A 115,343-nucleotide genomic window follows, 5' to 3' on the forward strand; every position below is an offset into this window, starting at 1 on the left:
TCGCGTGTTTGGCATCTTGAATCGAGAAACATCCACATCGTCGTCCTGGCGAAAGCCAGGACCCATTACCCCAAGCGATCATTGTTGAGCGACGCCGGGGGCCCATTCCCGCTCATCAGCAATTGCGGTGGTTATGGGTCCTGGCTTTCGCCTGGACGACGGATAACGAGGCCCGCGTGCAAAACAGCGCAACAAAAAGCCCCGGACGATGCCGGGGCTCTTCACTTCATCGATCGCAGTCAGCGCAGCTCAGTAGCGGTAGTGATCCGACTTGTACGGACCTTCCTGCTTGACGCCGATGTAGTCGGCCTGGTCCTTGCGCAGCTCGGTCAGCTTGACGCCGATCTTGGCGAGGTGCAGGCGAGCGACCTTCTCGTCGAGCGTCTTCGGCAGCACGTAGACCTTTTTGGCGTACTTGCCGTCCTTGTTGTTGGCCCAGAGTTCGATCTGCGCCAGCGTCTGGTTGGTGAACGAGGCCGACATCACGAACGACGGGTGGCCCATCGCATTGCCGAGGTTCACGAGGCGGCCCTCCGACAGCATGATGATGCGGTGCTTGTCGGGGAATTCGATCTCGTCGACCTGCGGCTTGATGTTGGTCCACTTCAGATTGCGCAAGGACGCGATCTGAATCTCGTTGTCGAAGTGGCCGATGTTGCAGACGATGGCGCGATCCTTCATCGCGCGCATGTGGTCGATGGTGATGATGTCCTTGTTGCCGGTGGCGGTGACGAAGATGTCGGCGCGCGGCGCGGCGTCTTCCATCGTCACGACCTCATAGCCTTCCATCGCCGCCTGCAGCGCGCAGATCGGATCGACTTCGGAAACCATGACGCGGCAGCCGGCCTGGCGCAGCGAGGCGGCCGAGCCCTTGCCGACGTCGCCGAAGCCGGCGACCATCGCGACCTTGCCCGACAGCATCACGTCGGTGCCGCGGCGGATGCCGTCGACCAGCGACTCGCGGCAGCCATAGAGGTTGTCGAACTTCGACTTGGTGACGCTGTCGTTGACGTTGATCGCCGGGAACAAGAGCGTGCCCTTGTTGGCCATCTCGTAGAGGCGATGCACGCCCGTGGTGGTCTCTTCCGAGACGCCCTTGATGTTCTTGGCGATCTCGGCGAAGTAGCCCTTCGGCTTCTCCTTCAGCAGACGCTTGACCAGCGCGTAGAAGATCTCCTCTTCCTCGGAGGTCGGCTTGTCGAGGAAGGCGGTATCGCCCTGCTCGGCGCGGTAGCCGGCATGCACCAGCATGGTGGCGTCGCCGCCGTCATCGAGGATCATGTTCGGCGTGCCGCCGCCATGCCAGTCGAACAGCTTGGCGGTGTAGTCCCAGTACTCGGTCAGCGTCTCGCCCTTCACGGCGAACACCGGAATGCCGGCGGCGGCGATCGCGGCCGCGGCGTGATCCTGGGTCGAGTAGATGTTGCAGGAGACCCAGCGGATGTCGGCGCCGAGCGCGGCCAGCGTCTCGATCAGCACGGCGGTCTGGATCGTCATGTGCAGCGAGCCCGCGATACGCGCGCCCTTCAGCGGCTGCTTGGGGCCGAACTCCTCGCGCGTGGCCATCAGGCCGGGCATTTCGGTCTCGGCCAGCGAGATCTCCTTGCGGCCGAAATCGGCGAGCGCAATGTCCTTGACGATGTAGTCGGTGAAGCCGGGCTTCGTAGGGGCGTTCATTTGAGCGTCCTGTTGTTGAACTGGTCATTCCGGGGCGCCTCGATGAGGCGAACCCGGAGTCTGAAACTGATGGAAGGGGATTCCGGGTTCGCTCGCTCTCGCGAGCGCCCCGGAATGACGCAAGCGTTAGAGCGCGCGCTTCAGCGGCTCGACGAGATCGGTCTTCTCCCAGGAGAAGCCGCCCTCATTGTCCGGCGTGCGGCCGAAGTGACCGTAGGCCGAGGTTCGCGCGTAGATCGGGCGGTTGAGGTCGAGATGGGTGCGGATGCCGCGCGGGGTCAGATCCATCGCCTTGGCGGCCGCCTTCTCGAGCTCGTCCTCCGACACCTTACCGGTGCCGTGGGTGTCGATGTAGATCGACAGCGGACGCGCCACGCCGATCGCGTAGGCGAGCTGCAGCGTGCAGCGGTCGGCAAGACCGGCCGCGACGATGTTCTTGGCGACGTAGCGCGCAGCGTACGCAGCCGAGCGGTCGACCTTGGTCGGATCCTTGCCGGAGAACGCGCCGCCGCCATGCGGAGCCGCGCCGCCATAGGTGTCGACGATGATCTTGCGGCCGGTCAGGCCGGAGTCGCCGTCCGGACCGCCGATGAAGAACTTGCCGGTCGGATTGATGTGCCAGATCGTCTTGCCGTTGATCCACTCCTTCGGCAGCGCCTCGCGCACATAGGGCTCGACGATGTCGCGGATCTGGTTGGACGAGAGATCCTCGACCAGATGCTGGTGCGAGACCACGATCTCGCGGACGCCGACCGGCTTGCCGTTCTCGTACTGCACGGTGACCTGGCTCTTGGAGTCCGGACCCAGCACCTTCTCCTTGCCGGAGTGGCGCGCTTCGGAGATCAGGCGCAGGATCTTGTGGGCGTAGAAGATCGGCGCCGGCATCAGGTCGGGCGTCTCGTTGGTGGCGTAGCCGAACATGATGCCCTGGTCGCCGGCACCCTCTTCCTTGACTTCGCCCGGCTGCAGCGCGTCGACGCCCTGCGCGATATCGGCCGACTGCGGATGCAGCAGGATCTCGATGTCGCAGGTGTTCCAGTGGAAGCCGTCCTGCTCGTAGCCGATGTCCTTGATGGCGCCGCGCACGACGCTCTCGATCTGCTCGTTGGTGACCGAGCTCGGGCCGCGCGTTTCGCCGGCGATCACCACCTTGTTGGTGGTCGCGAGCGTTTCGCACGCCGCGCGGATCTGCCACGGGTCGATGCCCGCTTTCGGTCCCTCGCGATAGAACAGATCGACGATCTCATCCGAGATACGATCGCAGACCTTGTCCGGATGGCCTTCCGAGACCGACTCGCTGGTGAAGAGATAAGACGCGCGCATCAAGCAAACCCCTTGTTTCGTCGAAGTCCGACGTTGGTTGGTGAATATGTCCCCGGCATGTCAGTCTCGTCGCCGTGAGATGACGTAGGATTCGTCGTAGAACCACAGCCCGTTGTGTTTGCGGAGAACTTCGCGTGTGGCCTCGAGAGCTCGTCCGTTTTCGGTCGTTTCGACCAACCGCTCATCTTCGATCTGCGCGACATACACCGCGGCATTCCACGCTGCAAAGGCCGTCGAGGTTCCGATCGAGCCGGTCACCTCATTAGGCAGCGCTTCCATATCATATCGGAAGATCGAGCGATTATCGGCGTAGGCATTGAAGTTCAGCTCGCGACCCGCCGAGCCCAACTCGTATTTCACCGCGCGCAGTATCTCATGACGGCTGACGGCGAAAGGATTTTCTCCGGGCCAGACGGCTTGAATCATTTCAAGCCCGGGATCGCTTCCGTGGGAGTGGATTCCTATCAGCCGCCCGCCGCCGCGCAGCGCGCGGGCCAGCGGCGCGATGATCCGCTTGGCGCGGAAGTTCACCGAGGACTTCGCGCGGTAGGGTTGCGAGGCGATCACGAGATCAAAATTGGCCTCGGTGCGGCCGGCCCGCGGAATGATGGAATCGAGCAGGAAGCGGTGATCGTCGCGGTACAGCACCAGCGCCACCGGCCGCTCATAGATCGGCATCGCATTGCCGGGGCTGATATTGGCCCGCCAATTCTGCTCAAGGAACGGACCGAGTTCCGCGATCTGGGCCTCGAACTCGCCCGAGGAAGCTCCGCGCAACGCCACCTCGTGCCAGATCATGCTGGCGGCCGCCGCGGAGTTCTTGGGCGTCAGCCAGGGCGCCTCGGCGTAATACATGTTGGTGAACACGAAGACGCTGGCCGGGTGCTCGAACAGACGGTCGGGGACCTTGTCGAGGGTGAGGCGGACGTCCTCCAGGCTCAGTTCCTTGCCGGCGACATAGAACGGCATATGTGGGAAGCGGCCATGCATGGCACGCAGGACCCGCGCCAGCACGGTGCCGTCGCCCATCCCGGCGTCGAACACCCGCAGCGCCGGCGGCCGGGGGTGGATCGCGGCCAGTTCCAGCGCGACCCGGTCGGCGATCACCCGCTTCTCGCTGCAGGTGTGCACGAACAGCAGATAGCGCTGGCGGTTCTCGAAGAAGCGGAAATTACCCCTCGGATCGCGCTTTTCCGGCGGCACCACGAGGCCGCGCGGCGGCGCCACGCCCCCCGGGGTCGAAGTCGCGATGAAGCCATTGATGCGGTCGAGCGTATCGATGGTGATCCGCTTACCCTCGCGCAGCCGGTGCACCAGCTTGCCGTCATTGACGGCACGGCGGCCGAACGTCGTCTCCGCCATATCGGAGCGCCGGCAGAAATCCGTGATCTGGCTGAGGATTTCGTCGTTCTTCATGGTGCCAAAGGCGGCCAGGGTGGGCAGCGGCGAGTGGGACAAAAGTGGGCAGAGATCGTGTGTGGTGACGTCTTATCACCGTTTTCCCACCAGTTGAACCCCCTCTACCGCCCGATCACCAAACATTCATGATCGCCTCCAGAACCACCTCGCCGTCGCCAATCACCGTGACGGCCGCCACGCCCGAATGACCGATGCGCCGCCTGCTGCTGATCCCCTGCCTGCTTCTTGCCGTCCTGTGGTCGACGCCCGGTTTCGCCCAGGCGCGCGCCCAGCTCGGCGCGCTCTGCACGACCGACGCCACGCCGGCCGACCAGATGATCGACGCCTGCACCAAGATCATCACGCTGAAGGTGTTTTCCGGCGAGAAGCTCGCGACCATCTATTTCTGGCGCGCGGTCGGCTGGAACAAGAAGGGCAACTACCCGCAGGTGATCACGGACGCGACCGAGGCGCTGCGTCTCAAGCCCAACACCGCCGTCTACAATCTGCGCGGCTCGGCCTATTACGACAAGGGCGAGTACGACATCGCGATCGCCGACTTCAACGACGCGCTGCGGATGGGGCCGCCGAGCGGCATTATCTATCACAATCGCGGCAACGCCTATCGCGGCAAAGGTGACTACGCCAAGGCGATTGCCGACTATGACGCGGCGATCAAGGCCGATCCGAGGTCGGCGTTCTCCTATCAGAACCGCGGCGCCTCGAAGCAGGCGCTCGGCGATCTCGATGGCGCCCTCGCCGACATCAACGAGGCGGTCAGGATCGATCCGTCACTGCCGCAGCCGCTGATCCGCCGCGCCGTGATCTGGCGCGCCAAGGGCGACATCGCGCGCGCGATCGCGGACACGACGGAAGCGATCCGGCTCGCGAATGCGAAAGCGCCGGTCAACATCATGACGCCGCCCGGCAGCGTGCTGATCTCGGCCTACACCCAGCGCGGCCTCGCCTATGAAGCCAAGGGCGACGCGGCGCGCGCCAAGGAAGACTACGCCACGGTGCTCAAGGGCATCGCCTCCGACGCCGGCAGCAAAGCCAACCAGGCCACCGCGAAAGTGCGGCTCGCGCTGCTGAAGGAGGCCGACGCGGCACCGCGCAAGACCGCAGCAGCGCCTGCCGCCGAAAGCAGCCCTGCTCCCGCACCGCCGGCGGCCGCCACGGCAGCACCGGCCGCGCCTGCGGCACGCGTGCAGGCCGCGGCAACCGGCCGGCGCGTCGCGCTGGTGATCGGCAACGGCGCCTATGCGCATGTCAAGGCGCTGCCCAATCCGCCCAACGACGCCCGCGCCATCGCCAAGAGCCTGCGCGACATCGGCTTCACTGTCTCGGAGGGTCTCGATCTCGATCGCGACGCGATGCAGAGGACGATCCACGACTTCCTGCGCGAGGCGACGCGGTCGCAGATCGCCGTGGTCTACTACGCAGGCCATGGCGTGCAGGTCGACGGCCGCAACTACCTCGTGCCGGTCGACATCGAATTCAAGGCCGGTGCGCGCATGACCGACGCGATGGTCGATATGGACACGATCATGGCCGGCCTCGACGATCAGATCCGCACCAACATCCTGATCCTCGATGCCTGCCGAAACAATCCGATGGCGCCGCAGGTGGCGTCCACAGGGCCCAGCCGCGGCATCGAGGCCGGCTCCGGCCTTGCCGCGCCCGCGACGCTCGGATCAGGCTCGACGCTCGGCGCCGGCACGCTGATCGCGTTCGCGACCGCGCCGGGCCAGGTCGCGCTCGACGGCGAAGGCGCCAACAGCCCGTTCTCGGCCGCGCTGTCGCGCCATGTCGGGACGCCCGGCCTCGAAGTGCAGCAGATGCTGACGCGGGTCCGCGCCGAGGTCGTCGCCGCGACCAAGGGCAAGCAGGTGCCGTGGTCGAACTCCTCGCTGCTCGGCGAAGTCTATCTGGCGGAGCAGTGAAGCGCGGTTCTCTCCCCGTCATTGCGAGCCACCCGGTCGGCGCGCAGCGCCGCCGGATGACAGGCTCCGCGAAGCAATCCATGTTTCCGCAAGCGGAGAAATGGATTGCTTCGTCGCTTTCGCTCCTCGCAATGACGGCGGAGACGGTCTTACTTGCCCCACACCTCGTTCGCGACCTCGACGGCCAGCCTGAGCTTGGCCCACTGCTCTTCCTCGGAGATGATGTTGCCTTCCTCGGTCGAGGCGAAGCCGCATTGCGGGGACACCGCGAGCTGCTCGATCGGGGCGAATTTCGCAGCCTCCTCCAATCGCCGCTTGATGTCGTCCTTCTTCTCGAGCTCGCCGAACTTCGAGGTGATGACGCCGACCACCACGACCTTGTTGCCCTTGGGCAGGAAGCGCAGCGGCTCGAAGCCGCCGGCACGATCAGAATCATATTCGAGGAAGTAGCCGTCGTAATTGGTGCCGGCCAGCATGGTCTCGGCGACCGGCTCGTAGCCGCCGGAGGAAATCCAGGTCGAGCGGAAATTGCCGCGGCAGACATGGGTCGTGATCACCATGTCGGCCGGACGATCTGCGATCGCGTAGTTGATGACGCGTGCGTAGATCTCCTGCAGGCCATCGGGATTGTCGCCGCGGTCGCGCGACTTCTGCAGTTCCTCCTGCGAGCACAGATAGGCCCACACCGTGTCGTCGAACTGCAGGTAGCGGCACCCGGCGTCGTAGAACGCCTTCACCGCCTTGCGGTAGGTCTTGCCGAGGTCCTGGTAGAACTCCTCGAGATCCGGGTAGACCTCCTCCGAGATCAGCTTGCGGCCGCCGCGGAAGTGCAGCACCGCCGGCGAGGGGATCGTCATCTTCGGCGTGACATGCGCCTGGTCGGCGTACTTCTTCAGGAAGCGGAAGTGATCGAGCATCGGGTGCTGATCGGAGAAGTCCAGCTTGCCGGTCACCCTGATGGCATCGTGCCGGGTCTGCACGCCCGCGAACTGGATGCCCATGTCGGGATGGAACAGCTCGCAGCCGGTCAGATGGCTGAGGAAATCGAAGTGCCACCAGGAGCGGCGGAACTCACCGTCGGTCGCGAGCTTCAGGCCGACCGAAGCCTGCTTGTGCACGACCTTCTCAATCTCCATGTCCTCGACCTTGCGCAGTTCGTCGGCCGAGATCTCGCCCTTCTCCAGTTTGGCACGGGCCTCCTTGATCTTCGGCGGGCGCAACAGGCTGCCGACCTCGTCGGCGCGGAACGGAGGCTTGGTTCGCTGCATGGTCAACTCCCTGAGGTCGTCAGTGTTTTTTGGTCCCGGCGACGCCGAGATGGCGCTCGAGGACGGAGGGATCGGCCTTCAGCGCGCTGCTCGCCGCATCGTGCACGATCGTGCCGCGTTCCAATATCACAACGCGGTCGGCGAGCCCCAGAATCTTTTGCGCGTTCTGCTCGACGATGATCGAGCAGATGCCGCCCGAGCGCGTGATGGTTCCGATCGCCCTTAACAATTCCTCAACGATGATCGGCGCGAGGCCCTCGGTCGGCTCGTCGAGCAGCAGCACCATGGGGTTCAAGGTCAGCGCTCGGCCGATCGCCAGCATCTGCTGTTCGCCGCCCGACAGCTGGTTGCCGAAATTGCCGCGCCGCTCCTTCAGCCGCGGAAACATCTCGTACACCCGCTCGACCGTCCACGGCCCGGGCTGCGCCACCGCGGTCATGTTCTCTTCCACCGTCAGCGAGCGGAAGATGTTGCGCTCCTGCGGCACCCAGCCGATCCCGGCGCGGGCGCGCTGATCCGGCCGCATTGCCGTGACGTCACGGCCCGCGAGCGCGACGCTGCCGCCGAAACGCCTGGTGATGCCGACGATCGAATTGATCAGCGTGGTCTTGCCGGTGCCGTTGCGGCCGAGCAGCGCGAGCACCTGGCCGTCGGCAAGCGCCAGCGACATATCGGGCAGCACCACCGCCTCGCCGTAGCCGGCGCGCAGGCCCTGGATGGAGAGCAGATCAGACATCGGCCGCCTCGCCGAGATAGACCGCCCTCACCTGCGGATCGCGCGCGACCTCGTCGGGCGCGCCCTCGGTGAGCAGGCCGCCATTGACCAGCACCGAGATGCGATCGGCGAACGAGAACACGAGGTCCATGTCGTGCTCGATCAGCAGCACCGTGACGTCGCGCGGCAGCGCCGCGACCGCCGCCAGGATATCGTGGCGCTCGCTCTCGGGCACACCGGCCGCGGGCTCGTCGAGCAGCAGCACCCGCGGCTTGGCCGCGATCGCGACCGCGATCTCGAGCAGGCGCTGCTTGCCGTAGGGCAATGTCGAGGTGACCTCGGTCATCACGTCGAGCAGATGGAAGCGCGACAGGATCTCGGCGATCTCTGAGTTGACGTCGCTCCGCGTTCCCATCCGCCGCCACCAGTCGCCGCCGCGGCCCATCCGCTCGGAGACCGCAAGCCCGATGGTTTCGAGCGGGGTCAGGTCGGCATAGAGCTGATTGATCTGGAATGTGCGCGACAACCCGCGCAGCACCCGCTTGTGCACCGAGAGGCCGGTGATGTCGCTGCCTTCGAGCAGGATCTGCCCACCGTTCGGCGTCAGCACGCCGGTGAGCTGGTTGATGACGGTGGTCTTGCCGGCGCCGTTCGGCCCGATCAGCGCGTGGCGGGCGCCCTGCATCACCTTCAGCGAGAGGTCGCGGGTGACGCGAAGGCCGCCGAAGGATTTTTCAAGGCCACGTGTTTCCAGTGCGATCGTCATGACACGTCGCTCTCTGGCACGGCGACGGCCGCCTTGCGGCCGGCGAATTGGCGGATGACCAGATTCGGCACGAACAGCACCCAGCGATGGATGCGCGCGCGGCCGACCATCACGATCACGACAAGCACAAGGCCGATCCAGAACAGCCAGTATTGCGGGGTGATGCTCTGGAACAACTCCTGCAGCATCTTGAACACGACGGCGCCGATCAGGCCGCCATAGAGATAGCCGGTGCCGCCGATCACGAGCACCAGCATCAGGTCGGCGGAGCGCTCGAAAGAAAAGACGTCAAGGGACGCAAGCGCCGTGGTCTGGGTGAACAGCGCGCCGGCTATCCCGGCATAGAAGGCGGCCAGCGTATAGACCGCGATCAGGCGGCTGTTGACCGGCACGCCGATCGCGGCCGCGCGCAGCGGATTATTCTTGATCGCGCGCAGCGACAGGCCGAACGGCGAATGCACCACGCGCCGCGCCAGCAGGAACAGGACGAACAGCACAATCAGCGAGTAGAAGAACCCGGTCTTGCCGAACATGTCGAAGGCAAACAGCCCGAGGATCGGCTGCATCTCGATCCCCTGCAGGCCATCGGTGCCGCCGGTGATGTCGGAGAAGCGTTCGGCGAGCGCTTCCAACAGCAGCGCGATGCCGAGCGTGACCATCAGCCGCGTGAGGTCGACGCCGCGGATGACCAGGAAGCTGGTCAGGAAGCCGAGCACCGCCGCGACGAGACCGGCGGCGACCAGCGCGATGACCGGCTCGTTGATGATGCCGTGCAGCGCCAGCAGGCCCGCCGAATAGGCGCCGACGCCGAAGAACGCAGCATGGCCGAGCGAGACGATGCCGGCATAGCCAAGGATCAGGTCGAGCGACAGCGCGAACAGGCCGAGCCGCACGATGTCGGTCATGATCAGGTAGCGCGACGGGAACAGAAACGCGCAGGCGAGCACCAGCACCCAGAACGCAACCTCGCTGATCCGCCAGCGCGCGCCGGCCATCGCATGAGTGGAGACGTCGGACAGCGCGCTCATATCAGCCTCACCGCGCCGCGGTGCGGCCGAACAGGCCGTTCGGGCGGCAGAGCAGGATCACGATCATGACCGTATAGATCACGAAGGGGCCGACCTTGGGCACGTAGTACTTGCCGGCGACGTCGGCGATGCCGAGCAGCAGCGAGGCGAGGAACGGCCCGGTGATCGAGGAAGAACCACCGACCGTCACCACGATCAGGAAGTAGATCATGAATTTCAGCGGGAAGTACGGATCGAGCCCGAGGATCTCCGCGCTCAGCGCGCCGCCGAGCCCCGCGAGGCCGCAGCCGAAGGCGAAAGTGAAGGCGAACACCTGCGGCACGTTGATGCCGAGCCCGATCGCGGCACGCGGATCGTCGACTGCGGCGCGCAGGCGGCTGCCGAACCGCGTTTTGGCGAGGATCAGTTGCAGCGCCAGCGTGAGCAGGCCGCAGATCACGACGATCATCAGCCGGTAACGGCCGATGCCGACGCCGAACAGGTCGATCTGCCCCTCCAGCGCCGCCGGCAATTTGATGAAGACCCGCGACGATCCCATGATGTAGTCGACCGCGGCGACCGACATGAACACGAGACCGATCGAGAACAGCACCTGATCGAGATGGCTGCGGCTATAGAGGTGGCGGTACAGCGTGCGTTCCAGCGCGATGCCGATCGCGGCGCTCCCGAGAAAGGCGAGCGGCAGCGCTGCGAAGAACGGCCAGCCGGACTGATTGACCAGCACGGCGCAGATATAGCCGCCGGCCATCGCGAAGGCGCCGTGCGCGAGGTTGACGAAGTTCATCAGCCCGAGCGTCACCGCAAGCCCGCAGGCGAGCACGAACAGCAGCATGCCGTAGGCGACGCCGTCGAACAGGTTGGTGAGAATAGAGGCCATCAAGTCAGCTCAGCCGAGAGGACGCAAAGGACACCACGTCAAGTGGAACGTCATGGCCGGCTTGTCCGGCCATGACGTGGAGGAAGGCGGAGCTTGGCGCGTCACTTCTTGGTCTTGCCGGAATCCTTGACGGCCTCGAAGGTCGCGAACTCGACATTGTAGAGCTCACCGTCAACCTTCTCGACCTTGCGGATGTAGATGTTCTGCACGATGTCGCGGGTTTCCGGATCGATCGAGATCGGACCGCGCGGGCTCTCCCACTTCATGCCCTTCATCGCCTCGATCAACTTGTCGCCGTCGGTCGCACCATTAGTCTTCTTCAGCGCCTCGTAGATCAGGTGAATGCCGTCATAGCCGCTAACCGCCATGAAGCCCGGACGGTTGCCGAACGCCTTCTTGTAGGCGGCGACGAAATCCTTGTTCACCTGGGACGGATGCGCGGCCGAATAGAGATGCGCGGTCACCGCGCCGAGCGCCGCATCGCCCATGTTGTTGAGCAGGTCGTCGTCCATCACGTCGCCGGGGCCGATCACCTTGATGCCGCTCTTATCGAGCCCGCGCTCGGCATATTGCTTCATGAAATTGCCGCCCTGCCCGGCCGGGACGAACACGAACATTGCGTCGGGCTTGGAATCCTTCATGCGCTGCAGAAACGGCGCGAAGTCGGGATTGGCGAGCGGGACCTTGACCTCTTCCACGATCTCGCCACCGCCGGCGGTGAAGTGCTGCTTGAAGAAGGTCAGCGCGTCGTTGCCCGGCGCGTAGTCGGAGGTCAGCGTCGCAACCTTCTTGATGCCGTTCTTGACCGCCCAGTCGCCGATGATGGTGGAGGACTGCGCCAGCGTGAAGCTGGTGCGCACGATATAGGGCGAGCGTTCGGTGATGATCGAGGTGCCGGCGGCCATCACGACTTCCGGGATCTTGGCCTGGGTCGCCAGCGGCGCCGCGGCGAGCGCCGCGGGCGTTACGCCGAAGCCGGCGATGAAATTGACCTTGTCGTTGACGATCAGCTCCTGCGCGAGCCGCTTGGTGTTGTCGGGCATCGCGGCGTCATCCTTCAGGATGATCTCGATCTTCTTGCCGGCGACGGTGTCGCCGTTCTGCTGCATGTAGAGCTTGATCGCATTATCGATCTGCTTGCCGGTCGAGGCCTGGCCGCCGGTCATCGGCAGGATCAGGCCAATCTTGACGGCGTCGTCCGCCCGCGCCGGCACGCCGGCGCACAACCCGCCAAGCACGGCCGAAGCGGCGCCCCACAGCAACATCTTGCGACGATTGAACATCGACATCCCTCCCCCTTCCATTCTTCTGCCTCGAGCCGAGTGCCCGGCCCTTGCCTTAACCCAAGCATGTTGCGGCCAAGCCGCAACGCGACAAGGCGTCTCGAAGCGCCCCATTGTCAATCGGACGATGGACGTGTGTCGCGCGTGGCGCGATCGGGCCCAGCCGCAGTCACAAGTATCACGATACCAGAATCGCTCCCCGAAACTCAACGCCCCCAAGAGAACCGATCTCGCACGCTCAAGCAGCCGCGATCACGATTCATTTGTACGATCGTACAAATCAAACGCCAATGTCAACAAACAAGCACAATTGCAGCCGAACGGTCGCGCCCAACATCATGATCCATAAAGACCAGGGCTGTATGCTGCCGCCAATGTCGATCTTCACACGTCACATCCCCGTCCTGACTGCCCTCGCGCTCGCGGCCTGCGCGCTCGGGGGGTGCGGCACCGTGAATCAAAAGGTCTCGGCCGGCATGGCCGACTACATTCCAGCCTGGGCCGGCGGCCTGCCCGCCGATGCGCCGCCGCGGGCGGGCACCCCGGAGTACGACAAGTTCATGCAGGAACGGGAGCGCAAGCGCCTGATGCCCGCGGCCGAGCGCGGCGACGACGCCAAGCCGGCGGCGACCACGCAGGGCGCTGCCCACTGAGCGCGGCCTAGTCGAGGGCATCCTCGCTGATGATTTCGCCGCGGTAGCCGAACTCCACCATGTGCACGGTGACGTAGTCGTCGCCGATGAACGCCACGCCGTAGGACTCCGGCAAATCGGCGACCGTCAGCACCTCCGCGAATACGGGATAACTGGCGTGATTCGTTCCGCGCAGCGAGGTGGTGGGGATGCCGGCAACCGAACCGCTCAGCACCATGTGGCAGTGACCGAAGAAGATGTGCCGGATCTTGCTCCGGTGCCTCGCGACGATCGAGCGGAACGCGGCATCGTCGAGCAGGCCGATGCGGTCCACCGGGCCGATATGGGTCGGGAACGGATTGTGATGCATGAACAGGAAGAACGGGCCGTCATGTTCGGATAGCTGCCGATCCAGCCAGGCCTGCCGCGTCTCGCAGAAGCTGCCGGCGGCCGTCTGCGGCTCGTAGGTATCGAGCATCAGGCAGCGGCCGAACGAGGCATCGTGAACGCCCTGCACGAAGCCGTCCGCGTCGGCGCATTCGGGAAACACGCTGAGAAACGTCTCGCGATGGTCGTGGTTGCCGATACAAAGCCGCGTCGGAATCGGAAACCGGCTCAGGCGGTCACGCAGCAAGTGATAGTCCGCGAGGTCGCCGAGATCGGAAAGATCGCCCGAGATCACCATCAGCTCGACATCACGATGATCGGCAAGCACGTGATCAAGCGCGCGCTCGAAATTGGCCAGCGGATCACGGCCGAAGATCGTCCTCCCCGGCGCCGTCAGATGGATGTCGCTCATGTGGATGAGTTTCATGCAGCACCTCGATGCACGGCGACATCATAGCCGCCAAGCGCGACTACCAAATGAACCGCGGATCAGTCCACGAACACCACGGTCTTGCGCCCGTTGAGGATGACGCGGTCGGCGAGATGGTAGCGAATCGCCCGCGCCAGCACGCGACGCTCGATGTCGCGGCCCTTGCGCACGAGATCGTCGGGCGTGTCGCGATGGCTGATGCGCTCGACGTCCTGATCGATGATCGGCCCCTCGTCGAGATCGCTGGTGACGTAATGCGCGGTGGCGCCGATCAGCTTGACGCCGCGCTCATGGGCCTGGTGGTAGGGCTTGGCGCCCTTGAAGCCCGGCAGGAAGGAGTGATGGATGTTGATGCAGCGGCCCGACAGCCGCGCCGACATCTCGTCGGACAGTATCTGCATGTAGCGGGCCAGCACCACGAGGTCGGTGTTGGTGTCTTGCGCCAGCTGCCAAACCGCGTCTTCCTGCTTCCGCTTGGTGTCCTTGGTGACCGGCAGATGATGGAACGGGATATCGCCGAAATCGAGCGAGCCATAGGTCTCGCGCGGATGGTTGGAGACGATGGCGGTCGGGATCATCTCGAGCTCGCCGGTGCGCCAGCGATACAGGATGTCGACCAGGCAGTGATCGGACTTGGAGACCAGCAGCATCACCCGGCGGCGGGTGGCGCGGTCGCGCATCTGCCATTCCATGCCGAAACGTTCGGCGATCGCGGCAAAGCCGGTCTGTAGCGCCGGCAGTCCGACCGCGAGGTCGGCCGCGGTGAACACCACGCGCATGAAGAACTTGCCGGTCTCAACATCGTTGAATTGCTGGGCGTCCAGGATGTTCTGGCCGTTATGCGCGAGGAAGGTCGAGACCGCGGAGACGATCCCCGGGCGATCCGGACAGGACAGGGTCAGAACGAATTGATGGTCGGGCATGCCAATTGACCAAAGCTTGAGCAGTTGCGTGGAACGGTCATTTTCGGCCCCCGTCTATCACCGCAGGTGGCCTTGCGCCAATCCCGGTGCAGGGGTCAAATCGAACAAATGACGACAATGTTTGTTAGGGACCATCATGACTGACCGGCTGAACGGCTACCGCATCCTGATCCTCGAGACGCGCGAGGAGGCCCAGTTTTCCCGCCTGCTCGCCGAGCAGGGCGCCGACGTGCTGCAATGCCCGATGTTCACTATCCACGACGCGCCGGATCCGACATCGATCGAGGCCTGGATTCGCCGCGCCGTCGAACGGCCGCTCGACGACCTCGTGCTGATGACCGGCGAAGGCCTGCGCCGGTTGATGAAGGTCGTGCGCCGGATCGGGATCGAGGCGGAGTTTGTCACGAGCCTCGGCAAGGCGCGGAAGTTCGCCCGCGGTCCCAAGCCCGGCCGGGCGCTGCGCGAGATCGGGCTCGAGCCGCAAATGACGACCGAGAAACCGACCTCGGAAGGCGTCGCCGAGATGCTGTCGAAGCTCGACCTGAAGGGACATCGGCTCGGGCTGCAGCTCTATCCGGACAAGGATCACGCCACGCTGATCGGTGCGATCAAGGCGCAGGGCGCCGAGGTCGATACGGTGCTGCCCTATGTCTATGATGCGCAGGCCGCCGACGCCAACATCGTCACCGCGATCGAGGAGATGTCGCGGGGCCGCATCGATGCGATCGCGCTGACGAGCTCCGGCCAGGTTCGCCGCCTGCTCGAGGTGGCGCAGGCACACAAATGCGAGGCGCAACTGCGCGAGGGCCTGGAGCAGACGCCGATCGCCTCCGTCGGGCCCGTGGTGTCGGATGAACTGAAGACCTACGGCCTGCACACCGACATCTATCCGGCCAACGATGCGTTCTTCATGAAGCCGCTGATCTCGGCGATGGCGACTGCACTGGCGAAGGCGCCGCCGCGGATGGCGGCGAAGTAAGCCCTCCTGCCGTCATTGCGAGGAGCGAAGCGACGAAGCAATCCATTTCGTCACAAGCGGCAGATGGATTGCTTCGCGGAGCCTGTCATCGGGCGCGCGTTCGCGCGACCCGTTGGCTCGCAATGACGATGGAGAGAGCTACGCCCTACTCCGCCGCCTGCTTGGTCTCGTTCAGATAGGCCTGGTACGCGAGCTTGATGCCATCCTCGAGCGAGGTGGTGGCGCGCCAGCCGAGCTTGGCGAGCCTGTTGACGTCGAGCAGCTTGCGCGGCGTGCCGTCGGGACGCGAAGTGTCGAAGCTGATCTCACCGCGATAGCCGACCGTGACCGCAACGACGCGGGCGAATTCGGCGATCGTGATGTCCTCGCCGGTGCCGATATTGACCAGTTCCGGCGCGGAATAGGTCTTCATCAGATGGATGCAGGCGTCGGCGAGATCGTCGACATAGAGGAATTCACGGCGCGGCGTTCCCGTGCCCCACACCACCACGTCGGCAGCGCCCGACACTTTGGCCTCGTGGAAGCGGCGGATCAGCGCGGCGACGACGTGGCTGTACTCGGGATGATAATTGTCGCCGGGACCGTAGAGATTGGTCGGCATCACGCTGATGAAATCGGCGCCGTACTGGCTGCGATAGGCCTCGGCCATCTTGATGCCGGCGATCTTGGCGATGGCGTAGGGCTCGTTGGTCGGCTCCAGCGGACCGGTCAGCATCGAGTCCTCGCGCAGTGGCTGCGGCGCCAGGCGTGGATAGATGCAGGACGAGCCGAAGAACATCAGCTTCTCGCAGCCATTGGCGTGGGCCGCCTGGATCACGTTGGTCGAGATCGCCAGATTGTCGTAAAGGAATTCGGCGCGCAGCGTGTTGTTGGCAACGATGCCGCCGACCTTGGCGGCGGCGAGGAACACGGCCTGCGGCCGTTTCGCGGCGAACCAGGAATTCACCGCCGCCTGGTCGCGTAAATCGACCTCGCTGCGCGACACCGTCAGCAGATCGGCCTCTTCGCGCGCCAGCCGGCGCATCAGCGCCGAGCCGACCATGCCGCGATGGCCGGCGACGAAAACCGTCTTGCCCTTCAGTTCAAACGCCGTGCTTGCCATTGGCCGCATCCTGCCTGGCCTCGACGAGATCGCTGGCGACCATTTCCTTCACCAGTTGCGCGAACGGCGTCTTGGGCGCCCAGCCGAGCTTGGCGCGCGCCTTGCTGGCGTCGCCGATCAGAAGATCGACCTCGGTCGGGCGGAAATAGGCCGGGTCGATCTGCACCAGCGTATTGCCGGACGCCTTGTCGACACCGATCTCCTCGACACCCTTGCCGCGCCATTCGATGCTGCGGCCGACCTCGGCAAACGCAAGTTCAACGAACTCGCGCACCGACCGCGTCTCGCCGGTCGCGAGCACGAAGTCGCCGGGCTCGTCCGCCAGCAGGATCTTGTGCATGCCCTCGACATAGTCGCGGGCGTGGCCCCAGTCGCGCTTGGCATCGAGATTGCCGAGATAGAGCTTGTTCTCCAAGCCGACTTCGATGCGGGCGACGGCGCGGGTGATCTTGCGCGTCACGAAGGTCTCGCCGCGGATCGGGCTCTCATGGTTGAACAGGATGCCGTTGCTGGCGAACATGCCGTAGGCCTCACGGTAGTTCACCGTGATCCAGTAGCCGTAGAGCTTGGCGACACCGTAGGGCGAACGCGGATAGAACGGCGTGGTCTCCTTCTGCGGCACCTCCTGCACCAGCCCGTACAGCTCCGAGGTCGAGGCCTGGTAGAACCGGGTCTCCTTTTCCATGCCGAGGATGCGGATCGCCTCCAGCAGGCGCAGCACGCCGATGGCGTCGGCATTGGCGGTGTATTCCGGGCTCTCGAAGCTGACCTGGACGTGGCTCTGGGCGGCGAGGTTGTAGATCTCGGTCGGCCGGATCTGCTGCATCAGCCGGATCAGATTGGTCGAATCGGTCATGTCGCCGTAGTGCATCAGGAACGGCACGTTGCCGGCGTGCGGATCCTGGTAGAGATGGTCGACGCGCGCGGTGTTGAACGAGGACGAGCGGCGCTTGATCCCGTGCACGGTATAGCCGAGGCCGAGCAGATATTCGGCGAGATACGCGCCGTCCTGCCCGGTGACGCCGGTGATCAGCGCAACGCGCCGCTTTGAGTCCTGAGCCGTCATATCATCTCCAGAGAGCGCGAGACCGCGCGATCCCGACGAGGCCGGTCTGTAGCACCCGGCCACCTCCAAGTCTAATGGCTTAATCGTTTGGAATCAGGGCCTTAAAGCCCTGAAAACGCGGTTCAATGCGGTCTGGGACCCGCTCACTCGCCGTAGTGGCGCAGCCGGTCGAGCTCGATGATCGTGACCCCGCCATATTCGAGCCGCAGCAGCCCCTCGCGTTCGAGCCGCTTCAGGCACTGGTTGGCGTTCTGCCGGGAAATTCCCGACAGCGCCCCGATCTCCTCCTGGGTGATTTCAAGGTGCAGGGTGAGCTCGGGGTAAAGAATCGGATTGAACAGCGAGGCGATCGAGCGCGCCAGCCGCGCGGTTGCGTCCAGCGTGCGGCCATATTCGAGCAGCGCGATGAACTGGCCGAGCCGCTCGTTGAGCTGTCCAACCAGGAAGCGGTTGAAGCCGACGCTGTTCTCGAACAGCCAGACGAAGGTCCGGCGATCCATCATCGCGAGGCGCGTATCGCGCAGCGCGACCACGTCGTAGCGCCGCAGCTCGTTCTTGAGCACGGTGCCCTCACCGAACCACGCGCCCGCCGTGAGGCCCGCGAAGCTCGCGGCCTTGCCGCCGCGCGAGACGATGCCCATCCGGGCCAGCCCGGTGACGATGCCGGTCCAGTACTGGAAATTGTCGCCGCGCATGAAGATGAATTCGTTGGCGCGGTAGGACTTCTCGGAAATGCCGGCGCGCGCGATCTCGATTTCTTGCTCGGTCAGCTCGCGCGACCAGGCCGCGATGCGCTTCAGGTAATCAGCAGCAATCATTCTAGCGACGGCATCCCACCCAAGATATTGCACCGCAGCAACGCCGTGCGCGAAGCCAGGTGACCCGAGGCCTGGAATGTCAGCGAAAATTCCTGACCAAATGTCGGGCACATGACAATTCAACCTATCGCTTTCTCGTATTCAGAGCCACCTCGCGTAACGCCGCGCGCAGCGCTTCGATGGATCGCTGAATGCGGACGACGCGGGACACGGGCTTGCAGGCGGGGTGCGGCGTTACCGCGCATGACGCAGGCGATCGGGACGAGCGATTGCTCCCGGACGCCAGCATCATTAGTCGGATGGTTTCCTTCGGCGCCCCATGTAAGATCGAACCGAGATCGAAGCGAAAGATAAAGAGCGCGCCAAAGCGCCCGTATCTGGAGGGAACAGGGTGGCTAACAGTCTCGAGGTGCGCGGAGTCTCATTGCGCTTTGGCGGCGTCCGCGCGCTGACCGAAGTGAGCTTCGGCGTCAACGAGGGCGAGCTGTTCTCGATCATCGGCCCGAACGGCGCCGGCAAGACCTCGATCGTCAACTGCATCTCCGGCCGCTACCGGCCGACCGAAGGCCAGCTGTTCTATCGCGGCCAGGACATCACCGGCCTCACCCCGAATGCGCGGCCCCGCCTCGGCATCGGCCGGACCTTCCAGAATCTGGCGCTGTTCCACCACATGAGTGTGCTCGACAACATCATGGTCGGCCGCCATCACCTCCTGAAGAACAACTTCATCACGGGCTCGCTGTACTGGCTGACCGGTGCGCGCCGCGAGGAGCTGGAGCACCGCCGCAAGGTCGAGGAGATAATCGACTTCCTTGATCTCCAGTCGGTGCGCAAGGCGACCGCCGGCACCCTGCCCTATGGCCTGCGCAAGCGGGTCGAGCTCGCTCGCGCGATGGCGCTCGAGCCGCAGCTGATCCTGCTCGACGAGCCAATGGCCGGCATGAACTTCGAGGAGAAGGAAGACATGGCTCGCTACATCGTCGACCTCAATGAAGAGTTCGGCATGACGGTGATGATGATCGAGCACGACATGGGCGTCGTGATGGACATCTCCCACCGCGTCATGGTGCTCGATTTCGGCCGCAAGATCGCCGAGGGCGATCCGGCCACAGTGCTCGCCGACCCCCACGTCAAGCGCGCCTATCTCGGCGAAGAGGACGAGGTGCTGGTCGACCCCGACGACAAGCCGGCAGTGCGGGAGAGCGCGGCATGATGGACTATGCCGGTCGCGCCGCGCAGGCCGACACCTTCCCCAAGATGCTTCGCCTCAACGCTAGGGAGCACGGCAACGAGATCGCGCTGCGCGAGAAGGATTTCGGGCTGTGGCGCGAATTCACCTGGAACGACTACCAGACTCGTGCCCATGATTTCGCGCTCGGCATGGTCGAGCTTGGCCTTGGCCGCGGCGACGTGATCGGCATCATCGGCGACAACCGGCCGGACTGGGTCGCCGCCGAGATCGCGGCCCACGCGATCGGCGCGATGAGCCTCGGCCTCTACCGCGACGTGCTGGACGAGGAAGCCGCTTATCTCCTGACCTATGGCGAGGCGAAGCTCGTATTCGCCGAGGACGAGGAACAGGTCGACAAGCTGCTCGGCCTTGCCGATCGGGTTCCCAATCTCAAGCACATCGTCTATTCCGATCCGCGCGGCATGCGCAAATATGACGATCCGCGATTGATGGAGGCGAGCAAGCTCGTCGCTTTGGGCCGCGATCGCGCCGCGCGCGAGCCCACCCTATACGAGCGGCTGGTCGACCAAACCAAGGGCGACGACGTCGCCATCCTCTGCACGACCTCGGGCACGACAGCCAATCCGAAGCTCGCGATGCTCTCGGCCGGGCGCGTGCTGCGGCACTGCGCGACCTATCTTTCCTTCGATCCGAAGGGGCCCGACGATGAATACGTCTCTGTGCTGCCGCTGCCCTGGATCATGGAACAGATCTACGCGCTGGGCAAAGCGCTGCTCTCCCGGATGAAGGTCAACTTCGTCGAAGAGCCCGACACCATGATGCACGACTTCCGCGAGATCGCGCCGACCTTCGTGCTGTTCGCGCCGCGGGTTTGGGAATCAATCGCGGCCGACGTCCGCGCCGGCGTGATGGACGCCTCGCCGTTCAAGCAGCGGCTCTACGATCTCGGCATGAGGACCGGTCTGGCGGCGCTCGCCGAAGGCAAGCGCTCTGTCTTCGCCGACCAGATCCTGTTCCGCGCGCTGCGCGACCGGCTCGGCTTCACCCGGCTGCGCTCGGCGGCGACCGGCGGCGCGGCGCTCGGGCCTGACACCTTCAAGTTCTTCCAGGCGATGGGCGTGCCGCTGCGCACGCTGTACGGCCAGACCGAGCTGCTCGGCGCCTACACGCTGCATCCCGAAGGCAAGGTCGATCCCGACACGACAGGCGTGCCGATGGCCGACAACATCGAGATCCGCATCGACAATGCCGACGTCAACGGCGTCGGCGAGATCGTGGTGCGGCATCCGAACATGTTCCACGGCTACTACAAGAACCCCGAGGCGTCGGTCGCCGACATCAAGGACGGCTGGATGCATTCCGGCGATGCCGGCTACTACAATGACAACCGCCAGCTCGTCGTGATCGACCGCATCAAGGATCTCGCCGAGACCTCGCGCGGCGAACGCTTCTCGCCGCAATATATCGAGAACAAGCTGAAGTTCTCGCCCTATGTCGCGGAGGCCGTCGTGCTCGGCGCCGGCCGCGACGCGCTCTCCGCAATGATCTGCATCCGCTACTCGATCATCTCGAAATGGGCGGAGAAGCACCGGATCTCGTTCACGACCTATACGGACCTATCCTCGCGGCCGGAGGTCTACGCGCTGTTGAAGAAGGAGGTCGAGACCGTCAACGCCACCCTCCCGCCGGCGCAGCGCATCTCGCGCTTCCTGCTGCTGTACAAGGAGCTCGATGCCGACGACGGCGAGCTGACGCGGACCCGTAAGGTCCGCCGCGGCGTGATCAACGAGAAATACGCCGACATCATCGAGGCGATCTACCGCGGCAAGGCCAGCATCCCGGTCGACACCGTGATCCGCTTCCAGGACGGCACCACGCAGCGCGTCCGCACCACGCTCGAGGTCGTCGACCTCAGCCCCGCCGCAATCGCGGAGGCGGCGGAATGACGGTGTCCTCGACACACACTGACCTTCACCTCGCCCCGCTTGCGGGGAGAGGTCGGATCGCGTCAGCGATCCGGGTGAGGGGGAGCCTCCGCAAGCGCGGTGAGAATGGTTTCGAGAACACCAGCCAAATTGCCGGAGATCTCGTTGTTCCAGAAGCGCAAGACACGGTACTTATGATCGACGAGCCATTTGTCTCGAAGGGCGTCGTTCTGACTGTCGGCGTGTTGTCCACCATCCACCTCGATCACAAGGCGATGCTCGCGGCAGATGAAGTCGACGGTGTAAGGCCCAATCGGCTCCTGCCTGACAAACTTGTAGCCGTTCAGCCGGCGGGCTCGGAGGCGATACCAGAGCGTTCCTTCAGCATCCGTCGAGGCGCTCCGCAAATCTCTCGCTCGTTTGATATTGGACTCATTAGCACCGCGCATGCGGAGGCTCCCCCTCACCCGTCGCGCTTCGCGCGCCGGCCTCTCCCCGCAAGCGGGGCGAGGCGAACAGCTCAGCACACCCCATGAACACCCAGTTCCTGATCCAGCTGATCGTCAACGGCCTCGTGGTCGGCACGCTCTATGGCGTGGTCGCGATGTCGTTCGTGCTGATCTACAAGGCGACCCAGGTCGTCAACTTCGCACAGGGCGAGCTGCTGCTGGTCGGCGCCTGGGTGTGCTGGGCCCTGCTGACCAAGTATCAATTGCCGTTCTGGATCGGCATGCCGATCACGCTGGTGTTCATGTTCATCTTCGGCATCGCGATCCAGGTCGTGATCCTGCGCCCGATGATCGGCGAGCCGATCATCTCGGTGATCATGGTGACGATCGGCCTGTCGACCGTGTTCCAGGCGGCGCTGAAGTGGATCTTCGGCGTCAACCCGCAGCCGTTCCCGCAGATATTCCAGAGCCAGTCGGTCAGCCTGTTCGGGCTGCAGATTCAGACCGTCTATGTGATGAGCCTCGTGGTCTCGCTCGCCATGATGGTCGGCATGGCCTGGTTCTTCCGCGCCTCCAAATACGGCCTTGCGATGCGCGCCACCGCCTTCAACCAGCAGGTCGCGCAGTCGCTCGGCATCTCCGTGAAGAGCGTGTTCGCGATGGCCTGGGCGATCTCGGCCACCGTCTCTGCGGTCGCCGGCGTCGTGGTCGCCGTGGTCAACGGCGTGTCGTCCGGCCTCTCCGCCTACGGCATCAAGGTGTTTCCGGCCGCGATCCTCGGCGGGCTCGATTCGGTCGGCGGCGCCGTGCTGGGCGGCATCATCATCGGGCTATTGGAAAACGTCGCCCAATATGTCGACAGCCAGTATCTGCACTGGGGCAATCTGTACGAAATCGCGCCGTTCTACGTCCTGATCATCATCCTGATGATCAAGCCGTACGGCCTGTTCGGCACCAAGGACATTGAGCGGGTCTGATCAATGGCAACGAGCACCCTGATTCCGTCGGGCGATTTCCGCACCAGCTACGCGGCCGACACCACGATCTTCCCGACCGCGACCAGCCGCAATTTCGCGATTGCCGGCATCATCATCGCCTGTTTCGCGCCGATGCTGCTGTCCAACTATCTGCTCTCGATCGCGATCCAGATCGGCATCTTCGCGATCGCAGCGCTCGGCCTCAACGTCCTGGTCGGCTTCACCGGCCAGATTTCGATCGGCCACGCCGCGTTCTTCCTGTTCGGCGCCTTCACCTCGGCCTACATCTCCAACAACGCGCCGATCCCGGTGTTCTTCGCGATCCCCCTCGCCGGCGTGATCACAGCGCTGGTCGGCCTGATCTTCGGCGTACCGGCGGCGCGGCTGAAGGGGCTCTACCTCGTCATCGCGACGCTCGCCGCGCAGTACATCTTGCTCGACTTCTTCTCGCGCGCGGAATGGTTCTCGGGCGGCTCGGTGCCGGCCAGCGCCAACCCGTTCTCGATCTTCGGCTACACGCTGCGCGGCGACCGGCAGTATTTCTACGTCGTGCTCGCTTACATGGTGGTGAGCTATCTGCTCGTCACGAACCTGATGCGCACCCGCGACGGCCGCGCGCTGGTCGCGATCCGGGACCACTATCTCTCCGCCGAGATCATGGGCATCAACCTCACCAAGTACCGGACGCTGTCGTTCGGGCTGGCCGCCTTTTTTGCCGGCATCGCGGGCGCGCTCTACGCGCACTACCAGCTCGTCGTCTCCCAGGAAGGTTTTGGCATCGAGCGCTCGGTGCTGTTCCTCGCGATGGTCATCATCGGCGGCACCGGCTCGGTGATGGGCACGCTGATGGGCACCGCCTTCGTGGTGCTGCTGCCCGAATCGATGGAATGGCTGAGCGCGTGGCTAAAGGGCGGCGCCATCGACAAGGCGCTGCAACTCAACAACAACATCACCTTCCTGCGCGAGATCGCGATCGGCCTGATCATCATCGGCTTCCTGATGTTCGAGCCGGACGGGCTCGCGCATCGCTGGCGGCAGATCAAGGCCTACTGGAAGCTTTACCCGTTCTCGCACTGAGGCATGGAACAACTCAAAATTCGGTTCAACGAATAAGCAGGAGGAAACAACAATGACGATTAGATCCCTTTTGAGCTCGGTCTCCCTCGCGCTGCTGATCAGCGGCGCCGCCGCCACCGCGCAGGCCCAGATCGCCATCGGCCATCTGCAAGACCTCTCCGGCGGCACCTCCGATGTCGGCACGCCGTATGGCCAGGGCGTCGCCGATACCTTCGCCTGGGTCAACAAGAACGGCGGCGTCGGCGGCAAGCAGCTCAGCGTCGACAGCAACGACTATGGCTACCAGGTGCCGCGCGCGATCGCGCTGTACAAGAAGTGGTCAGCGCCCGACGGCAAGGTCGCGGCGATCATAGGCTGGGGCACGGCGGACACCGAGGCGCTGACCGGCTTTCTCGCGCAGGACAAGATCCCCGACATGTCGGGCTCATACGCGGCCGCGCTGACCGATCCCGAAGGCACCAGCGGCAAAGCCAAGCCCGCGCCGTTCAATTTCTTCTACGGCCCGAGCTACTCGGACGCGCTGCGCGCCGAGCTGACCTGGGCGGCCGAGGACTGGAAGGCCAAGGGCAAACCCGGCAAGCCCAAATTCGTCCACATGGGCGCCAACCATCCTTATCCGAACGCACCGAAGGCCGCCGGCGAAGCGCTCGCGACCGAGCTTGGCTTCGAGGTGCTGCCGCCGCTGGTGTTCGCGCTGTCGCCCGGCGACTACTCGGCGCAGTGCCTGAGCCTGAAGAGCTCCGGCGCCAACTACGCCTATCTCGGCAACACCGCGGCCTCGAACATCTCGGTCATGAAGGCCTGCAAGACCGCCGGCGTCGACGTCCAGTTCCTCAGCAACGTCTGGGGCATGGATGAGAACGCTGCCAAGACCGCGGGGGATGCCGCCGACGGCGTGATCTTCCCGCTGCGCACGGCGGTCGGCTGGGGCGGCAATGCGCCCGGCATGAAGACGGTGATGGAGATCTCGAAGATGTCCGATCCGTCCGGCAAGGTCTATCGCCCGGTGCACTACATCGCCGCGGTCTGCAGCGCGCTCTACATGAAGGAAGCGCTCGACTGGGCCGCCAAGAACGGCGGCGCCACCGGCGAGAACGTCGCCAAGGGCTTCTATCAGAAGAAGGACTGGGTGCCGGCCGGCATGGACGGCGTCTGCAATCCCTCGACCTGGACCGAGAAGGATCATCGCCCGACGACCAAGGTCGATCTCTACCGCGCCAAGGTGTCCGGCGCGACCGATGGCGACATCAACGACCTAATGGGCAAGGGCACGATCAAGCTCGAGAAGGTGAAGACCGTCGAACTGCCGCGCAAGCCGGAATGGTTCGGCTGGTGAGGTCGTGAGGCGGCCTCCTGCGCCGCCTCGACAACAATCGTCATCCCCCGCGAAGGCGGGGGATCCAGTACGCCGCGCTCTCACGATTTGATCGCCGGCGTTTCTGGAATACTGGGTCACCCGCTCGAGCGCGCAATTGCGCACGAAACGCGGGTGACGACAGCGGAGAATAGTCGAGATGAACGAAACCCTCGAAGCCACCCGCCCGGTGCCGACGGCCGTCCCGCCGCCACCACTGCTCAGCGTCAACAACATCGAAGTCGTCTATGACGACGTCATCCTGGTGCTGCGCGGCCTCAGCCTCGAGGTGCCGAAGGGCGCGATCGTGGCGCTGCTCGGCGCCAACGGCGCCGGCAAGTCGACCACGCTGAAGGCGATCTCCGGCCTGCTCAAGACCGAGGATGGCGAAGTCACGCGCGGCGAGATCCTGTTCGAGGGCCAGCGCATCAACGGCATCGATCCGGACAAGATCGTCCGCCGCGGCATCTTCCAGGTGATGGAGGGCCGCCGCATCGTCGCCGACATGACGTCGCTGGAGAATTTGCGGCTCGGCGCCTTCACCCGTCGCGACGGCGAGGTCTCTGATGACATCGACATGGTGTACAAGTACTTCCCGCGCCTGAAGGAGCGCACCGGCCTTGCCGGCTATCTCTCCGGCGGCGAACAGCAGATGCTCGCGATCGGCCGCGCGCTGATGGCGCGCCCCAAGATGATCCTGATGGATGAGCCGTCGATGGGGCTGTCGCCGCTGCTCGTCAAGGAAGTGTTCGCGATCATCAAGGAGATCAACCGCGATCTCGGCGTCACGATCCTGCTGGTCGAGCAGAATGCTCGCGCGGCACTCTCGGTCGCGAGCCATGGCTACATCATGGAACAGGGCAAGGTGGTGCTCGACGGCTCCGCCGACGAGCTGCGCGACAACGAGGACGTCAAGGAATTCTACCTCGGCGGCGCCGGCGACCAGCGCAAGAGCTTCAAGAACTTGAAGAGCTTCAAGCGGCGCAAGCGCTGGCTCTGAGGATATCGGGCGTTTTCGAGCGGAGCCACGTGTGCAGAAAGCGCGTCAGACCAGGAAGGCGGTCCTAGCTGAGCACCTGCTCCGCTTCGGTGACCGCGCAGAGCACATGATAGAACGACGACGCCGGGATCGTGGCGATCAGCGAATTGCCGTCGCGGTCGAACTGGTCATACCAGCCGCCGGCCACGGGATGGCTGAGATAGTGCCGCTCCAGCAGCACCAGCGCCGCGCGCGCCTCGTCCGCAGCTCCGGCTTCGCCCGACTCGGCCTGCGCGATCCAAGCCTTCGCCAGTTCGCTCTGCGGCCACAGTCGCCTGGTGTGGCGGCGGATATTGCCCTCGGCATCGCCCTCGTCGATCAGGCAGCCGGTGGCGTCGCGATAGCGCAACGCCGAGGCCAAGAGCTCGCCGCGCGGACGCCCCGTTGGGCAGCCGGTGATCCGCTCAAAACCCTTCAGCAGCCAGACCCATTCCGCGAGGTGCCCGGGCTCGATGCTGACCGGCGGGATCCTCGACCAGTCCTCCTCGAAATATTCGCTGAGGGTGTGCGTCTGCTTGTCATAGAGGTTGGCAAGGAACAGCGCGAAGAAATCGCCGGCGCGGTTCTGGAACGACAAGTCGTGCGTCGCGTCGAAACACGCGATCATTGCCTCGAACAGATGCATCTGCGGATTCTGCCGGCGCGGCATCGACGGCGGCAGGCCCTCCTGGAAGCCGCCATGCGGCGAGCGCAGCTGGGTGTCGAGGAACGCCAGCAGCGCGTCGATCTCGGCGCGAATCTGGGCGTCCTGGTCGAGGCCGTAGACGGTTGCCAGCGCGAGCAGCACGAAGGCATGGCCGTAGGTGTCGCGCAGCGGGTCGTGCACGCCGCCCGCCGGCGTCAGGCTGAAGACGAAGCCCGGCCGGCCATCCGGCGCCTTGGCCTTGGCCAGCAGGTAATCCAGCCCCTTCAGCGCGATCGCGCGGCCTTCGGGATACCAGCCCATCTGGGCCGCCTTGGCGTAGCAATAGATCTGACGCGCCTGCACCAGCACGCGGCGCGGAGCGGCGTGGTCCGGGCTGCCGTCCACATGCAGCCGGTCGACGAAGCCGCCGGCCGCGCTGTCCCACCCCACCGTCGACCACAGCGGCAAGGCCTGGTCGATGATGCGGCGTTTCAACCTTGCGACGACATCGGCGGTCCCGTCCGCCGCAACGCTCTCTGCCTCAGCCATCGTGCTTCCTGGAACCGTCCCAATGTCAGCGCTCACTGTCTGATAGCACGGGCAGACCGGCACGCCACCTGCGCAAATCCTCCCTCAAGGACCCGCCATGACCGACCATTACGACGCCCTTGAAACGCGCGATCCGGCCGCCCGCGAGGCCGCGCTGTTCGCCCGGCTGCCGGAGGTCCTGCGCAAGGCAACGGCGGCGCCCGCCTATGCCAATTTGCTGAGGGGCACCGATCCCGCATCCATCACCAGCCGGGAGGCATTGGCGGGACTGCCGGTGCTGCGCAAATCGGAACTGCCGGCCCTGCACAAGGCCGCCCCGCCATTCGGCGGCTTCGTGGCTGATGCGCCCGGGTCGTTCGCCCGGCTGTTCACCTCACCCGGCCCCATCTTCGAGCCCGAAGGCCGCCAAGCGGACCCCTGGCGCGGGGCGCGGGCGCTGTTTGCGGCCGGCTTCCGCGAGGGGGACGTGGTGCTGAACACCTTCAGCTATCACCTCACCCCCGGCGGCTTCATCTTCGACGCCTCCGCGCGGGCGCTCGGCTGCGCCGTGATCCCCGCCGGCCCCGGCAATACCGAGCAGCAATTCGAGCTGATCGAGGCCTATCGCCCGGTCGGCTATAGCGGCACGCCGGACTTCCTAAAGATACTGCTCGACGCCGCCGCCAGCGCCGGCCGCGACGTGTCCTCGATCAAGCGCGCTTTGGTCTCGGGCGCGGCCTTTCCGAAATCGTTGCAGGAGGAGATGAAATCGCGCGGCGTCGAGGCCTATCAGGCCTTCGGCACCGCCGATCTCGGCCTGATCGCGTTCGAAACCCCGGCACGCGAGGGAATGACGGTCAATGAGGAGCTGATCCTGGAGATCGTCAAGCCCGGCACCGGCGATCCGGTTGCGCCGGGTGACGTCGGCGAGATCGTGGTGACCTCGCTCGATCCGCATCATCCCTGGATCCGCCTCGCGCTCGGCGACCTGACCGCCGCCCTGCCCGGTGCGAGCCCGTGCGGACGCACCAATATGCGCATCAAGGGCTGGATGGGCCGCGCCGACCAGACCACCAAGGTCAAGGGCATGTTCGTGCGCCCCGAGCAGGTCGCGGAAATCGGCAAGCGCCATCCCGAGCTCGGACGGCTGCGCCTTGTCGTCACGCGCGCCGGCGAGGCCGATGCGATGACACTCCGGGCGGAATGCGCCTCGGCGCCGGATGCCCTGCAGGGCGAAGTCGCGGCGACGCTGCGTGCGGTGACAAAACTCGGCGGCGCCGTCGAGCTCGTCGGCGCAGGCTCGCTGCCGAACGACGGCAAGGTGATCGCGGACGAGCGATGAGCCGCCCCCGCGGTGCCGTCCAGTTCGCGTTGTCGCGCGCGGCATTGTGAACTATTGAGCTAGCTCATGCCTCGTGGCGACGGGATCATCACCTCATGAGCAGCGCTTCCGGAGATCAGCCGCAAAGGCCGGCGGTTTTCTTCGATCGGGACGGCGTCCTGAACCGGGACATCGGTTACCTGTTCGAGAGCCACAGGCTGATCTGGATCGACGGCGCGCGCGAGGCCGTGAAGGCCGTCAACGACATGGGCTATTTTGCGTTTGTCGTGACCAATCAATCAGGCGTCGCACGGGGCCTCTATGAGGAGGCGCACGTCCAGCAACTTCACGACTGGATCGCCGCCGAGCTCGGCAAGATCGGCGCGCATATCGACGCCTTTGAGTATTGCCCGTTCCACCCGGAAGGAACCGTTGAGCGATATCGGCAGGTCAGCCATCGCCGCAAACCCTCGCCAGGCATGATCACCGATCTGCTGGAACGCTTTCCCGTCGACGTCGAACGAAGCTTTCTGGTCGGTGATCAGCCGACCGACCTCGAGGCTGCGCGCGCAGCTGGCCTGAAGGGCTACCTGTTCTCAGGCCCTAATCTGGAAGCGTTCCTGAGGCCCCTGCTGCAGCGAAGCTGAGCCCCGCGCGGCGCGAGGCCAGGATCGCGATCAGAATTTGCGGACCAGGTCGATCACCTCGTCCTGCTGCTGGCGAGTGATCTCGGCGAAGATCGGCAACGAGAGGATCTGGCCCTGATCGCGATGGGCGTTGGAGAACTGCTCCGGCCGGTGGCCAAACCGGGCATAGGCCGGCAGGAACGGCAGCGCCGTGGGATAGTTGATCGCGGTCTGCACGCCGTTGGCGTTGAGATGGGCGGCGAGCGCGTCGCGGCGCGGATGCCTGATCGTGTAGAGGTGATAGACATGGCTTCGCGCCGGTGCGACCTCGGGCACCACGACATCCTCGATCTGGTTGAGGCCGGCATCATAGACCCCGGCCGCGGCCTGGCGGGCCTCGGTCCACGCTTCGAGATGCGGCAGCTTGGCCGAGAGGATGGCGGCCTGCATGCCGTCGAGCCGGCTGTTGACGCCCTCGATATGGTGCTGGTGCTTCACCAGCCCGCCATGGCGCGCCAGCATCGCCATCTGCTCGGCGAGCGCCTTGTCGTTGGTGACGACCGCGCCTGCATCGCCCATCGCGCCGAGATTCTTGCCGGGATAGAACGAATAGGTCGCGGCTTCGCCGAAGGTGCCAACCATGCGACCCTTGTAGCGCGCGAGATGGGCCTGGGCGCAATCCTCGATCACCCAGAGCTTGTGCTTCTGCGCGATCGCCATGATTGCGTCCATATCCGCGGGCTGGCCATACAGATGCACCGGGATGATGCCGACCGTGCGTGGCGTGATCGCGGCCTCGATCGCCGCCGGATCGATCGTGAACGTCGCGTCGTCGGTATCGCAGAACACGACGGTGGCGCCGGAATGGGTGATCATCGCAGCGGTCGAGATCCAGGAATGCGCCGTCGTGATCACCTCGTCACCCGGCTGCACCTTCAGCGCGCGCATGGCGAGGTAGAGCGCGTCGGTGCCGTTGGCGCAGGATACGCAGTGCGCGACCTCCGCGGCTGCGGCGAACTCGCGCTCGAAGGCGTCGACATAGTTGCCGCGGATAAAGGCGTTGTCGCGGATCACGCCGGCGATCGCAGCATCGATCTCGCTCTTGATGGACTGGTACTGCAGCTGCAGGTCGGCAAACGGCACGGCCATCGATATTCCCCTGTTGCCCTATTGGCTCGCCAGCAACCGGCGCGCCGGATTGCCGGCATAGGTGCCAGGCGTCGTGATGTCCTTGGTCACAACAGATCCCGCGCCGATGACGACGTCGTCGGCAATCCTCACCGGCATGATCGTGGCGTTGGAGCCGATCGACACCCGGTTGCCGATCACGGTCTCGCGCCACAGTTCCTTGCGTCCGCGCGCCGGGCCCCCGGTCGCGAACGTGTCGTTGACGAACATCACGCCGTGCCCGACGAAGCAGTCCTCGCCGATGGTGACGAGCTCGCAGATGAAGGCATGCGATTGCACGCGGGTGCGCGCCCCGACGACCGCGCCCTTCTGGATTTCGGTGAAAGGCCCGACGAAGCAGTCGTCACCCAGCTTGCAGCCGTAGATATTGCAGGGCTCGACGATCTTGACGCGCTCGCCGAACGCGACATCGCGCACGCTGGCCTGATGCACTTCCGGCTGGTTCACGAAACGACACCCAGCCGGCTCAACCGCGGCGTGAAGCGCAGCGCAACCTCCTCGCCGGTCTCGATCGACTCATAGAGGGCCGAGATCAGCTCAAGGCTCTTGCGGCCCTCGAGCCCGTCGACCAGCGCGGCGCGCTGGTTCTCCAGGCAGTCGACCACGTGATGATAATAGGCCTGATGGCCGAAGCCGTAGACGTTGGGCGGGTTGACCGAGAACTTCTCCACGACGTCCTTGTCCGACGGCAGTTCGTCGACAAAGCGCCAGTGCCGGATCTGGTTGACGGCGAAACCGGAGATTTCGACGGTGCCCTTTTCACCGAGGATCGACAGCGAGCCTTCGAGATCGGTCGGGCGCGCCGCGGTGGTCGCCTCGATGATCCCGAGCGCTCCGTTGCGGAACTTCAGCGTCGCGACGGCGGTGTCCTCGGTCTCGATGTTGGCCAGCGCCGTCGTCGCGCGCGCGTGCACGCTCACCACGTCGCCGAAGAACCACTCGAGCATATCGACATGGTGGCTGGCCTGATTGGTCAGCACGCCGCCATCATAGGCCCAGGTGCCGCGCCAATCGTCCTGATCATAATAGGCCTGGTCGCGGCACCAGCGCACCCGCACCGTTCCCAGGATGAGCTTGCCGAAGCGGCCGGCGTCGAGCGCCTCGCGCGCCTTGACCACCGGCACGTTGAAGCGGTTCTGCTTGACGATGAACATCTTGACGCCGGCCTGATCGCAGGCCCGGATCATGTCGTCGGCGTCCTGCAGCCGCAGCGCCATCGGCTTCTCGACCACGATGTGCTTGCCGGCTTTGGCGCAGGCGATCACATGCGCGGGATGCAGCCCGCTCGGGGTCAGCACAGCAACCGCGTCGATATCCCTGCGCGCCAGGAATTCGTCCATGTCGTAATGCGCCGGAACGCCGAACTTCCCGGCAACCGCATCCGCCCGCGCGCGGATCGGATCGCAGACCGCGACCAGGCTTGCTCCCTCGATGTGACTGCCACCCAGGAGGTCGGAATGACGCTTGGCGATACGCCCGCATCCGAGCAGGCCAAATCTGATCATGCAACAGGCCCTGTCTTGTCTCGCGGCCGACCGTTGCAGCCAGCCGAAAAGCCGAGGGAACAGCGGCCTTGCGAGCCGCACGATAGCGTTCCATTTCCCAGAAAACTCGGGTTAACGCAAGGCCATGCGATCAGGTGAGGACGATCCGATCTGGGCCCCCCGTACCCGAAACGCGTGCCGCGATCTGTCATGGCGACCGAAATTTGTGTTATTGGGCGGGAACAATAGAATGCCATATGGGCATCATTCTTGTCGTCCTGTCAGCGCCGTGCCATGTCCCTGGATCGAACAGACGATATCGGTTGGCAATCGCGTGGGCCTGGTCTGCCGAATACGATAACCACCAACGAGACGGTCCAAACGCACAGCCCGACACGGCGGTAAAACAGAATGAACGATCGCGTTATTCAGCTGGAGCCCGGTCTCGGTTGGCGCCAGGCCAGGCTTGCCCTGCTCGCCTATGCCCACATCGTGGTTTGCGCTGTTTCTCTGTACTGCATCACGATCACCAACTCCTTCCCGGGTGTCATCGGCTTCGACAAGTCGCATTTGGCGGCTGCAATCCTGAACGTCGTCGCGTTCAGCCCGGTCGTGATCCTGTTCGCAATCGGACGTTTCAGCTTTGGCTATCTTGTCGGCTTCTACTTCTACGTGATGGTGCTGGGATATCTCTGGCTCATCGAATTTTCGGTGCTCGATTACGATCACCGCCTGGCGCTTGCCTCGATCGTGCTGTCGGCCTTTGCATTCCTCGCCCCCGCGGTGTTCATCACCACCCCGCTGCGGCAGGCCGTCGTGATGCCGGCCCGCGCGTTCTACATGATGCCGTCCGTCATCCTGATCGGCTCAGCCGCCATCATCGGTATCGGCTCTCTCTACCACCTCAAGCTGGTCAACCTCTCCGAGATGTACAAATATCGCGCGGAGGTGGCGTTGCCCGGCGTCCTGCAATACGCCGTCTGGATCGTCTCGAACGCCCTGTTGCCGCTCGCCTTTGCCTGCTTCGTCACCAGCAAGCGGATCTGGCAGGCAGGAATCGCCCTGCTCCTGATGCTGCTGTTCTACCCGATCATGCTGACCAAGATGGCGCTGTTTGCTCCGGTCTGGCTGCTGTTTCTCGCCGTTGTCTGCAAGCTGGTGGTCGAGGCCAGGGTGGCGACGATCCTGTCGTTTTTCCTGCCTGTCCTGATCGGCGTGATCTTGTTCGTCCTGGTCAAGACCGAGCTGTTTCCGCTCACCCCCGGACTGGTTTATTTCGGCACCGTCAACACCAGGATGGTTGCGATCCCGTCGCTCGCCCTTGAAATCTACAACAACTACTTCTCAGCGCACCCGCTGACCCATTTCTGCCAGATCAACGTGCTGAAGCTCGTGGTTCCCTGCGCCTACCACGAGCCGATATGGGCCGTCATGGCGAGGTCCTACGATCTCGGCTCCTTCAATGCTTCGCTGTTCGCCACCGAAGGGATCGCGTCGGTCGGCCTCGTGTTAGCACCGGTGTCCGCGCTGGGCTGCGGGCTGATCATTGCTCTCGGCAACCGCCTGTCGGCCGGCTTGCCGTCGCAATTTGTGCTGCTATCCGCCGGGCTGCTCCCCCAGGTGCTCCTCAACGTACCGCTTTCGACGGCCTTGCTGACCAACGGCACCGGGCTGCTGTTCCTGCTCTGGTACATTGCGCCACGATCAGCCTTCGACCAGGCGCCGAAGGCCGCTTTGAACGAAAATCTACCGGCGGCAAGCACCAGCTAGTCGGCGCTCGGAAGTCCCGCCGGTCACCCGTTCACAGGGATCGTCCGGCGGAAAGCCTCGCGAGATCGCCTACGCGCGAATGATGTTGTCTGCCGGCTGAGCAAACTTTCCTCGGCAGTCGACGAGCAGCGGAGCATGCTTGCCGAGCAGTTGATAGTCGAACTTGTCATGGTCCGTCGCAAGGAGGACGCAGTCGAAGCCCCGCAAATTGTCCTCAGTGAGCGCGACGCTCGACAGGTCGAACGAGTGCGCGCGCATCTTCGGGAACGCGGGAACGTGCGGATCGCTGTAGGCGACCTTGGCGCCGAGGTCGCGCAGCTTCTCCATCAAGAGCACCGAAGGCGACTCGCGAACGTCGTCGACATTCTTCTTGTAGGCAATGCCGAGCACCAGGACCGAGCTGCCGCTGATCGACTTGTGCCGCTGATTGAGAGCGAGCGAGATCTTCGACACGACGTAGTCCGGCATCGAGGAATTGATCTCTCCGGCGAGCTCGATGAAGCGCGTATGCATGCCGTATTCCCGCGCCTTCCAGGTCAGATAGAACGGGTCGATCGGAATGCAGTGCCCGCCGATGCCGGGACCGGGGTAGTACGGGACAAATCCAAACGGTTTGGTCGCCGCGGCGCGGATCACCTCGTGAATGTCGATACCCATCTTGTCGGCGACCATCTTCATCTCGTTGACGAGACCGATATTCACCGAACGATGGATGTTCTCGAGAAGCTTCGTCAGCTCGGCGGCCTGCGTCGAGCTCACCGGAACGACCTTGTCGATCACCTGGCGATAGAGGGCGATGCCGGCCTCGAGACATGCGGGCGTGCAGCCGCCGCAGACCTTCGGGATCGATCGGGTCGTGAAATTCTGGTTACCCGGATCTTCGCGCTCCGGCGAGAAAACGAGAAATATGTCGCTGCCGACGGTGAGGCCGCACTTTTCGATGCGCGGCTTCAGTTCTTCCTCGGTCGTACCGGGATAGGTCGTGCTTTCGAGCGACAACACCATTCCCTGGTGGAGATACGGCAGCAGCGATTCCGTCGTATTCAGCACGAAGCTGAGATCGGGTTCGCGATACTTGTTGAGCGGGGTCGGAACGCAGAGGATCAGCGCATCGACTTCTTGCGCGCGTGAGAAATCGGTCGTCGGCTCAAACCCAAGCTCCGTCGCATTCTTGATGCTGGCCCCCGAGATATGCTCGATGTAGGAGCGGCCGGCGCGAAGCGCGTCGACCTTGGGCTGGTCTATATCAAAGCCGATCACCTTGTAGCCGACCTCGCAATAGCGAAGCATCAAAGGTAGGCCGACATAGCCCAAACCGACGATTCCGATTTTCGCCGTCTTGCGGTCAAGCTTATCGATCAGCTCAGCTTTCATCTCAAGCGCCATCTGGTTCTGGTGAAGTCATGCCCACGCGGGACATTGTTCTGGTTAGCCTACCGTCGAAGAGGTGCCTTCGGCGCGTACTTCCGCTTCCGGTTGCATAGACTCGTTGAGCCGAATGGACAAGCCCAAAGCCCAAGCTGCGCAGCCGCCGGCACAATTCGTCAATGCGCACGCGAATTCACTGCGCACTGACGGGCTGATCCGAAGCGCAGGCCAGCATTCGCCGCACGCCTTCATCGAAGCGAGTGAACCGGCTCAAATCGTACCGCGCCGCCAGCCGGTTCAAATCCGGGGTCATGTCGACCGCAGCGCCGCCGCTCGTGATCTCAAACTTCGGCTCGGTGCCGAGCTCTCGGCCAATGGAGCAGGCGACCTGCCGAATTGACAGCGTCTCGGGTGCCGCAACGTTCACGGTCCCCGACCATGACGACGCGATGCTCGCGAGAATGACCTCGACGACATCGTCCACGAAGGTCGGGGTCAGCCGAAGCCCTTCGGCATCTCCGCTAAGCTGAACCGGGCTGCCCTGCCGAACGCGACGGATCAAGTCCGGGACCAGCCGGCCATGCTGACCAGGGCCGTAGGGAAAGAATAGTCGGAGGATGCTGAGACCGAACAGCTTCGAAAATGGCTTGGCGATCACCTCGGAAGCGAGCTTGGTCGACCCGAGGAAGCCGGTTGGTGCCAACGCGCTGTCTTCATGCAGCGCTCCGCCGAATGGCTCGTACACCGCGCCGGAAGATATCAGGCAGAACTGCTTGACCGCCGACTGCGCCGCCCAATCCAGCAGCAGCATCGTCATGCCGACATTGACCGCGAACATCTCCCGGGAGTCTCCGGTAAACTGCCGATAGTTGCGCGATTGGGCCGCGTGCACCACCGCATCGACGCCTTCCGGAAACGTGCCGGCCTCGATCTGCCTGGTGCCATCCCAATCGACCTTAGTGCCGAAGGCAACGGACGCCTCCGGCCGACAGACGCAAAACAGCTCATGGCCGCTAGCAACCAGCCGGCGGGCCAACACAGAACCGACGAAGCCGGTACCGCCTGTCAATAAGATCCGCATGCTCGAATTAGCCCGCTGGTTTTGTCAGCAGAACAGAGATGCCGTTCGGGTTGGCGTCGTTGAAGGTAAAGGTCTTAACTCCCAATCCCTTCAGCCAACTCTCAACCTCCTCGCCGGTGTGCTGCCACGCGTTGTGAGGATGATACCAGTCAAAATTGACCATGTTGTTCGTCTCGTAGTCGAAGGCTTCGTTCCAGAAACACTTGACGAAGTTGTAGTAGATGAGCCGCTGAACATCGTGCGTACCAGCTGGAATGCCGAGAACAGGGATCGGCTTCTCAAGCGTGATCGTCGCAGCGAGCTTCGAGAGAGCACGTCCCAGGTCGGTAAGCCCTTCACAAGCGGCGTAGCAGTCTTCGGGACTAAGCTTGGTGAAATGCTCGCGGATATGCGCGTCACAGAACTGGCGAGCGGCGCCCATCTTCCTGTAGACATAGAAGAAGAACTGCCCACCCGGGGCCAGCTTGCGATAGAGCGCTTCGACCGCGGCCCGTGTGTCGGGCGTGTGATGCAGAACGCCATCGGCAATAATGAAGTCGAAGCTTTCGTCGGCGAAGGGAGCGGCCATGAGGTCGGCCTGGACGACGGAGCAGTTCGGCAAGCCCTTGGTATTGCCGAAGGTAGTAAAGGCAGCGTCGGAGATATCGAGCGCGAAGACCTCTCCCTCCGTATTCTCAGCCATGAATCGAGTATTGAAGCCGGAGCCAGGCCCGCATTCCAGGATACGTCGGCGAGATTTGTAGAAGGCCTTCAGTTCTTCGACCGTCTGGAAGCCGAATTTCTTGCGATACCAGTCGAACAGGAACTCCTTATGTGCGTCATCAAAGCCGTAGTTCTTGAAGCGGCGCCATTTATCCGAGAACGTTTCATTCGTCTTCGCCTGCTCAGCGGCGGCAAGTCCTGCGGTGGTTGCCTTGAGTGGCAGATCATGCCGTCTGGCAAACTCCGACAGATCCCGTTGCAGGATTCCTGTCAAGAATGAAGGAACACCTTCCAGGATTGGAAACCAGCGACCATCTCCCGCAACCAACGCGCCCTCGAGCACATGATCGTCTGCGGATGCGAACGATCGCAATTCGAGTTCACCTGCTTTCATTCCATCAGGCTGGAAGAGAGCTAAAGCCTCGGGTCTCACGTCAATTACCTCCGAAAGTGCTTCTGTTCAGCTCGATTGGACTGACACATAGTAACTACGAACTGGCGACGCTGCGTGACAACGGGTGCAGCCGATTCTCGTCGCCCAATGGCATGCCGAGGTCGCCGCCGTAGAGGTCGAACGCTTCGCACCAAGCCTCGAATGACAGCAGCGACCAGAGCAGTGTGAGCCTATTCGCTTTTCCCGACATATGGGCTTCCAAGGCCGTGGCGACGAAATCGGGATTGAAGACGCCGCGGGCAGCGACCCGCTGCGGCGCCAATACCTGCTCGACGAAGGGACGCAGCCCGCCACGATACCAAGACGCATCCGGGGGACCGAACCCCATTTTCGGTTTGTCTGCGATGCGCTGCGGAACCCACGGGCGGACTGCATCGCGGAACACCTTCTTGCCCACACTGCCGTCGGTCAACAGGCTCCAATCGAAACTCGTCGCCAGGTCAATTATCCGATTGTCCAGCAACGGAACACGCGCCTCCAGCCCGTGGGCCATCGAAACCTTGTCTTCCACCATCAGCAGCCCAGCCAGATAGGTCTTTGCATCGGCGTAAAGCAGCTTATCCCAGACATGATCCGACGGTGCGCGCGCCAATAAGGCGCGTAACTCCTCGGCCACGCTGTAATCCCCGGCGCCAGCCTTGAACGAGGCAGTGAAGGCAGCGTCGTACTCCGACGGCATAAGCGGGTATGTATAGAGCGGCAATATCCGCTCGACCGCCGACGCTTCCTGCGGGCGTAGAAACCTCCACCACCAGGAACGTGCGGCCCCACTTGCAGCGCCGCCAACGTAGCCATAGCGCCCCACATAGCCGCCCAGCATCTCGTCGCCGCCGCAGCCGGACAGGACCACCTTGCTATCCTCGGCGACGCGCCCCGCAATGAGATAATTGACATAAGCCATGCCCATGCGCGGCTCTTCGAGCGCCTGGAGGGTTGGCAGCAAGGCTCGGCGCAATACCGTCTGGGGCAATTCCAGCTCGACGTGCTCGATGGCGAGTTCATTCGCCACCAGCCGCGAGAACCCTCGTTCATCAACCTGCCGATCCTCGCCCACCCCTTCGAGATCGAAGATGCACGAATAGGCGCGCACCTTCGGATCGCGCCGATGGGCCGCGGCGACAAGTGAGGTGGAATCGATACCGCCCGACAGGTAGGCCATGACCGGTACGTCAGCGGCGATTTGGCGATCGACCGTTTCGTCAAGGACGTCCCGCAGCATCGTAGCCGCCACCGCTGGCGCCTTGCTCCGACGGTTGAAGGAGAAGTCCCAATATTCGGCCTCGCGGCGCCCCCGGCCGTCATCCACCAGATAGTAGCCCGCTCGGAGCTGGCGAATGCCCCGGAACATGGATCTGCCGTTCCAGATGTTCTGATTCTGGAAATATGCGAAGACTGCGGCGTCGTCCGGCTGAAGCGAAACCAATCCCGAGGCCTGCAGCGCCCGGATTTCGGAGGCGAACAACAGGCTCCCCTCGCTCGTCTCCGCAATGTAGAGCGGCTTGATGCCAAGACGGTCGCGACCGAGTGTGAGACTTCGCGCACGTTGGTCCCAGATTGCGAACGCAAACATGCCGTTCAGCTTGTCGAGAAGCTTCTCGCGCCATTGTTCATAGCCGTGGACGAGAACCTCAGTGTCGGAATGATCGGTCTTGAAGCGGTGGCCCTCCGTTTCAAGTTCTCGACGAAGCTCGCGGTGATTGTAGATTTCACCGTTGAAGACCACCCAGACGGTGCCGTCTTCGTTAGTCATAGGTTGCCGACCGGAATGAAGATCGACGATCGACAGCCGGCGGAAGCCAAGCGAAATATCTGCATCCTCGAAGAAGCCGTCGTCATCGGGCCCGCGGTGACGAATCGCAGCGGCCATTGACCCTATGCGCCGGCCCGCATCGCGAACACGATCTCGATGGAGAATACCTGCCAAGCCACACATGCTCGAACCGCCCAGTTTAAGCCAATTGTCCCGCCGCCGGTACGTCTTCGGCCGGCAGCAAGCAGCTCGTGCGTCGGCTGATCGCGGCTTCGACGCGACGTGGAAACTTCGCCGTATCAACATAGAGCTCGCCTAGTCGAGCGGCGACTGCACTGACCGAATAATTTCTCTCGACATACCCCCGGCTTCTGCGCCCAAGGTCTGCTAGCTCCACGCGCGGACGCTCCACCAGTTCACGCAGCACCCGCTCGATCGTATCGGGATTGGCAGATATGATCGGACAGGCCTCGGCATCGACAAGCTCGGCGCGGTCACGGATGTAACAGATGACAGGCTTGCCTCGCGCCATCGATTCCAACGCAGTGTAGCCATGCCAGCCTATCAGCAGCTGATCGACAACGACATCGCAGTCCGCCATTCGCGACAACACGACATCGTTCGGGACCCCTGACACCATATCCAGCTCAATAGCCACACCCTCGGCTCGCAGCTTGTCCACTGCGGCTATCAGATATTGCGATCCTTTGGCCCAGCCGTGATTGGGAGCGTGAAATATCCGCAGGGGCCGCCCGTCGACCTCGACCGAGGTTCCGACGTAACTCAGCTTGTCGAGGTCAATCGGCCAATACCAGAGCCGGCGTGCACCCGGTGTATAGGCCATCATGTCGCCCATGGAAACGAGCTGAGTGGCGTATTTGGAGAATTTCTCCATGTTCTTGGCGCCTGCATCGGAGTCGCAAAGGCAGTTGATGCCAGGCCGATCGCAATGCGTGCAGCAGTTGAACTTGCCTAAAGCTTCGGTCTCCTTTCTGGTGCGGATATCGGCGCCATAGGCATAGAGATAGATGCGCTTGCCAAACCGACGCAGCCATTTCAGTTCGGAGTTGGAGACGCCAAAACGACCATCCCTCTCAAGAATTCCTTCATCGTAGAAGAAGTGAAATACGTCGAAGCGGATCAGAGCCCAGGCGAAAACAAGCCGCCGGAACACCGGGATCAAAAATGGAAATCGCTTGGCAAGCCACTCGATCTGCGGCTTGAGGACGTAGTCGAACTTACTTGTGATGTAATAGGTTGTATAGGCTAAAGTCTTTGAATGAAAACCCATCTGTCTGTCGGCTTCGGCCAGCAGAGGTAGCGTAAGGATAGGAGTCGTGCCCCAAAGGCTAGCCGGTCGTGCAGCCACATGCAGCCGCCACAAGGCAGCTAACCAAATGAAAGGTGCGGCCAGAACGGCGAACGCGGCAGTGATAGCTGGCCCGGCCCGCCACACCCAGGAATAGAGACGGCCTCTCCAAATCGAGGCACACGTGCGCAGACCGAAACGCGCGTAGAACCCGAAGAACCTGGCCAACCTCCCGAGCCGTGCTCCGACTCTCACCGGCCCGCCGCGAGCGGCGATCGCTTTAAGATACGCAGTAGTAGTAAACTCGGCCACTTTGTCAGGAGCATGCCACTTTTCAACGAAGGCTCGCGAACGCTTGCCGTGCAGACGCAGTCCAGCACGATCGCGAATCAATCCGCGGAGAGTTTCCTTCAGCGTCTCCGGGGTCGCCGAAATGACAGGCAAATCATCCCGCATTTCGACCGGGATAAGCTCGAGGTCCCTTTCTCTCAAAAAGGCAATGACGGGCTTGCCTAGGGCCATTAGTTCAACTGCAAGACCGCCGTACCAACCCACCAGAACTTGATCGACCAGCAAGTCCGCCGTCTCATACACCCCTCTGACTTCAGCATGCGGGACATTCTCGACGAGGACGAGTTCGACATTCTCGCCTTCGGCTTCCAGCTCCTTGATTGCAGCGATGACAAAGTCGCTACCCTTTATCTCCCGCCAGGTTGGGGCATGAAGCACACGCAGACGTGCCCCCGAGTCCGGCTCATCATCTAGCGGCGGAACCCAGGTGCGCGTATCGCAGTTGGAATAGGGGAGAAATTGTGCGCCCGGGATGTTATGCAAAAGGTCTGGATTGACGGCATAGACACCGTCCATCCAGGCCAGCGCAGCATTAATCATCTCACGCTTATAGTCGTTGTAGCTGGACTCGCACAAAAGCCGACTGCGGCAGTTCGCACACGCGTTGACCTGAAAGTTTTCGATTGCGAAGTCGCTGATGCGGCTGTCGCATCCCTGGAACGTAACGAAGGTTGATATGCCGACCGCGTTCAGCAGTGGCAAATCGGCCATGATCCACTTGCGATTCAAATCGCTGAGGAGGCTGGTACCGAAATTGAAATGTACGACATCAGCCCGGAACAGAATCTCAGCTAGCCCAAACCACCAGCGAATAGACAAAAACGGGTTGCCGCCTGCCCCCACCTTAAGATCGCGGTCGATGGGATACCCGAACCACTGGCGAAAATAAACGAACGTTTTCGAAATGAACCCGTGTCCCCGCTCGGCTCGGGACAGATAGTATGCATTGCCGCCAACGTCGAATGGAGCATGATAGACACGTGGCTTGCGGTCACGGGCCATAGTACGGCTCCTGATTATCGAGCTTATTTGGCGCACGGGTGTGCAAATGGCCGAGATCCTCCCGATAGAGGCGACTAACATGGCCGGCGATGTGGCTATGATTGTGAAACTCTCGCACGAAAGCAGCACAGCGACGGCCGAGCGCCAACCTGGCGTCATCGTCGCGCAGCAGATCGCGGAGGCGATCCGCGATCGTCGTAGGATCTGCGTGGACGACTGGACATCCGGGGACAAGATGGGCGTGATCTGGATGATGGCTGGAAATCACCGGCACTCCTTGCGCCATAGCCTCGATCGCAGTGTTGCCGTAAGATCCAAGGGTCAACTGCTCCACAAAGATGTCAGCCTGTCCGAACTTGCGGATGGCTTCCCGTCGCTCCAAGTTCTGGACCATGACCAGTTCGATGTCGAAACCCTCTCGCTGGAGCTGTTCTATGGCTGCAACAACGTGCTTTGTGCCCTTTACGTTTTCCATCGCCGCTGATGAAGGTGCATGCATCACTACGACCGGTCCGCCGCCCTTTGTAGGGTTCTCGACCTCGGGTCGCAAAGCAGCAGTTTCCGCGTCTAAGGACAACGGCAAATATTCGAAATCAGGGCTACAATGACAGAGGTTGGGCGTCGATACAAAAACTCGATTTGCTTCGCGCACTCCGCGTTGGAATCGACGGAAATATTCGCGTCGCCAGCCGCGCGCCTTGCAGGCGGCACAAGCATCCGCGACACTCTTCCCCTGGGCTGCGAACTCGGGTGCCAGTTTAGTAAGAATAAAACAGCCCCGCCAGTGAAAGTAGACAGAGCTGCCACTTTTCCTGAGATATTCAACGTCCAAGTTATCTGGGAGAAAGCTCAGGAACCAGTTAAAGTGGTAGACGTCATACCGCCCCCACTTACTCATGAAGTAACGTTCCAGGTTGTCCAAATTGAACGTATCTGTGACCGGCGGCCGCCGTGGTTCTATGCCGACGCGATCGAATGATACGTGCTCGAAATAGAAATCCGGATGGAAGACATCATTGCGCACGACGTCTGGAGCCACGAACGCAGGGTTGTAGTCGAACGCCTCGTAGACAGAGTGCCACCCAAGCGCTTTCAGATCGCTGCTGAGCACCGTTGGCTGGACCGTCGCGTACAGTCCGTGAAAAGCCGCGTTTTGAGACGATGCGTTTCTTTTCTCGCGGACCAACGGATTGAGCCGCTGGCGAAGCTCAAGCGCATATGCACCGGACACGATCTTCTCAGCAGTCCCGAGGTAAATTCGAAGCGTCGTTGGCATGAACAGCGAGAGCACTCTGCCGGCTTCCCTACGAAGGCGTCTTAGAATCCAAGCTCGACGTGCGGCAGGTGCTGCTCTGGCGTAGCGCTCAGCCAGATCACCGAGGCGCTTCGCTACCCGCCTTCCCATCGAAGCCCATCGCCTCCCCGCCTCCGCAATACGCGAGGCTCCTAAAGCAATCGCTGCACTTCCCAAACGTCGTGGCAACATAGCCTTGTAAAGTTGTCGCAGGTCTGTCGCCAGCGCCTCAATGGAGGCATGTTTCTTTACATACTCCGGGCCGCGGGCCGCAGCTTCTATCAGCGGGGCCCTGTCCTTGCTCAGTTGATCCAGCACTTGGCCGATGGTCTCCGGGTCCGCTTTAATGATGGGGCATTCTTGCGGCGACGGAATGCGAAGCCCCGGCCGGATATTGGCGATCACAGGAACGCCTAGCGCCATAGCTTCGATGGCGGTGAGGCCGAAGGCGCCACTGATCAACTGGTCAACGACAACGTCGACCTTCGTCATCTGATCAAGGATTTCTCGGCGAGGCAGCCCTGAAAGCTTGACCAATTCAATAGCTCGGTCCTGCCGCTTCAGCTCGTCGATGGCGGAAACCAGGTAACGCGTACCCTTGAAGTGGTCATGATTCGGAAAGTGTCCAACTCGTAAGACCGGGTCTGAGTGGTCACTAGGTTTAGCTCTGGGCAATAGGTCCGCGACATCGACGATCAAGTATCTCATGAAGTACGGGTTCGGCAAATAATCTATTGACAAACCATAGCCAACCATGCGCGTCGCATACCGCCCTATTGTTTCCAGGGTCTGCAGCCCCCCCTCATCGTCACACAGGCAGAAGCGTCCCGGTGCTGGACAATCCATGCACATGTTGAACTTCGCGGACGCCAGAGTTCTCTGCCGCAAACGGTGGTCAGCTCCGTATGCGTAAGTGAAAAGAAGCTTGTTCGCGTCGCGATAGGCCTGCATTTCCGACAAAGCAATCCCAAAGCGCTCGCTTCCGTAGCCCCCCGCCGGCTCAAGCAATCCGCGGTCGTTGTAAAGGTGGAAGATATCAAATGCGAGCAACGACCAAGCGTGAACGTATCTGCGGAAAGCGTAGAACAGGGGATTATCGTTTTTTAGAATGAACTCCTGGATGCGACTGAGATTGATGTCAAAATCTGAGGTCGTATAGTATTGCGTGAACACAAGAGATACGGCCTCCACGCCGGCCATCTTATCGGCTCGCGTGACGTGTCGCAGCGAAGCGATTGGCGTTGTCCCCCATACGCTCCTCAACCTGCCCATAGCCAACCGAACATGACTGGCCCGACTAGCTGCAACCATGAGCCGATCCCAGAACTGCTTCGCCTCGGCCGACTCATCCGGGAAAGCGAGCGGCCGGAACGCCTTGACTGCTTGAAGCATCTCTGCTGGAGAGCCTCTTCGCACGCACCAGTCTGCGCTGCAGAAAAAGTCCGCAATGTCCTCAGCCATGTAAAAAGCCAGGATGCCCGGGGTTCCCTTCGGAAACGTGCCCGACCGCCCCCTTCGCATTCGCTTGATTAACCTGGAAATCATATCACATGGCCGAGGATGGATTTTCTGATCACTTTCTGTGAAGCCCTTACTCGCTGACAGATCTGGATGAGCTCAGCCGACGGTATTGCGGATTGGAGTGCAGCGAAGATAATCGGCCTTCAGCTACTTCCCTCGACAGGCATTGTCTAGGAGATCGACCACCCGATCCTGATCTTCATTGGACATCTTTGGAAAGAGAGGCAGTGCGATCGTCGTATCTTCGGCAAGTATGGCGTTTGGAAATTGCTCTGCTCGCCATCCATACTTGTCAACATAGTACCCGAGGCGGTGAACCGCATGCGTGCCTGGCCGCGTTTGGATATTTTCTGCGGCCAAGGCGGCCATGAGTTCGTTCCTACGCTTTCGGCCGCCGTCTAGCACTCGGATGACATAAGATTGAAATGCATGCCCACCGACGTCCCCACCGAGCGGTCGCACGACTGAATCGATTCCGCCGAGCAACTCGGAATAGCGGTGCCCGAGACGCCTGCGTTCCGCCAGCACCCTGTCGAGCTTGCCCATTTGCGCCACACCGACAGCTGCCTGGATATCGGACAAGCGCAAATTGAAGCCCAAATTGTCAAACGTCGCCATCGTCCACGGACCATGGGGCTCGATCGAAGGATCCGGAGCTCCCGTCGCACCATGATTGCGCTGCGAGCGCACGCGCGCTGCAAGATCATCGCGATTCGTCGTCACCGCCCCGCCCTCGCCGGTCGTAACCGCCTTGCGCGGGTGAAAGGAAAAACAGCCGACATCGCCGATCGCGCCGACAGGTTTGCCTTTGTATGTTGTGCCAATCGCACAGGCAGCGTCTTCGATAACGGCGATACCGCGCGACCCCGCAATGGCCCTGATCTCATCCATCGGGGCAGCGAGACCGAACAAGTGGACCGCAACGATCGCCTTCGTGCGCGGCGTGATGGCCGCCTTCAACTTCTCAGGATCGAGATTATAGGTCGACAGATCGATATCGACGAAGACCGGCTTCGCACCGACATACTCGGCACAGTGCGCGCTCGTTACCCAAGTGAACGCCGGAACAATCACTTCGTCCCCAGCTCCGAGATTCAGCGCCAGGGTCGCCAAGTGGAGCGCTGCGGTGCACGACGTGCAGGCTAACGCATACCTCACCTCCTGCTTCTCGGCGAGCAGCTTCTCAAAGCGCTCGGTCAATGGGCCCTGGGTCACCCATTTCGAGCTTAGACACTCACGCAGCAGCGTGATTTCGGCTTCATCAAAACTTGGTTCTGTGATGTTCATCATCTTGGTTCCCGCGCGTCAGCTACCCTGCAACTTCGATCGCCATTTATCCACCGCAACCCTAAGTTCCCGCGAGACTTCGTCATCGAGCCGGACTCGATCGGTCGACTCGAAGCGCTCGGGGATCCTATCAAGTTGAACGTTCGCGCTCCCGCCCTTGCTTTTGATCGCTTCGGCAAGCTCCTCAATGACGGATCGTGGTTCACGCGACAATCGTTCGTAATCCACGCCAATGACGCGCTCCGGCTCGATCTTTGCCAAGCTAGCGTCGGTCGCAATCTCGATGGATACCGCCTGTCGCGCAACCTGCTCGATCGGCGGCAGCTTCGCGATATCTGCGTAGTCCGGCGGCTTGACCGACCACCAACGCGCAGCATCGCCGAACAAGTCCAGCCGCTGAAGCCAGATCGATTGCGCGACAAAGAATGCATCTCGCCTGCATGATGCAAAGAAGGCGAGTGGAAATACATTCGCGAGCCAGTCCGCTTGAAACGAAAACCAGGTGTTGTTCTTGAAGACAAGTGGCTTTTCTTGAACGGCTTGCATCGCTGATATCGAGCGCACAAGCCCACTCCTGTCGACAAGCTGTCTAGTACGCTCGTCAAGGAAGTGAGTCTCTTGCCCATGATCAAACCATCGCGACCAGAAAAAGCCGAACTCGTTAGGCTCAGACCAGGACGACGTTCTTCCACGAAGAGATTGAAATGACATCGAAGAGCTCTGGTCGTGCAGACCAAGATAATTCTCGATCATCATTCCAATATGAGGCGCCAACCAAAAGCGGGCAGCAAAGTTCGTGACTCCAGCGAATCCCTGGCTCTCGAGCACCAATTGACTCGTAAGGGTCGTGCCAGAGCGTGGGGGCCCCAGAATGAAAAGCATGGGCTCACGAGGTTCGGAACCGGCCACCCCAAGCGGAACATCGAGCTTGGACAAAAGGACGTTTAGCTCCAGCAATCGTTCGTCACGAGCCGCGTCCTTTTCAAAGCTTTCTACAAGCCGACTCATGTCCGATGCCTTCTTCAATCAAGCTTCGCGTACGGATAAGCATAAAAATTCGGAAACAGCGTCCCGAGCTGGGACTTCAACTGCTTCAACTTCAAGACGCCCTCGTGTGGCGCCCTAATCAGATAACTGTACGGAAGATCAACCGCACCGAATCCAGCCTTGAAATGATGCAGGTTTTCTTGACCGTGCCAGGTGCCTCCCCAGTTCCACCGACGACATCCAGACCTAATCGCGTCGAGCATGCCCATCCAGATCAGGAACGTCAGCGGCTGTCTGGGTCGAAAGTCCTTGACGATAACGGGTGTGATATATTCACACGTATCCCCGCACTGCAGCAGCAACAAGGCCGCCGCAGGTGCGCCATCACTCATGCAGACCGAAAGTCGCCGCATCCGCGGAGGCAGCGTCTCGCGCATAGCGTGAAAGTGACTTTCAGGCTTCGGCTTCCCGCCTATGGCTGCCATGTTTTCGGCGTGGGTCTCGGCCAAAAACTTCCAGGCCCAATCGTCATCGGTCACTTGTTCGGAAAATCCCTGCTTGAGCGATTTCCGGACCAGGTTCCGCGTCTTCTGCTTGAATGTCAGTTCAAGTCCATCGGCCGCCCGATCTACGGGAGGCAATTCTGTTATCTGGCCGATGCGAGCGTCCTTCTCAATCGGTTGGAGGACGGTATCGTACGAAACGACGTGAGCTTCCTCGTCCGGCAACAAGATCATCGTCGCCGACAGCAGGTCCCCTCCGTCGGCCGCGGCAACGAAATCCGACAAGAGCGCGCGTCTTATCGCATCTGCATCTTCTGACGAACGAGCCGCGCGACCAACGATGACTGAACCGTGCGAGCCATACCACGGCAAGCTGTTCACGATCCGACCGACGCCGTCGCGATGAAGCTCCGCGTAAGGAAGGCCCCCGACAATGGCCCCGTCAGACCAAGCAACGAGCACATGTGTGCGGCAGGATGTCGTAGCTTCCAGAAATCGGAGAAAGCTCGGCATGCCATAAAGCGGAAGGCGTGAATTCTCTTTCAGAAACTCCTCATAGGCGGGAGTCTCCCCCTCCTCAAGCGGCCGGACCTGGAACGAGCGCATCAACGTGAGCACACCCTTCTGATGTATTCCGTCAGATCATGGACACAGCGCTCGATGTCGGCCTGCTCCGTATCGATGACAAGCTCCGGCGCCTGCGGCGCCTCATAAGGAGCCGAAACTCCGGTAAATTCCTTGATTTCTCCTGCGCGCGCACGTCGATAGAGCCCTTTCGCATCCCGGCTCTCACAAGCGTCCAGCGAGGCCTTTACGTATATCTCGTGAAACGACTCCCGCGACGCCGAGCGAGCTTTGTTTCGATCTCTGTGATACGGCGAGATGAGCGCAGTCAGCACGACCAGCCCGGCCGAAGCAAAGAGCGAAGCGACCTCTCCGATGCGCCGGATGTTCTCCGAGCGGTCATCCGCAGAGAACCCGAGGTCAGAATTCAATCCGTGCCTGAGATTGTCACCGTCGAGCACGTAGGTTTGCCAGCCGGCCTCGAATAGGGTGCGTTCGGCGCGCAAGGCGAGCGTCGATTTCCCCGCGCCGGACAAGCCGGTTAACCAGATGACCGCGCCCTTATGGCCATGCCTGATCTCTCGCTCAGAGCGGCTGACAAGCAGATCGACTTTTTTGATGTTGGTAGCCTTGATAGCCGGATTGCTCCGCTGGTCCGGGATCCCTTCGAGATCGATGAGGCCTCCGCCGACGGTATCAAAGCCGTCAAGCAGAACGAACCTGCCCAACATCTTGTCGTCATGCCCATCTGCCACCGGGAGGACCGACGAGGTGCTCAATCTCACCGTAGCCAGATCGTTGCGCGTTACGATGTCGCCGCGACGATGTTCCAAGCTCTCGAGATCCAGCAGGGATTCGATCGCGCGAACCGTCACCTGCGCTTCCAGCGTACCGGCCCGAAGTCTCAGCGTCGCACCTGCCCGCAGCGGCTTTTCCCCAAGCCAGAACACCTTTCCGCGAAACACGTTCGACAGCACCGGCGGATGCGCGAAATGGCTCGCCACATTTCCCCGCTCAACGAAAATCTGCTCGTCGAGAACGATCCCAACGGATTCTCCGGCTGAAATTCGGTCAGATGAGTTGAGATGATCGAGCGGTTCGATACGCGCGATCTTTGCAATCCGGTCGTGCGGCGAGAACATCAGCGTATCGCCGACCTGGGCGCTTCCGGACGTGACCTTCCCCGCGACGATGCGACGTTCGTCGAACTTGTAGACGTCTTGAACGACGATTCGGAGTGGGCGTTCGGAAGCGGGAGCTTCGACGTTCAGGGAGGAAAACGTCTCGAGAAGTGTCGGGCCGGAGTACCAAGGGGTTCGCGGCGACAGCGCCGTAAGATTATCACCTTCCCGAGCCGAGATTGGCACAACCGCGGTGGGCTCTATCCCGAATCCCTTCAAATAAGCGCGAACGTCGGCTTCGAGCTCTCTGAACTTCGCTTCAAGATTGTCGACCAGATCGATCTTGTTGATCGCGACAACGACCTGATTGATTCCGAGCAACTTCAAGAGATAGGCGTGCCGGCGCGTCTGTTCCTTCACACCCTCAAGGGCGTCGACCACCAGCAATCCCGCGTCGGCATTCGCGGCGCCGGAAATCATGTTCTTGAGAAACTCGCGATGCCCTGGCGCGTCGATGATGACTGTATCCCGATGCCCCGTACGCAGCCAAATCCAGGTCGTGTCGATCGTGATCGCCTGGTCACGCTCCGCCTGGAAGGCATCCAGCACGAAAGACCATTCAAGCGGCATTCCCCGCTTTTCGCTTATTCTACGCAGCTCCTCAACCTTGCCTTCGGGCAGGCTTCCGGTTTCGTGGAGGAGACGTCCGATGAGAGTCGATTTGCCATGATCGACGTGACCTGCGACCACAAGCTTGAGCTGGTCGCGATATGAGGACTGTTTCATTTTATTGGATATGAGTTCTTACATATAGCCCGAGGCTCTCAGGCGCTCAAAGCTGTCTTCCGAGTCGTGATCCATGGTTCGACCCGCGCGCTCGGGCGTTCGGGTTTGCTCGAGTTCGGCGATGATCTCCTCGATCGAGGATGCTTCGCTTCGAATGGGGGTCGTAATGTTCTTCTCTCCCAGCGAGCGATAGCGCCAGCCGTCGCGGGCAAGATAGAGCGGTACAATCGGAATGCGCTCGCGCAGCGTATAGCGCCAGATATCGAGTTCGGTCCAATGAAGAAGCGGATGGATCCGCAGATGGCAACCTTCCGGAAGATCCATCTTGTAGATGTCCCAGAACTCCGGCGGCTGATTTCGAAAGTCCCAGACGCCATCTCTCGCCCGCGGGCTGAACACGCGCTCTTTCGCACGCATGCTCTGCTCGTCTCGTCGGATCCCGAGAACAATTCCGCGGTAGTTGTCCCGCTCAATCAGCGCCTTCAGGCCTGCCGTCTTTCGAGCCGCCGCTCTGGACGCCGGAGGAAGCGTCGGATCCATCTCCGACTCAGGCGGACATAACTCCGCTCGGAAATCGAGATCCCATTCTTTCGCGATATGATCCCTGAACTCATAGACTTCGGGGAGTTCCATTTCCGTATCGAGCTGGATCATCGGGAACGGCACGTGACCGAAGAAGCATTTGCGTATCATCCAGAGCAGCGCCGTGGAATCCTTTCCGATCGACCACAACATCGCCATAGGCTTTACCCGCGCGAACGCTTCGCGCAGAATAAAAACCGTCTCGTGTTCCAGGCGCGAAAGATAATCCAAAGTGACCTCCAGCGAGCATGCACTCGATCGTACAGGCTCACGCAGTTAAGATATTCGAAGCGCGACTAGCGAATGCAACTCCGCGGCGACACCATAAATTCGAAAGATCAGTTTATTCCGAGTAGACTGCGTACTTTTTCAGCCACCGAGGGCCGCTTGGCGCCCGAAGTGTCGGTCGGCCCGCTTCGATGTACGCCCGTCTCAAACCAATCGAAGCACTCAGTCATCGTCCAGGGGATAAACCCATACTCAACGAGTTTGATGAGCGCTTGATGCATCCCGCGAGTCTTTCCGATGTTCTCGGGATGTAGATTGATGACGATCACGCCAGGAACGCCGCTCTGTCGAATGCGATCGGCGAGGCCCAGCACACAATCCGCCGATTGCCGATCGTCCCAATCATTTATGAATACGATCCCGTCGCCAATTGCGGTGAGGACACTCCAATGTTCCGTCAGCTTGCCGTCCAACACTATTCTAGCAGGAAGTAGCGAACCGTTGATGATGGAACCGTCAAGGCCCGGCAGATTCGAGCTGCCTCTTATGCCGCAGGCATTCCAGACCGATGCATGCCCCCAATAGCCATCGTTTAGAAAGCCGTGATTTCGGACGGAGCGCGCGCGCGCTCCGGTAAGACGTTCAAACCATCGCGCTTGCTCCGAGAACAGTTCGGCGTACCTGTCGGGACGGTCGAGCGCGTCGGGATGAATTCCCAACTCGACTTTCCTCCCAGCCTTTAGTTGCCTCAGCGTTTCCTGTGTGTGTTTGGTGAGGGGATGCAGGAAGTAGGTGACCGGCAGCGAGCCCAACGCCTCTTGTTGTTGCGTGTAGCAGCTCAATGCGGCTTGATCATCATCGCCGGTAATAACGACGGCGCCAACCGCCCCGTTCGGCAATATCGGCAGCCGGCTTATTCCGCTCAGCCGAACCAACGCATCCGCCAGAGCCTCGCACCACCAGTCGGCAGGCCGCTCACGTAGGCTTTCACCAGCAAGCTGGCCTTCAAAGAGATAGTTTGGCCGTTCACCCGCAATGCCCCACATCGGCTCGGTCGGGCGGTTTGAGGCTGCTGCCGGATCCCCTTGGCGATACTGCATCAAGTCGGATGCGAGGTCAGTTCCGATGAAGATGACTGAACCTCTGTCTCCCGTTTTCCGATGCAGCCAAATCGGCTCGAGGCGGGCATTCTCAACAATCGTTGTTGAATCGCCGTCAGCCACAAAACACATGTGGGAATGCAGCGTGCGCAGTCGCGACCACGGCTTCGAACCGGCAAATGCCGCCCGCAGCACGCTCGGTGAGAATATCGATCTTGCCTGCGTATCTACACCGAATTCCCTGGCGAACTGCGCGCTCGGGAGCACAGCGATGACGCAGCCGTCTCCGGCAAGAACATCCCTTGCAGTCGCCAGATCCGCCTGGGATGGGCGGTAAAGCACCACCGGCTCCCCGGCTTGCATCGACGATGCCGACCGGAAACCGAACGTGTGCAAGTGGTGTACAATGAAGGCGCCGCCGGCTTGTCCGGCGCTCCTCGCATTTGCCGGCCGGCTGGCGATTTCATTGAGACGGTTGGAAGCGGCGAGAATATTGGAGGTGTAGAGTTCCGGGCGTCGAAACAGGCTGCCCTGGATGACCGGAACACTCCTCGACCCGAAGATCGTCTTGAAGTGAGAGACCATCGCGATCGGCCAATCCCTGGGAACTTCCGGAAATGACGGTCCAAACCGGTAAACTTCCAATCCCGCCTGTTTTGCCCAGCGAATGGCATTCCAGTGCAGGAAATTGTTGGGCCTCAGCTTCATGGCGTCGGGCAGAGAAACGCCCGCAAGAAAACTGGCCGCTTTCTTGTCAGTCAACAGGATGAGGCCCGCAATTGCGTTGCCATCTTGCCTAACCAACGCGACGCGTGCTCCTCCCTCTGCTGCAAATGCCCTGAAAATACTTCTGTAGTACTCGATGTCGGGCAGAACTTCGCCCGTTCTTGTAGCCGATGCGCGCGCGATATCCATATAGGTGTCGAGATAGGAGACATCGCTCGATATCTCGAACTGCAGATTTGACTTCTGCGCTTTTCGAACCGCAGTGCGGCACGTGTTATCCAACCCTGCGAACAGCTCTTCAACGGTTGGGGCGAGATCGACCAGTTGATCGGCATTGAGCGTCGAGGAGCCGGGGCAAGGCAACATTCCCGAGGGTCCGAACGCAATACCAAGCTGGAAACCGAACTCGCTGACCCAGAACGGAACAGCCTCCCTCCGGGGATGACGATGTGCTGGCGCGAGGTTGTGGCAATTCAACTGAATGCGATCGACGTCATATAAATCGGCGATCGCGAATATCTCCTGCATCGCAGCCTGCCGTGCGGCCCTCGCGACGCCCGCGTCGATATCCGGGGCGAGAGCAAGACCGGTATGGCGATGAATCCCCGAATGCAGCAACCGCTCGCCGAGCGGCATTCCGGCGCCCTCGTTGATAAACAAGGGCTGGATGCCGACGAGTTGCGAGCCCTCTTCCAGGGCGAATGACAGGTTCGTAGACACGAAAAACCGCTGCTCGATCTCTATCCAGGACGATCGATGTGTGAGCCAGGCCTGCGGCGATTGCAGCGCCAGACGATCCCAGGCACTACGATCAATTTCGCGAAACCGAACGACTTTCATCGCGATTCAAACACCGCATTGAAGCGTGTGCCGAAATAAGGATTTAGCGGGTGGATATCCACAATTCTGGTGTCGACGCCGAGGCGGTGCCCCAATGCCAGAAAATCCTTGCGGTCGAAATAGTACGAAATGATCTCGGGCTTGATCTCGATCGAAATCGGCGACGACTTGCTCCATCCTAGCAAACCAGCGATCTTCGCCACACGGCTCGACTTCTGCGCGTTCTTCTGAATCGTTCCCAACTGGGGCCGTTCTGCTTCGGGTTCAAATTCTTGCTCGAATTTTGCCGTGAGCCTCTTCGCGATGGCCTGCAGCTCTTCAGCCTTCTCGCGGTCTGGAATTGATCCGATCAGGACCCGACCATGCGGCTTCACTACCCGAAGCATTTCCGCGATGATCGGCTCTCCAGCCGCAAGCGACGGGAAGTTCGAGAAGACATCATAGCAATAGGCGGCATCGAACCGCCGATCAGGGAACTGGAGGCTTTCCCCGCTGGCTCTCTCGAAGCTCCCATTGTTCAGTCCGAGGCGCCTTGCGACCACAAGCGGCGCCTCAGCCAGATCAACTCCGACATATTTGCCGACACTGGGCGCCAGCACCTTCGCCAAGAACCCAGCCGCACAGCCCACTTCAAGAACCGATGAGCCCGGGCCCGCTTTCATGAGGCCGAGCATATTGATCCTGAGGTCGTCGAGAAGGTTCTCGTTTGCCCACAACCGTGGATTACGGCCAGCGATATAACAGAGGTCATCCAGTGTCGGCTTCTCTGATACCTGCCGTGCGCGAAGCTCGAAGAACGCTTCGAGCTTCTCCTGCCAATCACCATCCGTCATCGTCGCCATCAGCTTCGCTCGATACTGCACGTGAATTTCGGATCATAGAGATAGTTGAAGTGCCACAGAGAATTGCGGGACACCGAGAACTGCGCCACCTTTTCGACATAATGCAGGATGGCTTCTGTCCCCTTCGGCAGCATGTGCCGGCACAGCGCGGCGGAAATGTAGTATTGCCCTTCGCCAAGCGCGAGCTCCGGGACCTCGTAGATGACGCTTCCGCGTTCCGGCAGTCCATCGTCGCCATCGAGGAACAGGCCGCCATCGTACCCCTCGATTCCGGTCACCGCCTGAAGCCGTGCGGTATCGATCCGCAAACTTGCGTAGATCTGCCTGTGCTCGGTGAAGCCCGACCACGACACCCGGATTCGGAGCGGTTGCCCATTCTTCACAACGCCGATCGGCTTGCCTTCGACGTCGATCACCTCGACGGCCGTGATCTGGAGGGCGTCGCCGCCAAGCTCGTATTTTCCGGTTTCGGCCGTGCTCTCTATCGCTTGGCTCAGCTTCTTGGTTTCCCGGAGATTCCGCGCTTCCTCGATATCCCAAACACTCTGCTCATAAGCTTTGCTGACGCGCTGGGCATTTCCGTGCATCAGCACCCGCCCCTTGTCGATCCAGATCGCCTCGTCGCACAGCTCGCTGATCAGCCCGCTCGAGTGCGAGACGAACAGCACGGTGGCGCCGCTTTCGCAGATCTGACGAACCCGCTTCATGCACTTGTTGACAAAGGCGGTATCACCCGCCGCGAGCGCCTCATCGACGATGAATATCTCGGGATCGACGCTGATCGCTGTCGCAAACGTGAGCCGCGCCTGCATGCCGCTCGAGTAGGTCCGGAACGGCTGATCGATCACCTCGGCAAGCTCGCTGAAATCGATGATCCAGGGAACCTTCGCCTCGATTTCCGCCCGCGTCATACCCAGGCACATCCCGCCGAGGACGATGTTGTCTCGACCCGACACATCCGGATGAAAGCCGGTCCCCAATTCCAGGATCGCGGACAATCGTCCCGCCACTTCGACCCGTCCGGTCGACGCATCCAGCAGTCCAGCGATGATCTTCAGAAGGGTGCTCTTCCCCGCGCCGTTCGGCCCGATGATGCCAACCACCCGCCCGCGCAACACCTCAAACGAAACATTCTGAAGCGCCCAGTGCTCATGGTGCCGAGGCTTCCCGGTGATGATCTCCTTCAGGAAATCCAAAGGCTGCGTATAGAGCCGATAGGCCTTTCCCAGATCGGCGACCCGAATGGCGAACTGCGGCTCCGATGACCCGGCAAGCGGGATCAGTGCGCCGGCTTCCAGATTGTCAGAGAGCATTGCCATAGTACGGTTTTAGCTTTTCGAAGATGCGGTATCCGAGCCCGAGACTTAGCAACGCGAACACGATCGTAACCGCCCAGGCATAGGGATGTCTAAACGAACCGAAAAAGAGAACGTCCTGATAGACCCAGATGACGTAACTGAAGGGATTCGAATAGATCAATGGCCGGAGCGCACGGGGCATCCAATCGGGGAGGTACACCGTCGGCATCAGATACATGGCAATCGAGGTGAAGACTGTGACGATCTCACGCAGATCGCGGAAGAACGGAGTGATAGCGGACAGAGCGAAGCTCAATCCAATCGCCAGAATTGCATGGATGGCGGATACGACCGGCAGCAGCAACAGCATCCAGCTGAGGCCGCCCACATACGCTTTATAGAGAATGACGAGCCCGAGCGCCGGCAGATGAGGGATCGTCGCGGCAATGGTTGCCGCGATCGGAAGCAGCTCGATCGGAAACACGACCTGCTTGACGAGATTTGCACTTACGAGCAGCACTCCGGGCCCGCGCACCAGCGCCGCCTGCAATATCAGCCAGGGAACCAGGCTGGCGAGGATGTAGGCCGGGAAATCGCCGGGAAAATCCGCGGTTATCGATAGCTTGCTGCCCAGCACAAAGCCAAAGATGAGCAGGTATGTTCCAACGATCACCAGCGGGTGGATGAAGACCCACAACGCGCCAAATCCGTGCCGGGCATGCGCGGCGCTCAGGTCGCGATCAACCATCTCCCGCAACAGATCGGGATATCGCCGGATCTGATTGATCGTGGTCCAAAGGGCCTGAGAGTTGCGGTATGGCGACAGGCCAACCCGAACCCATCTCGCCGCCGGAAAGGACCCATTCATCTTCAACGCGCTCCCATTTGCGTGCCTAAAAGCTGCTTTCCATGATCTGCTCGAGATTGAGCAAAGACCAGATTAGCAGGCGGCGGTTTTCCCGCCCCTCCAGATGTTCACCGACCAATGAACGAACGGTCTCTCGGTCGACAAGGTCGTAGATGCGGGCAGTGTTGCTGAAGAGCCGACGTTTGACATACTCGATGCTCTCACCCTTGAACCAGCTGGCATCCGGCGCAGAGAAGCCTTGCTTCTCGCGCTCCGCCACGTCGTCGGGAATATGCCGGCTCATCATCTTCCGCAAAATCAGCTTGCCGTCCTTTGTGCGCTCGTAATAGCGCTGCGCCTTACCCCCGGGCTCGTTTTCGTTGAGGCTGACGACCTCGGTCAGGTTGCCGAGCTTCATCTTGGCGGGCAGCTTCATGGCAAAATCGACAAGATCATTGTCGAGAAACGGCACCCTGCTCTCGAGCCCATGCGCCATGGCCAGCTTGTCCTCGACGACAAGCAGGCCGTTCAGGAACGTCTTGGCCTCGAAGTAGAGCGAGTGATTGACGTAGTCCTCGGGCCGCCGCAGCTCCGAGGCGTGCTCCTTGAACACGCCCCTGAAAATATCGATCGGCGAGGTCTGCCTGGCCTCATCCCATACCGGACCCAGCAGGCTCGGCATCGTTCCGCTCGGAACCATGCGCTGCCAGAATCCGAAGTACTTTTCGATATAATGATCGAAGTCGTCGTTCACGACGGCGCGGTAGTAACGCCAGGGATATCCGGCGAAGAGCTCGTCTCCTCCGGTCCCGGTCAGGACCACCTTGCCAAATTTCGACGCGAGTTTCGCCGCGTAGAAATTGGGATAGGACTGACCGACCCGCGGCTCTTCCAGATGCCACGCAAGCCGCGGCAGCGCACGCTCCATGTCGCCGGCCTTCAAGACCATCTCGTAGTGCTCGGTCTTGAACAGGTATGACATATGCTCGGCCTTGGTCCGCTCGTCGTATCCAAGTTCGACGCCCGAGGCCGAATTGAGATCGAAGCCGACCGTGAAGGTCCGCATGAACGGCAGCTGGCTCGATGCAAGCGCGGTAATGGAGCCGGAATCCATGCCGCCGGAAAGATAGCAGCCGACCTCGACGTCGCTCACGAGTTGCCGGTTGACCGCCTGCCGGAACAAGCGATCGAGTTCGTCCGTCGCCTCAACCTCGTCGACTGCGTACTCCGGTTCCTCGAAATGGAAATCCCAGTACTGCACCGGCTCAACCACCCTGCTGTCTTGCGAGATTTGCAGATAGCAGCCGGCCGGCAGCAACTTCACGCCGGCAAACAATGTTCGCTCGGCAAAGAAGTTTTGAAAGCTGAGATATTCCGACAGCCCCCTGATGTCGACGCGCGGCTTGTACTCCGAAAATGCCCGAAACGCCTTGTGCTCGGAAGCGAAGACGAAGGTCTGCCCAAGTTCGGCGTAGTAGAGCGGCTTCACGCCAAAGCGATCCCGGGCCAACGTGAGCTTGCGCTCTTGATTGTCCCAGATCGCGAAGGCGAACATGCCGTTGAACTTGAGGAGCGCACCGATGCCCCACTCCGCGAAGGCGTGCAGCAGCACCTCGCTGTCGCCGGAGGAATTGAAGACGTGCCCCCTGGCGGAAAGCTCGATCTTCAATTCCTTGAAGTTGTAGATTTCGCCATTGTAGGTCAGGACAAACCGCCCGTCGCGCGTCTCCATCGGCTGCCGCGCGGCGTCGGTCAGGTCGATGATCGACAGCCGACGATGACCCAGCCCAACGGGACCGGCGCAGTAATGGCCTTCGCCGTCGGGCCCGCGATGAGCAATGATATCGGTCATTGCCGTCAACGTGGCGATTGAAGCGGGCCGCCCGTCGCGGTGCAGAATTCCGGCTATGCCGCACATGTGATTCTGGCCGATCTATTCAATGATCCCGGATGCGATCTCAGATCTGCGCCTTGGCACGACGCTGATCGACCTGATCGATATGGCTCTTGCGCCATTCGATCAGCCGCCGCAGTCCGTCATCCAGGTCGATCGCGGCGGTAAAGCCGATTTCTTCCTGCGCCCGCTTCGGCGATCCGATGCGATTGCGCACAAGCGTGGCCTGGCTGCGCGGCGCATAGTTGATCGGCTGGTTTGAGCCGGTGAGATTCAGGAGCTTCTCGGCGATCTGCTTCAGCGAAGTCCGCTGTCCGGTGCCGACATTGTAGAAGCGGTCCGTCGCACTCGCGCCCATGGCGCAGAGATTGGCTCGCGCGCAATCCTCCACCGCTACGAAATCGAAGGCTTCCGATCCGTCGCCGAGAATCGTCGGACCTTCTCCCTTGTCGATCGCATCGAGCATCTTCATGATGACCGCGATGTAGGCGCCGCGATAATCCTGACGAGGCCCGTACACGTTCATGTAGCGAAGCCCGACATAGTCGAGGCCGTAGCGGAAGTGGTAGGCGCGCGCCATCGCTTCGCCGCAGATCTTGGTCGCCCCGTAGAAGTTCTTGTTGTTGAACGGATGATCCTCCGTCATCGGCTCCTCGACGGCATCGCCATACACCGACGCCGAGGACGACCAGACCAGCCGCTTGACGCCGTTGCGCACGCAGCCGTCCAGGACGTTGAACATGCCGTTGACGTTGACGTCAAAAGCCGTGCGCGGGTATTCGTGACATTGCAGCAGCCAGAGCGCAGCGAACTGGAACACGCCGTCGGCCCCCTTCAGGGCCGCATCGAGGATATCGACCTGCGTGATATCGCCGCCGGCTTCGAAGATCTTGACACGAGGGTCGCGTAGCGCGCCGGCAAGGTTTTCATGCGTGCCGCGCACGAAGTTGTCGTAAATCACGATCTCGCCGACATCGGTCTGCGTCAATTGATCGACCGCATGCGACCCGATCAGCCCGGCGCCGCCGATAACGACAACTTTCTTTCCGCGAATGTCCATTTTCTTCAATCCTCGATTTCCACCAGCGCTTCATTGCGAAGCTCATAACGACGATGAGTACGCGGGCATACCAGGTCGCTGCCCAGCCGCTCGCCCGCCCTGCTCATCCAACCAATTCGCCGCGCCGGATTGCCCGCCATCAACGAAAATGCAGCAACATCCTTGGTCACGACCGTACCGGCTCCGATGAAGCAGTACTCACCCAGCGAATGCCCGCACACGATGGTCGCATTGGCGCCGATGCTGGCGCCGCGCCCGATCGGCGTCTTGCGAAACTCGTCCTTCCGCGACACGCCGGCGCGAGGATTGTTGACGTTCGTGAAAACGCAGCTCGGACCGCAGAACACGTCATCGGCGAGTTCGACGCCGTCATAGATCGAGACGTTGTTCTGGATCTTGCAGCCGTTTCCGATCCTGACGTTCGGACCGATCATCACGTTCTGGCCGATCGAGCAATTCTCACCGATCACCGTGCGCGGCAGAATATGGCAGAAGTGCCAGATCTTGGTGCCGCGTCCAACCACTGCCCCGTCGTCGACGTAGCTCGATTGATGGATCAGGACACCAGGGAAGCGCGGATCCTCGCGCATCTCGCTCATCTGTGCATCGCCTTCTGGGCAAAGGCATGAACGCCGTTGCTTCGGACGATCGGAGCATTGCGGAAGGTGGAGACGATGTCGATCGAGGGGCGGACCTCGTCCAGCCTGAAGCCACGACCGGCGACGATCTCTTCATAGCTCCGCGTATGGAGGTCAGTGAACCCTTCGGAAAACTCGACCTCCTCGCCGTCGACGGTGATCGAGCGGTAGGTCGTCTTCTTGCCCTTCACACTGTCGGGCAGATCGTTGCGGTCCAGCGACAGGAACCAGCTCACATCCGCCCGCTCGCATTCCAGCGAGCCCGCCGCCCGCTCCGCCTCGCGCAGGTGCGCCTCGTTGCGGCTGGCGGGGCCGAACACGAAGCTCAGCATGTCGAAGAAGTGCACCCCGATATTGGTGGCCACGCCGCCGGACTTCGCGTCCGCGCCCTTCCAGGAGGTGTGATACCAGCGCCCGCGCGATGTGATGTAGGTCAGCTCGACCTTGTGGCGCTTCTTGGAATTCGCGAAGCGGTCGCGCAGCGCGATGATCGCCGGATGCAGGCGCAATTGCAGAATGGTCGAGATGCGGCGGCCGGTATCCTGCTCGATGGCCGCCAGTTCGTCGATATCGCCGGGATTGAGGACCAGCGGCTTTTCGCAGATGGCATCGACGCCCGACCGCAGCGCGAACCGGCAATGCGCGTCGTGCAGATAGTTTGGCGAGCAGATCGACATATAGTCGATCTTCGTGCCGCCTCTGCGCAACTGGTCGACGTAACGATCGAACAGCTCGAACTGCGTGAAGAATTCAGCATCGGGAAAGTGGCTGTCCATGATGCCCACAGAATCGTTCGGATCGTACGAGACCGCCAATTTGCCGCCGGTCTCGGCCATCGCCCGCATGTGCCGCGGAGCGATGTAGCCGGCAGCGCCGATCAATGCGTAAGTCGTCATGGGCCCCTCTTTCGAACCTTTCGCTTGCTTCAGGCAAGCTACCGCACTCGGGGTGAATCGAGCATCACACCCAAGCCCAACATCTCGGTCACGCCTGCCGACGGCAGACGCATTTACGCCGCAGCGATCAGATCCGTCCCGACCAGAACGCGAACCTTACGGCCAAGCAAATTCAACAGAACAGCAACGCGACGGTGATCGCTGACGTCTTCGACGAGCGCAAGGCTGTCAACGAACGCACCCTCGATAATTCGCACCTTGTCACCCGGCGAGAAAGCCGGCCTGCGCGCAAGCGTGATGAAGCCGGCCTTGTCCTCACGCGCCTTCAAGGCATCGATGACGCCGGCTTCCACTGCGGCCGGTCGATCTCCGACGCACACAAGGTGCGACACGCCGAGCGTCGATTGAATGGCGCGCCAGCGCTGCGACGCGAGATCGATCGCGACAAAGACGTAGCGCGGAAACAACGCACGCGGCACAGTCTCGACCTTCCTGGCATGACTGCGGCGCTTCAGGTAACGGGGAAAATACGCGGCAAACCCTTGCCGCTCGAGGTTGGCGACCGCCTTTGCTTCGGCGTTGACCTGCGTCTGGACGACGTACCAGCGGGAAACGGGCTCCATGGCCATCACGCTCCCTGCGGCTGCTTTGGACGCAAGCCCAGCAGGTCCGGCGCGAGCACCTTCTCTGCGCCGAAATTGCTGACCGCCTGGTCGAATACACTTCGCGCCGCCGTCAAATGGGTCACGACGACAGCATCAAACGGCTCCTCGACCAACGCGTAGGAAGAAACGACTTTGACGCCGATGAACCGGGTGGCGGTCGCATCGGGATCAACGATCGCAAGGATCGAAATCGGTCCGTCGACCGCGCACAGGATCGCGATCTCGCACAGGTCCGATTGCCCCGCGAGCACGACCCGCCTGAAGCCGCGCGCCTGCGCACGTTCAAACAGCCTGCCATACTCCTCCTTCGCCTTGCGAAAGAGCGAAAAGGAGTCGGACAGGAATTGAACGGTCAGCCGAGACTTTTCGGAGAAGCCCTGCGGGGTGAGGTAGTAGGCGTATCGCCGTGCGGGCGCCTGCCCTACCTTGACGAAACCCTTCTTGATCGCGCGCTTCAGATACGCGTTGACGAGGCCGAGCGCGACGCCCAGTTCGGCAGCGATCCGCCGCTGCGATTGCGCACCATCCGCCTCGAGGGAGGTGAGCAGCCCGAGCACCAGCCGGTCGCTGTCATTCTCATCCGTCGGTAGAATGCCTGCCATTACGCCTATCCCCACTGGGGCAGGCTGATAGCGCGTTCACCCGATGAACGTCAAGCGAATTCGTTCACGCCGTGAACACTGCAACCATCTGATTGTAAAGGTATTTTTATCAGAGCGATGTGTCGCGACGGCCACACTTCAAGCCCGATCCGGGGGCTCGGCCAGATATTGCGCCGCCAGCGTTGAATAGCTGTACCGACGCGCGACGGCGAGGCGATCGCCGAGCGGCCGCGACGGACCGTCCAGCGCGGCGCGCAGGGATGCGGCCAACGCATCTGCATCATCAGGCGCACATCGCGCGGTCACTAGATCTTCGAGCCCAGCAAGCGCCCGTTCCTCGCAGGCAATGACGCTGCGCGGTGCAAACAGGCAGTAGTCGAACAGCTTGTTGGGGCTGATGCCATGGTGATAGAGCGCGTTCTTGTGGAAGGCGACGACGGCGCAATCGGAAGCGTGCAACATGCCGTGCACGACCGACCGATCGACTTCGTCCTGAAACTCCACATTTGCGAGCGCAGCCGCCCGCTGCTTCAGCGCGTCCCGCGAGGTGCCGGAGCCGATCATCACGAAATGGATCCCGGCATTCGTCTTGCCGAGGATCGAAGCCGCATCGAGAATGGCCTCCACCGCATTCGGCGGACCCATGCCTCCAGCATACAGGACAACGCGCCTGCCCTGCTGCTTCAGCAGATTAATGCGGTCGACCAGGGGATGCGCGAGACTCTCGATCGTCAGTGCGCTCTGTATTTCGCCGTCGGACACCCCGTTCGGGATCCACAGGAACTTGCCGGCCGCCAGGCCCCGCGCGTGCATATGGGCTTCAGCTCCGGCCAGCAGGCAGATCACGCGATCCGCCTCGCGATAGGCGGCGCGCTCCTTCCAGCCGAGCACCTTCATCAGCGGATGCCATGGCGGCGTCATCCCGAGCGCGATGATGCTCTCCGGCCAGAGGTCGCGGATCTCCAGCCAGAACCTTGCATCGAATTGCCGCGCGACCTGCTGCGCCGCCGAGATGAAGAACAAATGCGGGCTCGACGCAATCACCAGATCCGGCCTGCCGAACTGCGCGGCAATTGCAGGGGCTGCCGAGCGGACAGCCGGCCCAAAGCTCAGATTGTTGCGGAGCCGCCCCAGACTGCCATTGCGATAACGCGGCGCATCGAGGAACCAGAAGTCGACGTCATTGATCCGCTGCGGCCCCGGCGTGCGCGGCTGCCGGTGCAGATGATGGAAGGCGGCGCTGACGACCACCACCCGATGCCCCATCTTTGCCCAGGCATCAGCCAGCCAGAACGGACGATAGTGACGGCCGAGACCCGGCCCCCCGGCAAACGGATGCAATAGCCAGATGTTCATGAGCCGGCCCGGCAAGGATCCGCTGACGAATCGGCAACTGCCGACGGCGAGGATGACATCCAGGAACCATCAAACCTCATGGCGATTCGACCCGAAAGCGCTCACCCCAGAGCGCGACGCAATAGAGCCGCCAGCGCATCCCGAGATCGAGCCGGTGAAATTTCCGCTTGAGCTTCGGCATGTCGACATAGCGGGCCAACAGCTCGCTCGCGATCACCTTGTCGTACATCGTGGCCGAGTGCCGCGTGAGCCATATCCGGTCCGGGGCAGCAAAGCCGATCTTGTCCCTGCGCCAGCTGATGCTGGACGGCAAGAGGTCATTCATGGCTGCACGGAGCGGCCATTTTGCCCATCCCTTGTTCAGCTTGATGCGCGTCGGAAGGCCCAGAGCAAACTCGACAAAGCGATAGTCAAGGAATGGAAGTCGCGTCTCGATGCCGAACCTCATCGAGTTCTTGTCTTCGAAGCGCAACAGCATCGGCAGATTGGTTTCGTTGATCTCCAGCACTTGCATGCCCTGCGCATCCCTCGCCTTCGACGCAAAGCGGCAAAGCGGTTCGGGCAGGTCGGGCTTTCTCAGAAAGGTGTAGCGCAAGCGGTAATAGGCGGCACGCAGCCCTGCCGAACTGGCGCCGAACAGATAAAACAGCAACCGTCCGCGCGAAATGCCTGCCCGCGTTGCAGCACTGAAGGCCGACAGAAATCCACCAACGCCACCGCGGCGAAGATGGTCGAGCAGCCAGGCAGCATAGTAGCGATGATATCCCAACAACGTTTCGTCACCGCCCTGCCCATCGAGCAACACGATGACACCATTCGATCGCGCCGCTCTCATCACTTCGTACTGCATCATGATCGAGGGGCCTGCGAACGGCTCCTCCTGGACCTCGAGCAGAGTCTCCGTCGTCGACGCGAAATCCTGATAGGTTGGCTTGGTGCGCAGCCAGTTCAATTCCGCCTTCTCGGCAACCTCCGCCGCATAGACCTCCTCGTTGTTGGATGCCTGCTCACTGACGGCAGTAATGGCAAAGAAACGCTCACCGGATCCTGGCGCATAACGCCGCGCGGCCAGCGTTGCAACGCTCGAACTATCCAGTCCTCCCGAGAGGCAGGTTCCGACACGGACATCCGAACGCAGCCGCAGACGCGTCGCGTCGTCAAGCAGTTCGCGCAGCGATCTTGCTGCGTTGGCCTCATCGGTCACCGCCGAACCCGGAGCAAGCGAATAATAGCGCTCCATGTCGACCCGGCCTGTCGATACGTCGACACGCATCCAATGGCCGGGAGGTAGCTTCTCGACGCCCTTGAAGAAAGTCCGATTGGTATGGTCGGTCATACCGCAAACGAGGAAATCGTTGATCAGGTCATCATCCGCGACCGGGCGCTCGATCAATGGAAGCAGCTGGCGAATCTCGGAGCCGAACGCGAACTGCGATGCCGTATTCACATAGTAGAACGGCTTCACGCCGAACCGGTCGCGAGCGCAGAACAACGTATTGTCGCGCTCATCGTGAATCGCGAACGACCACATGCCGTTGAAGCGCGCGAGGCACTCCGTCCCCCAGCAAATATAGGCGGTCAGCAGCACCTCGGTATCCGAGGCCGAATGGAAGGCGTATCCGAGGGCCTCGAGCTCGGCGCGGAGCTCGACGTAGTTGTAGATCTCGCCGTTGTAGGTAATCCAAACAGGAAGTCGCCTGTCGCACATCGGCTGCGCGCCGTCATCGGTCAGATCGATAACGGCCAGTCGCCGGTGGCCCAGCCCAACGTTCCCGTTCACCCTCACGCCGCGCCCATCCGGTCCACGGTGGGCGACGAGATCGGTCATCCGGTCCACTTGGCGGGCATCGACGAGCCCGGTCTTACTTACAAGGCCAAATATGCCGCACACGAAATGCCTATCCAGATTGATTCGATGGCGGAGCTCGGTATAACCGCCGCGTCAGAATATGCGCGCATTTGGAACAAACCGCCGCTGTCTTAGCCTGTTCACGCATTGAACGTCAACGTTCCCGGACCAATCGAAGCTGTTTTCGTACGCTGCTGAAACCTGAGATAGCGCTGGCCGGGCTGCCAATTCTGTGCAGCCGCTCCGAGGATGCACAGCCGGTCGAGCGGCACTTCGAACTGAACATGTGCTAGAAGCCCTGTTGACGTTGAGTTGGCATCCATCGGACTCCCGAGTGAACAAGATTGAACCCATCGGACAGAGGTCGCTGAAGGAAGCTACCCTTCCCGCCGGAGATGTTGAATCTCCCCGGCCAATCCAATCTGCCATCGCAGATTTCGCCACTCGCCTGCTTGTGAGCGCGGCGCGGCGCGCCACCGAGAAGCGTCTTGCGAAGGGCAAGGTACGCACCTTGTGGGCCTCGACTCCGATCCTCACCTTGCCGCTGCTCGCCCGCTGCGATCGCATGCTCGGCTTCCGCTCGTCGTCGCTGGTGTTCAACACCTATTATGTGACGAGGTCATTCGACATCAATCTCATCCTGTTCGAAGGATTCCTTCGATTGATCCGGACTCGAAAAGGCCTCGGCCTGTTTCGTCGCCTCGTTTTCGCCTGGGCCCTGCTGCGCTTCGATTTCTTCAACTACTTCTATGACCGCGGCCTGATGCTGAGCGACGGGCGCTATGGCATCAACCCTCAGGAGCTCGACCTCCTCTTCCGCTCGGGAAAGCGGCTGTATACCTATGCCTATGGTGCTGACGTCCGAGCAAGGGAATCAACGCTCGAACTCGGTCATCCAAACCTGTGCGAAGAATGCCCGGCCCCGGGCAAGTTCTGCGTTTGCACGACGGAGATGCATGCTTCGTCGATCAACCGCCTGAAGGGCCGCGCGACCGCGCAGATCGCGATGGGCGACATGGTGACGTATGTACCCGGCTGCCGGGACATCCACTACTGGCCGATCGACGCAAGCAAACTGATCGCGAAGCCGCCGGCGTACAGAGTCGGCGACACGCTGAAAGTCGCGCATGCACCGAACCACGGGCACTTCAAGGGAACCCGGCTTCTGCTCGAAGCGATCGATCGGTTGGTGAAAGAGGGCGAGAAGATCGAGCTGATCTCCGTGCAGGGCGTTCCCAACAAGAAGGTCATCGAGCTTTTTGGCGCATCGCACGTTGTTGCGGATCAGTTCGTCGCGGGCTTTCACGGCTATACGGCCCTCGAAGCAATGGCCATGGCCAAACCGGTCCTGTGCTTTCTGCGCAATGACCGAATGATGATCGATCCGGCGACCTGCCCGATCATCAACACGCGACCTGACGACATCTATGATGTCCTGAAGCGATGCCTGAGAGGCGAGCTCGACCTGAATGGCATCGGCAACGCCGGACGTCGCTACGTGGAAACACATTACAGCTTGCAGGCGGTCGCAGCGCGGCTTGGAAAGCTCTATTGTGAAACCGCCGATCTCCCTGGGGATCTGCTGGCAAGCCTGACGCGGCAAGTCGACGCGTTCGCGAAACCTGATCATGCCATGCAGTCCGCGCCGCCTTCACCCGGGTCGGTGCACCTGAACACGCGCACATGAGAATCCTGCACGGACCAGTCAATGTCGGGAATCAGCCCTGGGTGCTATCCCGCGCCGAACGGCAGCTCGGAGCATCCAGCGAAGTGGTCGTTCGAAACGACACATGGCTCGGATACTCGGCAGACCGGATACTATCGGCAGAGAACGCCGGGTTTGTTGAGACGGCCGCCCGTAGTGCGGCGTTCGGTCTGAAGAACCAGTGGCGCTACGATGTTCTTCACTACTATTTCGGACAGACCTTCCTGTCGCCGGGCTTCCCCCTCTCCGCGCCGGGATCGGTGCTCTCCCGGGCATCGCTGATAACGGACATCGCCAACAGACTGGGGACCTCAGACCTGCACGCCGCCCGCCTGTTCAACAAGAAGCTGTTCATGACCCTGCAAGGTTGCGACGTCCGGCTGGCGGCTGAAGGAAACAGCCGAAACGAATGGACGATGTGCGCCCCGCAACACTGCGAGCTCTATCAGCGATGCACGGACGCTCTCGACCATCGGCGGCACTTCCTGATCGAAAAGGTTCTGCCGCTGTTCGATCGGGTCTTCTACCTCAATCCGGAACTCGGACACATCGTACCGAACGGCCAATTCCTCCCGTACTCAAATGTCGAGATCGAGCAGTTCGACGTTGCGTCGCCCTCCACACAGGGCCGACTGAAGATCGTTCATGCCCCGACTGCCGGACGGATCAAGGGCACTCCCATCATCCTGAACGCCTTGGAGCAATTGCGGTCGCGGTACGACTTCGACCTCATCCTTGTCGAGAAGACGAGCCACGAGCAGGCGCTGGAGATCTATCGATCGGCAGACCTCGCCATCGACCAGGTGCTGGCGGGCTGGTACGGAGGCTTTGCCGTTGAAATGATGGCGATGGGAAAGCCGGCCGCATGCTATATCCGAGAAGAAGATATGATGTTCGTTCCGGATGCCATCAGGCGCGAGTTGCCCGTTTACAGACTGAACCCGGGCGACCTTGTCGAAAGCATCGCCGCAATCCTTGATCGACGGCCTGAATGGTCAACACGAGGCCAGGCATCGCGACGTTATGTTGAACGGTGGCACAATCCGAAGCTCATCGCCAAGGCGATGCTGGATGCCTATGAAAGCCCCGATAGCAACTTTGAGCTAGCTCCGGTCGCTGACTGAGGCACGGCTCAACCTCCGGATGCCTCTCAGCGCCTGTCAATTGCCCGAAGCCAGGTCCCGCGGCGCCTGCATCAGCTTCCAACCCGCCCAATATTTGAGGATCGGAACAGCAGGCTCGGTCAAACCTCCAGGAGCGGCTGCCTGTTGCTCCGGTTCCAGCAAAAAGGAACCAGATTGCGGGTCGAGCACCGCGCTCGCTTCGCCAACTGTCCTCGGCCAATCGCGACCCCGGCCCTGCTTCTATTTTGCCGCCAGCTCATCCATTCTGATGAACGGCCTGCCGCATCGTCGCGGAAAAGCTTGCCGCAAACGCGCGAACATTGTCGTCCTGATGCGCGACGACGTTGCGGATCACCAGCCCGCTGTTGTGCCCCGCGAGCTGTGTCATATGATCCGCCAGCGCGGCCGGATCATCGACGCCGAAATAGCGCGCGGCGCCGGCAGTCTGCTCCCGATGCACATCGATGTCCGACAGGATCATCGGAACGCCGAACGACTTTGCTTCCTCGACCGTCGTGCTCCAGCCCTCGAAGCGCGACGGGTTGAGCAGCGCGGTGCAAACCCGCAGCAGCGCATAGACGTGCGGCAACGGGATGACGCCGAGGTGCCGGAAATGCGTATCGAGGCCACGCTTCTGGATTTCGGCGTTGACCAGATCATAGTAGCCCGGCTCGCGCCGATCTTCCGTGCTGCCGGAGGCGCAGACCACCACATCGACCCCACGACGTTTCAGGATCGTCAGGGCGTCGACCACCAACTGATGGTTCTTGTGGCGATAGAACTGGTTAGGCAGGTAGAAGTAGTTCGCCGGCAGACCGTACGCCGCGATCACCTCTGCTGGGTCCGTGTTCAGGAACGCGGCGGGCGGCTGGGTCGCGAAGCGAACGACGCTGACCCGGTTTCGGGCATGCGGGTAGCAGGCCCTGAAATCGCGCAAGGCGCTCTGGCTGCTCAGCATGATGGTTCGCCCCGAGGCGATCTGAACGCGAAAGCCGATCTCGCGGCGCCAGCGTGCCGCCCTTGGAAACAGCTGAGGCAGCGAACGGTGCTGCAGATCCGGAATCCACGCCACTGCAGGGACAGGCAGCCGCCAGCCGAAGAAGCGCGCTGCTTCTACCACAACATCCACGCGCGCGGAGCGAAACGCCGCCGCGGCCGCCCGGTCGAGACCCAGCGCGAGTGCCGCGGCCAGGCCTGGCTGTCCGTCGAACGCTTCCGATCGAACGATCTCGACGCCTGGTACCGCGGCAAGCTCCACGAGTTCGCTCTCTTCGGCCCTGGTCCCGGTAAAGACGACGGGAACGAACTCGCCGGGCAAGAACCGGTCGAGCGCAGCGAACAGATTGCGCTGATAATTGTAGCCGCCAGCCCATAGCCGCCGAGAAATGTGACTGAACGCGAACCGCAGGGGACGCGGCGTCACGAAGCCTGCCCCTTGAACCAGGCCACGTAGTCGGCGAGCCCCTGATCGAGCGGAATGCGCCAATCGAAACCGATCTGGCCCAGCATCGTATCGTCGGCCAACAGGCTCATGGGATCACCGGGGCGGCTGACCCCCGAGTGCCGCACAACCGTCTTGCCACCCCATTGTCCGATGAGGCCCGCGGCGATGTCGGCAACCCTCGTCCCTCGGCCCGAACCACCATTGATGACCCGGAAGGTCTCCTGTGATGACGAAGCTTCCGCGACGCTCGCAAGCAGCCTCGCGACGTCGCGAACGTCGGTCCAGTCACGGATCTCGTTGCCGGTCCCACCGAGCGTGAGCACCTGCTCCTTGGCGTTTAGGCGCGAACAGATGTCCCAGAGCAATTGTTTGCGCAAATTGGGCCCATAGACGGAGAACAGCCGCACCACCGCGCAATGCAAGCCGAACGACCGCGCATAGCTCCGGCACAATTGCTCCATCATCAACTTGTGCTGCCCATAGGGCGACATCGGAGTGACGACGGCACTTTCAGCAATCGGGCCGACATGATCGGCGCCATAAACGGCCGCGCTCGACGCCGCGATCACCGCGCAGTCTGGTGCCGATCCGCGCAGCCATTCGAGCAGCCGCGCAGTGCTCGCAACCGTCCGCGAAAAATCCTCGAACGGCCGCTCGATCGAGACGCCGACGGACGATCCGCCGGCCAGATGGAAGATACGCGTCGGCAGCCCGTGCGCCGCCGCAAGCGCATTCAGGTTGGCCGCATCGATTTCGCCGTTGATCCAGCTGTGCAGACCAAGCCGCCGGGCTTCGGTAGCATCAAGCGCTCCGTGTCCGACGCCGTGCACCGCATGGCCCGCTCCCGCCAACTCGTGGACGAGATGGCGGCCGATGAACCCGTTCGCGCCGGTAACCCAGACGATCATCGCTCAGGCCTTGTGACAGACAAAGGAGTAGAGCCGGCCCGGCCGATTGTCGAAACGTTCGGCCATCGACAGCAGCGAGCCAAACACACGCCGTGAGGCGAAAGCAGTTCGCCACAACGGAGCAACCGGAATCCTTTGCGACAGTTTCGTCACGATCGCGGCTCTCAGCGTCTCGTGCGTGTAGGGAAACAGATTGATTGGGCTTTGCAACGGTGCCAGCGTGTCAATCGCGGAGAATCCTGCGGTGGTCAGCGCGCCGGTGTAGCGATCGAGCAGGAAGGCATGCTCGCCGCCGTAAAGATGGTGCAACGGGTGCTGCGCAAGGAATTGCGGAAGGTCCGCCTCCCTGCTGATAACATGCTCACGCGCCGCGATCAGCATGCCACCCGGCCGCAGCACGCGAAACATCTCCCGACAGGCGCCGTCGAGATCGCGCGTATGATGCAGCACGGCGCGTGCGAACACGACATCGAACGTCGCGTCGGCGAAGGGCAACCGCTCAGAAAACTCCTCGACCACCTGGATCGGCAATTGTGTCTGTTGCGCCAGAGCCCGGATCGCCGCCGCTCCGACGATCGCGCTCGGATCGGGCTCCAGCGCCGTCACGGCAAAGCCGGTTCGGGCGAGCGCGTAGCTCGCAATGCCGCGACCGGCTCCGACGTCGAGCGCGGCACCGGAACGGCCAGCCAGCAGCGCGGCGACTGCCTGCCACTCGGAGCTCTCGAAATAGCGCTCAGCGGCGCCAGCCAGGGGATCGTCGTAAAATGCGTCGAGCACGAGCTGGCGCTGGTCCGGCTGATTGCGCAGCCAGACCACCGCTTCCTCCCAGGTGGTAAACTTGCGCTCACCGTTCATCGGGGCCAAGCTCCCTCACCAGCACCGCGGGATTGCCCGCCACGATCGTAAATGGCGCGACATCCCTGGTCACGACCGCGCCGGCCGCGACGATGGCGCCCTGCCCGACAGTCACACCGCGCAGGACCATCGCGCCCGCACCGATCCAGGCATCATCGCAGATTTTGACGGGGCTCTCATCCAGCGAGATGTCGCTCGGATGGCCGCGGGTGAAAATCTGCTGGACCTGCCGATGCCGCTCCGCTGCCCGTAGCGGATGGGTGAGATTGTCGAAAACATTGGCCGAATGCGAGATCAGAACACGGTTGCCGATCTCGATCGAAGCAGCCGACCAGATCCGGGTTCCCTCGCCGACGTAGCACCACTCGCCGATCTTGATCTCGCCACCATGCGCGAAGGTCAGGAGCTCGCCGAGGATGCGGCTATTGCGGCCGACGACGATCTTGTCGGAATCGCCGCGGATGTTCCTGATCCTGGCATGACGGCCGAGCGCTGCGTCGGCCTGCAAGCGGCAGGTCGCGCGCCCAAGCAGACGCTGGATCAGGTAATCGACGTTCAAGCCGTCAACTGCAGGCACGCCACGGCGCGCGACGACGCCGCAAGGTCGTTGCCCTGCCCCTTACCGGTATGGATGTCGAAGACGGTGGCGTTAGCGAGTGCCTCGGCGCTCTGGCGTGACCAGCCCTGCCGCGAATAGCCGAAATAGTCGACATGGTGCGAGGCCGCGCCGAATGCGTCGATGATCCGCTCGATCATCGCAAGATCGAACACCTGGTACCAGCCGAGATTGTCGCGCTTGCCGAACGGCACGGAGATCAGGCAGGTCCCGCCGGGCTTGAGAATGCGCTTGAACTCCTTCACCGCCGGAACGAAGCCGTCCCGGTCGGTCTCGGCGTCGCGCGGGTCGCCCGTGTACAGCATCTGATTGTCGAGGCCGATGTGCTCAATCGTCGAAATGCTGGCGACGGTGTCGAACACCTGATCGCCGAACATCGTCTTGCGGAGATCGCCGAAGACGTAGGAGTAGCCGTCATGCCAATAGCACCGCCGCTCCGGCGCCAGGGTCATGATGGTGAGGTCGGCGCCGCGCAACGGCGGACGCTGCAGCAGGTAGTCGTGGTTGAAGGTCGACCCCGCGTCCAGCATCTTGCCGACGTTGTTCAGCCGGCCATAGACCCAGGGATATTCCACCACGCGTTCGTCCATGGCGACGCCGTAGCCGGGCGGAAGCTCCTTTCCTGCCTGAAGCAGGCCCGCATCGATGGCCGCGGTGATGGTGTCGCGCTTGACCGTCTGATAGCCAGGGCCGAACGGCCGCGGCCGCAGCTTGAAGAGTGGCACGGCAAGCCCGTCGGCCGCCCATTTCAGTTGATGGATCAAGTCACTTGCAGACATCATTCCGGCCCGATCGCCCGCCCTCTGGCCGGCTCTGTGCCCCGTGTAGAGCCTTTTCCGTTCCGATGGAATCGGAACGGGGCTCTAGAATCTCGTTTTTACGCGTTTTCTTAATGCGAACCGGCACCACTTCGCTCGAAAACGCTCTATTACGGCTCAATCCGCGCGACGAGATCGATAAAATGGGCCCATTGCGAGGCCTTGCTGTAGGTCTGCTGCACGCGCTGCCGGCCGGATGCGGCAATCCCAGCCCATCGCTGCCAATCCTGCAGGCTGCTTGAAATCGCCGAGGCTGCCATTTCAGGCGCGTCGTACGTGCGCATCGTGACGCCGTCCTGCATCGCCGCCGGGTAGTTGCCGGCATCCGACACCAGCAGCGACCCACAGCCCATCGCCTCGAAGCAGCGCATATTGCCGCGATCATTGCCCGCCATGTCGATTGCGCCGTTGAGCACGATCTTCGCTGAACCGAACAGCTCGTAGAGGTCCCTGCCGAACAACGGTAGCCGCGCTATTCGCGCGATGACGTCGGGCCTCCGGTGCTTCCCTAGCGGGAGCAACCGACCGACCGCGCTTTCGGCAAGGCGCGTCAGCCGCGATGCATCGAGGCAGAACACGATCTTGCGATCAGCCGCCAGCGCCGCGACCTGCTCGAGCGTCCTGCCGCGCGCGCTGTGATGCCGCGAGTATCCACCGACGAACGCCACATCGATCGGCCGTTCGCCGTGGCCGTACTGCTCCATCACAGGATCGATCGCGGGGAAGAACAGCTCGGCGCGGCAGCCCTTGCTGCGCCACGCCTCGAGGATCGAGGGAAAGTTTCCAAGTACCGCGCCATAGGCGGTCAGGTCGGCATTGCCGGAGGGCGCCGCGCGCCAGCACAAGGTCCTCTTCACACAGCCGGGAAGCTTGGCGACGAACGCGCTCGGAAATCGCACTGGATCGAGATTGTAGAACACCTCGGTTCTGTGATGCTCGATCTGCGCGAGCAGAATGGCTTCCAGCGTCGGCGTCCCCTGCATGCCCTGCTCGTGCGCCCATTGGCGCTGCAGCACCTCGTCGTCGGCATTGGTGAAGAAGGCTTCAGGTGCGCCGTTGAGCACCGGCTCGAGGAAATGCGCGGCGCCGAAGCGATCGTGCAGAAACAAATCGCGACGCGCGGCAAAGGTCGACGCTTTTGCCGCAAGCTGGTTCAGCCTCGGCAGATAAGACGGATAAAGACCGCTATTCTGGAACAGACGCATCGGTTACGCGGTCCTCGCCAACATCCATTTCATGTTCAGGTATGGCCAGATCCGGCCGACGGATTCCCAATCCCAGCTCTGCGTTGCCGTCAAGTGGCTTACCGCCTTTCGGAGCGGAGCCTCGTCGACGAACTCGGCAAATGCCGGAACATTGCGATCGAGCAGCTCCGTCGTCCAGCCCGCCAACGGCCCGTTCAGCCATTCCGGCATCGGCGAGTTGAATCCGACCTTGCGGCGCGCGGTGCGGATGCTCTCAGGCATCAAATTCGCCATCGCCTGACGCGCGACCACCTTGGTCATGCCGTCGGCCGATTTGCTCGCCTCCGGCAGCGCCATCGTGTAGGTCACCAGACGCCAGTCCATGAACGGCATGCGCACCTCGATCCCGTGCGCCATCGAGAGCCGGTCGAAATTGCGCAGAATGGTCGGCAGCGTGGTCGAGTGGAACATGCGGTAGAGACGCCGGTTCAGCGCGCCCCACGTATCAGGCAATTCGTCATCCTCGGCGACCAGCGGCAGCGGTGCAGGCATCGCCGTCAGGCTGCCTCGCAGGAAATAGCGGCCCTGGCGTTTGATCATCTGCGCTCGCAGGAAGTCGATGCCGCGTTGTGCCAGTTGCGATCGTGACGTGAGCGCGGCGGCGGCGTTCCGGATCCGGAATGCGGTCGACTGCCCCTCTTGCAGGTAGGCACCCATCAATTCGTCAGCCCCATGGCCGTCAAGCGACACGGTGACGTTCTGGCGGCGGAGCTCGCGATAGATCAGCCACGGTGCGCTCGGCAACCCGATATAGACGTCGTCATTATCGTCGAGGATCCGGTCAAGGTCGGTGAGCGCGTCGGCGCGCCCGATCTCGAGAAAGCTCGGCGCCACATCGGCCCAAGCGGCCGCTTCCTCCGCCATCGGCCGCTCGTCATTGCTGGCGCCGGGAAAGGTCGCGACAAAGGCGTGCCGCCAGGCGGTCGAGTCGCGCGGTCCCATGCCGGCCTTCTCATGGCTCGCCATGGCGCAGATCACCGCCGACGAGTCGAAGCCGCCGGACAGGCAGGTCCCGATCGGAACGTCGCTGCGCATGCGCAGTGCCACGGAATCCTGAAACAGCTCGCGAAAGCGTGCGACGCATTCGGCTTCGGTATCAGGGATTGCGGGCAGATGATCCACGGTCCGCCACCAGCGGCGCACCTGCACCCGCCCCTGACGCAGCCACATGCAGTGCCCGCCCTGCAGGCGACGCAGTTGCGCGAACAAAGTCCGCTCGCTGCCTTCGATCCCGAACGGATCAAGCAACAGCCGCCGCGCCACGTCGACGTCGAGCGAGGTCTCGATGAGGCCGCTCCGCGCCAGCGCCCGCTGCTCGGATGCGAACACGAACCGCTCGGACGACAGCGCATACAGCAGCGGCTTGATGCCGAAGCGATCGCGGGCAAGGAACAGCTCGTCCGTCGTCGTATCGTAGATCGCCAGCGCCCACATGCCGTTGAAGCGCAGCAGCATGTCTTCGCCCCAGGCCTGCCAGGCGGCAAGGATCACCTCGGTATCGGACTGGCTGCGGAACACCGCGCCCTTCGCCTCAAGCTCGCGGCGCAATTCGAGGAAGTTGTAGATCTCGCCGTTGTAGACGATCACATGGCGACCATCGCCTGACGCCATCGGCTGATAGCCGCCTTCGCCGGGATCGATGATGGCAAGCCGGCGGTGACCGAAGGCGACGTTTCGCTTCGCGCTGAACCAGGTGCCTTCGCCAAATGGACCGCGATGCGCGATCAGGCTGGTGAGCCGCGAGATGTCGGCCGGCTCCACGGGCGCGCCGTGCAGATTGACGATGCCTGCGATACCACACATGTCTAGGCGGCCTTGAAGGGCAAGAAGCGGGTGATGATGATGCGGAGATCGCGCCAACAGACGGCGCGATAAGGACCAAGCTGCGACACGGCGACGGCGGCGACAAAGATCACCGCCGCCGACACGCCGTAGAGCGACACCACATACCACCATGACGGCGCGTGGTCGAATGACACATGGCCAAGCTGCGAACGCAGTGCCAGCGCAGCGGCAATGCCGGTGCCGAGCGGGATCAGGACGAAATGCAGCATCCGCGACCACATCGCTGAGAGCCTGAAGGTTCGCCGCAGCAGCAGCACCGTGACCACCATCTGGGCGGCCATCCCGACACAGGAGCTCCAGCCGGCCGCCTGCCAGCCGAAATACGGCAGCGCGACGGCGCTGGTCGCCAGCGTGAAGATACCGGTGACGAGCGAGATCAAGGCGTTGAAATTGGAGCGTCCCTGCGACAACAGATAGAACGCGATCACATTGGCGCTCGAGCCCAATATTCCGCTGATCGCGAGCACCACCAGCACCAGCTGGGCCTCGGCGGCGACTTCCGCGCCGGTCCAGCGATACAGCAGTGCGCCGGCAACCGGGATCAGCCCGCCAAGCGCGCTCGCGGCCAGCACGTTGAGAATCCAGGACGAGCGCAGCAGCAGGTCGACCTTGCGATCGTCATCCTCCTTCTGCAGCGTGCTGAAGAACGGGAACAGTATCTCGCCAATCTTCAACACACCGATATAGACTGCCTCCTCCAGCCGCTGCGCGACGCTGTAGAAGCCGACGAATTGCGGCTGCAGCAACGCGCCGAGCAGATAGCGGTCCGCCTGCCCCGCGAACAGCGCACCGCTTTGTGCCGCGACCTGCCAGCCGCCAAGCTTCACCAATGCACGCAGCGCGCTGCGATCGAGCGCCGGACGGGCCAGCCAGTCACCGATTGCGTGCCGCGACGAAGCGAAGGCCATCAGGAGATTCGTCGCAAAGCCCAGGGCTTGGCAGCCGAGGAAGGTCGAAGCACGCGGCGCATAGGGAATCAGCAGCAGCATCGACATTGTCGTCACCACCGTGCCCGTGATGCTGATCGCCGCAATCCGCCGATAGTCCTGGCGCGCCGTGAACAGCGAGAGGAAGACCGCGAACAGGCACTGGCAGAGCCAGCCGGCGCCGGCCAATGCGAAGGCAAGCCCGAGGTCCTCGGCGGCCGGGCCACCGAGGTGAAATCCCAACCGCGCGAGCGGCGCGCCCGCAAGGATCAGCAAAGCCGCGATCAGGCCGCCCACGGCAATGGCGAGCGCAAGGGCGGTCGCGAAGAACCGCCGCGCCTCGTCGCGATCGGACGGTTCCAACCGTTGCGCGAGTTCGCGTGCCGTCGAGAGGCCAAGCGCATTGCTGAACATCAGCGCCGGCGCGACACAGGCGGTCACCAAACCCGCAACGCCGAACGCGGCGAGGCCGAGCCGGAAAATCACGAACGGGAGAATGGCGAGATTGAGCAGCACCGCGACCGCAAACGCAGTCGCATTCCATGCCGAGTTGCCGAGCAGATGGGACGGACCTCTCTTCATTGCCATGCCCGCCTTCGGTCGATCACGTCGAAACGCCTCAAGTCCCTCTTTCATAAGGGCAAAACCCATCGGTCGGGCGACGGGCTAGCAGCCGGCCGCGTGATTGTCGAGGGTTGGCGGACGGCGGACCGGCGCGCAGGTGTGGGCAGGCTCGAATCGCAGCCGACGTAGAGCCGGTTTTCGCGGAACCGAGACTGTTGGTTTCCGGCGGTTTGGTGTCGGGGTAACAGTTGGAAAGACCTGCCAAATTGTCTATGGCAGATAAGCAATTGCCCCCACAGCGGCCCGCCAAACAAGAGGTGTCTCAATGCCCTTTCCCCGCGCATCCCAAGCCCTTTCCCGTTTCACCGTGCTGGATCTGACCCGGGTGCGGTCGGGGCCGACCTGCGTGCGCCAGCTCGCCGACTGGGGCGCCAACGTCATCAAGATCGATGCGCTGCTGGAGGACGGCGGCGGCGAGCAGCCGGGCGGTCCCCGCGGAGGGTCCGATTTCCAGAACCTGCACCGCAACAAGCGGGCCATGACGCTGAACCTGAAGGACCCCAAGGGGCTCGAGGTGTTCAAGCGGCTGGCCGAGCAGGCCGACGTCGTCGTCGAGAACTTCCGGCCGGACGTCAAGGCCAAGCTCGGCATCGACTATGAGAGCATCCGCAAGATCAATCCGAAGATCGTCTATGGCAGCATCTCCGGGTTCGGCCAGGACGGCCCCTACCACAAGCGCCCGGGCTTCGATCAGATCGCGCAGGGCATGGGCGGCCTGATGTCGGTGACCGGCGCGCCCGGCGAGGGACCGATGCGGGTCGGCATCCCCGTCGCCGACCTGACCGCGGGGCTGTTCTGCGCGATCGGCATCCTCACCGCGCTGCTTGAGCGCGACGTCTCCGGCCAAGGTCAGTGGGTGCAGACCTCGCTGTTGCAGGCACAGATCTTCATGCTGGATTTCCAGGCGGCGCGCTGGCTGATGGAAAAGGAGGTCGCCAAGCAGGCCGGCAACAACCATCCGACCTCGATCCCGACCGGCGTGTTCAAGACCTCCGACGGCTACATCAACATCGCCACGACCGGCGGGCGGATCTGGGAGCGCTGTGCCCAGGCGATCGGCGCGCCCGACCTGATCACCGATCCCGATTATGCGACCGCACCGGCGCGCTCGAAGAACCGCGACGCGCTCAATGCCCTGATCAACGCGCTGACCGAGAAGAAATCGACCGAGACCTGGGTGCAGGAGCTGAACGCCGCCGGCGTGCCGTGCGGGCCGATCTACTCGATCGACCAGATGTTCGAGGATGCCCAGGTCAAGCATCTCGGCATGGCCCAGCGCGTGCCGAACGACGAGAACCGGGACATCCAGCTGGTCAGCCAGCCCGTGACGCTGTCGCGGACGCCGAGCAGGATGGCGGCGCGGCCGCCGGAATTCGGCGAGCAGACCGAGGAAGTGCTGGCCGAATTCGGCTTCGGCAAGGACGAGATCGCCGAGCTGCGCCAGCGCAAGGTCGTCTAGGCGCTCGCCGGCCGTAGCAGACGCGCGACGCCGGCGAAGGCCCGATCGATTACCGGCCAGAACAGCAGCACGATCGCCAATGTCGTGATCGTGCCGACGAGGCCGTTCGACCAGAACACCTTCATGTCGCCGCCGGAGCCGATCATCGAGAGGCGGAACGCGTCCTCGGCACGGCTGCCGAGCACCAATGCGAGCGTGAATGGCGCAAGCGGGATGGCGATCTTCTTGAAGACATAGCCGACGACGCCGAAGCCCAGCATCAGCCAGATGTCGAACATCGCGTTCTGGATCGCGTAGGCGCCGATCGCGCAAGACACCACGATCATCGGGGCGACCGCCGCGAACGGCACGCGCAGGATCGATGCGAAGATCGGCACGGTAGTCAGCACCAGCACGAGGCCGACCACATTGCCGAGATACATCGAGGCAATCAGGCCCCAGACGAAATCCTTGTGCTCGACGAACAGCAGCGGCCCCGGATTGAGCCCCCACACCATCAGACCGCCGAGCAGGATCGCCGCAGTCCCTGATCCGGGAATGCCGAGTGCGAGCATCGGCAACAGCGCCGAGGTGCCTGAGGCGTGGGCGGCGGTCTCCGGCGCGAACACGCCCTCGATGCGCCCCTTGCCAAAGCTCTCCTGATCCTTGGAAAAGCGCTTGGCAAGGTTGTAGCCCATGAAGGAAGCCGCGATCGCGCCGCCCGGCGTGATGCCGAGCCAGCAGCCGATCACGGACGAGCGCAGCAGCGTCACCCAGTATTTCGGCAGGTCCTTCCATACCGAGAGCACGACCCGCAGGCTGATGCCGGCGGCGTGCCCACGCAGCGCCAGCCGCTCCTCCATCGTGAGCAGGATCTCGCTGATGCCGAACAGGCCGATCACGGCGACGAGGAAGTTGATGCCGCGCAACAGCTCCGCGGAGCCGAACGTCATGCGCAGCTGCCCGGACACCGTGTCCATGCCGACGCCGGCGAGCAGCAGCCCGAGCGACATCGAGATCACGGTCTTGTGCTTGGCCTCGCGGCCGAGGCCGACGAAGGAACAGAAGGTCAGGAGATAGACCGCGAAGAATTCCGGCGGCCCGAACTTCAGCGCGAACGACGAGATCATCGGCGCCAGGAAGGTGATCAGCAGCACCGCGACCAGCGAGCCGATGAAGGACGAGGTGAACGCCGCGGTGAGCGCTTCAGCCGCCCTGCCCTGCTGCGCCATCGGATAGCCGTCGAAGGTGGTCGCGACCGACCAGGCTTCGCCGGGGATGTTGAACAGGATCGAGGTGATGGCGCCGCCGAACAGCGCGCCCCAGTAGATGCAGGACAGCATCACGATGGCGGATGTCGGGTCCATCGTGAAGGTCAGCGGCAGCAGGATCGCGACGCCGTTGGGGCCGCCAAGCCCGGGCAGCACGCCGACGAAGATGCCGAGCACGAGCCCGACCATCATCAGCAGCAACGTCTTCCACGTCAGCAGGACGGCAAAGCCGTGCAGCAAGAGACCGAAGGCTTCCATGTTTCGAAATCCTGTCGATCGCTCAGTAACCGAAGGCCGCTTCAAGCGGCCCCTTCGGCATGATGACGTCGAATGCGATGTCGAAGGTCACGAACATCGCGGCGGTGAAGATGAAGGCGGTGAGCAATGACTTCCACAGTGCGATCTTGCCGACGAGGCGCATGAAGCCCGCGATCAGGAGGAAGCTCGCGACATAGAGGCCGAGATATTGGGTGGCGAGGCAGAACAGGAAGGTCGGCACGAACACCGCCATCACCCGGCGAAACTGGGCGCGGGTGACAAAGGTCTCGGCGGCTTCACGGCGCGAGACGAACGCGGTGCCGAGGCCATAGAGGCTGGCGGCGCCGAGGATCACCGAGAGATAGAACGGGAAATAGCCCGGTTGCGGCCCGGTCGAGTCCCACGATGCGCCGGTGCGCCAATTGTCCCAGCCGAGCACCAATGCGAGCGCGAGCAAGAGCAGCGAGACGACGACATCGACGACGCCGGTCGAGACGACGGCGGGCGAATTCTCTTCAGGCGCGGTCGGATCGTCGACGACGATCTCAAGTTCGGTGTTGGACATGGGCGAGACGGTCTGGGTTGCGATGGCAACGATTGGGATAGCGCGCTGATGCAATCACCGTCAATGCAGCCTTCAGCTATCTTGAGCGCTCGGGAAATGCGCTCGCAAGTGCAGCACGATTCGCGTCGAGAACGCCGCGCTCGGTGATCAATCCCGTCACCAGCCGCGCCGGCGTGACGTCGAAGCCGAAATTAGCGACGGAGGAGCCGTCCGGAACCACGCGCACGGTTTCGATCCGTCCATCCGCCGTCCGCCCGGTCAGGTGCGTCACCTCGCTGGCCGCGCGCTGCTCGATCGGTATCTGCCGGACGCCATCGTCGATACTAAAGTCGATGGTCGGCGACGGCAGTGCGACATAGAACGGCACGCCGTTGTCGTGCGCGGCCAGCGCTTTCAAGTAGGTCCCGATCTTGTTGCAGACGTCGCCATTGGCAGCGACGCGGTCAGTCCCGACGATCGCGAGGTCAACCATGCGATGCTGCATCAGATGGCCGCCGGTGTTGTCGGGGATCACGGTGTGCGGCACGCCGTGATGACCAAGCTCCCAGGCGGTGAGCGAGGCGCCCTGATTACGCGGGCGCGTCTCGTCGACCCAGACATGGACCGGAATACCGCGGTCATGCGCCTGGTAAATCGGTGATGTCGCCGTCCCCCAATCGACGGTTGCAAGCCAGCCCGCATTGCAATGCGTCAGCACGTTCACCGGCTCGCCCGGCTTCTTGGTCGCGGCGATGGTCTCGATCAGGCCGAGCCCGTGGCGGCCGATATCGCGGTTGATCTCGACATCCTCATCGGCGATCTCGCGGGCGCGGGCATAGGCCGCATCCGCGCGGGCTGACGCTGCCAGCGGCGCGAGCGCGCGCTGCATCTCGTCAATCGCCCACTTCAGGTTGATCGCGGTCGGCCGGGTCGCGGCCAACATCTTGCCGGCGCGCTCAAGCGCCGCGTCGGAACCATCGGCGCGCATCGCAAGCGCCATGCCATAGGCCGCAGTCGCGCCGATCAGCGGCGCGCCACGGACCAGCATCGAGCTGAGGGCCTCGCCGGCCTCGTCAGCGGTCGTGAGTTTGGCGACGATGAATTCGTGCGGCAGCCGGCGCTGATCGATCGCGCCGACCGACCAGCCGTCGGGCTCAAGCCAGATACTGCGAAAATGCCGACCATCGACCTTCATGCTCTACGCCCTTCGCGTCGCGCGCTTCCAGGAGGACTTCTTCACGACCGTAACACCCGTCCAGCGACAGCATCGAGCTTGGCAAGCAGCTGCGGATCACGCGCTGTCGGCGCTGTGATCAGCGCGGTGTCCAGCGCGCGGTCTGAGCCGATCGGACACGGCTCATGCTCGCGCGGGAAATCCCGCGCCAGACGCGCGACCAGCGCCTTTGCCTTCTCGGCGTTCGAATTCAGCACGCGGATGATATCCTGCACCGTCACGGCATCATGCGCCGGATGCCAGCAGTCGAAATCGGTGACCATCGCCACGCTGGCGTAGCAGATCTCGGCCTCGCGGGCGAGCTTGGCTTCGGGCATGTTGGTCATGCCGATCACCGAATGGCCCTGCGCCTTGTAGGTGAGGCTTTCCGCGAGCGAGGAGAATTGCGGCCCCTCCATGCAGAGGTAAGTGCCGCCGCGCGCGAACGCGATGCGCTCGGCTTCGGCCGCGGCGGCGAGGTGCTTCGCCAGCAACGGCGACACCGGATGCGCCATCGAGACATGCGCAACGCAGCCCTTGCCGAAGAACGAGCTCTCGCGCTTGTGGGTGCGATCGACAAACTGGTCGACCAATACGAACGTGCCCGGCGGCAGTTCCTCCTTGAACGAGCCGCACGCCGAAAGCGCGACGAGGTCGGTGACACCTGCCCGCTTCAGGACGTCAATATTGGCGCGGTAGTTGATGTCGGACGGCGACAGCGCGTGTCCCTGGCCGTGGCGCGGCAGGAACACGATCGGCAGCCCCGCCATCTCGCCACGGCGCAGCGGCGCCGACGGCTCGCCCCAGGGACTCGCGATCGCTTCCTCGCGGACATTTTCCAGGCCCGCCAGATCGTAGATGCCGGATCCGCCGATGATCCCAAGAACGGCTTTGGTCATGTTCGCTCCACGGCTAGCCGGACCTTCGGCCACACTGCGGCGCAATAATCACCGCGCCGCTGCCGCTTGCAAGGCAATTCCGGCCTGAGAGTAAAACCATCGGGACGGTCATTCCGGGGCGATGCGTAGCATCGAACCCGGAATCTCGAGATTCCGGGTTCACGCTTCGCGTGCCCCGGAATGACGACGTACAAAGCAGCGACCGCTACTTGGCGACAAAACCCGCCGCGTTCATGAGCGAGGCATTCTGCTTGTCGTCATCCTCGAGGAACTCGACCATGTCCTTGCCGGTGAGGAAGATCGGCTTCAGCGCCTGCTTCTCCATGTACTCCTTGTACTCGGGCGTCTGCGTCACCTTCTGGAACAGGTCGACATAGAAGGCCTGCTGCTCCTGCGTGACCTTGCCCGGCAGGAACATCGCGCGCAGCATCAGGTACTGCACGTCCAGCCCCTCTTCCTTGCAGGTCGGGATATCGTTCCAGGATTGCGTGTCGGTGACCTTGGTCTTGTAGGAGATGCGCTCCTTGTCGAACACACAGAGCGCACGCACCTGACCGGCACGCCAGACCTCGAGGTTCTCGCTGGGATTGTTGACGTTGGACTCGGTGTGACCGCCGACCAGCTGGGTCGCGGCCTCGCCGCCGGACTTGTACGGCAGGTAGGACAATTTCGCGCCGGTCCTCTGCTCCATAAAGGCGGTAAGTACGTGGTCCTCGCGCTTGGAGCCGGTGCCGCCCATCTTGAACGGTGCGCTCGCCGCCTTGGCGGCATCGATGAATTCCTTGACGGTCTTCGGACCGGAGACGTTGTCCCACAGCACGAATTGGTCGAGCGCGATCACCGACACCGGCGTCAGGTCGCGCCAGTTGAAGGGGATCTTGGCCGACAGCGGCAGCATGTAGATCAGCGAATAGGCGATCAGCACCTTGTTGGGATCGCCCTCGCTGGACTTCATGTACATCAGCGCTTCCGCACCCGACGCGCCACCCTTCAGCGACACCACCATCGGCTGCTTCATCAGATTGTTCTTCTGGATCGCCGCCTGCATCATCCGCGCCATCTGGTCGGAGGCGCCGCCGGCGCCGGCCGCAACCACGATCTCGACCGGCTTGCTCGGCTCCCAGCCGGCAAACGCCGGCGCGCTCAAGAGCAAGGCCGCGATGGCAGCCGTGGTTTTCACAATCTGTCCCACGTGTTTCTTCCCTATCTATTTGTTCGGCCTGGCAAAACCTGCGAAGCGGCGGGTGCGGTCATTGTGCCGAGAAAAGGAGTGAGTTCAAGCCGCCGAACCGTCGCATGGCGTATGACTTTGGAATGAGGTGGGAGCGTCGCACTGCTCGTCACGTAACCAGTGTCATCGCCCGGCTTGACCGGGCGATCCAGTATTCCAGAGACAGTCGTTGTTGAGCCGATGGGCCGCGGCGTACTGGATCGCCCGGTCAAGCCGGGCGATGACAGCTGTGGCTGGGATGAAGAGCAGAGACGCTGGCCGCTACTTGCCCTTGAAATTCGGCGCACGCTTGTTGAGGAAGGCGTCCATGCCCTCGCGGAAATCCTCGCTCATATAGGCGCGCAGGATCAGGTCCTCGCCCTCGTCGCGCGACAGCGTGCGGCGGATGCGGCGGACCGCTTCCTTGGTCACCTCGAGCGTGATCGGCGCATGGCCGGCGACCAGCTTCGCGGTCTCGTCGGCGCGGCGCTGCAAGGTCTCGACATCGGGGACGACTTCGTTGAGCAGCCCGAGCGCCAACGCTTCCGGCGCCTCGACGAGGCGCGCCTTGAAGATCAGGTCCTTGGTCCGCGCCGGACCGATCAGCGAGACCAGCCGCGAGATGTTGGACATCGAGAGGCAGTTGCCGAGCGTACGCGCGATCGGAAAACCGATCCGCGTCGCCGCGGTGCCGATGCGGATATCGCAGCAGGCAGCGATGCCGGCACCGCCACCGGTGCAGGCACCGGCGATCGCGGCGATCACAGGCACGCGGCACTGTTCGAGTGTTCCCAGCACGCGGTCGATCCGCGCCTCGTAGTCCAGCGCATCCTGCGCGGTCTTGAACGCCCGGAACTGGGAGATGTCGGTGCCGGAGGCGAACGCCTTGTCGCCCGCGCCGGTCAGGATCAGCGCCTTGATGGAGTGATCCTGATTGATGTTCTCGCAGATCGAGGCCATCTGCTCATACATCGCAAAGGTCAGCGCGTTGCGCGCCTGCGGCCGGTTGAACGTGATGCGGGCGATTCCGTCGGCGACGGAGTAGATCAGGTCTTCGGTCGGTGCGACGGGCGCGTTCATGTCTCGCTCTTTCTGTTCTTTGCGATGAGGTTTCAGGCGACGGCCTTTTTCAAGCGACAGCCTTGGAGGCCTGCGCGGCGTCGCGTCCCTTCAGGACGTCCATCGCCGCCAGCACGCCGCCGGCCCGATGCGGCACCTTGGCCAGATCAAGACCCATCTCGACGCCGGACAGCGTGCCCATCAGCATCAGGTCGTTGAAGTGACCGATATGGCCGATCCGGAACACCTTGCCCTTGACCTTGTTGAGGCCGGTGCCGAGCGACATGTCGAAATTATCCAGCACGACCTTGCGGAAATGGTCGGCGTCGTGGCCATCGGGCACGCGTACCGCGGTCAGCGCCGGCGAATGCGCGCCCTGCTCCTGGCACTGCGTCTCCAGGCCCCAGACCTTGATCGCTGCACGGGTCGCTTCGCTGTGGCGCTTGTGGCGGGCGAACACGTTCTCCAGCCCCTCCTCCTCCAGCATCTTCACGGCCTCCCTGAGGCCGAACAGCAGGTTGGTGGCGGGCGTATAGGGCCAGGTGCCGGCCTTGTTGATGTTGATGACCTCCTGCCAATCCCAATAGGAGCGCATGCCCGGGTTGGCCTTGGCCACGGCGAGCGCCTTCTCCGACACGGCGTTGAAGCCGAGGCCGGGCGGCAGCATCAGCCCCTTCTGCGAGCCCGCGATCGAGACGTCGATGCCCCAGGCGTCGTGCTCATATTCGAGCGAGCCGAGGCCCGAGATGGTGTCGACCATCAGCAGCGCGGAGTGCTTCAGGGTGTCGAGTATCTTGCGGACGTTGAGCGGATAGGTGACGCAGGCGGTCGAGGTCTCGTTATGGACCACGCAGACCGCCTTGATCTTGTGCGCCTTGTCGGCGGCGAGCCGCGCCTCGATCTGCTCGAGGTCGGCGCCGTGGCGCCAGTCGCCCGGAATGAAGTCGACGTCGAGCTTGAACTTGTCGGCGATGCCGTGCCACAGCACCGCGAACTGGCCGGTCTCGCACATCAGCACCTTGTCGCCGGGCTGCAGGGTGTTGACGATCGCGGCTTCCCAGGCGCCCGTCCCCGACGAGGGGTAGATGATCACGGGCTGCTTGGTGCGGAACACGCGCTGCATCGCCGACATCACGGCGAAGCCGATCTCCGCGAATTCGGCACCGCGGTGGTCCATGGTCGGCATATCCATGGCCCGCAAGACCCGGTCCGGCACGTTGGTCGGTCCCGGAATCTGCAGAAAATGCCTTCCAGTATGCACGGTCATGAGCGTCTTTCCCGGTCTTGCCTTGGTCTTGGTAAGCCGCTCGCATATCACTATTCGCCGGGTTTGTCCTATGGCCGGCGAGGGTCCGTCATGCATATCTGACGGCGCTCCGTCGGAGCCGGCAGCCGCTCATTCGGCGGCCACCACCTCGCCCCGCGCGACCGGTGCGCCGGCCTCCTCGAATGGCCGTTCGGGGTGCATCAGAAATGCCGAGAAACCACCGAGCAGCAGCAGCCCCATCGACATTAGGAACGGCAGGTACCAGTTCCCGGTGGCGTCGATGACGAAGCCGGCGACCAGCGGCGAGACGATGGCCGCGAAGGCCGAGCCGGTGTTCATGATCCCCGCGGCGGTGCCGGAATATTTCGGTGCGATGTCCATCGGGATCGACCACATCGGGCCGATCACCAGCTCGGCGCAGAAGAAGCCGGCCGACAGGCACAGCGCGACCACGGTGATGTCGTGCACGAACAGGATCGGCATCAGCGACAGCAGCGCACCGGCAAAGCCCACGATGGTCACGCTGAGCCGCGCCAGGCGCACATTGCCTGTACGCTCGAGGATGCGATCGGAGATGACGCCGCCGATGCTGTCGCCGACGACACCGGCAAAGAACACGCCGGACGCGAACAGCGCGGAGTTCTTCAGATCGAGGCTGTAGTTGTTCTTGAAGAACAGCGGCAGCCAGTTGAGGTAGAGCCACAGGCACCAGCCGTAGCAGAAATAGGTCAGCGTCACCGGCCACATCCGCTGCAACAGCGGTCCCCACGGCACCTTCGGCCGCTCGCCCTGTGGGCGCGGCGGCAGCGTCGCGAGTTCGGCCGCGGTGATCGAAGCATGATCCTTCGGCTCGTTGCGGAAGTACCAGACCCACACAATACCCCACAGCAGACTGACGATACCGAGCACGACGAATGCGCCGCGCCAGGTCAGCCAGAGGATCAAGAGCGCGACGGCCGGCGGGGTCACCGCATTGCCGAGCCGCGCAAACGAGTGTGTCAGGCCTTGCGCGAAGCCGCGGCGGTTCGCCGGCGTCCAGTACTGCATGGCGCGCGTCGCGGTCGGGAACGTCGCTCCTTCACCGAACCCGAGCGCGAAGCGCGCGACGAACAGCGCCGCGAGACCATGGACAAAACCGGTCATGATGGTCGCCGCCGCCCAGATCATGCCGCACCAGAACAGGGTCTGGCGCGGCCCGAAGCGATCGCCGACCCAGCCGCCGATCACCTGGAACAGCAGATACGGATAGGCGAACGCCGAGAACACCAGGCCGAGTTCGGTATTGGACAGGCCGAGCTCCTTCTGGATCTCGCTGGCCGCGGTGCCGATGTTCACCCGGTCGACATAGGTGATGAAATACATCACGCAGAGCATGGCCAACACGACGTGGGTGGCCTTGAACCGAAGCCTCATACATCCCCTCCCTGATCCGCGATTTTTCTTAAGGCGTTGGCGATCGCGATGCGCTAGAGCATGATCCGGAAAAGTGCGAAGCGGTTTTCCGAAAAGATCATGCGCAAACAAAAGGCTAAAGCGCGATGACGATTCAACCCAATCTCATCGCGCTTTAGGTGCCGACCACTTTCAGATGCGACGACGAATTGCGCTGGTCGCGCTGTTCGAGCAGCTTCATCGCAACCGCGACGCCGCCTGTGCGATGCGGCACACCGGCGACCGACAGCCCCATCTCGACGCCGGTGAGCGCGCCAAGCAATGTCAGCTCGTTGCACTCGCCGAGATGACCGATGCGAAACACTTTGCCGGCGACCTTCGACAGGCCGGAGCCGAGCGACATGTTGAAATTGTCGAGCACGACCTTGCGGAATTGATCGGCGTCATGGCCGGGCGGCATCAACACCGCAGTCAGCACCGGTGAGAACTCGGCGGGCTCCTGGCACAGTACCTCTAGCCCCCAATGATTGACGGCGGCACGCGTCGCCGCGGCCAGCCGCTGATGGCGGGCGAACACATTGTCCAGCCCCTCCTCCAGCAGCATCGCGATGGCCTCGCGCAGCCCGTAGAGCAGGTTCGTCGCCGGCGTATAGGGGAAGAAGCCGTTGGCATTCGGCTTCAGCATCTCCTCCCAATCGAAATAGGAGCGCGGCATCCTGTTGCTGCGCGACGCGGCGCGGGCCTTTTCCGAGATCGCGTTGAAGCCGAGGCCGGGCGGCAGCATGAAACCCTTCTGCGAACAGCTGACGCTGACATCGACCTTCCATTCGTCGTGCCGGTAATCGACCGAGCCGAGCGAGGAAATGGTGTCGACCATCAGCAGCGCCGGATGCGCTGTGCGGTCGATGGCGGCACGGATGTCCGCGATCCGGCTGGTCGCGCCGGTCGAGGTCTCGTTGTGGACGACCATCACCGCCTTGATGCTGTGCGCGGTGTCGGCGGCAAGCCTCGCCTCGATCTGGGCGGGGTCGGCGCCGTGCCGCCAATCACCGGCAATGAAATCGACCTCGATGCCGAAACGACCGGCGAGCTGGCGCCACAGGGTGGCGAAGTGGCCGGTCTCAACCATCAGGACCTTGTCGCCGGGCGACAGCGTGTTGACGATCGCGGCTTCCCAGGCGCCGGTGCCCGACGACGGAAAGATCACCACCGGGCCTGCGGCCTGAAAGATCTTCGCGCTGCCCTCAAGCACGGCGCGGCCAAGCGCGGCGAATTCGGCGCTCCGGTGATCGATCACCGGCATATCCATCGCGCGGAGAATGCGATCCGGAACCGGGCTCGGCCCTGGAATCTGCAGAAAATGGCGCCCTTGATGCATCAGAACCTCCCAATCGCCGGATTTCGCCCGTTCTGGAAGTCATTTTGCATTCATTTTTTGTAATTTCAATCCATATTTGGTATTCGGTTGTAGACATCGACGCGACCGTGCTGGCAAACTATTGTTCAGAATATGAAATCCGCGATTCCAGAAACCGGGGTTCCGATCACCCCCCCGGCCACCGGCAACGGCGGCGACCGCCAGGAGGCCTCGCTGCACGGCGAGATCCTGCTGCGGCTGCGCGACTATGTGGTGGAAGGCAACATTCCCGAGGGCGCCCGCGTTCCGGAACGCCAGCTCTGCGAGATGCTGGGTATCTCCAGGACGCCGCTGCGCGAGGCGCTCAAGGTGCTGGCCGCCGAAGGCCTGATCGAGCTCTTGCCCAATCGTGGCGCCCGGGTGCGCCAGCTCAGCCAGCGCGACCTCGAGGAATTGTTCGACGTCATGGCCGGGCTGGAGAGCCTGGCCGGACGACTGGCCTGCGAGGCCATCACGGACGAGGAAATCGCCGCGATCGAGCGGCTACACTACGAGATGTACGGCCACTATCTGCACCGCGACATGCACGGCTATTTCCAGACCAACCAGCAGATCCACGAGAGCATTGTCGCGGCCGCGCGTAACGAGACGCTGAAGACGACCTACGCCAACTTCGCGGGCCGGATCCGCCGTGTGCGCTATTCCGCCAATTTCGCCCGCAAGCGGCAGCGCTGGGCCGAGGCGATGCGCGAGCACGAGGCGATCCTCGATGCGCTGCGCCGCCGCGCCGGCAGCGAACTCAGCGACATCCTGTTTCAGCACCTGCGCAACAAGCGAGGCGCGGCCATCGAGCACCTTGCAGAAGGGCCGGACGACACCCCGGCGACGACGCCTCAGGGGGACTGAAGGACGGCCGGATTGCCACTCGCCTTGCTCATTTTGAATTCATAATGTAATTCTCAAATCGAGAGAGTGCATAATCCGTGAGCAGGCCTCGGTTGCGTCATGGATCACATCGGATCTGGGATGAAGAACGCCTCATCGCTCGAACAGCGCCTGCGGTCCGACCTGACCGGCGACGTGTTTTTTGATGCCTTCAACCGTGGCCGCTACGCGACCGACGCCTCGTTCTACCAGATCATGCCGGCCGGTGTGGTGGTGCCGCGGACCATCGACGAGGCGCTGCGCACGCTTGCTATCGTCCGCGACGCCGGGCGGATCGTGACCCCGCGCGGCGGCGGCACCTCGCAATGCGGCCAGACCGTCAATGACGGCATCGTGGTCGACCTGTCCAAACATCTGAACAAGATCATTTCACTCGACGTCGAGAACCGCACCTGCGTGGTCGAGCCCGGCATCGTGCTCGATGATCTCAATCGCCAACTCAGGAAGCACGGGCTGTGGTTTCCGGTCGACGTTTCGACCGCGTCGCGCGCCACGATCGGCGGCATGGCCGGCAACAATTCCTGCGGCGGCCGCTCGCTGCGCTACGGCACCATGCGCGACAACACGCTGTCGATGGATGCTGCGCTTGCCGACGGCACGCTGCTGCATTTCGGCGAGGTGCCGCGCGACCTGACGCGGGTCAATGCGTCCGACAGCGGATTGAAGCTGTTCCGCGACATGCTCGATCTCGGCGAGCGCGAGGCGCTCGAGATCGCGGACAAATTCCCCAAGGTGCAGCGCCGCGTCGGCGGCTATAACCTCGACGCACTGGTGCCCCGCAACGCACCGAACAACATGGCGCATCTTTTGGTCGGCTCGGAGGGCACCCTCGCCTTCACGACGCAGGTCGAGCTCAAGCTGTGGCCAGTGATCCGCAACAAGGCGCTCGGCGTCTGCCATTTCGGCAGCTTCTATGAGGCGATGGACGCGGCCCAGCATCTGGTGAAGCTGCGGCCCATTGCGGTGGAACTGGTCGATCGCACCATGATCGCGCTCGGCCGCGAGATCGCGATGTTCCAGCCGATCATTTCGGCCGCGGTGCGCGGCGATCCGGACGCGATCCTGGTGGTCGAGTTCGCCGAGGAAGATCAGGCCGACAATCTCGCCCGCCTAAGGCAGCTCGGCGCGCTGATGGGCGATCTCGGCTTCGGCTGGGACAAGCCGCAGCGCAAATGGGGCGGCGTGGTCGAGATCGTCGAGCCCGCGCTGCAGACCGGCATCGCCGATTTCCGGGCCGCCGGCCTCAACGTCATGATGTCGATGAAGCAGGAGGGCAAGCCGGTCTCGTTCGTCGAGGATTGCGCGGTGCCGCTGCCGCACCTTGCCGACTACACCGAACGGCTCAACGCCGTGTTCGCCAGGCACGGCACCCGCGGCACGATGTATGCGCACGCCTCCGAAGGCTGCCTGCATGTGCGGCCGGTGCTCAACCTCAAGCTCGAGAAGGACGTCAAGGCAATGCGCGCCATTGCCGAGGAAGCCTTCGCGATGGTGCGCGAATACAAGGGCTCGCATTCCGGCGAGCATGGCGACGGCCTGGTGCGCTCGGAATTCCACGAAACGATGTTCGGGCAGCGCATCGTCGCCGATTTTCGCGAGGTCAAGCAGCGCTTCGATCCCAGCAATACCCTCAACCCGGGCAAGATCGTCGATCCACCCAAGATGGACGATCGTTCGCTGTTTCGGTTCTCGCCCGACTATCGCGTCGGCGAACTGAAGACCGTGCTCGACTGGTCGGCCTATCCCGGCGCCGGCGGCGGTTTCCAGGGCGCGGTCGAGATGTGCAACAACAACGGCGCCTGCCGCAAGCTCGAAGGCGGCGTGATGTGCCCGTCTTATCGTGCTACCCGTAATGAAAAGGACGTCACCCGCGGCCGCGCCAACACGTTGCGGCTCGCGATATCAGGCCAGCTCGGCCCCGACGCGCTGGCCTCCGACGAGATGATGGAGACGCTGAAACTCTGCGTCTCCTGCAAGGCCTGCCGCCACGAATGCCCGACCGGCGTCGACATGGCCAAGATGAAGATCGAGGTGCTCGCTGCCCGCGCCGCGACGCACGGCCTGTCGCTGCGTGACCGGCTGGTCGGCTATCTGCCGCGCTACCTCGATCTCGCCTCGCGCTTCGCCCCGATCGCGAACTGGCGCAACCGAAGCCCGTGGCTGCGCGCGCTGTTCGAGAAGCTCGCCGGCATCAGCGCCAAACGCGCGCTGCCGGCGTTTCGCAGCGATACGTTCCGCCCCGAGGCCGAGGTGCTCGGCGCGCCTGATGGCCGCGAAGTGGTGTTGTTCGCCGATACGTTCAACCGCGGCTATGAGCGGGAGAATCTCGACGCCGCAATCGAAGTGCTGGTCGCCGGCGGCTATCGTGTGCATCTGCCCAAGCCATCCGACGGCAGCCGGCCGCCCTGCTGCGGACGGACGTTCCTGTCGGCCGGGTTGGTCGATCAGGCCCGCACCGAGCTCGACCGGCTGGTTGCGACCTACGCGCCGTTCGCGGCGCGCGGCGTGCCGATCATCGGCCTCGAGCCGAGCTGCCTGCTGACCCTGCGCGACGAGCTGCTGTCGCTGCGTTCCGATGACACCGCCAAGAGCGTCAGCGCACACGCTTTGCTGTTCGAGGAATTCCTGGTGCGCGAGGCCGAGGCTGGACGCCTCGCGCTGCCGCTCGGCGCCGTTGCTGCAAAGGCGGTCGTGCACGGGCATTGCCATCAAAAGTCCTTTGGCGCGTTCAAGCCGGTGGAGAAAGTGCTGCGCCTCGTGCCTGGCCTCGAGGTCACAACCATCGAGTCGAGCTGCTGCGGCATGGCCGGCGCGTTCGGCTATGGTGCGGACACCTATCAGGCCTCGATCGAGATGGCCGAGCTGTCGCTGCTGCCTGCGGTGCGCAGCGCCGATCAGGACACGCTGATCGTGGCCGACGGCACCTCGTGCCGGCACCAGATCAAGGACGGCAGCGGCCGCACGCCGCTGCATGTCGCCAGCGTATTGGCGATGAGCCTGAAACGTGCGACATCGAAATCCGACCAATCATTGCCGACAAAGGACAAGGCCCATGGCTGAGCTCACTCTCGACACCGCCCGCAAGATTCTGGATGCCGCGCTCGCCAAGGGCGTCGAGAAGAAGCTGAAGCCGCTGGTGGTCACCATCCTCGACGCCCGCGGCGCGGTGAAGCTGACGGCGGCGCAGGACGGCACCAGCCTGATGCGGGCCGAGATCGCCCATGGCAAGGCCTTTGGCGCGCTCGCGCTCGGCATGGGATCGCGGGCGCTGTTCCAGCGCGCGCAGGAGCAGGCCTATTTCATCGATTCCGTGAACACGCTGGCGCAGGGCCGGCTGGTGCCAGTCCCCGGCGGCGTGCTGATCATGGACGGCACCACCCTGTTCGGCGCCGTCGGCGTCAGCGGCGACACGTCAGACAATGACGAGATCTGCGCCGTGGCCGGCATCGAAGCCGCCGGCCTGAAGGCCAACGCGGGCTGATCTACCGGGCTAGGCGCGGTCAGCCGCGCACTCATAGATATTGGTCGATGTCCGGTTCGCGCCGACATCGACCTCCTCCGTGCAACCGCAGCAACTGCCGCGATGGGCCGCAAGGCGACATCGCTGACGCGCCACGATCGTCGCGACAACGTCTTCGTTCGAACGGCCTAGCCGTGAAGTTTCGCGTTGAGGCCGTCCCAGTTCGGTGTCCGTCTGGTTGCCTCAAGAGCGCCGCTCTGGGAGTTACGACGAAAGAGCAGGCCCTTCTGGCCCGAGAGCTCCTTGGCTTTCAGCACTCGGCCATCTTCCAGAAGGATGCGCGCGCCAGCGGTGACATAACAGCCCGCCTCGACGATACAATCGTCACCCAATGAAATGCCGATACCGGCGTTGGCTCCGATCAGGCAGCGCTCGCCAACTGTAATCCTTTCTTTCCCTCCGCCAGACAGAGTGCCCATGATCGACGCTCCGCCACCAATGTCGCTGCCGCTTCCGACAACCACACCGGCGCTGATCCGGCCTTCGACCATGCAGGGACCGAGCGTGCCCGCATTGAAATTGCAAAAGCCTTCATGCATGACGGTTGTGCCTGGAGCCAAGTGAGCCCCGAGCCTAACGCGATCCGCATCCGCAATTCTAACGTCCGCGTGGGTCACGTAATCAGTCATGCGCGGAAACTTATCCACGCCCGTCACCTCGAATGCGAGGGCACGCTTACGCGCTCCGAGTCGCGCGTCCGGTACACGGGAGGGTTCGCAGGGACCGAGCGTCGTCCAGGCAACGTTTGGTAACAGACCGAATATTCCGTCGAGGTTCAGACAATTCGGTTGGACGAGCCGGTGGCTCAGCAGATGGAGGCGAAGATATGCGTCGTGCACATCAGCCGGCGCCGACGCAAGGGAGTCAATTTTTGTACGAATAGGAACGAAGTCGACATTGCGGATGTCGTCGTGTCGCGCACATCCGTCTGCCGCCTCACCCAACGACCTGGTGATCTCGTCGCTCGTCAGCCGTACCGTTGCCGCCTTGTCGGCATCCGCAACCAGGCTCAGCCGGAGAAACCAGGAATCCAACACACGGCCGTCAGCGGCAATCGTCGCAAATCCCTCGCCGCTCGCGCCCCTCAGCTCCATCGCCATTTGAATCTCTCACATTACGGTCCTACACGGAGTGCATACGCGAGTTCTCGTAGAATTAGCAACTTCTGAACTCTCAAACACGTCCGCTTTGGGGGCATTTTCGGCGAATCCAGCGGGGATTGTCTGCAGGTGTAACCCCTACCTATCGCCCGGTCCATGTCGGCTTGCGCTTTTCGCCGAAGGCCTTGAGGCCTTCCTTGGCGTCCTCGGTCATCGCGAGCAGCGCGATCTGGCTTTCGGTGTAGGCGATGCTTTCGTCGAACGACATCGACGCGATCGCGCGCATGGCGTATTTGCCGCGGCGGATCGCCGTCGGGGACTTGTCGACGATCCGGCCGATCAGCCAATCGACCTTGGCGTCGAGCTCGGCCGCCGGCACGATGTAGTTGAGAAGGCCCGCGGCTTGCGCCGTCTTCGCATCGAACGGCTCGCCGGTCAGCGCCCATTCGTTGACGAGACGCGGCGGCGCGATCGATTGCAGCAGGCTCAGCACCTGCATTGGAAACACGCCGACCTTCACCTCGGGCAGACCGAAGATCACGCCATCGGCAGCCACCGCCATGTCAGTCATGCACAACAGCCCCATGCCGCCGGCCATGCAGACGCCGCCGACCCGCGCGATCGCGGGCTTGGTCGCGTTCTGCGACAACCGCAGCAGATCGGCGTAGTCGACATTCGGCCGCGAAAAATCCATCGAGAACGCGGCGCCGCTGTTCTGCAGATCGGCACCGGCGCAGAACGCCTTGTCGCCCGCGCCGGTCAGCACGATGACGCGCACATCCTTGTCGTCATGCGCCTCGCGATAGCCCCTGGCGATGCCCGCGATCACGCCGGCATTGAGCGCGTTTCGCTTGTCCGGGCGGTTGATGGTGATCCAGTAGGCCTGCCCGCGCTTTTCCAAGAGAACGCTGTTGTCGATCATGTTTTCCGCCTTCTTTCCTGCCCGTGTGCTGTTGTCAGCCGACATTTGCGGCAGGATCGGCACCGACTGCAAGCGGGATTATGCGGCGGCCGGCGCCTTCCTGATCCAGACCTTGTTGTCGTGGAACGCGGCGCCGCCGACCGGAGCGACGGCTTCGGCCCCGGTCAACATGTTGATGCCGCGGCCGCCGATATGCGACTTGTTCGGATGGATCGACTCAGCAATCAGCACGCCGCGACGAACGCCATCGAACAGTTTTGCGGTCAGCGTGGTCTCGCCGCGCGTGTTGCCCAGCGTCACGGCGTCGCCATCCGCGATCGACAGGCCGGCCGCATCGTCGGGATGGATCATCACGGTGGGCGCGCCCTCGCGGGCCTGCGACGACGGCGTTTCGTTGAAGCTGGTGTTGAGGAAGCTGCGCGACGGCGACGTCGCGAGCCGGAACGGATGCTGCGCGTCCGCCTCCTCGATGATCGTCCAGTGGTCGGGTAGCGAGGGCATCTTGTCCCAGGCGCCCATCAGCCCGCCCGAACCGACCGGCACCTTGCCCCAATCGACCTTGAAGTGGAACTTCTTGTCGGCATGAGCAAAGCCGTCGAGATAATGCGAGGTGCGGAAATCGGGCTGCAGATCGCGCCAGATGTCGGCCTCCAGCGCCTCGATCTCACCGTGCCCGCTCTTCTTCAGCGTCGCATCGATCAGCTGGCGCGGCGTCATGTCGAAGCCGGGATGCACGGCGTTCAGTCTGCGGCCGAGCCCCTGCAGCACCTCGTGGTTCGAGCGGCACTCGCCGGGCGGATCGATCAGCTTCGGGCCGACCGAGATGTGCTGATGGCCACCGCCGTAATAGAGGTCGTCGTGCTCCATGAACATCGTCGCCGGCAGCACGATATCGGCCATCTGCGCCGTCTCGGTCATGAACTGCTCATGCACCGCGACGAACAGATCCTCGCGCGCAAATCCCTCCCGCACCAGCGCCTGCTCGGGCGCCACCGTCATCGGATTGGTGTTCTGGATCAGCATCGCCTTGACCGGTCCACCGCCGCGCAGCGCCTCGGCATCGCCGGTCAGGATGCGGCCGATCTTTGACTGATCGAGCACCCGCGTCGTGGGATCGATCGCATCGTGGCCCTCGATGATCGACTCGTCGAAGCGCCAGATTCCGGCATTGTTGAAGAACGCGCCGCCGCCCTCATACTGCCAGGCACCGGTGATAGCGGGAATGCACGAGGCGGCGTGCATCTGGGCGGCGCCGTTGCGGCTGCGGGTGAAACCGTAGCCCAGACGGAAGAATGAGCGCTTGGTCCGTCCGACCAGCCGCGCGAACGCCTCGATCTCCGCGACCGGCACGCCCGAGATCGCCGAGGCCCATTCCGGCGTGCGGGTCTTCAGATGCGCCTCGAGCTCGCCGGGGCAATCGGTATAGCGCGCGAGGTAATCGCGATCGGCAAATCCCTCGCGGAACAGCACGTGCATCACGGCGCAGGCGAAGGCGCCATCGGTTCCCGGCCGCAGCAGGATCTTGATGTCGGCCTGCTTCATGGTCTCGTTGTTGTAGACGTCGACTGCGGCGATCTTGGCGCCGCGCTCCTTCCGCGCGCGGGACGCATGCGTCATCACGTTGACCTGAGTGTTCACCGGATTGGTGCCCCAGATCACGACAAGGTCGGACACGCCCATCTCGCGGGGATCGACGCCAGCGATCTTGCCGGTCCCGGCGGCAAAGCCGATGCGCGCGATGGTCGAGCAGATCGTGCCGTAGAAGCGCGAATACTTCTTAACATGCGACAGGCGATTGAGGCCGTCGCGCATCACGAGCCCCATGGTGCCGGCGTAGTAGTAAGGCCAGACCGACTCGGCGCCGAACTCGCGCTCGGCGGCATCGAAACGCGCGGCGATCTCATCGAGCGCCTCGTCCCAGGAAATCCGCGCGAACTGGCCGGAGCCCTTCGGCCCGGTCCGGCGCAGCGGAACCGTCAGCCGCTCGGCGTGATGAATCCGCTCGGCATAGCGCGCGACCTTGGCGCAGACCACACCGGCCGTATAGGTCTGCTGCTTGGAGCCGCGTACCCTGCCGATCGAACGTCCTTCGATCACCTCGACGTCGAGCGCACATGCCGAGGGGCAGTCGTGCGGACAGGTGGAATGGCGGATGTCGACCTTGGCATGCTGGTTCATGCCAAATTGGTAACATCAAATATCCCCTCCGCCGAGGGGCATTATTGACCCAACCCGGGCAAAAACCGGGCATGAGCCATGCGACAACGGCCGAGACAACCCGCTCTCGGCCTGAACCGTCGGTCAAACGCGGAAGATGCGGGTGTATCGTGTCTTGATCGATTCGCCTTCCCGCTCCACCGCCGCCGGATCGTCCTTCATCGTCTTGATGTCCTTTAGCGGCTTGCGCCCGGCTTTTTCCTGGGCCTGCGCGTGGACGGACCTGAGACCGCCGATCTCGACATTGAGTTGCTGCCCTTCGCGCCCGAGCGCGAAGGATTGAAACAGCCTTGCCGCATTGGGATGTGGACAGTCCTTGAATATCCCATTGGGCCCGACGATGAGCGGCGATCCCTCGGTGGCATAAACCGGCTCGACCGGCCGGCCCGCTTCCTTCAGCTGAAAGATATTGTACTCGTTGCCGTCGGCCATCACAGCGCGCTCGCCGAGATCGAGCTTCTTCGGTGGATCGGTCGAGGATTGCACCTGCATGATGTTCTGTTTGGCGAGCTGCTCGAAGAAGCTCCAGCCGAGATCGCGCTGCATCTGATAGGTCGCGGTCATGATGGTGCCGCTGTAGCCGGGATGCCCCTTCACGATCTTGCCCTTCCACTTCGGATCCAGCAGATCGGCAAAACTCCGCGGCGCCTCCTCGGCCTTCACGAGATTGGTGTTGTAGGCAATGATCGACAGCCAGACCCGGAAGCTGGCGAACTGTCCGTCCGCATCGCGATGTTCGTCCGGATAGTATTTCGCGACCTCCTCCGGGACGTAGGGCGCCAGGATGCCGTCGCGCTTCCACACGATGAAATGTGCAGCATCGGAGGAATTGACGACGTCGACCGCATGAATGTTGCTGGAATATTCTTGGCCGACCCGCTGGAACACGCGCTCCGCGCCGGTGCGTTCGACACGCACGGTAATCCCGGCATATTTCGCTTCGAATGCCTTCGCCAGCTTCTCGGCGACCGGCAGATCGGTCGAGGTGTAATAGACGACCTGCCCCTCTTTCTTCGCTGCTTCGATCAGCGCCGGCGTCACCGGTTCCGCAGGTGGCGCGGCAGCCATCACACGCGTTGAAAAGGCGGCGCCCGCCAGCACGGCGCTGGAGCCCTTCAGCAGATCGCGCCGCGATAGCCCAGGATGTTTCCTCATTTGATTCCCCGCACGTGATGGCGAAGTTTGAGTACACCGTCCTCCCGCTCTTATTCCGATGCGCGAAGACGGAGTCTGTCGTCGACAGAGCCTTCAGGTTGCAGCTAGACTTCTGATCAAGAAAGAAGACTAAAGTTGGGGGAGACGATCAATGGCGGGCTTTCGGTACGCCTTGATGTGTGTCGCGGCATTGCTGATCGTCCCGATGTCGGGCTCGTATGCCGACGCCGAGGATTACCCCGCGCGGCCGGTCAGGATCATCGTTCCCTTCGGCCCCGGCGGTCCGGCCGACGTCGTTGCGCGGCAGATCGGCAGCATCCTGCAGGAAAGCCTCGGCCAGCCCTTCGTGGTGGAGAACCGCACCGGCGCCGGCGGCGTGATCGGCACACTCGAGGTCGCGAAGGCGCCCGCCGATGGCTACACACTTCTGATGATGTCGAACACCCAGACCGCGAATGAATCGCTGGTGCCCCAACGCAAATACGAGCTGATGCGCGACCTCGTGCCGGTCGCATCGCTGAACACGTCGGATCTCGTGATCGTGGTCCACCCCGCCGTGCCGGCAAGGACGCCGCAGGAATTCATCGCGCTCGCAAAGGCAGAGCCCGGAAAGCTGAACTACGCCTCGTCGGGTCAGGGGACGCCGTATCACATGGCGGGCGAATTGTTCAAAGCCATGGCCGGGATCAACCTCGTGCATGTGCCCTACCGCAACAGCGGCGAAGCCCGCAGCGGCGTCATCGGTGGCCAGGTCCAGATGATGATCGATGCCGTGCCGGCGATGGCATCGAATGTTGCCGAAAACCAGGTACGCGCGCTTGCCACAACCGGCAAGACCCGTTCCGCGGTGTTGCCAGGCGTTCCGACGGTCATCGAGGCGGGTGTTTCCGGTTACGAGGCGACGATCTGGCTCGGCCTGATGGCGCCAGCGGGTACGCCGAAACCGATCATCGACAAACTCAACGTGGCCGTAAACGCCGCGATCAAGCGGCCGGAGGTCGAGAAGCTCTGGGCCGAACAGGGCGCGGTGCCGATGACGATGACGCCGGAGGCCTTCGACAGGTTCCTGCGCGCCGATATCGTGAAGTGGGCGGACGTCGTCAAACGACTGGACAAGACCGAATAGGCACGTGGCGGCAGGACCGTGGTGATGGAACAGTGCACATGAAGACGTTGAACATTCTGAGCGGCGGCGCGGCACAGGGGCTGGTGAGCAGCCTTGCGCCTGCGTTTGAAGCTGAGACCGGCCTCGGCATTGCCGGCGATTTTGGCGCGGTCGGCGCCATGGCCGACAGGTTGCGGGCCGGCGTTCCGACCGACATCGTCATCCTGACCGCTGCGCTGATCGCGACGCTTGCCGACGAAGGGCTGGTTCTGCGCAACTCGATCGCCGACATCGGCCGCGTTGAAACGGCGCTTGCGGTCCGTGCGGGCGATCCACCGGCGCGCGCTGAGGACGCAGCAAGCCTGCGCACAATGCTGCTCGCGGCGGACGCGATCTTCGTGCCGGATACCAAGGCGTCGACCGCCGGCATTCATGTCGCCAAGGTGCTGGCGCAACTCGATATCATTGACGTCGTCGCAGATCGGCTGAAAATCCTTCCGAACGGCGCGACGGCGATGCGACATCTGGCCGAGTCCCGAGACCGGCGACCGATCGGTTGCACGCAATCGACCGAGATCATCAGCACTCCGGGTGTCGTGCTGTCGGGCACCTTGCCGCCGGGATGCGAGCTCGCGACCATGTATACGGCTGCCGTTGCAACGCAGGCATCGGCTGCATGGCAGGCAGAGCGCCTGATCGCGTTGCTGACGTCGGCGGGTGCGTCTGAACTACGCAGTCAGGCTGGTTTCGTCTCCGGCCCGACGTCGTAACTAGCGCTCCAATTGGGTGAGACCTGTCGGCGGTCCATCAACCGCCGTCCAGCCACCGTCGACAAACAGCGTGGTGCCGCTGACATAGCTCGCTGCGTCGGATGCAAGATAGGCGACGGCGGTGGCGACTTCGTCGGCGCTGCTCCAGCGATTGAACACGGTGTGCCCGGCATAGAGATTGTAGATGTCCGGTCGCTGCTTGAACGGGCCGGTCAACGCGGTCTCCGCGATGCTCGGCGCGATCGCATTGACGCGGACGCCGGAGCGGCCGACCTCGGATGCGAAGCCCTTGACCAGGAGACCGATCGCGGCCTTGGTCGAGCCATAGACTGCGAGCCCCGGCTCAATCGTCACCGCGCGCACCGAGGAGCAGGCAATCAGGCTGCCGCCTTGCTGCTGGACCATGATGCGGCCGAACGCCTGGAAGAACCAGATGGTGCCCTTGATGTTGAGGTTGATGACGCGGTCGAGATCCTCCTCGGTGTAGTCGAGGATGGTCTTGCGGATGTTCAACCCCGGTGTGGTGACCGCGATGTCGACGCGTTGCAATTTCGCGAGCGCCTTCGCCGACAATGCCTGGACGTCCGCACGGTCGGCCGCATCGCAACCGGCCGCGATTGCCGATCCGCCCTGCTCCCGTATCGCTGCGGCAGTCGCCTCCGCGCCCTCCAGCGTGCGATCGGCGCACAGCACGCGCGCGCCCAGCGAGGCCAGCGCTTCAGCTGAGGATTTGCCGATACCCGAGGCGGCGCCCAGCACCACGGCGGTCTTGCCGGTGAGATCGAACAGCTTGCGGTAGTCAGTCATGTGACCTCCCGGGATGCGAGCGAAGCTCCTTTGCCTTCAGCGGTCGCTTCATATACTAATATATCAGTTTTGGGAGCAAGCATGCCCGCCCGCTCGCCGAAAAAGTCGGAGCTCCGCAACCCCGCCGGCCGCAGGCGGACCGGTCGTCCACGGACCGCAACGGCGGCGGCGCGGATCTACGCCGAGTTGCGTGCCGAACTCGTCTCCTCGCAGCGCAGGCCTGGCGACCCGATCATCGAGGCCGAGATCGCGCGCTCCTATGGCGTCAGCCGGACGCCGGTGCGGGAAGCCATCCTGCGCCTGTCGGACGAAGGCTTGGTCGAGATTTTCCCGCAGTCAGGCATCTTCGTGTCGCGCATCCCGCTCGCCGCTCTCCCGGAGGCCATCATCGTCCGCAGGTCGCTGGAGGAAACCACGACCCGCATGGCGACCGAGCGCGCCAGCGCCAGCCAGATCCTTGGCCTGCACGCGATCCTCGAACGCCAGCGCGAAGCCGAGAAGGCCGATGATCGCGAGGCATTCCACCAGGCCGACGAGGCCTTTCACGCCACCATCGCCGAAATTGCCGGACACCCCGGCATCTGGAAGCTGATCCTGCAGGTCAAGGTTCACGTCGACCGCTTCCGATGGCTCACCCTGCCGCAGCGTGGGCGGATGGCCGAAGTCATCGCCGAGCATGAGGCCGTCATGGCCGCGATCGAGGCACGCGACCCGGCAGCCGCCGGAGCCGCGATGACGAGACACCTCGAACGCCTGCTGGCCGACATCGCGGCCACCCAGCACAACAATCCGGAGTTCTTCGACGAGCAACGCCAGCCGGCATGAACGCGGCCGGACGCCGGCCAGGCATTTTGGGAGGAATGACAATGAACCATACAGATCGATCGCGGACCCGCGGTGCCGGGCTCATCCGTCGCGACATCATCAAGATCGGCGTCGGCCTTGGCGCGGCCGTTGCGACCTCAACGCAGAGTGCCCTCGCCCAGTCGAAAGCGGTGTTCAAGGCGTCGGACGTGCAACCGCCGGGCTATCCGACCGTGGTCGCGACGGAAAATCTCGGCAAGAAGCTTGCGGCGGCGACCAACGGCCGCCTCTCGCTGCAGATGTTCCCCTCGATGCAGCTCGGCGGCGAGAAGGAAACCATCGAGCAGACCCAAATCGGCGCGATCCAAATGCTGCGCGTCAGCGCGGGCTCGATCGGTCCGATCGTCGATGACATCAACGTCGTCAACATGCCCTTCCTGTTCAAGAACATGGCGCATGCCGAGCGGATGATGGACGGCCCGATTGGCCAGGAGCTGCTGGACAAGATCACGGCGAGCCCGAATGCCGGGCTTGTCGCACTGTGCTGGATGAATTCCGGTGCGCGCAGCCTCTACAACACCAAGCATTCGATCAAGACGATCGCCGACATCAAGGGCCTCAAGTTCCGCGTCATCGGCAATCCGATCTTCATCGACATGATGAACGCGCTCGGCGGCAACGGCGTCGCGATGGGCTACGACCAGGTGTTCAGCGCGCTGCAGACCGGCGTCATCGACGGCGCCGAGAACAATCCGCCGAGCTACGTCTTCAGCAATCACTACACCGCGGCGAAGCATTTTTCGCTCACCGAACACCTGATCGTTCCCGAAGTGCTGGTGTTCTCGAAGCGAGCCTGGTCCGCGCTGTCAGCCGACGACCAGACGCTGATCAGGAATCTTGCCCGCGAGGCGCAAATGGAAGAGCGCGGGCTCTGGAACACATACGAGCAGCAGGCGATGGAGAAAGCGAAGGCCGCCGGCTGCGAGATCATCGAGATTGCTGACAAGGCACCGTTCCAGAACGCGGTCAAGCCGGTATGGGACAAATACGGCCCGAAATATCAGGAGATGATCGGACGTATCCAGTCCGCCTGACACGGCGTCACGCGGGAAATCGACAACATACGGGAAATGGACATGGCCGGATCATATCGCCGCGCGATGGATTATTTGTATCTGGCCTGCGTCGTCACGGGCTCTGCAGCACTGATCCTGATCTCGGCCGTCATCCCCTGGGCGGTGTTCACGCGCTATGTCCTGAACAGCGCCGCCTCCTGGCCCGAACCGCTCGCGGTGCTGCTCACCATCGTCGTAACCTTCATCGGCGCTGCCGCCGGATATCGGCTCAACCTGCACATGAATGTCGGCTATTTCGCCGGCAAGCTGCCGGCCCCGCTCCGGTGGCTCGCCGACCTCACCGTGCAACTCCTGATGGGCCTGATCGCGCTCTTCATGATGATCTGGGGCTATCGGCTCGTCGAGGTGACCTGGCACAACACGATCGCCGACTTCCCGTCCCTGTCGGTCGGCGTCACCTATCTTCCGATTCCGATCGGCGGCGCCTGCCTGCTGTTGTTCATCATCGAACGGATCTTCCTCGGTGCGCCGCCCGATCCGATCGGCCCGCATCGCGACGCATCGATCGACTGACCGCGAGAAGCCACCATGGACATCTCCATCCTGCTCGCGACCATGCTGCTCTGCTTCCTCATCGGCATGCCGATCGCCTACTCGCTGGCGATGGCGGCCATCGTTGGCGCGTTGTGGATCGGCATTCCCCTGGAAGCGGTGATGCTGAAGATCTCCGACGGCGTGAGCAAGGTCGCGATGCTGACGATCCCGTTTTTCGTGCTGGCCGGCGCCATCATGGCAGAAGGTGGCATGGCGCGGCGTCTGGTCGCGTTTGCCGACGTGCTGGTCGGACTGACGCGCCTGCGCGGCGGCCTCTCGATCGTCAACGTACTGGCGACGACGTTCCTGAGCGGCATCTCCGGATCGGCCGTCGCCGATACATCTGCGATCGGCTCGGTGATGATCCCGCAGATGGAGCGGAACGGCTATCCGCGCGTGTTCGCGACCAATCTGACGATCACCTCGTCGGTCCAGGCCCTCCTGGTGCCGCCGAGCCACAATGCGGTGCTCTACTCGCTGGCGACCGGCGGAACGATCTCGATCAGCGCCCTCTTCATGGCCGGCTTATTCCCCGGGCTGCTGCTCGGCTTCTCGCTCATCATCCTGTGCCTCGCCGTCGCCTATCGCGAGAAGCATCCGCACGGCCAGACCGTGCCGGCCAAGGACGCGATCCGGATCGCCATCGACGCGTCCTGGGGCCTCATCACCCTCGTCATCATCCTGGGCGGCATTCTCGGCGGCATCTTCACCGCAATTGAGGCCGGCGCCATCGCCTGCATTTGGGCGTTCTTCGTCACCATGTTCATCTATCGCGACTGTCGCTGGCGCGACCTGCCGGTGCTACTCCATCGCACGCTGCGCACCGTCGCGATGGTGATGACGCTGATCGCCTGCGCCTCAAGCGTCGGCTACATCATGGCGCTGACGCAGATGCCGGCCAAGATGACCGCCTTCTTCCTGTCGATCTCCGACAACAAGTACGTCATCCTGCTCCTGATCAACGTCCTTCTGCTGGTGCTCGGCACGCTCGTCGACATGGCGCCATCGATCCTGATCGCAACGCCAATCTTGCTGCCGGTCATGAAGAACTTCGGCGTCGATCCGGTCCATTTCGGCATGATCATGCTGCTCAATCTCGGCATCGGCCTGTGCCATCCACCTGTCGGTGCGATCCTGTTTGTCGGCTGCGCGGTCGGCAAGGTCACGATCGAGCAGGTCATGCGCAAGATCTGGCCATTCTACGCTGTGATGTTCTTTGTCCTGATGTGCGTGACCTATCTGCCGGAAATCTCGCTGTGGCTGCCGCGGCAGCTTCAGGTCCTGCACTGAACGCAAGCGGCATCCTGCAGATCAACATTGCGCGACACGCACAGCGTGTGACCTTGCGACCGCTCGCCGCCATCCCTACGCTTGCCGCTCCATAACAAAAAGACAGGGAGGCGATCGTCATGACTACAAGGCGTGATTTCCTGAAAGCGGGAGCGACGGCGGCAGCAGGTATCGTGTTCTGCGGTTGCGGGTTCGTCCACAACGCGAATGCGCAGCCATCGCGGCAGAAGTTGCCGGTCAGCGTCGACGGCAAGCGCGTCAAGACGATCGACATTCACGCGCATTGCCACTTCCGCGAGGCGGGAGCGCTGCTCGGTGCCGACGCCGAAAAATATCAACTGCCGCCGGTCAATGGCGCCACGGAGGCCTTCATCGAGATCGACAAGCGCCTGGCGGCGATGGACGCGCAGGCCGTCGATCTGGAGGTGCTCTCGATCAATCCGTTCTGGTACGACCGCGATCGCGACCTCGCCGGCAAGATCGTGAAGATCCAGAATGAAAGGCTCGCGGAACTCTGCGCCTCGAAGCCCGAGCGGTTCGCGGCCTTCGCCTCGCTGACATTGCAGGCGCCAGACCTTGCGGTGCAGGAGTTGGAGACGGCGGTGAAGAAGCAGGGGCTAAAGGGCGCGGCGATCGGCGGCGTCGTCGATGGCGTCGAATTCTCCGATCGCAGGTTTCATCCGGTGTGGGCCAAGGCCGAGGAACTCGGCGTCCCCCTGTTCATCCATCCGCAGGGCGTTCCCGAGCTCAACAAGCGGCTCTCCGGCAACGGCTGGCTCGGCAACACGATCGGCAATCCGCTCGAGACCACGATCGCGCTCTCGCATTTGATCTTCGAGGGCACGCTCGACCGCTTCCCGGGACTGAAGATCATCGCCGCGCATGGCGGCGGGTACTTCCCCTCCTATGCCGATCGCTCGGACCATCCTTGCATGGTCGGACCGAAGGGATGCAATCCGGAGATCAAGCTTCAGAAGGAGCCGACCGAATATCTCAAGCAGATCTACTTCGACTCCCTGATCTTCACGCCGGAGGCGATCCGGCACCTCGCCGCCCAGGTCGGTGCCGGCCAGATCGTGCTGGGCAGCGACTATCCCTATCCAAGGCAACTGACGCCGGTCGACCACATCTTCGCCTGCGCGTCGCTGAGCGACGACGACAAGGCGAACATTCTCGGCCGGACCGCAGCGAAGCTGCTCGACGTTACCGCGTAAGGATCGCGGCCGACCATTGGACGATCTGAATTGCCGTTGTCGCGCCTGATGCGCGACGACGGCATCAAGCATCAGTTGGCTTTCACCGTCCGCATCTCATTGCGCGGCAAAGTGGTGGGCGCCGGCTGCGCGATCCTCGGCAGCGGGTTGGTGTCGACGGTGTCGGTGCCTACGAACTCAGCTTGCGCCGCATCCGATATCCATTTGACCGCGGCGGGATGACTGACCAGCATCCCGATCAAGGCGACGATCACGAGCACGGGCAATGCGATCAGCTTGATGCTGAAGCTCCCGTAGTTGCTACTTGGGTCCTGCGGTCGGTTGTCGAAAGAGCCGTGCATGGATTCCTCCACGGTGCGGATGTGATCCACCTGGGGGTCACTTACCGCAGGGCACGCAAGGCCGATGTGAATGATTTCACAGGCTTTGTCCGGCTCACCATTTCGTGAAGTGCAGGGTTGACGAGCGGCGGGCGTCGCTACTCGCCGTCGTCAGCCCCAGCGTCGACCAGTTCCTGAAGCGACTCGGGCTTCAGCACCACGATCGCGCCATGCTCGAGCCTGACCCAGCCGCGCGTCGCCCACGCGCGGAGCTGCTTGTTGATGCTCTCGCGAGTCATGCCGACCATCTCGCTGATCTCTTGCTGGGTGATCGAGATGGTGCGCCCCTGCGGCTTGTGCTTGTCGCTGAGACGCAGCAGCGCGCTGGCCAGCCGGCCCGGCAAGTCCTGCAGGATCACTTGCTCGACCTGGTCGCTGGTCCAGCGCAGCCGCGCGCAAAGCAACTCGATGAACTTCATCGCGAGCGTCGGCTGGCTGCGCACGAACGGAATGAACTCGCGCCGGTCGATGACGAACAGCTCGCAATTGGTGTTGGCGGTGGCGTCGGCCGTCCGCGACAGACCGTCGAGCAGCGCAATCTCCCCGAAGATCTCTCCCGCCTCGATCAGGTTCAGAATGGCGTTGCGGCCATCCGGCGACGAGATGCTGATCTTCACCGTGCCCGAGATCACCGCGATCAGGCTGGTGCCCGGATCGCCCTTCGAGAAGATCGTGGTCCCGCGCTTCAGCGTGATGTGCTTGGCATAGCGGCAGAGCTGATCGAATGCCTCGGGCTCGAGATCGGCGAAATAGGGATGCTTGCGCAGCACCGATAGCTTGTTGTTCGCAAACAACGGCGCGCCGGCAGTTCGTTCAATGGGCGGCGCACCGGTCATCGTGATCCAGACTGATTGTGTTGCGTTTAATCGGCGCGCCAGCAGCGCGACACCGACAGAGCCATCGATCAATGAAAGCGGAAACGACTATAACCCCACCCCGGGCCTACAGCAACAAAAGGTCCGATCTGCCGGCATCGGGCTAGAAGGCATCCAAGCTACAATTTGGAATAAATACGTGCCTATGCAACGCTCAATTGCAGGCAGTCGCCGCCCGTGATCCGGAATATCCGGTCCGGCAACGACGATCTCGCCTGGCAAAACCCGTCTGTGCGAGGGTCAACGCCGCAACTCACAACAGCTTGCCGTCTGGGCCAAAGAACGGGTGCGGCCCGTCAAACCGACCGATCGGGACCTGGTGCGTCACCAACTGTCCAAAATCCTGTCCGGGAAACCACGTGTGCAAGTGAAATGCAGGGGGTTCCACCTTGAACGATGGTTCGCGGAGCTGCCCGAGGTCCAGGTCGACCGCATGGTTCGGCGCGGGGCAAATTGTCACGGGAAGCCCCGCAAAGGTGGTCAACATCGCACGGTGGACGTGACCGCACGCGATCAGGCGCACGCGCGGGCGACGCTTGACGATTCCCGCCAGCTCGTCGGCGTTGAAGAGGTCCTGCCGGTCCATATGCCAAATGCCGCCTTTGAATGGCGGGTGATGCAGGAAGAGCAGCGCCGGCCGGTCGACTGCGGTGGCCAGCGCCTCGTCGAGCCATTGCAGCGTGGACGCTTCGAGCATGCCATGAGGCTTACCGGCAACGCTCGAATCGAGCAGCAGGAGATCGAGACCATTGACCTCGATCTTCTGGTCGAGCGGGCCTGTGGCGCGAACATAGGGCGCGGCCGGAAACGCTTCGCGCATCCACTCCCGCGAGTCGTGATTACCGGGAATGCCGGCGAACGGCATGCGCAGCGGCGCAAGCAGTCGCTTGAGATAATCGTATTCCTCGACCGACGGCGTATCGACAAGATCGCCCGAGATGACAACGAAATCGGGCGCCGGCTCGAATGCGTTGAGTTCAGCCACGCAGCGCTCGAGCGCTTTGGCGGTATCGACCCGGCCGTAGGCCAACGTTCCCGGCGGCTTGATGTGAAGGTCGGATATCTGGGCGATGAGGACAGGTTTCGACGGCATCGATCAATCTCAGGGTTCGGAAGGCAGAAGACGAAGCGCGTCGGCCCCGATCGAAAGCCCTACTCGATCGCCGACCTTGGCCTGGATCGTGTTGGGCGCGTCAACGTTGAGCGGCTTGCTCGATGCACCGCTCACGACAATTCGCTGCCGGTCACCGATGAAGCTGATGGAATCGACGACGCCCGAAAGCGCCTCCGCCCCGGCGTTCGTCACGCGAATGGTTTCGGGGCGGATCATGACGGTCGCGTTCGCGGTCGTGGCACCACCCTCGATCGGTAGTCGCCCGCCGGGCAGAACCAATATGCCGTTCTCGATCGGAGCTTCCACGATATTCGCCGCTCCGATGAATTCCGCCACAAAGCGATCCTTCGGTGCGAAGTAGACCTCGCGCGGCGTGCCGATCTGGGCGATCGCACCTTTCCGCATCACCACGATGCGGTCGCCCAATTCCATGGCTTCGGCCTGATCATGCGTGACATAGATCGTCGTAATGCCGAGCGCTCGCAACAACCGGTTAAGCTCGCTCCGCAGCCGGTCCCGCAAGGCGGCATCAAGCGCGGTCAGGGGCTCGTCGAGCAGTAATATTCCGGGCCGGATCGCAACCGCGCGCGCCAGCGCGACGCGCTGCCGCTGGCCGCCCGAAAGCTGGTCGATACGGCGGTTCTCCAATCCGGTGATGTTGGTGAGCGCCACCAGCTCGGCGACGCGCGCGGCACGTTCGTCCCTGGCAACGCCGCGAATCTTCAACCCGTAGGCGATATTGTCCGCCACCGTCATGTTGGGGAACAAAGCGTAGGACTGAAACACCATCCCGACATTGCGCCGCTCGATCGGGACCGCGGTCATATCCTTGCCGTCGAACAGCACTTTGCCGCCGGCGTCCGGCAGCTCGAGGCCCGCGATGATGCGCAGCATGGTGGTCTTGCCGCATCCTGACGGTCCGAGCAGCACCAGCGTCTCGCCGCGCGCAATGTCGAGGGTCGCGGGATCGAGCGCGCGCGTGCCGTCGGCAAAGGTCTTGCCGCACGTCTCGATCCGCACAGCTGCGCCGTGCCCCGCCGTATTCATCGCTTGTGATCCCTATCGGCCAATAGCTGCATTGCGACCAGGAGCGGAATGATCATCACGAAGAAGATCAACGTATACGCCGAAGCCACTTCGAGCCGCATCGAGGCATAGCTGTCCGCGAGCCCGATCGGCAGCGTCTTCGTCAATGGCGTATGCAGCATCCAGGTCAAATTGAATTCACCGAGCGACAATGTGATCACCATCAATGCGCCAGCCAGAATTCCAGGCAGCGCGTTCGGCACGATGACATCGCAGAACCGCCGCCACGGCGAGGCGCCCAGCGAGGCCGCCCCCTCATCCAGCGTCTTGATGTCCACGGTCGCAAACACCGCCATGACCGAGCGCACCATGAACGGCATGGTGAAGATCACGTGGCCGACCAGGATGAACAGCCAGGAACGGCGGAAGTCACCAAAGCTCCCATAGGCGAGCAGCAAGGCAAGTGCGATCGCAAGCCCCGGGATCGCCAGCGGCAGCGTGATGATCTCCTCGACGATGCGGGCAAGCCGGCCTCCTCGCGCATGCAGCGCGTAGGCTGCGGGAACACCCGCGAGCAGCGTGACCGCAAGTGTCGCGAACGCGATCACGAAGGAGAGCAGAATGGTGCTGGCATAGAGCTCCCAGACCTGCGCGACCCATTGCAGCGTCACGCCGGACTGGATGCCGCGGAAATAATTCACGGTGACGCCGGCGGAGATCGAAAGCCCTGCGGGCACCACCAGGAATGCCGCAACGAGCAGCGTGAAGATCAACTGGCCGGTGAAGATCAGGCGATCGCGCATGCTTCACCCTGCCGCCGCGACCGCGCTGCCGCTGAACGTGCGGGCAAGCGCCAGGATGAGCCAGGTAATCAGGCCGAGCCCGACCGACAGCGCGGCCGACGTCGCGAAATTGGCGGCCAGCGTGAACTCGGTGTAGATCAGCATCGGCAATACGTCGATGTTGGTTGCCAGCGTGAAGGCGGTCCCGAAGGCCCCCATCGCGGTCGCAAATGCGATCGCGCCGGACGCAACGAACGCCGGCGCGAGCGCCGGCAACACGACATCGCGCTGCACCGCCCACGGGCCGGCGCCAAGCGAACGTGCCGCTTCCTCCAGACCGACATCGAGCTTCTGCACGGCCGCCATGATGGTGAGGATCACGCGCGGGATCGAGAAGTAGAGATAGCCCAGGAAGAGCCCGTAGATCGAATAGGCGAACACGAACTTCTCGCCGAAGATCCGGTTCGACAGATCACCGATCAACCCTTGGCGTCCGGCCAAAAGGATGATCATGAAGCCGACCACCACGCCCGGAAAGGCCAGCGGAAAGGTCAGCATCGCGATCAGCACGGCCCGCCCGGGGAAGCGGTGTCGCTGCAGGAACATTCCGGCAATCGTCGCCACGATCAGCGTGACGATCGTTGTTGCCGCCGCCAGCAGCACGGTGTTGATCAGCGTCGCGCGATAGCGGCCTTCGGTCAGGATCGCGAGATATCCAGCGAACCCGTGCGGCCCCTCGGCGCCTGCGACCACCAGCCGTGCCATCGGCAGCAGGAAGAATGCCGTGGTCACGACCGCAAGCGGTAGCAGGCAGAGCCAGACGAAGGACTTTTGCGACATCGGAAGAATGGTGCCCCGCGAAGGGCACCATATTGCCTCAGCGAACCTCGGCGAGATAGCGGTCGACGAAGGCTTTTTGCACGTTTTCCATCTCGCCCCAGTCGACGCTCTTGGCGCGGGCATAGTCGCTGTCGGGGAGGAATTTGCCCTTCACGGACGCCGTCAGTTCGATCGGGCGGGCCGGACGCAGATAGGCGTTGGTCCAGATCGCCTGCCCCTTGTCGGACAGGAGATAGTCCATCACCTTCTTGGCCTTCTCCTTGTCGGGCGCGTTCTTCACGAGACCGACGACATAGGGAAACACCACCGAGCCTTCGCAGGGAATGACGAACTCGAAGTTGCCCTTTTCCGAATACTTCGCGCGATAGGCGTTGAAGTCGTAGTCGAGCAGGATCGGCATCTCACCGGAGACGACGCGGGCATACGACGTCTGCTTGGGCACGATCGGATCGTTCTTGCGCAGCTCCTTGAAGAAGCTGATCGCCGGATCAAAATTGGTGGGTGAGCCGCCCAGCGCCAGATTGACGGCGACCGCGCCGACATAGCCGACAGCCGCCGACGACGGGTCGAGGTAGCCGACCATGCCCTTGTAATCGGGCTTCAGCAGGTCCTTCCAGCAGGCCGGCACCGGCTTGCCGCCGAGCGCATCCTTGTTGACGAACAGGCCGAGCGTGCCGGAGTGGATCGTGGTCCAATAGCCATCCGGATCCTTGAGGCCTGCAGGGACCTGATCCCAGTGGGCCGGCTTGTAAGGCTCGAGCGCGTCCTGAGCCTTGGCCTTCATGCCGAAGGTCACGCCGAAATAGCCGATATCGCCGACCGGATTGCTCTTCTCGGCCAGGATTTGGGCCAGTGCCTGGCCGGAGTTCTTGTTGTCATGCGGGATATCGTAGTTGAGGTCCGCCTTTATCGCCTTCAGCATCGAGGCCCAATCGGCCCATTCCGGCGGGCAATTGTAGCAGATCACGTCGGCTGCCTTGGCAGATTGCCACGGCGCGATCAGTGTCAGCGCCAGCAACGCAAGGACAAGGCGGACGGTCTTCATGGCAGGCTCCGGTCTGGGAGAGGATGCAATTGGGATTTCAACATCAACCGGGCGACCAAGTATAGGCCACGTATGAACGTTTTGCGACGCGCTTGCTGCCGTGCAGCAAAGCAGACCCGGCAGCCCCATGCTCGCCATCGGATGCTCGCGGCATCCACACGCACACGTTTCCGCTGGCCGACCTGCCGACGGCGCTCAGATATGCGCGGGATCGTGTCGACGACGCGATCAAGGTTGTCGTCACCAATCGCAAGGCCGACGCGATCGCGCGCGTTGCCGAGTGAGGTCCGTTCCGGGCCGCGCGCAGGTGCACTCCCTGGAACGCCTGCTCACACGGAGCAGTATCGCTCCTTGATCTCCTCATCGGCCAGCAGCGCTTGCGCCGACGCCTGATGCACCACCGAGCCTTGATCCAGGACGTAGGCGCGATCGGCGATACCCAGCGCGAGTTCGACGTTTTGCTCGACCAGCAGCACCGTCGTTCCCTGCGCCTTCATGCTCCGGAACAGCTCAAACATCTCGTCGACCAGGACAGGCATGATGCCCTCCGAAGGCTCATCCAGCATGATCAGGTCAGGCTTTGCGATCATCGCCCGCGCGATCGCCAGCATCTGCTGCTCGCCGCCGGACATCGTGACCGCCTCTTGATCCATGCGCTCGGCCAGCCGCGGGAATATCACGGCGATCTCATCGAGCAGCTCGGCTTCCCGCTTCTTCGCAGGTGACGCGACCAGACCTAGTCGAAGATTCTCCCGGACCGACAGGCCCTGCACAATGCGACGCTCCTCGGGAACATAGGCCAGGCCCAACGCGAAGCGCACATGCGCCGGCTGGCGCAGCAGTTCCTCACCCTTGAAGGTGACCGAGCCGCGTGTCCGCCCCATCAAGCCCATGATCGATTTCAGCGTCGTCGTCTTGCCGGCTCCATTGCGGCCGATCAGGCAAACGATCTCGCCCTTGGTCACCTCGATACCGATGTCCTGCAACGCGTGGCTTGCCCCATACCAAGCGTTCAGTTTGCTGACCTGCAGCATCCTGTCAGTGCTCCCGCTGACCGAGATAGACACGTTTCACCGCCTCGTTCTGCCGGACCTCCTGTGGCGTGCCCTCGGCGAGCAACTCTCCGTGGTGCAGCACGAGGATGCGGTCGCTGATCCCGAGCACCAGCTTCATCTTGTGCTCGACGAGGATGACCGTCCGCTCCTTGGCGAGCTTCACGATCAGATCCATCATGGTCCGGGTTTCCTCCGGACTCATGCCGGCCGTAGGCTCGTCCAGCAGCAGCAACCGGGGTTGGCTCGCAAGCGCCATGCCGATCTCCAGCGCCCGCTGCTCGCCATGCGCCAGCGTCTTGGCGGCGCGTTCTCGGGATTCCCACAGCCCGACCAATGCAAGCAATTCGTCAGCCCGCTCGACCAGCTCGGTCAGACGCGCGCGGGGACGCCAGATGTCGTATCGCGATACCAGCGCTTGCAGACCAACACGGATGTTCTCACGCGTCGTGAGCTGCGGAAACACGCTGGTGATCTGAAAGGATTTTGCGATCCCCATGTGCGCAAACCGGTGCTGCGGCTGACCGGTAACGTCCCTGCCCTCGAACTCAACGCTGCCCTTCGTCGGCTGAAAGGCGCCACACAGCAAGTTGAAGTAGGTGCTCTTTCCAGCCCCATTCGGACCAATGATGGAGGTGATCGCTCCTCTGGAAAACTCCGCCGAGATGTTGTTCAGAGCGACAAACTTCCCGAACGTCTTGCCGACGCCTCTGGTGCGCAGAATGATTTCGCTGGCTTGACCGGGTGCGGCGCTCATCGCTTACCCCGCGCGATCAGCGTGCCCCAGATGCCGGCGGGGAAGAACAGCACGCATGCAATGAAGATGGCGCCAACGATCAGTTGCCAGTGAACGGTCCACACGGAGACGATGTTCTCCAGGACCAGAAAGACCGCCGCGCCGACCATCGGCCCGAAGAACGTCCCCATGCCGCCCAGGAGCGCGATCATCACGACAAGGCCCGACGTCTCATAGTGCAGGATCTCGATCGGAACGATCGACAGGTGCAGAGCCTGCAACGC

General features: G+C 62.7%; 99 protein-coding genes (1 of these 99 running past the window's edge). 25 read left to right on the forward strand and 74 right to left on the reverse strand.

Going from position 1 to position 115,343, the window contains the following annotated elements; genetic code table 11:
- Nucleotides 1–249: 249 nt before the first annotated feature.
- The 3 genes from ahcY to QDT69_RS11640 all read right to left on the reverse strand — a co-directional run bounded on the left by ahcY (nt 250) and on the right by QDT69_RS11640 (nt 4,416).
- A complete protein-coding gene (ahcY, locus tag QDT69_RS11630) occupies nt 250–1,677 on the reverse strand; it encodes an adenosylhomocysteinase (protein WP_146987819.1) in 1,428 nt (475 codons plus the stop codon).
- 126 nt (nt 1,678–1,803) lie between these two features.
- Nucleotides 1,804–3,000 (reverse strand): methionine adenosyltransferase, encoded by a 1,197-nt coding sequence (metK, locus tag QDT69_RS11635; protein ID WP_279706687.1) that lies wholly within the window; start codon nt 2,998–3,000, stop codon nt 1,804–1,806.
- A gap of 60 nt (nt 3,001–3,060) precedes the next feature.
- Nucleotides 3,061–4,416 (reverse strand): hypothetical protein, encoded by a 1,356-nt coding sequence (locus QDT69_RS11640; RefSeq protein WP_279706688.1) that lies wholly within the window; start codon nt 4,414–4,416, stop codon nt 3,061–3,063.
- 194 nt (nt 4,417–4,610) lie between these two features.
- Here QDT69_RS11640 and QDT69_RS11645 point away from each other — a divergent pair, with 194 nt between their 5' ends.
- The gene (locus tag QDT69_RS11645) at nt 4,611–6,341 is read left to right on the forward strand and encodes a caspase family protein (RefSeq protein WP_279706689.1); all 1,731 of its coding nucleotides are present in this window, start codon (nt 4,611–4,613) and stop codon (nt 6,339–6,341) included.
- Between the two features lie 149 nt (nt 6,342–6,490).
- Here the strand turns inward: QDT69_RS11645 and QDT69_RS11650 are convergent, their stop codons facing one another.
- The 6 genes from QDT69_RS11650 to QDT69_RS11675 all read right to left on the reverse strand — a co-directional run bounded on the left by QDT69_RS11650 (nt 6,491) and on the right by QDT69_RS11675 (nt 12,260).
- On the reverse strand, nt 6,491–7,609 hold the full coding sequence (locus QDT69_RS11650) for a cobalamin-independent methionine synthase II family protein (protein WP_279706690.1): 1,119 nt from the start codon (nt 7,607–7,609) through the stop codon (nt 6,491–6,493).
- A gap of 19 nt (nt 7,610–7,628) precedes the next feature.
- Nucleotides 7,629–8,345 (reverse strand): ABC transporter ATP-binding protein, encoded by a 717-nt coding sequence (locus QDT69_RS11655; protein ID WP_279706691.1) that lies wholly within the window; start codon nt 8,343–8,345, stop codon nt 7,629–7,631.
- On the reverse strand, nt 8,338–9,090 hold the full coding sequence (locus tag QDT69_RS11660; protein WP_279706692.1) for an ABC transporter ATP-binding protein: 753 nt from the start codon (nt 9,088–9,090) through the stop codon (nt 8,338–8,340). The genes QDT69_RS11655 and QDT69_RS11660 overlap by 8 nt, the downstream gene beginning before the upstream one ends.
- Nucleotides 9,087–10,118, reverse strand: coding sequence for a branched-chain amino acid ABC transporter permease (locus tag QDT69_RS11665; RefSeq protein ID WP_279706693.1), 1,032 nt, complete (start codon nt 10,116–10,118; stop codon nt 9,087–9,089). The genes QDT69_RS11660 and QDT69_RS11665 overlap by 4 nt, the downstream gene beginning before the upstream one ends.
- A gap of 7 nt (nt 10,119–10,125) precedes the next feature.
- On the reverse strand, nt 10,126–10,995 hold the full coding sequence (locus QDT69_RS11670) for a branched-chain amino acid ABC transporter permease (protein ID WP_279706694.1): 870 nt from the start codon (nt 10,993–10,995) through the stop codon (nt 10,126–10,128).
- A 101-nt stretch (nt 10,996–11,096) separates the two neighbouring features.
- On the reverse strand, nt 11,097–12,260 hold the full coding sequence (locus QDT69_RS11675; RefSeq protein ID WP_279707110.1) for an ABC transporter substrate-binding protein: 1,164 nt from the start codon (nt 12,258–12,260) through the stop codon (nt 11,097–11,099).
- Between the two features lie 392 nt (nt 12,261–12,652).
- On the opposite strand from QDT69_RS11675, the gene QDT69_RS11680 reads away from it, so the two are divergent.
- The gene (locus QDT69_RS11680; RefSeq protein ID WP_279707111.1) at nt 12,653–12,931 is read left to right on the forward strand and encodes a hypothetical protein; all 279 of its coding nucleotides are present in this window, start codon (nt 12,653–12,655) and stop codon (nt 12,929–12,931) included.
- Nucleotides 12,932–12,938: 7 nt separating this feature from the next.
- On the opposite strand, the gene QDT69_RS11685 is transcribed toward QDT69_RS11680, so the two are convergent.
- Entirely contained in the window at nt 12,939–13,724 is a 786-nt protein-coding gene (locus QDT69_RS11685; RefSeq protein WP_279706695.1) for a phosphodiesterase, read from the reverse strand.
- Between the two features lie 62 nt (nt 13,725–13,786).
- Nucleotides 13,787–14,650 (reverse strand): formyltetrahydrofolate deformylase, encoded by an 864-nt coding sequence (gene purU / locus QDT69_RS11690; RefSeq protein WP_279706696.1) that lies wholly within the window; start codon nt 14,648–14,650, stop codon nt 13,787–13,789.
- Between the two features lie 136 nt (nt 14,651–14,786).
- On the opposite strand from purU, the gene QDT69_RS11695 reads away from it, so the two are divergent.
- Nucleotides 14,787–15,629: a uroporphyrinogen-III synthase gene (locus QDT69_RS11695; RefSeq protein ID WP_279706697.1), complete on the forward strand. Its 843-nt coding sequence runs from the start codon at nt 14,787–14,789 to the stop codon at nt 15,627–15,629.
- A gap of 145 nt (nt 15,630–15,774) precedes the next feature.
- Here QDT69_RS11695 and QDT69_RS11700 read toward each other — a convergent pair whose 3' ends face one another.
- The 3 genes from QDT69_RS11700 to QDT69_RS11710 all read right to left on the reverse strand — a co-directional run bounded on the left by QDT69_RS11700 (nt 15,775) and on the right by QDT69_RS11710 (nt 18,615).
- Complete coding sequence (locus QDT69_RS11700; protein ID WP_279706698.1) at nt 15,775–16,731, reverse strand: GDP-L-fucose synthase; 957 nt, start codon at nt 16,729–16,731, stop codon at nt 15,775–15,777.
- Nucleotides 16,712–17,797, reverse strand: a complete 1,086-nt coding sequence (gene gmd / locus QDT69_RS11705; protein ID WP_146987794.1) for a GDP-mannose 4,6-dehydratase — start codon at nt 17,795–17,797, stop codon at nt 16,712–16,714. The genes QDT69_RS11700 and gmd overlap by 20 nt, the downstream gene beginning before the upstream one ends.
- Before the next feature lie 143 nt (nt 17,798–17,940).
- Nucleotides 17,941–18,615, reverse strand: coding sequence for a Crp/Fnr family transcriptional regulator (locus QDT69_RS11710; protein ID WP_021080507.1), 675 nt, complete (start codon nt 18,613–18,615; stop codon nt 17,941–17,943).
- Between the two features lie 391 nt (nt 18,616–19,006).
- Here QDT69_RS11710 and QDT69_RS11715 point away from each other — a divergent pair, with 391 nt between their 5' ends.
- Together QDT69_RS11715 and QDT69_RS11720 are read left to right on the forward strand one after the other, a co-directional pair.
- On the forward strand, nt 19,007–19,828 hold the full coding sequence (locus QDT69_RS11715; RefSeq protein ID WP_050423145.1) for an ABC transporter ATP-binding protein: 822 nt from the start codon (nt 19,007–19,009) through the stop codon (nt 19,826–19,828).
- The gene (locus QDT69_RS11720; protein WP_279706699.1) at nt 19,825–21,753 is read left to right on the forward strand and encodes a long-chain fatty acid--CoA ligase; all 1,929 of its coding nucleotides are present in this window, start codon (nt 19,825–19,827) and stop codon (nt 21,751–21,753) included. The genes QDT69_RS11715 and QDT69_RS11720 overlap by 4 nt, the downstream gene beginning before the upstream one ends.
- Before the next feature lie 62 nt (nt 21,754–21,815).
- Here QDT69_RS11720 and QDT69_RS11725 read toward each other — a convergent pair whose 3' ends face one another.
- Entirely contained in the window at nt 21,816–22,181 is a 366-nt protein-coding gene (locus QDT69_RS11725; protein ID WP_279706700.1) for an endonuclease domain-containing protein, read from the reverse strand.
- Between the two features lie 83 nt (nt 22,182–22,264).
- Here QDT69_RS11725 and QDT69_RS11730 point away from each other — a divergent pair, with 83 nt between their 5' ends.
- The 4 genes from QDT69_RS11730 to QDT69_RS11745 all read left to right on the forward strand — a co-directional run bounded on the left by QDT69_RS11730 (nt 22,265) and on the right by QDT69_RS11745 (nt 26,589).
- A complete protein-coding gene (locus QDT69_RS11730; protein WP_279706701.1) occupies nt 22,265–23,158 on the forward strand; it encodes a branched-chain amino acid ABC transporter permease in 894 nt (297 codons plus the stop codon).
- Between the two features lie 3 nt (nt 23,159–23,161).
- Complete coding sequence (locus tag QDT69_RS11735) at nt 23,162–24,235, forward strand: branched-chain amino acid ABC transporter permease (protein WP_279706702.1); 1,074 nt, start codon at nt 23,162–23,164, stop codon at nt 24,233–24,235.
- A 52-nt stretch (nt 24,236–24,287) separates the two neighbouring features.
- Nucleotides 24,288–25,571: an ABC transporter substrate-binding protein gene (locus QDT69_RS11740; protein ID WP_279706703.1), complete on the forward strand. Its 1,284-nt coding sequence runs from the start codon at nt 24,288–24,290 to the stop codon at nt 25,569–25,571.
- Nucleotides 25,572–25,749: 178 nt separating this feature from the next.
- On the forward strand, nt 25,750–26,589 hold the full coding sequence (locus tag QDT69_RS11745) for an ABC transporter ATP-binding protein (protein ID WP_074130662.1): 840 nt from the start codon (nt 25,750–25,752) through the stop codon (nt 26,587–26,589).
- Nucleotides 26,590–26,653: 64 nt separating this feature from the next.
- On the opposite strand, the gene QDT69_RS11750 is transcribed toward QDT69_RS11745, so the two are convergent.
- The gene (locus QDT69_RS11750; RefSeq protein WP_279706704.1) at nt 26,654–27,802 is read right to left on the reverse strand and encodes an AGE family epimerase/isomerase; all 1,149 of its coding nucleotides are present in this window, start codon (nt 27,800–27,802) and stop codon (nt 26,654–26,656) included.
- Nucleotides 27,803–27,899: 97 nt separating this feature from the next.
- On the opposite strand from QDT69_RS11750, the gene QDT69_RS11755 reads away from it, so the two are divergent.
- Complete coding sequence (locus tag QDT69_RS11755) at nt 27,900–29,123, forward strand: AMP-binding protein (protein ID WP_279706705.1); 1,224 nt, start codon at nt 27,900–27,902, stop codon at nt 29,121–29,123.
- Between the two features lie 95 nt (nt 29,124–29,218).
- Nucleotides 29,219–29,749, forward strand: a complete 531-nt coding sequence (locus tag QDT69_RS11760) for an HAD family hydrolase (protein ID WP_279706706.1) — start codon at nt 29,219–29,221, stop codon at nt 29,747–29,749.
- A 30-nt stretch (nt 29,750–29,779) separates the two neighbouring features.
- Here the strand turns inward: QDT69_RS11760 and QDT69_RS11765 are convergent, their stop codons facing one another.
- Genes QDT69_RS11765 through QDT69_RS11775 form a run of 3 tightly spaced genes read right to left on the reverse strand, consistent with a single transcriptional unit; the run spans nt 29,780 to nt 32,421 of the window.
- Nucleotides 29,780–30,877 (reverse strand): DegT/DnrJ/EryC1/StrS family aminotransferase, encoded by a 1,098-nt coding sequence (locus tag QDT69_RS11765; protein ID WP_279706707.1) that lies wholly within the window; start codon nt 30,875–30,877, stop codon nt 29,780–29,782.
- An 18-nt stretch (nt 30,878–30,895) separates the two neighbouring features.
- Nucleotides 30,896–31,363: an acyltransferase gene (locus tag QDT69_RS11770; protein ID WP_279706708.1), complete on the reverse strand. Its 468-nt coding sequence runs from the start codon at nt 31,361–31,363 to the stop codon at nt 30,896–30,898.
- The gene (locus tag QDT69_RS11775) at nt 31,360–32,421 is read right to left on the reverse strand and encodes a Gfo/Idh/MocA family oxidoreductase (RefSeq protein WP_279706709.1); all 1,062 of its coding nucleotides are present in this window, start codon (nt 32,419–32,421) and stop codon (nt 31,360–31,362) included. Before QDT69_RS11775 ends, QDT69_RS11770 begins: the two co-directional genes overlap by 4 nt.
- A gap of 390 nt (nt 32,422–32,811) precedes the next feature.
- Between QDT69_RS11775 and QDT69_RS11780 the strand changes: the two genes are divergently transcribed.
- Nucleotides 32,812–34,170: a hypothetical protein gene (locus QDT69_RS11780; RefSeq protein WP_279706710.1), complete on the forward strand. Its 1,359-nt coding sequence runs from the start codon at nt 32,812–32,814 to the stop codon at nt 34,168–34,170.
- A gap of 69 nt (nt 34,171–34,239) precedes the next feature.
- Here the strand turns inward: QDT69_RS11780 and QDT69_RS11785 are convergent, their stop codons facing one another.
- The 23 genes from QDT69_RS11785 to asnB (QDT69_RS11895) form a co-directional block, all read right to left on the reverse strand.
- Nucleotides 34,240–35,544, reverse strand: coding sequence for a nucleotide sugar dehydrogenase (locus QDT69_RS11785; protein WP_279706711.1), 1,305 nt, complete (start codon nt 35,542–35,544; stop codon nt 34,240–34,242).
- Between the two features lie 187 nt (nt 35,545–35,731).
- A complete protein-coding gene (locus QDT69_RS11790) occupies nt 35,732–36,619 on the reverse strand; it encodes an NAD(P)-dependent oxidoreductase (RefSeq protein WP_279706712.1) in 888 nt (295 codons plus the stop codon).
- Nucleotides 36,620–36,626: 7 nt separating this feature from the next.
- Nucleotides 36,627–37,754, reverse strand: a complete 1,128-nt coding sequence (locus tag QDT69_RS11795) for a class I SAM-dependent methyltransferase (RefSeq protein WP_279706713.1) — start codon at nt 37,752–37,754, stop codon at nt 36,627–36,629.
- Between the two features lie 55 nt (nt 37,755–37,809).
- Nucleotides 37,810–39,831 carry an asparagine synthase (glutamine-hydrolyzing) gene (asnB, locus tag QDT69_RS11800; RefSeq protein WP_347952034.1) on the reverse strand — a complete coding sequence of 674 codons (2,022 nt, stop codon included), beginning with the start codon at nt 39,829–39,831 and terminating at the stop codon, nt 37,810–37,812.
- Nucleotides 39,725–42,187 carry a hypothetical protein gene (locus tag QDT69_RS11805; RefSeq protein ID WP_279706715.1) on the reverse strand — a complete coding sequence of 821 codons (2,463 nt, stop codon included), beginning with the start codon at nt 42,185–42,187 and terminating at the stop codon, nt 39,725–39,727. The genes asnB (QDT69_RS11800) and QDT69_RS11805 overlap by 107 nt, the downstream gene beginning before the upstream one ends.
- The gene (locus tag QDT69_RS11810) at nt 42,177–44,942 is read right to left on the reverse strand and encodes a glycosyltransferase (protein WP_279706716.1); all 2,766 of its coding nucleotides are present in this window, start codon (nt 44,940–44,942) and stop codon (nt 42,177–42,179) included. The genes QDT69_RS11805 and QDT69_RS11810 overlap by 11 nt, the downstream gene beginning before the upstream one ends.
- A gap of 207 nt (nt 44,943–45,149) precedes the next feature.
- Nucleotides 45,150–46,292, reverse strand: coding sequence for a DegT/DnrJ/EryC1/StrS family aminotransferase (locus QDT69_RS11815; protein WP_279706717.1), 1,143 nt, complete (start codon nt 46,290–46,292; stop codon nt 45,150–45,152).
- A gap of 15 nt (nt 46,293–46,307) precedes the next feature.
- Complete coding sequence (locus tag QDT69_RS11820) at nt 46,308–47,315, reverse strand: sulfotransferase (RefSeq protein ID WP_279706718.1); 1,008 nt, start codon at nt 47,313–47,315, stop codon at nt 46,308–46,310.
- Nucleotides 47,312–48,385 carry a GNAT family N-acetyltransferase gene (locus QDT69_RS11825; protein ID WP_279706719.1) on the reverse strand — a complete coding sequence of 358 codons (1,074 nt, stop codon included), beginning with the start codon at nt 48,383–48,385 and terminating at the stop codon, nt 47,312–47,314. Before QDT69_RS11825 ends, QDT69_RS11820 begins: the two co-directional genes overlap by 4 nt.
- Nucleotides 48,385–50,250 (reverse strand): adenylyl-sulfate kinase, encoded by a 1,866-nt coding sequence (cysC, locus tag QDT69_RS11830; protein ID WP_279706720.1) that lies wholly within the window; start codon nt 50,248–50,250, stop codon nt 48,385–48,387. The genes QDT69_RS11825 and cysC overlap by 1 nt, the downstream gene beginning before the upstream one ends.
- 18 nt (nt 50,251–50,268) lie before the next feature.
- The gene (gene cysD, locus QDT69_RS11835) at nt 50,269–51,063 is read right to left on the reverse strand and encodes a sulfate adenylyltransferase subunit CysD (protein ID WP_163152943.1); all 795 of its coding nucleotides are present in this window, start codon (nt 51,061–51,063) and stop codon (nt 50,269–50,271) included.
- A 107-nt stretch (nt 51,064–51,170) separates the two neighbouring features.
- Nucleotides 51,171–53,726, reverse strand: a complete 2,556-nt coding sequence (locus tag QDT69_RS11840; protein WP_279706721.1) for a GNAT family N-acetyltransferase — start codon at nt 53,724–53,726, stop codon at nt 51,171–51,173.
- On the reverse strand, nt 53,723–54,568 hold the full coding sequence (locus tag QDT69_RS11845) for a class I SAM-dependent methyltransferase (protein ID WP_279706722.1): 846 nt from the start codon (nt 54,566–54,568) through the stop codon (nt 53,723–53,725). Before QDT69_RS11845 ends, QDT69_RS11840 begins: the two co-directional genes overlap by 4 nt.
- Nucleotides 54,568–55,764, reverse strand: coding sequence for an ABC transporter ATP-binding protein (locus tag QDT69_RS11850; protein ID WP_279706723.1), 1,197 nt, complete (start codon nt 55,762–55,764; stop codon nt 54,568–54,570). The genes QDT69_RS11845 and QDT69_RS11850 overlap by 1 nt, the downstream gene beginning before the upstream one ends.
- A gap of 106 nt (nt 55,765–55,870) precedes the next feature.
- Nucleotides 55,871–56,734: an ABC transporter permease gene (locus QDT69_RS11855; RefSeq protein WP_279706724.1), complete on the reverse strand. Its 864-nt coding sequence runs from the start codon at nt 56,732–56,734 to the stop codon at nt 55,871–55,873.
- Nucleotides 56,735–56,759: 25 nt separating this feature from the next.
- On the reverse strand, nt 56,760–58,631 hold the full coding sequence (asnB, locus tag QDT69_RS11860; protein ID WP_279706725.1) for an asparagine synthase (glutamine-hydrolyzing): 1,872 nt from the start codon (nt 58,629–58,631) through the stop codon (nt 56,760–56,762).
- Nucleotides 58,632–58,671: 40 nt separating this feature from the next.
- Complete coding sequence (locus tag QDT69_RS11865) at nt 58,672–59,667, reverse strand: NAD-dependent epimerase/dehydratase family protein (protein ID WP_021080470.1); 996 nt, start codon at nt 59,665–59,667, stop codon at nt 58,672–58,674.
- A 5-nt stretch (nt 59,668–59,672) separates the two neighbouring features.
- Nucleotides 59,673–60,266 carry an acyltransferase gene (locus QDT69_RS11870; RefSeq protein WP_279706726.1) on the reverse strand — a complete coding sequence of 198 codons (594 nt, stop codon included), beginning with the start codon at nt 60,264–60,266 and terminating at the stop codon, nt 59,673–59,675.
- Entirely contained in the window at nt 60,263–61,201 is a 939-nt protein-coding gene (locus QDT69_RS11875; RefSeq protein ID WP_050630232.1) for a Gfo/Idh/MocA family oxidoreductase, read from the reverse strand. Before QDT69_RS11875 ends, QDT69_RS11870 begins: the two co-directional genes overlap by 4 nt.
- Before the next feature lie 113 nt (nt 61,202–61,314).
- Nucleotides 61,315–61,824, reverse strand: a complete 510-nt coding sequence (locus QDT69_RS11880; protein WP_279706727.1) for a transcriptional activator RfaH — start codon at nt 61,822–61,824, stop codon at nt 61,315–61,317.
- A gap of 5 nt (nt 61,825–61,829) precedes the next feature.
- Complete coding sequence (locus tag QDT69_RS11885; protein WP_279706728.1) at nt 61,830–62,423, reverse strand: winged helix-turn-helix transcriptional regulator; 594 nt, start codon at nt 62,421–62,423, stop codon at nt 61,830–61,832.
- A 183-nt stretch (nt 62,424–62,606) separates the two neighbouring features.
- Nucleotides 62,607–63,824, reverse strand: a complete 1,218-nt coding sequence (locus tag QDT69_RS11890; RefSeq protein WP_279706729.1) for a glycosyltransferase family 4 protein — start codon at nt 63,822–63,824, stop codon at nt 62,607–62,609.
- Between the two features lie 76 nt (nt 63,825–63,900).
- Nucleotides 63,901–65,715 carry an asparagine synthase (glutamine-hydrolyzing) gene (gene asnB, locus QDT69_RS11895; protein WP_279706730.1) on the reverse strand — a complete coding sequence of 605 codons (1,815 nt, stop codon included), beginning with the start codon at nt 65,713–65,715 and terminating at the stop codon, nt 63,901–63,903.
- A gap of 292 nt (nt 65,716–66,007) precedes the next feature.
- Between asnB (QDT69_RS11895) and QDT69_RS11900 the strand changes: the two genes are divergently transcribed.
- Both QDT69_RS11900 and QDT69_RS11905 read left to right on the forward strand, forming a co-directional pair.
- Nucleotides 66,008–67,360 carry a glycosyltransferase gene (locus QDT69_RS11900; RefSeq protein WP_279706731.1) on the forward strand — a complete coding sequence of 451 codons (1,353 nt, stop codon included), beginning with the start codon at nt 66,008–66,010 and terminating at the stop codon, nt 67,358–67,360.
- Entirely contained in the window at nt 67,357–68,502 is a 1,146-nt protein-coding gene (locus QDT69_RS11905; RefSeq protein ID WP_279706732.1) for a hypothetical protein, read from the forward strand. Before QDT69_RS11900 ends, QDT69_RS11905 begins: the two co-directional genes overlap by 4 nt.
- Nucleotides 68,503–68,758: 256 nt before the next feature.
- Here the strand turns inward: QDT69_RS11905 and QDT69_RS11910 are convergent, their stop codons facing one another.
- The 8 genes from QDT69_RS11910 to QDT69_RS11945 all read right to left on the reverse strand — a co-directional run bounded on the left by QDT69_RS11910 (nt 68,759) and on the right by QDT69_RS11945 (nt 77,746).
- The gene (locus QDT69_RS11910) at nt 68,759–69,925 is read right to left on the reverse strand and encodes a glycosyltransferase family 1 protein (RefSeq protein ID WP_279706733.1); all 1,167 of its coding nucleotides are present in this window, start codon (nt 69,923–69,925) and stop codon (nt 68,759–68,761) included.
- Nucleotides 69,922–70,854 carry an NAD(P)-dependent oxidoreductase gene (locus QDT69_RS11915; protein WP_279706734.1) on the reverse strand — a complete coding sequence of 311 codons (933 nt, stop codon included), beginning with the start codon at nt 70,852–70,854 and terminating at the stop codon, nt 69,922–69,924. Before QDT69_RS11915 ends, QDT69_RS11910 begins: the two co-directional genes overlap by 4 nt.
- Nucleotides 70,855–70,857: 3 nt before the next feature.
- On the reverse strand, nt 70,858–71,709 hold the full coding sequence (locus QDT69_RS11920; protein WP_279706735.1) for a class I SAM-dependent methyltransferase: 852 nt from the start codon (nt 71,707–71,709) through the stop codon (nt 70,858–70,860).
- Nucleotides 71,699–72,268: a DapH/DapD/GlmU-related protein gene (locus QDT69_RS11925; protein WP_279706736.1), complete on the reverse strand. Its 570-nt coding sequence runs from the start codon at nt 72,266–72,268 to the stop codon at nt 71,699–71,701. The genes QDT69_RS11920 and QDT69_RS11925 overlap by 11 nt, the downstream gene beginning before the upstream one ends.
- On the reverse strand, nt 72,265–73,107 hold the full coding sequence (locus tag QDT69_RS11930; RefSeq protein WP_279706737.1) for a methyltransferase domain-containing protein: 843 nt from the start codon (nt 73,105–73,107) through the stop codon (nt 72,265–72,267). The genes QDT69_RS11925 and QDT69_RS11930 overlap by 4 nt, the downstream gene beginning before the upstream one ends.
- Nucleotides 73,108–73,253: 146 nt before the next feature.
- The gene (locus tag QDT69_RS11935) at nt 73,254–74,348 is read right to left on the reverse strand and encodes a glycosyltransferase (RefSeq protein ID WP_279706738.1); all 1,095 of its coding nucleotides are present in this window, start codon (nt 74,346–74,348) and stop codon (nt 73,254–73,256) included.
- 3 nt (nt 74,349–74,351) lie between these two features.
- Nucleotides 74,352–76,190 carry an asparagine synthase (glutamine-hydrolyzing) gene (gene asnB, locus QDT69_RS11940; protein WP_279706739.1) on the reverse strand — a complete coding sequence of 613 codons (1,839 nt, stop codon included), beginning with the start codon at nt 76,188–76,190 and terminating at the stop codon, nt 74,352–74,354.
- Between the two features lie 2 nt (nt 76,191–76,192).
- Complete coding sequence (locus tag QDT69_RS11945) at nt 76,193–77,746, reverse strand: oligosaccharide flippase family protein (protein WP_279706740.1); 1,554 nt, start codon at nt 77,744–77,746, stop codon at nt 76,193–76,195.
- Nucleotides 77,747–78,047: 301 nt separating this feature from the next.
- Between QDT69_RS11945 and QDT69_RS11950 the strand changes: the two genes are divergently transcribed.
- Complete coding sequence (locus QDT69_RS11950; protein WP_279706741.1) at nt 78,048–79,241, forward strand: CoA transferase; 1,194 nt, start codon at nt 78,048–78,050, stop codon at nt 79,239–79,241.
- Here QDT69_RS11950 and QDT69_RS11955 read toward each other — a convergent pair.
- The 9 genes from QDT69_RS11955 to QDT69_RS11995 all read right to left on the reverse strand — a co-directional run bounded on the left by QDT69_RS11955 (nt 79,238) and on the right by QDT69_RS11995 (nt 89,711).
- On the reverse strand, nt 79,238–80,749 hold the full coding sequence (locus QDT69_RS11955; RefSeq protein ID WP_279706742.1) for a tripartite tricarboxylate transporter permease: 1,512 nt from the start codon (nt 80,747–80,749) through the stop codon (nt 79,238–79,240). The genes QDT69_RS11950 and QDT69_RS11955 overlap by 4 nt on opposite strands.
- 22 nt (nt 80,750–80,771) lie before the next feature.
- A complete protein-coding gene (locus QDT69_RS11960) occupies nt 80,772–81,314 on the reverse strand; it encodes a tripartite tricarboxylate transporter TctB family protein (RefSeq protein WP_279706743.1) in 543 nt (180 codons plus the stop codon).
- A gap of 76 nt (nt 81,315–81,390) precedes the next feature.
- A complete protein-coding gene (gene mtnA, locus QDT69_RS11965) occupies nt 81,391–82,488 on the reverse strand; it encodes an S-methyl-5-thioribose-1-phosphate isomerase (RefSeq protein ID WP_279706744.1) in 1,098 nt (365 codons plus the stop codon).
- A 41-nt stretch (nt 82,489–82,529) separates the two neighbouring features.
- Entirely contained in the window at nt 82,530–83,405 is an 876-nt protein-coding gene (locus QDT69_RS11970) for an S-methyl-5'-thioadenosine phosphorylase (RefSeq protein ID WP_279706745.1), read from the reverse strand.
- 205 nt (nt 83,406–83,610) lie between these two features.
- Nucleotides 83,611–84,597, reverse strand: coding sequence for a tripartite tricarboxylate transporter substrate-binding protein (locus QDT69_RS11975; RefSeq protein ID WP_279706746.1), 987 nt, complete (start codon nt 84,595–84,597; stop codon nt 83,611–83,613).
- A 300-nt stretch (nt 84,598–84,897) separates the two neighbouring features.
- Nucleotides 84,898–85,695 (reverse strand): enoyl-CoA hydratase/isomerase family protein, encoded by a 798-nt coding sequence (locus QDT69_RS11980; RefSeq protein ID WP_279706747.1) that lies wholly within the window; start codon nt 85,693–85,695, stop codon nt 84,898–84,900.
- Nucleotides 85,696–85,744: 49 nt separating this feature from the next.
- Complete coding sequence (locus QDT69_RS11985; RefSeq protein WP_279706748.1) at nt 85,745–86,941, reverse strand: aminotransferase class V-fold PLP-dependent enzyme; 1,197 nt, start codon at nt 86,939–86,941, stop codon at nt 85,745–85,747.
- Between the two features lie 129 nt (nt 86,942–87,070).
- Nucleotides 87,071–88,354, reverse strand: coding sequence for an MFS transporter (locus QDT69_RS11990; RefSeq protein ID WP_279706749.1), 1,284 nt, complete (start codon nt 88,352–88,354; stop codon nt 87,071–87,073).
- A gap of 154 nt (nt 88,355–88,508) precedes the next feature.
- Complete coding sequence (locus QDT69_RS11995; RefSeq protein ID WP_279706750.1) at nt 88,509–89,711, reverse strand: alanine--glyoxylate aminotransferase family protein; 1,203 nt, start codon at nt 89,709–89,711, stop codon at nt 88,509–88,511.
- Between the two features lie 132 nt (nt 89,712–89,843).
- Here QDT69_RS11995 and QDT69_RS12000 point away from each other — a divergent pair, with 132 nt between their 5' ends.
- The 3 genes from QDT69_RS12000 to QDT69_RS12010 all read left to right on the forward strand — a co-directional run bounded on the left by QDT69_RS12000 (nt 89,844) and on the right by QDT69_RS12010 (nt 94,116).
- Nucleotides 89,844–90,596, forward strand: coding sequence for a GntR family transcriptional regulator (locus QDT69_RS12000; protein WP_279706751.1), 753 nt, complete (start codon nt 89,844–89,846; stop codon nt 90,594–90,596).
- Nucleotides 90,597–90,716: 120 nt separating this feature from the next.
- Complete coding sequence (locus QDT69_RS12005) at nt 90,717–93,695, forward strand: FAD-binding and (Fe-S)-binding domain-containing protein (protein ID WP_279706752.1); 2,979 nt, start codon at nt 90,717–90,719, stop codon at nt 93,693–93,695.
- Complete coding sequence (locus QDT69_RS12010) at nt 93,688–94,116, forward strand: heme-binding protein (RefSeq protein WP_279706753.1); 429 nt, start codon at nt 93,688–93,690, stop codon at nt 94,114–94,116. The genes QDT69_RS12005 and QDT69_RS12010 overlap by 8 nt, the downstream gene beginning before the upstream one ends.
- 167 nt (nt 94,117–94,283) lie before the next feature.
- Here the strand turns inward: QDT69_RS12010 and dapD are convergent, their stop codons facing one another.
- From dapD to QDT69_RS12030, 4 genes are all read right to left on the reverse strand, one after another.
- The gene (gene dapD / locus QDT69_RS12015; RefSeq protein ID WP_279706754.1) at nt 94,284–95,255 is read right to left on the reverse strand and encodes a 2,3,4,5-tetrahydropyridine-2,6-dicarboxylate N-succinyltransferase; all 972 of its coding nucleotides are present in this window, start codon (nt 95,253–95,255) and stop codon (nt 94,284–94,286) included.
- A 142-nt stretch (nt 95,256–95,397) separates the two neighbouring features.
- A complete protein-coding gene (locus QDT69_RS12020; protein ID WP_279706755.1) occupies nt 95,398–96,177 on the reverse strand; it encodes an enoyl-CoA hydratase/isomerase family protein in 780 nt (259 codons plus the stop codon).
- Between the two features lie 78 nt (nt 96,178–96,255).
- Complete coding sequence (locus QDT69_RS12025; RefSeq protein WP_279706756.1) at nt 96,256–98,355, reverse strand: molybdopterin oxidoreductase family protein; 2,100 nt, start codon at nt 98,353–98,355, stop codon at nt 96,256–96,258.
- 123 nt (nt 98,356–98,478) lie between these two features.
- Nucleotides 98,479–99,549: an extracellular solute-binding protein gene (locus QDT69_RS12030; protein WP_279706757.1), complete on the reverse strand. Its 1,071-nt coding sequence runs from the start codon at nt 99,547–99,549 to the stop codon at nt 98,479–98,481.
- A 151-nt stretch (nt 99,550–99,700) separates the two neighbouring features.
- Between QDT69_RS12030 and QDT69_RS12035 the strand changes: the two genes are divergently transcribed.
- Nucleotides 99,701–100,675, forward strand: a complete 975-nt coding sequence (locus tag QDT69_RS12035) for a tripartite tricarboxylate transporter substrate binding protein (RefSeq protein ID WP_279706758.1) — start codon at nt 99,701–99,703, stop codon at nt 100,673–100,675.
- Nucleotides 100,676–100,713: 38 nt separating this feature from the next.
- Nucleotides 100,714–101,424, forward strand: coding sequence for a substrate-binding domain-containing protein (locus QDT69_RS12040; protein ID WP_279706759.1), 711 nt, complete (start codon nt 100,714–100,716; stop codon nt 101,422–101,424).
- On the opposite strand, the gene QDT69_RS12045 is transcribed toward QDT69_RS12040, so the two are convergent.
- Nucleotides 101,425–102,231, reverse strand: a complete 807-nt coding sequence (locus QDT69_RS12045; protein WP_279706760.1) for an SDR family NAD(P)-dependent oxidoreductase — start codon at nt 102,229–102,231, stop codon at nt 101,425–101,427.
- Nucleotides 102,232–102,312: 81 nt separating this feature from the next.
- Between QDT69_RS12045 and QDT69_RS12050 the strand changes: the two genes are divergently transcribed.
- From QDT69_RS12050 to QDT69_RS12070, 5 genes are all read left to right on the forward strand, one after another.
- Nucleotides 102,313–103,056 carry a GntR family transcriptional regulator gene (locus tag QDT69_RS12050; RefSeq protein WP_279706761.1) on the forward strand — a complete coding sequence of 248 codons (744 nt, stop codon included), beginning with the start codon at nt 102,313–102,315 and terminating at the stop codon, nt 103,054–103,056.
- 41 nt (nt 103,057–103,097) lie between these two features.
- Nucleotides 103,098–104,129, forward strand: a complete 1,032-nt coding sequence (locus QDT69_RS12055) for a TRAP transporter substrate-binding protein (RefSeq protein WP_279706762.1) — start codon at nt 103,098–103,100, stop codon at nt 104,127–104,129.
- Nucleotides 104,130–104,171: 42 nt separating this feature from the next.
- Complete coding sequence (locus QDT69_RS12060; RefSeq protein ID WP_279706763.1) at nt 104,172–104,684, forward strand: TRAP transporter small permease; 513 nt, start codon at nt 104,172–104,174, stop codon at nt 104,682–104,684.
- Between the two features lie 15 nt (nt 104,685–104,699).
- Nucleotides 104,700–105,995, forward strand: a complete 1,296-nt coding sequence (locus tag QDT69_RS12065; RefSeq protein WP_279706764.1) for a TRAP transporter large permease — start codon at nt 104,700–104,702, stop codon at nt 105,993–105,995.
- A 119-nt stretch (nt 105,996–106,114) separates the two neighbouring features.
- Entirely contained in the window at nt 106,115–107,209 is a 1,095-nt protein-coding gene (locus QDT69_RS12070; protein WP_279706765.1) for an amidohydrolase family protein, read from the forward strand.
- Nucleotides 107,210–107,280: 71 nt separating this feature from the next.
- Here QDT69_RS12070 and QDT69_RS12075 read toward each other — a convergent pair whose 3' ends face one another.
- From QDT69_RS12075 to QDT69_RS12120, 10 genes are all read right to left on the reverse strand, one after another.
- Nucleotides 107,281–107,580 (reverse strand): hypothetical protein, encoded by a 300-nt coding sequence (locus tag QDT69_RS12075; RefSeq protein ID WP_279706766.1) that lies wholly within the window; start codon nt 107,578–107,580, stop codon nt 107,281–107,283.
- 107 nt (nt 107,581–107,687) lie between these two features.
- Entirely contained in the window at nt 107,688–108,425 is a 738-nt protein-coding gene (locus QDT69_RS12080) for a Crp/Fnr family transcriptional regulator (RefSeq protein WP_279706767.1), read from the reverse strand.
- A gap of 292 nt (nt 108,426–108,717) precedes the next feature.
- Nucleotides 108,718–109,557, reverse strand: a complete 840-nt coding sequence (locus tag QDT69_RS12085) for a phosphodiesterase (protein ID WP_279706768.1) — start codon at nt 109,555–109,557, stop codon at nt 108,718–108,720.
- Nucleotides 109,558–109,566: 9 nt separating this feature from the next.
- Nucleotides 109,567–110,625, reverse strand: a complete 1,059-nt coding sequence (locus QDT69_RS12090; RefSeq protein ID WP_279706769.1) for an ABC transporter ATP-binding protein — start codon at nt 110,623–110,625, stop codon at nt 109,567–109,569.
- A complete protein-coding gene (locus QDT69_RS12095) occupies nt 110,622–111,407 on the reverse strand; it encodes an ABC transporter permease subunit (RefSeq protein WP_279706770.1) in 786 nt (261 codons plus the stop codon). Before QDT69_RS12095 ends, QDT69_RS12090 begins: the two co-directional genes overlap by 4 nt.
- Before the next feature lie 3 nt (nt 111,408–111,410).
- The gene (locus QDT69_RS12100; RefSeq protein WP_279706771.1) at nt 111,411–112,226 is read right to left on the reverse strand and encodes an ABC transporter permease; all 816 of its coding nucleotides are present in this window, start codon (nt 112,224–112,226) and stop codon (nt 111,411–111,413) included.
- A gap of 37 nt (nt 112,227–112,263) precedes the next feature.
- Nucleotides 112,264–113,271 carry an ABC transporter substrate-binding protein gene (locus tag QDT69_RS12105; RefSeq protein ID WP_279706772.1) on the reverse strand — a complete coding sequence of 336 codons (1,008 nt, stop codon included), beginning with the start codon at nt 113,269–113,271 and terminating at the stop codon, nt 112,264–112,266.
- Between the two features lie 329 nt (nt 113,272–113,600).
- Nucleotides 113,601–114,305: an ABC transporter ATP-binding protein gene (locus tag QDT69_RS12110; RefSeq protein WP_279706773.1), complete on the reverse strand. Its 705-nt coding sequence runs from the start codon at nt 114,303–114,305 to the stop codon at nt 113,601–113,603.
- 4 nt (nt 114,306–114,309) lie between these two features.
- Complete coding sequence (locus QDT69_RS12115; RefSeq protein WP_279706774.1) at nt 114,310–115,080, reverse strand: ABC transporter ATP-binding protein; 771 nt, start codon at nt 115,078–115,080, stop codon at nt 114,310–114,312.
- On the reverse strand, nt 115,077–115,343 hold the final stretch of the coding sequence (locus QDT69_RS12120) for a branched-chain amino acid ABC transporter permease (protein WP_279706775.1). It continues 720 nt past the right edge of the window; the window shows 267 of its 987 coding nt (coding positions 721–987); its start codon lies off the right edge, out of view — the gene reads right to left on this strand; its stop codon occupies nt 115,077–115,079. The genes QDT69_RS12115 and QDT69_RS12120 overlap by 4 nt, the downstream gene beginning before the upstream one ends.

It is taken from the genome of Bradyrhizobium sp. CER78 (genome assembly GCF_029846235.1).
In the GTDB taxonomy this organism is placed as follows: Bacteria; Pseudomonadota; Alphaproteobacteria; order Rhizobiales; family Xanthobacteraceae; genus Bradyrhizobium.

Excerpts from the sequence above, each read along its gene's own strand:
- ahcY (WP_146987819.1), bottom strand. The coding sequence starts at position 1,677 with ATGAACGCCCCTACGAAGCCCGGCTTCACCGACTACATCGTCAAGGAC.
- metK (WP_279706687.1), bottom strand. The coding sequence starts at position 3,000 with ATGCGCGCGTCTTATCTCTTCACCAGCGAGTCGGTCTCGGAAGGCCAT.
- QDT69_RS11640 (WP_279706688.1), bottom strand. The coding sequence starts at position 4,416 with ATGAAGAACGACGAAATCCTCAGCCAGATCACGGATTTCTGCCGGCGC.
- QDT69_RS11645 (WP_279706689.1), top strand. The coding sequence starts at position 4,611 with ATGCGCCGCCTGCTGCTGATCCCCTGCCTGCTTCTTGCCGTCCTGTGG.
- QDT69_RS11650 (WP_279706690.1), bottom strand. The coding sequence starts at position 7,609 with ATGCAGCGAACCAAGCCTCCGTTCCGCGCCGACGAGGTCGGCAGCCTG.
- QDT69_RS11655 (WP_279706691.1), bottom strand. The coding sequence starts at position 8,345 with ATGTCTGATCTGCTCTCCATCCAGGGCCTGCGCGCCGGCTACGGCGAG.
- QDT69_RS11660 (WP_279706692.1), bottom strand. The coding sequence starts at position 9,090 with ATGACGATCGCACTGGAAACACGTGGCCTTGAAAAATCCTTCGGCGGC.
- QDT69_RS11665 (WP_279706693.1), bottom strand. The coding sequence starts at position 10,118 with ATGAGCGCGCTGTCCGACGTCTCCACTCATGCGATGGCCGGCGCGCGC.
- QDT69_RS11670 (WP_279706694.1), bottom strand. The coding sequence starts at position 10,995 with ATGGCCTCTATTCTCACCAACCTGTTCGACGGCGTCGCCTACGGCATG.
- QDT69_RS11675 (WP_279707110.1), bottom strand. The coding sequence starts at position 12,260 with ATGTTGCTGTGGGGCGCCGCTTCGGCCGTGCTTGGCGGGTTGTGCGCC.
- QDT69_RS11680 (WP_279707111.1), top strand. The coding sequence starts at position 12,653 with ATGTCGATCTTCACACGTCACATCCCCGTCCTGACTGCCCTCGCGCTC.
- QDT69_RS11685 (WP_279706695.1), bottom strand. The coding sequence starts at position 13,724 with ATGAAACTCATCCACATGAGCGACATCCATCTGACGGCGCCGGGGAGG.
- purU (WP_279706696.1), bottom strand. The coding sequence starts at position 14,650 with ATGCCCGACCATCAATTCGTTCTGACCCTGTCCTGTCCGGATCGCCCG.
- QDT69_RS11695 (WP_279706697.1), top strand. The coding sequence starts at position 14,787 with ATGACTGACCGGCTGAACGGCTACCGCATCCTGATCCTCGAGACGCGC.
- QDT69_RS11700 (WP_279706698.1), bottom strand. The coding sequence starts at position 16,731 with ATGGCAAGCACGGCGTTTGAACTGAAGGGCAAGACGGTTTTCGTCGCC.
- gmd (WP_146987794.1), bottom strand. The coding sequence starts at position 17,797 with ATGACGGCTCAGGACTCAAAGCGGCGCGTTGCGCTGATCACCGGCGTC.
- QDT69_RS11710 (WP_021080507.1), bottom strand. The coding sequence starts at position 18,615 with ATGATTGCTGCTGATTACCTGAAGCGCATCGCGGCCTGGTCGCGCGAG.
- QDT69_RS11720 (WP_279706699.1), top strand. The coding sequence starts at position 19,825 with ATGATGGACTATGCCGGTCGCGCCGCGCAGGCCGACACCTTCCCCAAG.
- QDT69_RS11725 (WP_279706700.1), bottom strand. The coding sequence starts at position 22,181 with ATGCGCGGTGCTAATGAGTCCAATATCAAACGAGCGAGAGATTTGCGG.
- QDT69_RS11730 (WP_279706701.1), top strand. The coding sequence starts at position 22,265 with ATGAACACCCAGTTCCTGATCCAGCTGATCGTCAACGGCCTCGTGGTC.
- QDT69_RS11735 (WP_279706702.1), top strand. The coding sequence starts at position 23,162 with ATGGCAACGAGCACCCTGATTCCGTCGGGCGATTTCCGCACCAGCTAC.
- QDT69_RS11740 (WP_279706703.1), top strand. The coding sequence starts at position 24,288 with ATGACGATTAGATCCCTTTTGAGCTCGGTCTCCCTCGCGCTGCTGATC.
- QDT69_RS11745 (WP_074130662.1), top strand. The coding sequence starts at position 25,750 with ATGAACGAAACCCTCGAAGCCACCCGCCCGGTGCCGACGGCCGTCCCG.
- QDT69_RS11750 (WP_279706704.1), bottom strand. The coding sequence starts at position 27,802 with ATGGCTGAGGCAGAGAGCGTTGCGGCGGACGGGACCGCCGATGTCGTC.
- QDT69_RS11755 (WP_279706705.1), top strand. The coding sequence starts at position 27,900 with ATGACCGACCATTACGACGCCCTTGAAACGCGCGATCCGGCCGCCCGC.
- QDT69_RS11760 (WP_279706706.1), top strand. The coding sequence starts at position 29,219 with ATGAGCAGCGCTTCCGGAGATCAGCCGCAAAGGCCGGCGGTTTTCTTC.
- QDT69_RS11765 (WP_279706707.1), bottom strand. The coding sequence starts at position 30,877 with ATGGCCGTGCCGTTTGCCGACCTGCAGCTGCAGTACCAGTCCATCAAG.
- QDT69_RS11775 (WP_279706709.1), bottom strand. The coding sequence starts at position 32,421 with ATGATCAGATTTGGCCTGCTCGGATGCGGGCGTATCGCCAAGCGTCAT.
- QDT69_RS11780 (WP_279706710.1), top strand. The coding sequence starts at position 32,812 with ATGAACGATCGCGTTATTCAGCTGGAGCCCGGTCTCGGTTGGCGCCAG.
- QDT69_RS11785 (WP_279706711.1), bottom strand. The coding sequence starts at position 35,544 with ATGAAAGCTGAGCTGATCGATAAGCTTGACCGCAAGACGGCGAAAATC.
- QDT69_RS11790 (WP_279706712.1), bottom strand. The coding sequence starts at position 36,619 with ATGCGGATCTTATTGACAGGCGGTACCGGCTTCGTCGGTTCTGTGTTG.
- asnB (WP_347952034.1), bottom strand. The coding sequence starts at position 39,831 with ATGTTGATACGGCGAAGTTTCCACGTCGCGTCGAAGCCGCGATCAGCC.
- QDT69_RS11805 (WP_279706715.1), bottom strand. The coding sequence starts at position 42,187 with ATGGCCCGTGACCGCAAGCCACGTGTCTATCATGCTCCATTCGACGTT.
- QDT69_RS11810 (WP_279706716.1), bottom strand. The coding sequence starts at position 44,942 with ATGGCTGAGGACATTGCGGACTTTTTCTGCAGCGCAGACTGGTGCGTG.
- QDT69_RS11815 (WP_279706717.1), bottom strand. The coding sequence starts at position 46,292 with ATGATGAACATCACAGAACCAAGTTTTGATGAAGCCGAAATCACGCTG.
- QDT69_RS11825 (WP_279706719.1), bottom strand. The coding sequence starts at position 48,385 with ATGCGCTCGTTCCAGGTCCGGCCGCTTGAGGAGGGGGAGACTCCCGCC.
- cysC (WP_279706720.1), bottom strand. The coding sequence starts at position 50,250 with ATGAAACAGTCCTCATATCGCGACCAGCTCAAGCTTGTGGTCGCAGGT.
- QDT69_RS11840 (WP_279706721.1), bottom strand. The coding sequence starts at position 53,726 with ATGAAAGTCGTTCGGTTTCGCGAAATTGATCGTAGTGCCTGGGATCGT.
- QDT69_RS11845 (WP_279706722.1), bottom strand. The coding sequence starts at position 54,568 with ATGGCGACGATGACGGATGGTGATTGGCAGGAGAAGCTCGAAGCGTTC.
- QDT69_RS11855 (WP_279706724.1), bottom strand. The coding sequence starts at position 56,734 with ATGAATGGGTCCTTTCCGGCGGCGAGATGGGTTCGGGTTGGCCTGTCG.
- asnB (WP_279706725.1), bottom strand. The coding sequence starts at position 58,631 with ATGTGCGGCATAGCCGGAATTCTGCACCGCGACGGGCGGCCCGCTTCA.
- QDT69_RS11865 (WP_021080470.1), bottom strand. The coding sequence starts at position 59,667 with ATGGACATTCGCGGAAAGAAAGTTGTCGTTATCGGCGGCGCCGGGCTG.
- QDT69_RS11870 (WP_279706726.1), bottom strand. The coding sequence starts at position 60,266 with ATGAGCGAGATGCGCGAGGATCCGCGCTTCCCTGGTGTCCTGATCCAT.
- QDT69_RS11875 (WP_050630232.1), bottom strand. The coding sequence starts at position 61,201 with ATGACGACTTACGCATTGATCGGCGCTGCCGGCTACATCGCTCCGCGG.
- QDT69_RS11880 (WP_279706727.1), bottom strand. The coding sequence starts at position 61,824 with ATGGAGCCCGTTTCCCGCTGGTACGTCGTCCAGACGCAGGTCAACGCC.
- QDT69_RS11890 (WP_279706729.1), bottom strand. The coding sequence starts at position 63,824 with ATGAACATCTGGCTATTGCATCCGTTTGCCGGGGGGCCGGGTCTCGGC.
- QDT69_RS11905 (WP_279706732.1), top strand. The coding sequence starts at position 67,357 with ATGAGAATCCTGCACGGACCAGTCAATGTCGGGAATCAGCCCTGGGTG.
- QDT69_RS11915 (WP_279706734.1), bottom strand. The coding sequence starts at position 70,854 with ATGATCGTCTGGGTTACCGGCGCGAACGGGTTCATCGGCCGCCATCTC.
- QDT69_RS11920 (WP_279706735.1), bottom strand. The coding sequence starts at position 71,709 with ATGAACGGTGAGCGCAAGTTTACCACCTGGGAGGAAGCGGTGGTCTGG.
- QDT69_RS11930 (WP_279706737.1), bottom strand. The coding sequence starts at position 73,107 with ATGATGTCTGCAAGTGACTTGATCCATCAACTGAAATGGGCGGCCGAC.
- QDT69_RS11935 (WP_279706738.1), bottom strand. The coding sequence starts at position 74,348 with ATGCGTCTGTTCCAGAATAGCGGTCTTTATCCGTCTTATCTGCCGAGG.
- asnB (WP_279706739.1), bottom strand. The coding sequence starts at position 76,190 with ATGTGTGGTATCGCAGGCATCGTCAATCTGCACGGCGCGCCCGTGGAG.
- QDT69_RS11945 (WP_279706740.1), bottom strand. The coding sequence starts at position 77,746 with ATGGCAATGAAGAGAGGTCCGTCCCATCTGCTCGGCAACTCGGCATGG.
- QDT69_RS11950 (WP_279706741.1), top strand. The coding sequence starts at position 78,048 with ATGCCCTTTCCCCGCGCATCCCAAGCCCTTTCCCGTTTCACCGTGCTG.
- QDT69_RS11955 (WP_279706742.1), bottom strand. The coding sequence starts at position 80,749 with ATGGAAGCCTTCGGTCTCTTGCTGCACGGCTTTGCCGTCCTGCTGACG.
- QDT69_RS11960 (WP_279706743.1), bottom strand. The coding sequence starts at position 81,314 with ATGTCCAACACCGAACTTGAGATCGTCGTCGACGATCCGACCGCGCCT.
- mtnA (WP_279706744.1), bottom strand. The coding sequence starts at position 82,488 with ATGAAGGTCGATGGTCGGCATTTTCGCAGTATCTGGCTTGAGCCCGAC.
- QDT69_RS11970 (WP_279706745.1), bottom strand. The coding sequence starts at position 83,405 with ATGACCAAAGCCGTTCTTGGGATCATCGGCGGATCCGGCATCTACGAT.
- QDT69_RS11980 (WP_279706747.1), bottom strand. The coding sequence starts at position 85,695 with ATGAACGCGCCCGTCGCACCGACCGAAGACCTGATCTACTCCGTCGCC.
- QDT69_RS11985 (WP_279706748.1), bottom strand. The coding sequence starts at position 86,941 with ATGACCGTGCATACTGGAAGGCATTTTCTGCAGATTCCGGGACCGACC.
- QDT69_RS11990 (WP_279706749.1), bottom strand. The coding sequence starts at position 88,354 with ATGAGGCTTCGGTTCAAGGCCACCCACGTCGTGTTGGCCATGCTCTGC.
- QDT69_RS11995 (WP_279706750.1), bottom strand. The coding sequence starts at position 89,711 with ATGCATCAAGGGCGCCATTTTCTGCAGATTCCAGGGCCGAGCCCGGTT.
- QDT69_RS12000 (WP_279706751.1), top strand. The coding sequence starts at position 89,844 with ATGAAATCCGCGATTCCAGAAACCGGGGTTCCGATCACCCCCCCGGCC.
- QDT69_RS12005 (WP_279706752.1), top strand. The coding sequence starts at position 90,717 with ATGAAGAACGCCTCATCGCTCGAACAGCGCCTGCGGTCCGACCTGACC.
- QDT69_RS12010 (WP_279706753.1), top strand. The coding sequence starts at position 93,688 with ATGGCTGAGCTCACTCTCGACACCGCCCGCAAGATTCTGGATGCCGCG.
- dapD (WP_279706754.1), bottom strand. The coding sequence starts at position 95,255 with ATGGCGATGGAGCTGAGGGGCGCGAGCGGCGAGGGATTTGCGACGATT.
- QDT69_RS12020 (WP_279706755.1), bottom strand. The coding sequence starts at position 96,177 with ATGATCGACAACAGCGTTCTCTTGGAAAAGCGCGGGCAGGCCTACTGG.
- QDT69_RS12025 (WP_279706756.1), bottom strand. The coding sequence starts at position 98,355 with ATGAACCAGCATGCCAAGGTCGACATCCGCCATTCCACCTGTCCGCAC.
- QDT69_RS12030 (WP_279706757.1), bottom strand. The coding sequence starts at position 99,549 with ATGAGGAAACATCCTGGGCTATCGCGGCGCGATCTGCTGAAGGGCTCC.
- QDT69_RS12035 (WP_279706758.1), top strand. The coding sequence starts at position 99,701 with ATGGCGGGCTTTCGGTACGCCTTGATGTGTGTCGCGGCATTGCTGATC.
- QDT69_RS12040 (WP_279706759.1), top strand. The coding sequence starts at position 100,714 with ATGAAGACGTTGAACATTCTGAGCGGCGGCGCGGCACAGGGGCTGGTG.
- QDT69_RS12045 (WP_279706760.1), bottom strand. The coding sequence starts at position 102,231 with ATGACTGACTACCGCAAGCTGTTCGATCTCACCGGCAAGACCGCCGTG.
- QDT69_RS12050 (WP_279706761.1), top strand. The coding sequence starts at position 102,313 with ATGCCCGCCCGCTCGCCGAAAAAGTCGGAGCTCCGCAACCCCGCCGGC.
- QDT69_RS12055 (WP_279706762.1), top strand. The coding sequence starts at position 103,098 with ATGAACCATACAGATCGATCGCGGACCCGCGGTGCCGGGCTCATCCGT.
- QDT69_RS12060 (WP_279706763.1), top strand. The coding sequence starts at position 104,172 with ATGGCCGGATCATATCGCCGCGCGATGGATTATTTGTATCTGGCCTGC.
- QDT69_RS12065 (WP_279706764.1), top strand. The coding sequence starts at position 104,700 with ATGGACATCTCCATCCTGCTCGCGACCATGCTGCTCTGCTTCCTCATC.
- QDT69_RS12070 (WP_279706765.1), top strand. The coding sequence starts at position 106,115 with ATGACTACAAGGCGTGATTTCCTGAAAGCGGGAGCGACGGCGGCAGCA.
- QDT69_RS12080 (WP_279706767.1), bottom strand. The coding sequence starts at position 108,425 with ATGACCGGTGCGCCGCCCATTGAACGAACTGCCGGCGCGCCGTTGTTT.
- QDT69_RS12085 (WP_279706768.1), bottom strand. The coding sequence starts at position 109,557 with ATGCCGTCGAAACCTGTCCTCATCGCCCAGATATCCGACCTTCACATC.
- QDT69_RS12090 (WP_279706769.1), bottom strand. The coding sequence starts at position 110,625 with ATGAATACGGCGGGGCACGGCGCAGCTGTGCGGATCGAGACGTGCGGC.
- QDT69_RS12095 (WP_279706770.1), bottom strand. The coding sequence starts at position 111,407 with ATGCGCGATCGCCTGATCTTCACCGGCCAGTTGATCTTCACGCTGCTC.
- QDT69_RS12100 (WP_279706771.1), bottom strand. The coding sequence starts at position 112,226 with ATGTCGCAAAAGTCCTTCGTCTGGCTCTGCCTGCTACCGCTTGCGGTC.
- QDT69_RS12105 (WP_279706772.1), bottom strand. The coding sequence starts at position 113,271 with ATGAAGACCGTCCGCCTTGTCCTTGCGTTGCTGGCGCTGACACTGATC.
- QDT69_RS12110 (WP_279706773.1), bottom strand. The coding sequence starts at position 114,305 with ATGCTGCAGGTCAGCAAACTGAACGCTTGGTATGGGGCAAGCCACGCG.
- QDT69_RS12115 (WP_279706774.1), bottom strand. The coding sequence starts at position 115,080 with ATGAGCGCCGCACCCGGTCAAGCCAGCGAAATCATTCTGCGCACCAGA.